A 115,343-nucleotide genomic window follows, 5' to 3' on the forward strand; every position below is an offset into this window, starting at 1 on the left:
TTCAGGCCGTGCTTGGTTACAATCGGTTTATTTTCACGAGACACAGTTAATGTAGTCGTCGTTCCAGAAGCGGCATAGGTATCGAAGGCAGCGGACAAATCTAATTCATCTGCACCTGGATATAGCAGTACCCCTGCTTTGTCCTTCTTCCATTGATAAGCTTGATTTAAAATATACGTGATATCACTCAACCCTGCCGTGAATGGTTCCATTTTAGGCTGTGTTACATAATGATAAGAGGGATAATTAATTTCACTCGCCACTTTCTTCGCAGCTGCCTCGCCCAACTGCTGGGAAATCACGTGAAGGGTCGCGTCAATTCCGGATGTAAGGCCGGCAGAGGAGACGATATTACCTTGGGAAACATAACGCTGATCTTTCACCCACTGAATCTCAGGATAATTTTTGATTAGACGATTGATATCTCCCCAGTGAGTCGCAGCCATTTTTCCGTTCAGCAAGCCGGTATCCGCCAGATTTTCCGCGCCATTACATATAGAAAGAAGAATGGTTTTATCACTCGAATGATTGCGGACCCATTCACGGACTGGTGCATATTTTTTCTCATCTAAAATAGGCATAAACGGTATGACGATAATATCTGGACTTTTGCCAAGCATCAGGTCCATATCAGCAAACGAATAATGCGGGACAACATCCAGTCCTCCGGTTAAAGATTTAATCTTGTGATCAGGTGCCACGCTGAACACATTGTAAGCCCCCGTAAGGGCAAACATTTCGTACGGGACAAGAAAATCAAAAACTTCTGTTACCTCGTTTGCCAGCAAAACAGCTACGGTTGGTTTGTCAGCATCATATGTAGGTATCTTTACATGATCCAATGCAGGAGTATTCTTGTTATAGAGCGACATTCCAGCATTCGTTGTATGGGTGAAACCGACGGCGCCTGCCCCTCCCACAATGATGATCAAAACGAGGACATACATCAAGATTCGTAGTACAACTTTCACTTACCAGTTCCCCTTCCCAAATTTAAAATCATTACCTCAAAAAATATACCAATTCAGAATCAACTACACACCTGACTGCGGTCGGGTGGGGGACTCGGCTACCGCAGGAGGGGAGTACTGGACTTTGGTCTATTCCCTTTTATAATCAAGACCCGATAGGGCTACATTCATATTCCGCCGTGCTAAAGGTTTTTCAATTTGATGACTTCGGTCTTTCTCTATTGGGATGAATGATTGTATAAAGGACGCGTTAATCGGTACAGGTTCTTGTCCTCGGACAGTATGTATACGCCAGTCAGTTATCTTCCTAATCGTCCGCTAGCAGTGGTGAAAATTTCCTGAATGGTGAACAAATTCTGAATTTTTCTTCCCCCCCTTGCAACTTCTCTCTAGCACATTTCAAGACCTTAATATGGAGTAAGACTGAGCATAATCTTCATATACAAAACAAAAGACATCGTTAACGAAATGTAAAGCCATGCAGATATATGTCAAATTTTTAATATGCGCTTTCATTGCGTTGACCTTGCCCCCAAAGTCTCTTATATTTACTCCGACACAACAACTCAGAACGGTGGTGGGATGATCTTGTTCAACAATAAGGGAAAGAAAATGCTCGCTATGCTTACGCTTATACCACTGGCTACGGGCCTTGTAATGGGAGCTTTCCCTGCTCCAGTAACGTATGCGGATGCGGGAGATAACACGCCGACCAACAGCTCGGCAGCAGGGTCATGGCAAACGGGAGATTTGCACGTACATACGTTTGAGTCCGATGATGCTCAGAATTCGCTGGAAAATGTACTCGACGCGGGACTGACGAAGTATGGTCTGGACTGGATCGCGCTTACGGATCATTTGCGGTTATCCAAGCGGGATCACAACGGAGTAGACATTCCAGGCGGATCGATTCCGATGTCCCAAGGCATGAACGAATATCAGGTGCCACAGATCAAAGCGCTTCAGGAAGCAGGGAAATACGCTGGCAAAACGATTTTCTCCGGTTTCGAATGGGACATGCCGACGCATGAACACGTTGGGGTGGGGATTCTCACGGATGAGCCGAATTCAACCGAAGCGCTGGAAGCTGCGAATGAATTTGAATATCGTTTTACGAATCGCGCAGCGAATCTGTTCGATCCAACTGACGTAGCCAATTGGGATATGACAGGGGGACGTGCCTATACGACCCATCAGGATGCACTAGCTGCTATCAATTGGCTGGCAACCAAGTATCCAACGACGAGTTATGCAATGATCAATCACCCTTCACGGGGCAAAAACAAATATACCATCGCTGACTTCCGTGAGTTCAACGATCTGGCGCCACAAATCGTATTCGGTATCGAAGGTATGCTGGGCAACCAGATGGAACCGGATCGCGGCGGGTATAACACAACATACAATGTAGCCGATCCGACCGCAGATGATGGATACAAATACCGTACATACGGCGGTGTGGACTATATGGTCGCCAAGGTGGGTGGTCTATGGGATGCATTGTTGGGAGAAGGGCGTCACTTCTGGAACTATGGCAATTCGGATTACCATTTCAAGACGATTGACTCGAATTCCAGCGGTTATTTTCCGGGCGAATATGCCAAGACCTATTCGTGGGTTGATGGTACAGGCATGCAGGCAGTGCTGGAAGGACTGCGTTCGGGGAAATCATTTTCCGTATTCGGTGATCTGATCAACGCACTGGACTTCACGGCTTCCGGCGCAGGCACTCAGGCTGAAATGGGCGGAGACCTGGGTGTGACCCAAGGTGACGAAGTGGAACTAAAAATCCGTTTCAAGAGTCCCACTACAAGCAACAACTATGAAAAACCAATCAACAGCGGTATGTCCGCTGGACAAGTACCGGTGGTAGATCATGTCGATCTCATCGCGGGAGATGTGACGGGCAAGGCGGAGAAGGGCACAGCCGCCTATTCCAAAGATACTAACGACTCTACCGAAGTGCTGGCAACCTTCACGTCCAACGATTGGACAACAGATGCCGAAGGTTACCATGTCATCACGTACAAGATCAAAGCCACAGATCAGGATAAATATTATCGCCTGCGTGGTACAAATCTGGGCATGAATGTTGCTGGTGAGACTGTAGATGGTGAACCACAACTTGATCCGAAGATCACAACAGCGGATGCAGAGACTCGGTTCAACGAGATCAATGATCAGAACTATCGCGATCTGTGGTTCTACTCCAATCCGATCTTCGTAAGTGCTACACCTTACAGTGATGCACAGGCGGTAACGGATACGCTTCAAGCGATCGATCTGGGCGATCTGAGCGCGGTCACTTCCGACCTTACCCTTCCTGTTGAAGGAAAACATGGAGCCACGATTAGCTGGTCCAGCTCCAACCCGGAATTGATGGATGCACAGGGGAAACTTCTTACACAGCCTGAGAATAATGAGCGACTGGAATTGACGGCAACGGTACAACGTGGCAGCGAAACGGATACCAGAACGTTCACTGTCATTGTGGAAGGAACGAATAATCAGGTATTGGTGTTAAAAAGCAACATGACCACCGCTGACGGCCAGCCGTATCATACGGATACATGGACAAACCAGTTCGTAACGGTTAGTGTAACCAGCGCAGTATACGCGCCAGCCACTTCGGCGACGATCGAGCTGTCTCGTGATGGAGGTCAGACGTATGAGCCGTATACGGAGAATACACCTTTGGAGGTAAACGAGCCTGGAGAGCATAAGCTGTCATTCAGAGCGACAGACGATCTGAGCGAAACGTATACTTTACCCTTGGTGGTCAAAGTAGACCACGAAATCCCTGTCATCACCCTGCAAGGCAGCAGCCAGATGACATTAACCGTGGGAGATACGTATAACGAGCCTGGAGCACAGGCTACCGATAATGTGGGCATCCGTGGTTCGGTGCAGATTGACGGCACAGTGAACACACAAGCAGCGGGAATCTACACCCTTCGTTATAACGTGAAGGATATTGCGGGAAATGCTGCACAGGAAGTTATCCGCACCATTACCGTTCAAGCTCGTTCGGGCAATGGCGGCGGGGATACAGGTGGCAATAATGGAGGCAACTCTGGCGGGAATTCGGGAGGAAGCACACCAAGTGTGCCAACAACGCCTACCGTTCCGACCACACCTACCAACCCGGATACGGGATCAGATTCATTTACTGAATTGAAAGTAGAGGTCGAAGCGAATCAGCCGGTACAAACGGGGCTGAAAGATATCGTGCAATTCAGCGCTCCGGCTGGAGCCATTGGGCAAAAAGATACGTTGCAACTGTCTGTTGTAACCAAAGACAAGTTGCAGAACACGGCTTCGCTGAACGTACTGGGTCAAGCGGTACAAATCAGCCGCACTGGCGGACGGACATTGAATGAGCAGGCAGCACTTAGCTTGCAATATGATGCTTCCACGCTGCCTGAAGGAACACAGCCAGCGATCTATTATTATAATGAAGCTCGTCAGAGCTGGGTATTTGTCGGTGGGAAGACAGACGCAGCAGGAACGGTAACGACGAATGTGAATCATCTGGGTGCCTTCGTGGTGTCCAGTTACACACCAGCAAATCTGTCCGATCTGAACGGACACTGGGCATCCGACTATGCAGATCGTTTGATTGGCATGGACGTGATCCAAGGTTACACAGATGGTACATTCCAACCATCCAAGAAAATTACACGGGCAGAGTTTGTTACGTTGATCAGTAAGGCACTGGCCTTGAAGTCTGTGCAGTCGGATACGACATTTGCAGATCAAGGCAGTCTGCCAGACTGGGCGAAGAGCGACATCGCCGCAGCCGTACAAGCCGGAATCGTGAAGGGCTATGGTGATAATACATTCAAGCCTGATCAGACGATCACTCGTGCCGAGATGGCCGTGATGATGGCGAATGCGCTGAGGTTAAGTGCAGATGCACAGGCGGGAGTGAGTGGAGATAATGTAAAACCAAGCTTCACTGATGCGACGCAAACTCCGTCTTGGGCACAAGATGCACTGAATACAGCCGTTCAGGCCAAGATTGTGAACGGATATACCGATAATACAGTTCGTGCGGGAAATATGACGACCCGTGCGGAAGCCGCGGCAATGATCTATAAACTGTTGCTCGCAATGTACGTTTAATCTCAATAAAAGAATGAAAACAAAGGCCACCTGAGAGGGATGGCCTTTGTTTATTTGATAGTTAACTCATATATTTCAAATAAATGATTATTTACTTGTCTCGTCCAACTTTCAATTTTATCATCCTTCCTCAATGTACTTACAGTATGTAGCATTTATTATGTAAGTGAAAGTAATCCAAAACGAAAGTGTCACGAATAGAGAAATATATCAGCCAATCCTGGAGGGCAAGGGATTGAATGATTAAATTTTACAGCAAAAAGATAGGAACAAATAAGGCAGGTAGCAGATTCAACACTTTGATGTTGGTAATCTTCAAGATGTTTAACCCCGTACAAAGCGCAAGTATCCCGCCAATAAGGGTAATTTCGTTCATGATGTTTGACGTCATGAAGACGGATAAGAAATCAGCCGAGAAGAAGACCAGAACTTCAATGACCAAAAGAATGAACGCTGAAAAGATGATGCCGATACCGAAGGTAGATGCCAGAATCAATGACGTAATGCCAGAGAACATCGTATTGATTTGCAAAAAGGTGTTACCCCCCTGTAACGCACTTTGTAGTGGTCCCAGAATCGGGATCGATCCCACGCACAACAACGATATGGCAACAGTTAATTCTTCATTTAAGCCACTCGACGAGAACTTGTTCATGATGTTGGACAAGATGTTCTCGAAATTAATCAGTTGCCCAACGATCCCGCCTAAGGTAAGGAAGATGATAAACATTATCTGATATTGGCTGGTGGAGATGCTGCTCATGGTTGTACTAATGCCTATGATGAGCGCACTGATCCCAATCACTTGATTGAGTATGGCCTTGTATCCGTCATTCATGGACCTTTTGGAAATGGCTCCAAGGGTACTTCCGCATACAATGGAAAAGCAATTGATTAATATACCAAGCATGATTTCACTCCTGATCCTATTCTCAATTCTGAACTCACCATACTGAGTTTAGAACATCGTCGACTTCTTTTATTCTCGTCACAGATGGTGTTTGAATTAGATTTCCTTTGACCATGACCATAGAGATGTCTGACAAGGCCTCGATATGTTCCAGCGGATTTTGCTCCATGATGATTAGATCGGCATGTTTCCCGATATCCACCGTCCCTGTAACATCATCAACACCTAGGATCTCTGCATTGGTTCGGGTCACCATGTCGATGACCTGTTTGTTGTTCAGGTTGGTCTGTCTCATGTAGTGATCCATCTCTCTCCACATAGCATAGTGAGTCACGTACGGCATGGCGGCATCAGTGCCTATACCAATGGTGATGTCGTTTTCGATCGCTTGTTTTACGCCTTTGAGCATGGAATCGTAGACCAGTCTGGAATTCTCTTTTACCGTGGCACTTACCTTCGTTACGCTGGTATCCAGTGAAGCGGAGGGATAAGCGGCTTGCAGGGTGGGGATGAGTGCGGTATAGCCATTCAGGGCATTGGGATTATTTTTGTACAAACGAATGATTTCGTCGTCCATCTCCGAACCATGCTCAATGGTATCGACGCCACCTTTTAACGCGACTCTTACGCCTTCCGTGCTTTCCACATGAGCTGCGACTCGCAGGCCAATCTTATGCGCTTCATCGCAGATCGCTGCAACTTCGTCCACCGTCATCTGTAAACGTCCAGCTTCGCCCACCATTTTCGCATCCGTCACGCCACCCGTCACGCAGATTTTGATCCAATCCACGCCGTGTTTCACATTGATCCGTACATTTCTTCGTGCTTCCCAAGGGGAATCGCCAACCAGAGCAAGGAATGGAGCACCATGTCCGCCCGTGACACTTAGGAAAAATCCAGAGACGAGCAGATTAGGTCCGACAAAGTCGCCGTTATTAATCTCATCCCGCAGCTGGACGTCCGTGTAAAAGAATTCCCCCACACTGCGCATCGTCGTCACACCCGCATGGAGTGCGGTCAGCGCGTTGCGTTTCATACGTTTTTTCAAAACGTTTCTTCCGAATTTGGTATTCAATATCCGATCATAGGCAAACTGCAATAAACCTTCACTGACAGAGAGACTGAATGGTTTACCATCTGCAAAGAGGTGCACGTGGGCGTTGATCAGTCCTGGCATTACGTATTTTCCTGAGAGATCGATCGTTGTGTAGTGACTCGGGATATGCAACTCATGATCTCGGCCGATATCCTGAATAAGTCCTTTTTCATTGACGAATGGTCACGTTTTTTTGCAGATTACGGCTCGAATCGCCGTGGACCAGATTGACGTTTTTCAATGCGTAAGCGGTGTTCATGTGTGTTCCTCCTTAGAATGTGGGTGAGGTGAGTAGTTAGGGTAAAGGTAGATACTTGTTTCAATAATGAATAATTAATTCATTTTTAGGTCAAAAAAATAGGCAGATCTATGATGAAGTTTTTTTGCGTGCAAACCAAGTGAGATTGGTTTGCACGCTTTGTCTACCCGGCATAGATGATGAGATGGAGCGTTATTCGTTGAGACTCTTCATACCGTACAGTCTGTATACATACAATGCTTCGAATATTTGCTTCCGGCTGTCCTCACTCATATCCCGCTTTAATAGATCCAGGTTCATGTCGATCACGTTATGTGCGAGGATGTTCAACAAGATCAAATTCTCCTCGGTGCCAATCTCATACCGTTTATATTGATTTTTGAGATAGGCTTTCTTGGTTTCGATCATCAGCTCGACAAGCTCATTCTTGGCGTTGGTGTAGATGGTGCCTTTATTCTTTTCGAAGATGATGACAATCTGATTCCGGTACTTACGTAACACATCCACCTGTTCCTGCAACAGTGCCGACTTTCGCTCGCTATCTGTTTCCTCGAACAAGGTCTCGTTATCGAAGTGAATCGTCTCCACCAGCACATTTTTCAGATAATCCACCAGATCCGGCGGCACGACGGCGTAGAATAGTTCTTTCTTGTTCTTAAAATAAGTATAGATATTGCCCACGGAAATATTGATCACATTCGCGATATCGCTCATCTTGGCATCCACATAGCCTTTTTCAAAAAAGACCTTGAGCGCCGCGTATTCAATCTCTTTCCTGACTTCGTCTTTCTTGGCTTGGACCAATGGGAACGACTCCTTAATAGTGAATGGTTAGTTCGTTATTAGGTTAGACTTTTTTGAAGGGGTTGTCAAATGGGGGATTTCATTTCCTTATGTAATAAGTTTAACTAATCGTATATAATGGTGATGGTATATATTTACTATTGAACTTGAGTTTGTTATCTTAGATCAATTTATAGGACTAACATAGAGGAGCTAAAGTATGAATAATATCAATCTAGGACATGTTTTTGGTGTTTCTAAAAACATTCTTAAAAGTTATGTAGAGAGAGCAATTGACTATGAGCTAAAAGATAAACTTGATTTAACAGATCATCATATTGTAATTTTTGGCGAAACCAAAGTTGGTAAAACTTTTCTTAGAAAGAAATACATTCCTGTAACTAAAGAAGTTGTAGTAATTGACTGTACTAAGGGTATCAATCTGAGTGATATATATATGCAAATTTTATATAAATCAGGAGTAGATTCTATTGAAAGTATTACTAAATCTATGGAAGAAACTAATAAATTAAAAGGAGAAGTAAGTGCTAATTTCCTTGAATTTATAAAGTCTAAAATTACTGGTGAAACAGTAGATACATCAAAACATAATGAACTGATTAAACCTTATATCCCAAATACAGTTAGTGTTCTCGTGTCAAATGAGCTTGAGAAAAAGGGGATAAATACAATTATTCTTGATGATTTTCATTACTTACCTTTAATAGAACAATATCAATTAGCATTTGATCTAAAAATGTTCTATCAAAATGGTGTTCGGTTTGTCATACTAGGAACTAAAATAACATCAGGATATTTTGAAAAGTTTAATGGAGAATTGTCACATAGAATAGATTATATAGACGCTACTAAATGGAATGATTCTGAACTTAAAGAAGTTGTAGCTAAGGGATCAGAAGCTTTAAATATAAATTTCACTGGAGAAGTAATCGACTATCTTATCAATTCTTCAAACAGTATAATTTCTGTTTTCCAAGGATTGCTATTTAATTTATGCCAAAAGAATGATATAAAAAAACCTCAACAAAATCAGATAACTATCAGTAGTGTGGAAGAAGCCCAAAATGTAACTACTGAATACTGGGAAAGAATGACTTTAACATATTTTAATAAAATTAAGGATATTGCGAGTGGCGGAAGAAAAAGAAAGTTACAACTATACTACTATATTACAAAAATAATACTGAATTCCGAGCAAGATATAATAAGAAATGGATTTTCGTTTCAATACTTATACGAAAATTTGAAAAATCATCACCCTCTTGGGGAGAGCATCAATCATGGTGCTTTGACTACTGTATTAAACCATTTTGACGAACTACAGATAGACAAAGAGATATTTCCAAAAGTGTTCACATATTTTGATAAAAGATTATCAGTTGTAGATTCTGATTTTTATTTTATTACGAAGCATTTAGATAAAAGTAAAATAAATGAAATTCTTCCCCCTCATGATTACGCTATAGAAATTAATGAGACTGAAAGAGATATTCAAATGAAACTTTTTGAGGATTAATTTTTTACTACACGGTACGCTTTTGCGTACCACATTTTCCTAATATATTTGTTATCCTTTCCTTAACAAAGGAGTGGTGACATGACAAGTACCAACAGCGAAGAACTACCTTCGCAGTACGCACAACTCGTCCAACAAGAAGACGATTACGCTGATCAACTGATCACATGCAATAAACTCATCCTGGACGCCATGGACATCATCGCGAAGCAGGCAGGTGTGCTTGAGATGGATACTGTGAAGCAGGCTGCATATCACCTTCATGCCATGGAACAGGATCTGAACCGAAAGTTATTTGAAGTCCGACTGGAGAAGAGCATCTTAGCGAACCGAATGAGCCAGTCTACATAAAATTACACTTAAATAAGGGACAGCTCAGGATCATTTTAAGGTGATCGTGGCTGTCCCTTTGTATTTTCATCCGAACGGTTTTCGCTTCGAAATAAGCATTGACTTTCCACATCAATCCCCCTAAACTCCAGTTATTAAAACACTTTTAAAAACATTTCTCGATTGGTTAAAAATTATTTGAAAAGCAACGAAAGGAGGCTCACGGCTAACGATGTTACCTACATCACACAACACCCAACAGGTGAAGCGCATTAACGTTGAACTTGTGAAGAACACGCTCAGATCCATGGGAGTGGGTACGAAGGCTTCCATTGCTAACCTGACAAAACTTAGCGTGGCGACATGTGGCACAATCTTGAACGAGTTGCTTCAGACAGGTGAGATTATCGATCTGGGTCCAGACGAATCGAGCGGGGGAAGACCTGCAAGTCGGTATCAATTCAATGCGGACTACGCCAGTGTGCTGTCCCTGATTATTCGAACAGAGGGTGGCATTCACTCGATCACACATACATATGCCAATCTGAACGGAGAGATGGCGGACGAACAGACACTCATTTTGGATGAGATTAATGTAACGGTAGTAGAGGATCTGATTGCGAATCTGATCGAACAACACCACAATGTGCAGGCGATTGGTATCGGCATACCTGGGGTGGCACACAACGGCGTTATTGGAATTTGCGATGTACCGGAGCTGATGTACCAGCCACTCGGGCCAAGACTTAAGGAGCAATATGAAGACGTCGAAGTGGTCATTGGCAACGACATGAACTTGACGGTCTACGGGCTGTATAACCAGCAGCAATTTGAGGAAGAGAAGAACTTCGCGGTGGTGACTTTTCCGGAGAACCATTTTCCGGGTGCAGGATTTATCATTGATGGTCGTCCGCTGACCGGGAATACGCAATTTGGGGGCGAGGTATCCTTTTTGCCTTTTGGCGTGTCATGGGAAGAACAGCTGCGCATGTTGAAAACGACGGAAGGGTTGCAGGAACTTGTCACAAAGACGCTGATCTCCATCATTGCAATTATTAACCCGGCAGCGATTGTCGTTACTGGCGATACAATGGACCCGGCTATGCGGGATGACCTGTTACAAGGCTGTCTGGATCACCTGATTCCACAGGAGCATATGCCTGAGTTGATCATCCAAAGAGACACACGGCGCGAATATGTGACAGGGCTGGTCGCTGTTACGTTGGAGAGCCTGACCTACCGCATTCAGGTGGTTGAGAAGCAGTGGTAAATGAACATTGATCAGAAGGATGTCTCTCTTCAGTTCAAAGAGTTGTAGTCACACTCTAACATAAAATGAACTATTTCATTAAACAGATAACGGAGAGGACAGAAAAAAACCTGGAGAAGCGGAGCGTTCGCCTTTATCACCGGATTTTCCCTTTGGAGAAGGGAATGAAAAAAATCTGGGGATAACAGCGATTGGAAGGTTATTCTGTCATCGGAGTGTCCAAGTTAATGACTCTTGTTTCAACTTATATAGACACAATGGAGGAACTTATTTTGAATCAGCAAGCAGGTACACAAGGGAACAAACGAAAATTCAACAAGCTGTACGCCATGCAGCTGGCAACGATTTTTCTGGGATTTATCGTGTTTGGCATATCGGAAAATATTAAAGGGCCGGCCATTCCGCGCATTCAATTCGACTTCAATCTGGATGAGAAACAGCTAGGGACATTATTGTCCCTTAATGCACTGGGTTACTTGATCGCGTGCTCCTTCACCGCCATCCTGGTTCGCAAATGGGGCATTAAGGCGGTTAGCATCATTTCGTTTGCATCGATGATCCTATCGGGTGTGTTCATTTATGTGTCGCATACATATCCACTCTTTGCTTCATCATACTTCTTCATGTACATCGGAAACGGCATGCTGGAGATTGCGCTGGCGATTCTGGGGGCACGGATCTTTGTGAAAAACACAGGTACGATGATGAACCTGTCCCATTTCTTCTATGGGCTGAGTTCAACGGTAGCACCTTTGCTGGCGACAGGGGTGATGTCGTTGCACGTGTTCGGACACGAACTGGACTGGCGCGGTATGTATCTGGTGATGTTGTCACTCTGCCTTCTGCCGATCATTGCAGCGCTGCGCAGCAAATTTCCGGGGGATGATCTTCCTCATGAAGATCGGACTTCACTGAAGACGTTAACACGTGATCCAGCCATTTGGCTGATGGTGCTCATTCTTTCTTTTGGCGTGGTATCTGAACTGGCGGTTGGGGGTTGGCTCGTTAACTTTCTGGAGAAAGCCTATACGTGGGACACGGTCAAAGCATCTGGGCTGCTGTCTGCGTTCTTCCTCAGTTTCTCGTTGGGCAGACTGTTGCTAGGGCCGCTTACGGACCGGATCGGATTCGTATTGTCACTGATTCTGTTCTCTGCTTTTTCGGCGGTATGCACGTTCATCGCCATTGCGGGCGGAGAGGGGCTGGCATTCTTCTTTGCTGTATCGGGAGCGGGTATTGCGATGATCTATCCAACAGTCATGGCATTTATCGCACGCAGATATCCAAATGGCAGTGACACGGCTATTACGTTCGCGGTTACCCTGATGGGGATTGGCAGCGTTATTGGCAACTATGCCATTGGCTGGGTCATTGAAGGTGTGAAGAATGCGTATGGTGCAACCACTCAACTGGGGTTATTGCGCGGACTTCAGGCAGGATATGGATTTATCGGCTTATGCGCCGTGATCTGTGCGGCATCTGGAGTGGTGTTGTACGGGTACTTGAAGCGGAAGCAGGAACTGATTTAGTTATCATTTATTGATCTAAAACAGAAAGCAGTACTTGATGTGCAACGGAAATAGAGTATTGAACTGACCATGCTTCTTTAAGCTAACGGGCAACGATAGTTGAAAATAGTAAGGAGCAGTTTGCCGGTTAGCAACTGCTCCATTTATTAAGATTAACGAACCCAATAGGTAGTAGGATTACCTTTGAAGAGATTATCTAGTGCAGTGACCAGAATTCAATTCGATCAGACAGTGGTAGGTAGTTTGGATACGCAGCCTCCTGTGACACATACCAAGTATATTAACGATGCGCTAGATTCCATCCTAAGTTTTATTCAAAAAATGGTTTTTTTCAATGTGAAGAAGCAATGGAAAAGCACTGGGATTGAGTAGTAGGTTTTGATCACACCATTGTGCTAACTGGAAACGTTATTGGAATGATACATATTAATGAGCAGGTACTTCGGTATCCTGCTCTTTTTATTAAGCTAACGGGCAGGTTAGTTCCAATATGTGTTAATATAGTTTCTGTAATACCAATAAATTAACATGGGCTAACCCAGGTGATTTGAATGAGTCTAACCCACGAATTTCTTCTTCTTAGCAGCGATTTTGATTTGAATGACAGATATGAATGGCACAGAACTAATCGGTATACATGGGCTGAAAAGTCTGAAGTGGTCTGGTGAGATTATTCAGTACATGCCGGACTTCTTGAACTGGTTACCTACTTATAACCCCGAAACAAAAGAAAGTCACAAAGGGATAAATTACTACGGGGTAACCGTTATTAATAAGCCGGGAGCAGAGAAGCTAAAAAAGATATTAGGTAAATGGCTTGAATTAATCGAAGAAGCACCTGACATATTCAGTTTAAGAGGAGATACTGTTTGGAAAGAAGAAGAGAATGAAGATGGCTACTGGGAACAGACGAGAAATTGGTTGAAGCGAGAAACAATGCAGAGTGAATTAGAAGTTTTAATTGACTTAGCTATCGAAGCTTCAGAGAATAACCAATTGATTATTCATTTTGGAATCTAAGATAGCCGATTAAGGTAAAAAATTATGAGCTAATAGGCTGGTTAGCAACCAGCAGTGATTGATGTGATAGTCGAAATTGATGGTTACTTTGGGAATGTACTGCTTACAGGCAAAACATGTTCAATCAGAGAATTAAGAAAGAAGTACAATATTGCCAAAAGACAATGCACAAACATAAATGATTTTTCAGCCGTCTTTTGCAGACTATTTGAATTTGAATTAATACCTGATGCATATAAAGAAGGGATTCGGATTGATTTTGTAATTGATACAGATATAGACCATATTTATACACCAAGGAATTCAACTAACAGGGAACGATAGTTGAATAAAATCTCATCTCAAAGCTGCCGCGGAAATAACCGGCAGTATCGTTGCGCTAACGGGCAGTTTACATCAATTGCCCCTTTCCGGTAGGTGATGAAGTTCGTCTCTGCCGAAGTATTCACCGGATCTCAATCTGGTTGAAGGGCTATGGAAATGGCTGAAAAGCGATGTCGTCCAAACCTATTCTGCAAGAAGTTTTACCACATCCGCATCAACGTCGCCACCTTCATGAAACGCGTCAATGCCAGGCCGATGGAGGTCATCGATAGGCTTTGTGTCCGCATGTAATTCAAAAGTTCAGTCTAAATATACGGTTTTTAGAAACCTTCCTTTCGTTCCTTTCGTAATAACTTCCATACAAAATAAATTCCTCATATATTCTTAACATCGATGTGATAAGTTAAGTTTACACGGAATTGCCTTTTACGGAAAAACAACTTAAATCGCTCGTATGAATCACCTCGAATCTAAAAAACTGCGCGCCGCCGCAAATAAGTCTTCCCTCATACCTGCTCATAGCAATGCGGATACAAATGCAACCATCTAAAGCACAAAGGACTGACGGTCGATGCGGAAAAGTATCATCAAAAGCTTTTTGGAAACCACATATGAAAGCATATTCAAATTAAATACCAAGCCTCTCGTCGAGGATGAATATGTCTATAAAAATGATCTATTATTTGATGTTATTGATACCTTCGGCTATTTGATCAGCAGAGACGGGGAGGGACGCCTCAACAGAGTCAGTGAAGGAATATCTTCTATCCTAAAAATAAAGGATTATGCCGGAAAAACGGTTGATCAGGTAATCAGAATCGCGGACAACCATGAACAATTGATAACGTTTACCGAAGAATCGGATCGAATCACGTGGGAATCCAAACAAAAATTTCAACTGCAAACCTCTCTTATGCTGGGCGGAAACTCGGCGACCTTTGATGTCGTAAAAATTCCCATTTTTAATCCGGACCATTCCCGCCGTGAAATCCTTACCTTTCTGTTTGACATCACGGCTCAAAAAGAAATGGAAAACAAATTGAGGAAAAGTGAAAACCGGCTTGCCTACGCTCAAAAGATGGTTCAGACAGGCAACTGGGATTGGGATCTCGTAAACCGCAAAATACACTGGTCCGACGAATTATTCCACATTCACGGCATAGCAAAATCCTCGAGTTTTTCATTGGATGACCTAAAACAGTCAATTCACCCGGAGGATGCTGATGAAGTATTCCGTTTTTTTGGAGACATCATCAACGGAGGCCAAGCATCATCGGAGATCGAGTACCGGATCAATCGTGGTGCCGGGGAAGTACGCACTTTATTGGGGAGGGCTGAAGTCGTAACGGATGAATCCGGCAAGACTAAAGAACTTCTCGGTATTGTTCAAGATATCACCGAGAAAAAAGAGATCCAGGATAAACTGCGGGAATCCGAACTGATTTATCGTAGCCTGGTTACGGAGGCCCTGGTTGGCGTCATCATCTTGCAAAATGGGAAGTTGACTTATGCCAACCCGTATATTATCCATAAAACCGGTTACAGAGAGTCGGACCTGCTCCAAATGGATGTTCTTCAGCTGTTGTCGCCCGAGTACAGGGATGCCATGAGAGAAAGAATAAGTGACATCGTGAACGGGTACCCGAAAAACAGTTCGGAACGTATAAAGATTATACAAAAAGACGGGCAATTAATGGATGTCGAAGTCTATGTGAAATTATTGATTTTGGGCGGGATGCCCTCCTTGGTAGGAACATTGGTTGATATCACGGATGAGGTGCGCGCGTCGGCCGAACTCCATCAACTGGCCTTCCATGATTATTTAACGGGATTGCCGAACCGGAGATACCTGGAAAACGAATTAACAGATACGATCAAATCCACGAACGAAAAACAAAGCAAGATTGCCGTTATGCAATTGGACTTGGACCGTTTTAAATATGTGAATGAAACATTGGGATATTCATACGGCGATGAGCTTCTAAAAATGGCGGCCAATCGAATAAGCTCGTGTATTGGCGCTGGTAATACGATATTGTCAAGGCTAGGAGAAGACAATTTTACGGCAATCGTTCGTGATCTGAAAAACGAAAAGCAAGTGAAAGTCTTGTCTGCAAAGATTTTAAAAGAGATTCAAAAGCCTTTCTATCTCGATCAATATGAGCTGTTCCTTACCACCAGCATCGGCATAAGCATCTTCCCTTCTGACGGTAACGACGGCGGGACATTGCTTAAAAATGCCGATATTGCGCTGGCTCGAGCCAAGGAAAACGGCAAAAACAATTACCAATTTTACACTTCATCGATGAACGTGAATACCTTTCGGATCTTTTCGCTTGAAAAAGGCCTGCGAAAGGCAATATCGAATGAAGAATTCGAGATCTACTACCAGCCCAAAGTGTGCCCCCGATCCGGAACGATCCTGGGCGCCGAAGCGCTCATTCGGTGGAACCATCCGGAGTGGGGCATTGTCTCGCCAGCGGAATTCATCCCTCTGGCCGAAGAGACCGGACTCATATTACCCCTTGGAGACTTGATATCAAGAACCGTATGTGAGCACCTATCCAAGTGGGATCGACTAGGTCTGAAAAAAGTGCCCGTATCGATCAATATCTCTCCCAAAAGCTTTTTGGAGAGAGACTATGTGTCGAATTTGCATGATACGCTCCAAACCTTTGACGTACAAGGGAAATGGATCGAGCTCGAAATAACGGAAAGCGTCTTTTTGCAGCATGAAGAATCGATTCAGGATACCATGGCCGAGTTGAAAAACCTGGGCATCAGAATGGCCTTGGACGATTTCGGCACCGGTTACTCCTCTCTGTCTTACCTGACTCGTTTTCCTATTGATATTTTAAAAATCGACCGGTCCTTCATCAAAGAGGTAACCGCAACAAACAGCAAGGAAAAGTCCATCACACAAGCGATCATCCAGATGGCCAAAAGCCTGAACATGACAATTGTTGCTGAAGGCGTAGAGACCTTGGACCAGCTTCAGTTCGTGAAAGAGCATCTTTGCGATCAAGTACAAGGCTACATATTTAGCCGTGCGGTTCCCGAGCATGATTTTATCATGTTGCTGAGCCTGGGTACACTGCCTCCCAAAGAGGCCACGTCTGAGGGCGGCCTTGACGGAAAAGACAGAAAATCCGGGAAGCGAAGGTATTTCACACCTCCCTTACATGCAGATATGACCATAGTCAAAATAAAGGGCGAAGATATTAAATTAGGCGTAACGGAAGTCGCGATTAAAGAAATAGGCATCAACGATCTGCATTTCGTATCGACGTTGAGTCTGCCTGTAAGTCGAGACTTTATGATACAACTCAGGGCCAAACTCCTTGATCGAACGTTCCGGTTCAAAGGGAACATTGTTTTTAAGAACGAATTGGACGATATAAATGAATATGGATTGGTCTTTGACCTTCATAATAAAGACCGCACTTTATTAAATCAATGTTTGATCGGTTTGAAACCAGGTTGAGATTTAAGAGGCAATCATGCACATCCTACTTTCCTCCCATTCTCCTTCCATGAGAGATGATTCTCCCTGAATTAGTTATCCTTGCTTCTAAAAGGTACTTTTAATGTATGGATGAACTATTTGAAGATGAATCGAATAGATATATGAAGTTAGTTAGGGAAATTCGAGATGCCCAAAGAAAAGAACTTGGAATCGATTATGTTTACTATTTTTACAATGAGGACACCACACATCAATTTCATCTTTGGATGGTTCCACGATATGAGTGAATGAAACAGTTTGGAAACTCCGTTGAATCCTTAATACCAGCACTTTTACATTCAAGAAATGCTATGAATGACGAAGAAAACATCAACCATGTAATTAAGTGTATAGGAAAACTTAAAAATGCTTTGAATTGACTTTGCTTATTCAATTAACGGGATACAATAACGTTATAAAACAAAGAAAGCAGCTGATCAAACGATCAGCTGTTTTCTTGTTCAACAAACGGGCAGGGTAGTATACAAGTTGTAGTTCAGTTATTTACAACAAATGGAACGTATGTTCTAATGAGAGTGGGTTGATTTTCTAACAATGGAGGGTTTATAACGTGACTCAAAACGGGATTGTATTGGTTGTGAGTGTTTCGATAATACATGAAGATAAGCTACTTATGATCAAAGAAAACAAAGCATCTGTTAAGAATACATGGAATTTCCCGTCAGGGAGAATCGAGTACGGTGAAAATATTCTAGAGGCGGCACGTAGAGAAGCAAAAGAAGAAACCGGCTATGACGTTAGACTTACAGCCACTACAGGTATTTATAATTTCATTAGCAGTACAAATCATCAGGTTATTTTATTTCATTTTATTGGTGAAATCATCGGTGGTTCTCTTCAGTTAGATACAACAGAGATCATTGATTCCAAATGGGTAGCACCTAAGGATCTGTTGACTCCAGATTTACTGGAGCTACGTGATAAAGAAGTAATTAAACAGATTACAGAAAATTTGATCTCTCAAAAGGAATATTCATTAGCATTATTCAACAGATATCTGGAGAACATGGTTTAAGCAAACTAGGGAGCATAGTGATATTGATCTTATTATTACACGTGCAGAACAATTCATCGTTTATCAGTATTTAAATCGTGATGGGATGTTATACAGGGCTGAGGATGGTAAGCTTAGGCTTTGGGAAGATGACGAGTCACCTTGGGCTTTTCAACTTATGATCATGGATACTGAAGAAAATTTTTGGATTATAAGAGGGATAAATCAATCAGAAGGTTAATGGCTGAAATCTTTTTTAAACCAGCACTTTCCAGAAAGTCATTCCTGGGTCAAATTTTTGTGAATTAAATAATTTAATGCTTCGTGTCTTATCTCATTAGGTACTAGGGTTCAAATCCAGGTTAGTTCAATCATGTCGCGAGTACCTCATAGTAACTCATAAAGGCAGGAAAGTATGCGAATCATGTGGAATAAATATACAACTTTATCTTTTTTGGAGGTTGTAAAATGGCGTTTCCGACACATATTGTATCTGCAGGTGGAATTGTAGAAGATGGACATGGAAATATCCTTTTAGTAAAAGCCCATGACGATGGTTGGGTGTATCCTGGTGGGATAACTGAAGTGGGAGAAAACCTGATTGATGGCGTCATTCGTGAAATCAAAGAGGAAAGTGGAATAGACGCCACGGTTAGCCATTTAATTAGTGTTGTTTCGAATACAGCAATACATAAGTGGTATGACGGTGTGACTGATGTCCCTACGAAGGTTATGTTTGATTTCGTGTGTAAAGCCGTAGGTGGAGAGTTAGCTACTTCTAATGAAACGAGCGAATGCAGGTGGGTTCCAAAGGAAAATGTACTGGATTTGATTACTTTACCTGGAATCCGCATGCGTTATGAAGCTTATTTGAACTTTAACGGCTCTGTGAATTATATAGAGTATGTCACTGCGTCAACGACAGAATTTAATGTCAAGCTTCAAAGGAGTATTTAGTGGTACGAGGAATCGTGTATTGAACTAACGGGTGACGAGAGTTGAATAAAGAAGAGAAGGCATATGATCAGAGCGATCAGTTGCCTTTTTTAAGCTAACCGGCAGGTTAGTTCGGATTGGTGATATCACTGCGCTAGATCACTAGAATGAACTGTGTGGTAAAATATAGGAGAACTATTCAAAAAGAATGGAGGAGGCAACAAATATATAATGGTCAATGATGTATACCAAAAACGTGGTCCATTCCTTTTGAAGAATAGAATAATTCAGATAGCATTTCAGTTTTTTATATCAGCGATAATCGGTGTTATATATGCATTGATGATTGCTAATGAAACTACCATTGAATATTTTAGTAAAATATTGCCGAGTAACGATGGACCCAATCTTTATCAATATCTGCCCATTGTGATCACTGTGTTCATTTACTCATGCTTCATTCAAAGAAAAGAACGAATTTTTGTGGAAAAAATCTCATTCAGTTGTCTTCATATTTTGATTGCAATACTAAGCTTTATTTCTTCTTTTATCGTTATAATGATGGTTCAATTCAGAATGATGTACTAATAAATTATTACGTTAAAGGGAAAGGTTAGTTAATAAAAACGCGAAAGCAGCCGATTTATGTAATCGGCTGCTTTTTGTTAAACTAAGGGGCGGAAAGTTGCCCTTTCTTAATAAATGAGTTTAAAACGTGATGAGTTTCGGTCGATCAAGGTTTACAAATCGATTATCCAGTTGCCCATCATTTTGGCGACTTCGGGATCGCGGTACGATAAGAAAAGACTTTCCCGCGTATCGAGGGTGGAAATTTGTTCGATATCGTCCGCGCTCAACTCAAAATCAAAAATGTTGAAGTTTTCGACGATCCGCTCTTTTTTGACCGATTTTGGAATTACAACGACTTCATGCTGAACAAGCCAACGCAACACGACCTGGGCGACGGACTTATTGTGTTTTGACGCGATCGATGTCAGCACTTCGTTGCCGAACAGGTTGCCCCTTCCTTCTGCGAATGGTGCCCACGACTGGTGCTGCACTCCCTGCTCCTTCATAAAAGCACCATTCTCAATCTGTTGATAAAACGGGTGCGTTTCGACCTGGTTAACGGCAGGCACGATTTGATTATGCACGATAAGGTCCATCAGACGGTCGGGCAGGAAGTTGCTGACACCGATCGCCTTGATTTTACCTTCGCGGTACAGGTCTTCCATCGCACGCCAAGCGCCGTAGTAATCGCCGAACGGCTGGTGAATAAGATATAGATCGAGATAGTCGAGCTGTAGCTTTTTTAAGGATTTGGAAAAAGCCAGCTTGGCGCGCTCGTAGTCGGCATCCTGAACCCAGAGCTTGGTCGTAATGAACAGCTCCTCACGCGGTATGCCGCTGCGCTTGATCGCACGTCCGACCGCTTCCTCATTCAGATAACCGGAGGCGGTGTCGATCAGACGGTAACCAGCCATCAGCGCTTCATATACGGAGTTCTCGCATTCTTCAGCATCTGGAACTTGGTAGACACCAAAGCCGATGATCGGCATTTTCACACCATTGTTTAATGTTACGTTTTGCATTGTAATTCCTCCTAGGGTTTAAATGTATAACAGCAAACGGCGCGTATCCCAGGAATCGGGCACTGCAACGCTAATTCCACATACGGCTGAATTTGCATTACAATAAGCTTAGAACCTTCGTGCTACACGAAGGCAAGCGTCTTATAAATTTTTTTTCAAGGAGGGTTTCACATGCATACGGTTAAAGAAGCCGCCAAAATAACGGGACTCACCGAGCACGCCGTGCGTTTTTACACGGATAAAGGCCTGGTGCCAAGCGTACAGCGCAATCAAAACAACATTCGGATGTTCGACCATGAATCGATCAACTGGTTGCATGGCGTGAAATGTCTCAAGCAATCCGGGATGCCAATTGAATTTATCAAAAAGTATATAGATCTATGTCTCGAAGGGGATTCGACCATCCCGCAACGCTTCGCACTCATGATGGAGCATAAAGAAGCGGCTCTCGTTCAGCTCGAAGAAGCCAAACGCCATATTGCGCATTTAGAACAAAAGACCGCGCTATATCAGGCTATTCTGGAGCACCGCTCTCCAGACACAACCAATCCTGGTAACTGGGACAAAATTCAACATATGCATGCGGACGTATTTTACTCGCCCTCTGTTCGTAAGGTGTGAGAGATAATCAAGCACATCAACAGGCTTGGAGAAACCCTCGGTCTAAAACTCTTCATTGGCTTGCAATGAACAAGATTCATGTCAGTCTAGATTGAACTAAAGGGAAACGATAGTGGAATAATATACTCATTAAATAGCAGGCACTTCGGTATCCTGCTATTTTTATTAAGCTAACGGGCAGGTTAGTTCATTTCTCACGTCGAATAAATCTACTACTATTTGAGCGGGCACTAAGTACAGGGAAGGATACCAAGAAGCATAGGAGGAGTAGGAAGATGATTCGGGGTGTAATTATCGAAGGGATGTCTACTGTAGGAAAAACATCATTATTTTCTGCTATAAAGAGACTACATAGTCAAACACCGAATAGTGAGAAAACTATAATTGCAATAAGTGAACACTATTCACAAGTATTGCATTCACACCAAGGTGTTTTAAGATCCATGGATAAGGATGAACATATCTCACTTCTAAATCGACATGTTGATTATCTTGAACAACAATACGATTGGATTAACTTTCTTGGTCATTCCAAACCATCAAAAGGTATATTTTTTCTTTTAGAGAGGTTTCATGTAAATCATAGAGCTGCATTTAAAGCCTCTCCGGAGATTGAGCTGCTTGAGAAACGTCTATCCAGGATGAATGCACATTGTGTACTCTTAACCTTGTCCCAGGATGCTGTTGAGCCTAGGTTTATTGAAAGTCGCGGTGAAGCGTGGAAGTCATATGTGATGGGAAAGTCTACTGTTACCCAAGTATGTGAAACGTTTTTAGATGATCAAGAAAACCTTCGAATGGCTGCGAAACAATCATTGATTCCAACTTTAGAGATTAACACAGATGAAGCGGATTGGGATGCTTATGCGAAACAAGTCCTTACGGATTTAGGTTAAACGATGGCGTTCAGCCAAGACACTGAGGCGTCCGGTCAGAGATCGGTTAAATCAAATGAGAAGCTTCATTAGTTTAACTAATGGGAGACAGTAGGTTCAAATAATCGATGAGACGAAGAGGGGGAAATCGAAATGAAGACGATCAAGTGTATGATGGATCACCTGTACTGGGCGGATGGACGTATCTTGGAAGCGCTCGAAGAGAGTGGGACGAAGAACAAGGACGTTCTGAAGCTCGTTCGGCATGTTGCGGTCGCGGAAAGAGTCTGGTTGTCCCGATTGCAGGGCAAGGGCAGTGCGCAGTATTCGTTGTGGGAGGAAGCGGAAGACCTGACGGTGATCCGGACGATGTTTGAAGAAAATGCAGAGCAATATCGCGTTTATATCGAAGGAATCAAGGCATCTGATTTGGACGAGATGATCGACTATGCGAATCAGAGTGGGGTGCCGTTCCGAACATCCGTCCGGGACATCCTGCTGCAGGTCCTCTTACATGGGCAGTATCACCGGGGACAGATTAACAGGGCACTTCGGATCGAATCGGCAGAACCTGTCCAAGTGGATTACATCACGTTCGCGAGGCTCTAAAGGGGGACAGCGTGGCGGCTTACAGAGGTCTGGATATTCATAGATAGTTTTTTAATAAGGGGAAAAGAAACCTATCCCGGTGACATCAACATTAGAGAAAATATCGCTTCAACTTGATTCCTCCTTAAGTAATTGTTATTCACGTAACATAAACGTTACAAGCCGGAAAAGAGTTTCCTTTAAAATCCATTATGAACGATGGTATTATTTTTTTCGTTACAAAAATGATCCGTTCAATTAACGGGCAGGATTGCTTCATCAATTATCGAATGCTTTAACGAACATTTCTACTAAGGGGGTTAGGCATGGAAATTAGGATACGAGAAATTGTAGCGAATGATTATACTGATGTTGTTTTTTTATGGAACGATGTGCTTGAGATTCGTAATGTTAATGATGAAAACTTTCGAGTTACTACAGAAAAAATGAATGAGGACGGGAATTACAAAACATTTGTTGCATTATCTGAAAATGCTGTCGTTGGTTTTGTAACTATAGTTCAGGCATTATCCGTAGGGGTTACGATTGGTTATTTACATATTCAAGCTCTTGCCGTTAAAAAGGAATTTCAGCATCGTGGGGTAGGTACAAAACTATTAAGACAAACTGAAAATTATGCTAAAGAACTCGGAATATCTAGTATTATTTTATGCAGCGGATTCAAGCGAACCGACGCTCATGCTTTTTATGAGCATAATGGCTATGACAAAGATTCATACTGCTTTGATAAGATTATTAACCTTGACTAATAAGTAATAAGTTAAATCAACCTAAATTTTGAATATATAACAGTTGAGAAACGATTTTTCCTTTACTTGAGAGGGGATTGAGACGTATAATCCGTTCAGACATCAGAGCAAGAAGAGGGGATAAATGATTATGAATAACGGGTTGGTCAACGCTATTATCGCGTATATCATGTGGGGGGTTCTCCCGCTTTATTGGAAGTTGTTTAGCGAAGTTCCGGCAGGCGAGATTTTGTCGCATCGGGTTGTTTGGTCTTTCGTTTTTATGGGTATTCTGGTCGCCGCCCAGCGCCGCTGGGGTGACATAAAGAAGATTGCGACTAACCGTTCGCTCTTGCTGTCGCTCGCTGCGAGCGGACTGCTGATTGCTGCCAATTGGCTCATCTTCATCTGGGCAGTCAACAACGGTCATGTTGTCGAGACAAGTCTCGGCTATTATTTGAACCCATTGCTGAACGTGTTGTTAGCGGTCTTCTTCCTTCGTGAGAAGCCAAACCGTGGCCAATGGCTCGCGATTGCCATCGCTGGCGTCGCGGTACTCATCATCGCGATTGACTATGGGCGGTTTCCGTGGGTCGCGATCTCGCTGGCCGCGTCATTTGGCTTGTACGGCCTGGCGAAGAAGAAGATCAAGCAGGACGCTTCTATAGGCTTATTCTCGGAGACAGCTGTAGTCCTGCCTGTCGCGCTCGGCTACTGGATCTATTTGGCCGTTGTGGGGAAAACGACGGCATGGACGCTGCCTGCACCGACGTTCATCGAACTGCTTCTTTCCGGCGTAGTTACGGCGCTGCCACTGCTCTTTTTTGCGCGAGCAGCCGCCCGAATGTCGCTGTCAACGCTCGGCTTCGTTCAATATATCGGGCCGACGATCATGCTGTTACTGAGCATATTCGTATTCAAGGAATCGGTCTCGCCGGTTCTGCTCGTTGGCTTTGCGCTCATCTGGACAGCGCTCGTTGTATACGCTACAGCATCGATTCGCGGCACGAAACTCGCGAAGGCGAGCTGATGATAAAGGACACTAGTAGGGATGAAGTGGAAAGCCCTGGAGCATCAATCAAATGAAAGGTGTGGGATTACCATGATTACAGCCACACTTAGCAAATGGGGAAATAGCAGTGCAATTCGCATTCCTAACCAATTACTTAAGCATCTTAATCTGGAAGAAGGCTCGGAAATTGAGATTCTGGTGACAGCAGATAATGAATTGTTGTTGCGTCCAAAAACCAAGCCTGAAGAGTCCAATGAGGAACTACGTAACCATCTAAAGAATTTGCTCTCTAAAGTGAAACAGGATACAAGACATGAAGAAATAGACTTTGGCACGGAAGGGAACGAGCTACTTTAATCATTCCCAGCGAGGCGACCGACCGATGAAGTAACGGGTTTTGCTGTTGTATGTTGCTTAATGAGCAAATCCCTATGAAATCAGTTCTACGCAATGTCCGTTCTATTTTGGCATAATTGAAGATTAGCAGCTGATCATATACCTAAATCCACGTCTAATTCAGAGACGTGGATTTTTTGCTTTCATACCTAAATAGCCCCTTCCATCCTTGACCCTTCAAATAAAGGTATGCATTAGGTGCTTTTGATGAAAAGAAAGATTTTTAATCCTCTGAAATTCTTTCCAATTATAGTATGATAAGACTATCGCTAGCTCCTTCAAACATGGCCTATATTATCTTTGCGGCGATCGGGCAAAGGCCATATCGAATGATCACGAAGACCATCCTATACATAAAGATAAGGAGATCCAAATATGACCGTTACTTCGATTATCGAACAAATCCGCATTATTGAATACGATCCCTCTTACGCTGCTGCACTCGCTGATATGTGGAATCGCAGTAATGAAAGTTGGGGAGGCGGCACCAACCAGAGAACGGAGGATACCGTTCGCCGAGAGATGGAGAGTTCGTCCAATCTCAATGCGTTTCTCGCCGTTCATGAGAATGAGGTTGTTGGTTTCTGCAGTTTCGCCCACTACCGCTATGACGAGAATGCCCTGTATGTACCCCTATTGAATGTGCGTCCCGATTATCATGGCTACAAGGTAGGCCGCAATCTGATCCTGAACGCCGTTCGCAAGACTGTGGAAGCGGGATGGCCTCGCCTGGATCTGTTTACGTGGGCCGGCAACACCAAGGCTGTACCAATGTACAAGAAATGCGGATTCTTTTGGGAGAAAAAAGATGATAACGTGCATCTGATGAACTTCATCCCGACGATCTTGCAAACGGAAGCACTTGCTCCTTATTTTGAGGAGCTGGATTGGTACGCAGACAGCACGCGTGAACTCGTCATTGAGCCGGATGGCCGACGGGAGCGTGGTTTCGATTTCTTTGATTATTCCTGGAAAAAGGGAGATATCTCCTTGCGAGCCGAATTCGAGAAGTCTGGTCGCGGGCTGACGGCTCTCGAAACACCAGATTACGAAATTTCCACAGAGATTGACGATCATGATCTCGTATTTGGTTCCGCATACAAGGTTAGCTATCGAATCAAGAACCGCTCAGCATCCGAGCTGGCGTTTGAGATCAAGGGCCAGAACAACAAAAATATTCGTTTTGCGCTGGACGCTGTACGAGTGGTTGCTCCGGGAGAAACGGTAATTGTGGAGGGCGAGTTCCACCTTGATCCGGTTACAGAGGAGCAGAGCCAGAATAAGACCCACCCCGTTGTCACCAGCACATGGCTGATCGGTGGTAGGAAAGCCGAGTTCCGTGTGGGCGTCGCCCCGAAATTCCCGGCCAAGATCAATGCAGTGCTGCCCGTGAAGGAGCTCTATACAGGTATCCCGGCCGAAGTGTACCTGAACGTGGAAAATAATTTTGATTCCGAAGCGGAGTTCGCTTTTGACCTGCCGGAGGATGAATTCCTGGAGTGGGCAGAACGCTCGGTACGCTTCACGGTTCCTGCAAAAGGCAAAGCATCTGTGCCGGTGTCCTTCACCTTGCATTCGTATGGTCTCTACTCGCGAGAAGTAGAGGTGACGGCTGTTCCGGCAGACAGGCAGGCGGTCTCTTTCACAACCAAGCTGTCTGTTCTCATGAAGGGAATGGAGGGCCGTTATGGTGGGGAGAACGGGGAACAGTGGGTGGCCGTGAACGGCGCATTCTCCCTCCATATGAGTAAGCAGGATAACAACATGTGGATTGAATACCCTGGTTCACATCACACGTTCTGGTGGACCTATCCGAAGCTGGGTAAGCCATTTGCAGAAGAATTTTCCAAGAAACAAGCCAAAGAAGTGAACATCTATCCGGAGGGAGAAAACCAGGTTCTCGAAGCACTGTATGAATCGGAAGACTTTCCTGGTTTGGAGATCAGGTCCATCGTCAAGCTGTCTGCCAACGGAATCGCGGCATTCCACCACGAAATTGGCAATACTCGCAGTGGGGAACTGGAAGAGAATATGTTCTTGATGACGAACTTCGGTTTCTTTGGGAATCGGCTTATTCTTCCGTACCAAGGTCGTTATGTGGACATGGGTGACGCATACTCTGGCGATCCGAGCCATTGGGACAGCGCCCAAATTACAGAGAACTGGCTGTTCTGCAAGGAAGAGTTCGGTGCTTGCGGTATCTATTGGGACCCTTCGCTGAAGCTGCTTCGTCCGGAACATACGCTGGGATTACAGCATGAGCTTGGCCGAATTCCAGCAGGAGCCGTTGTGAGAACAAAGGCGACCGTATTTGCTCTGAACACCTTTGCCAAATGGCAGGATTTCCGATCTTTCGCCCGAAAACAGCGGAGTGCATTTGTACCGACGCTGGACAACCATCTTGAACTAACACTTAGTGGCGGCAATCCGTTTGTTTCAGACGTACTCACAGCGGAATTGATCGAACGAAAAATGGTTCCGCTCGCCGGAAATCTGGAACTGTACGTGCAGAATGGTGGCGCACCTGAGCACTTAGCGGCCGATATGGAATTACACCGAGAGGATGACCTACGCTCTGCTCAGTTGGAATTCTTCCCTGAGGAAAAGGTTGCGACAGAAGAAAGTGAATTCGGCTGGAAGGTTCGGGCTGTTTATCGAGGCGAGGATCGTGTTCAGGAACGGACCGCCCTCTGGTATCCGCAGACGGGAGCAATCGTTGAATGCGTGATTGAAGAAGGTCCGGCAGGACCCGTTTACACGGTGAGCAATGGAGTTCTCTCCATGGCAGCTGCACCCGGCTTCGGAAGTGTCGTGCATTCCTTGAAGCACCAGGGCGAGGAATGGCTGGACAGTTCGTACCCGGAAGCAGCACCCCGTTCCTGGTGGAATCCATGGTATGGTGGACTTGGCGTGGGTATCCCCGGTATGAACGGTTTCAGCCGTCAGCTGGAGCAGAGAAGCGCGGCTTGGACGGAGCAAAAGGATAATCACGGTAACATCTGGAAAGGAATTCAGATCACAACCCGCATCGAGAAGCATGAAGCGAATCGGGGAATTACGGTACACCAGCATTATCTCATGCTGCCCGGCGTATCTGTACTCTGTGAATTGCATTCGGTGACCAACGAAAGCGGCTTGGCACTGACGGATTACTCGCTGACGGAAGATCATTTCTTCAAGCCTTCGTCTGTCTTTGCTGATAGTTGGCTCGAACACCCCGAGCAAGGACGGTTCCCTCTGGGGAAGGTGGACGCGGGTCTTCAATTGAAGGGGCTCTTGCGTGTAGGGGCGGTTTCGCGTAAGAACATGCTGCATGCAGTAGATGGATATCCAAACCAGAACGCTTCGGCATTTGCGAACAACCAGGTGCTTGGTCACAGCGTACATCAGCATCTGACTATTCCAAATGGGGATACGGTCTGGATGAAGCCGACCTATCTGATCTTGGGACAAATCCCCCTGAGTCCAGAGGATGTCCGTGACCTTTTGAAGCTAACCTTTGCAACTTCTACCGACGAAAAGGAGGCTTCACATGCCGATCATTGATATTCATATTCATTTGTCGGACATCGACAGCTTTCATCGAACGGCGATCGATTTATCGAAAGTGGATTACTCTGCCGCTGGCCTCAAGGCGGAGTTTGATAAGAACGACGTTATTCTTGGCATCGGAATGGGGGTTACGGAGCAGACGAAGGGAGCGTTCCCGGATTCCAATTCTCCCAACCCGATGGGACTTGATTTGGAAGAAACGGTTCCGTCATTCCTTATGGAATGCGTCGGCATTAATCCAAACCACCTTGGTGGTGAACACGCTCAGGCCGAGCTGGACCGGATTGAAGCACGACTGCAAGCGCCTGAAGTAGCCGGAATCAAACTATATGCGGGGTATTATCATTACTACGTATATGACAAGATCTACACTCCAGTCTATGAACTTGCAGCCAAGTATAACGTGCCGGTGGTTATTCATACGGGGGATACGTACTCCATGAATGGTTTGCTCAAGTATGCACATCCGCTGACCGTAGACGAATTAGCCTTTCAACAGCGCGGTGTGAATTTTATGATCTGTCATTTGGGAGATCCTTGGGTGATGGATGCCGCTGAAGTCGTGGCGAAGAACCCGAACGTTTACGCAGATCTGTCTGGTCTTGTGGTCGGTGATCGGCCCCAATTTGAACGGTTTATGAACGAACCCCTGTTCATGGATCATTTCCGCCGGGCCTTGGTATATTCGGATCATTACGAGAAAATGTTGTTCGGAACCGACTGGCCGCTTGCGCCAATTGATCTCTATGCAGAATTCGTCCGCCGACTCGTGCCGGAGCAGCATCATGAGAAGGTATTCTACGAGAATGCTTTTGGACTATTTCCACGCATTGGGAAGCGGATCGCGGAGCTGGGTTAAAGAAAAGATCCAAAAAGTGATCGATAAGCATATCAATGCTCTGGATGCGATGTTCGCTCTGAATCATCTATCAAGTTGCTTCTGCCACTTTGTGCTGGCAGGAGCTTTTTTATGATGGATGTTTTTTTTCGTGTTTTCGGAAAATATAGTTGAAGCCAATCCCTATTAACAAAGGATTACAATCGGACATATGGTTGAGTCATATGGGTGTTAATAGTATAATTCGGGGTAATCGGTAATGGATGAATTCTGTGAATGTAAATTGAGGATTAAATTGATGGGGGGAACTAATGGATGAATGACAAAACGGAAAACCCCAGTGAAGGTTTGGAACCTCGCGATCACACGGGTCGACCCGTGCGCGCCGACGCACAGCGCAACATCAATGCTTTGCTCCAGTCCGCAATGACGGTGTTTGCGACCTCGGGAGTGGATGCTCCAGTGCGGGAGATTGCGGAGAAGGCAGGTGTAGGTGTTGGCACCCTTTATCGTCATTTTCCACAGCGCTCGGATCTGATCGAGGCCGTATTCCGGCAGGAGGTCGATGCTTGTGCAGATGCGGCGGAGGAGCTGTCTGTCCAGTATGAACCCGGTGAGGCCTTGGCGAAATGGATGCAGCGCTACGTGGACTTCATAGCGGCCAAGCGTGGACTCGCGGCTGCTCTGCATTCGGGCAACCCGGCATATGAGACCCTACCTGCTTACTTTGATAAGCGGCTGAATCCTGCGCTGCGAACCTTGCTTGATACTGCTGCTGCTGCTGGTGAGGTGCGTGCTGATGTTGAACCGGATGAATTGCTACGAGCAGTAGCGAGTCTCTCTGCGACGGGACAGAAGGGCAATGCCATGCAGGCTCGGCAGATGGTTGCTCTGCTCGTAGATGGACTGCGCTATCGTGCGACTCTGTAAGCGAGAGACTGCTGCTGATATTTAAGGTTCCAATGCTATCCAGCTATCTGCCAAGTAAAATAAAGCTTGCAAATCTTGCTGATGGATCGAGCTTTCTTTCCAGGCTTGTGGTTCCTGGAAGGATTGCACAGAATAAAAAAACGGCAGCAGGAACGGGTCAGGTTCCTGCTGCCATAACAAGATATATACGATTGAATAGGGGAGCCATGCAGATGGCTTCTTTTTCTTTTATCGGAGGAATATGTTGATCATGATGATATCACCCTGCCAAGTTGATACGATCCATCAGTCAATCAATCAATCAGTCAGTCAGTCAGTCTCCTTATTTGGTTTCGATACGACCCAGCGGGTTGTCGTTCCCTGCCAAAGCCATACATGCTGAATCCCATGCGGAATCTTCTGGATAGAGTTCAGTACGGAGATAAGCCCAGGTGAGTTTCTGAACCGCAGCTACCCGTTCAAGGTTCTCATCTGTTGTCTCGGCGACATCGTAGCCGGACACTCCACCGAGTCCGTGCTCTGCGCCGAACAGAGTGAGCAGGGACTTGGGGCCGGGGGAAAGGAAATACGGATCGGTGTGCCAATCTGCGCCCATAACCGTCAGATGACGGGAGTTGTCCTTGTCCCCGGCAACAACGAGCGCTGGTGTTTTCATTTCAGAGAAATCGGTAGTAGAGAAGAAGGAATAATTTTCGATCGTGAATTCACTGAGTGCATCGCCGCCTCTGCCGGGCGCCGCAAGTAGTACGCCCGCCTTGATCCGGGGATCAGCCAAGTTCACTTCTGTTCCGTCATGAGGATCGGTGAGCCGCGCTCCTAGCAGCAGGCTTATGGTGTGCCCGCCCATGGAGTGGCCAGCTGCGGCGACTCTACCCCGGTCGAGGCGTCCGAGAAGCTGCGGAACAGTGGACTCGATTGTGTCTAGCTGATCAAGGATATGTGTCATATCCTGAGCCCGGGATCGCCAGTATAGCGGCGCCTCGGGATGATCCGAACCGAGGTTCAGCGTTCTCGAACTCAGATGGGTCGGCTGGATTACAACGAATCCATGTGCTGCCCAGAAGTTGGCGAGTGGAGCATATCCGTTCAGTGAGGAGAGATGATTGGATGGACCCTGCCCATGCGAGAGAAGGATGATCGGAAGTTCGCTTCCGGTCGCCGGTGCGGTGACCCGTATTTCCAGGTCTACAGCACGGCCGGGAACTGAAAGTATTACCGGACTGAACGAAAGAACTGGAGCAGGCGTGCTGATTTTTATTTCCATACTCATGGTATCTCCTTTTTTACATTCATTTGTGTGTTCAATGTGGCTATCACATACTTCGAGCCATACTCGTAAGCATTCCGAAATGAGTATGTTCCCGGCTTGAACTATTCATTCTGATCTACATTCTGATCATCAATGTATTGTTAACTGATGTGTAATTAAGCTTTGTTATAATTGTCAGATCGATGGAATCACCAATTCCTTATTTGGACTCGATACGTCCAAGCGGACTGTCGCTCTCTTCCAGAGCTGCGAGAGCTGACGGCCAGCTGGAATCGTCGAGGTCGAGCGCATTGCGAAGGTAAGCCCACGAGAGCCGTTGGATCAGGGCGACTCGTTCGGGGTTCTCGTCCGTCGTTTCCGTGACGCTGTACCCGGGGATTCCGCCAAGCGAGTGCTCTGCGCCGAAGAGGGTGAGCAGGCTCTTGCTGCCCGGGCTCAGGAAGTACGGGTCGGTAAACCAGTCAGGTCCCCGAGTGGACAGTAGAGACTGGTCATTGTCCCCCGCGACCACGAGGGTCGGCGTGCTCATGTCTGTGAAGCTCGGGTTCATGAAGGGGAAATGCTCAGCTGCGAACGGACTAAGATCAGCTCCACCCTTGCCAGTCGTGGCAAGCAACACGCCCGCCTTGATTCGAGAGTCCGACATGTCCTCTCCCGGTTCGCCGTAGGCATCAAGGACTCGGGCGCCGAGCAGCATGCCCACCGTCTGGCCGCCGAAGGAGTGTCCTGCTGCAGCGATGCGGTTGCGATCGAGGCGCCCACTGAGGCCGGGAACGGAAGCTTCAATGAGATCAAGCTGGTCAAGGATGCGCTTCATGTCTTCGACCCGGAAACGCCAGATCAATGGTGTACGGGGATCTTCAGGAGAAAGGTTGAGCGTCCTTGAGTCGAGATGGGTGGGTTGAATGACCACGAAGCCTTGAGATGCCCAGAAGTCGACCAACGGGCCGTAGCCGTCCAACGACCAGCCAAAGCCGTGGGAGAAAAGAATAATAGGCAATTCGTGCCCAATCGCGGGCGCAGACACTCGCACTTGCAAATCCTCATCACGGTCCGGGGCTGATAGCACTACCGGTTTCACCGAGACGACTGGAGTGGGCGCATTAACCTTAATTTCCATAATAATAGTATTCTCCTTTTTTGCATCAATTTGTGACTAGCGGCGCCTTGCTATGCTAAAGACAAGTATAAGCGGAATCATGTTCCAATTATATACGGAACATTGTTCCGTTTGCAATATTTTTTTCATAATACTCGTTTAGATTGAAAAAGGACATGCCAAAAGAGGTAATGGAGGTTTATCATAGGGGAAATAAACCACACATTACCTGAGGGAAAACAGTGAATACAACTTATGCCTAACCCGGAATGAGGAGGGTTCAGGAGAACAAAGGTTGAGTTACCATCTTCATGTATTTTATTAAGTCGTCCTTTGCATGTGGGTGCTGTTCCCAGACACCAAGGTTCCAACTCATATAACGGATGCCAAGATAACGGGACGCCAGGGAGAAGTATTTCTCGAATTGCTCTTGTGGGATATCGTATCCATAGGAACTTAGAGCCTCCCGATAAATCTCTACTTGTCTTAAGTGGCTACATCGCAGAGGAATATCGAAGAACACGGAGCCATACCTTGCTTCCTCCCAATCGATAAAATAGACATTCTCATTGTTATGTACCAGTATGTTTCCGGGATTCAGATCATTATGGATCATCGTATGCATATGTTCATCTCTGATTAGAACTTCAAGATCATCTACGATGCTACTGGCTACAGCTTCAATTTCCGATAGGATCGGTAATCCAAATCCCTCAATGAATGCCGGGCTTTCTATAGCGGTGGTCCACGAAGGTCTCCAACGATTTTCCATCATGTCGATGATATGATTTCGATCCACAGCGGATATCCAGGGCAGTTCTTTTTTCGACCCCATATTCGTTCCATGTATGTAAGCCAGCGCTCGTAATTCTTTATTCTGAAGCAGATCCATATCGAGATGGCTATAATCGGTTTGGTAGTCCACATCCTGAATGCAGATCAAGCTGCGATCTTCAGAATGAGGTTCATTTGATAGACTAAAAGGCACATTAGCTCCTTGTAAAAATAATCTGGACAAGGCAGAGCGTTCAATGAACGTGGCCTTCTTCGTAATGAGATAAATGTCCTTTTTCAATCCATTTACTAGGAATTCAACATGATGTCGAAGCAATTCTACAGCCTGAGATCCCGCTTGGATAGGGTTACTTTCAATGTTAAGGATGTGAGTATCCGAGGATACATACTGATGAATGGTTTGTTCTATTAATTGTTGTAATGTGATAGATTCCATACTTATCTGTTATCTCCTTTCTGCCTATTAGTTAAGTAGCTTACCAAGCTTCGCTGTAATTACAAATGGAACATTCACCTTGCTGATCCCACTCAACAAGAGCGTGCCTGTGTTTTTCAGGAACGTCCCTATTTTGCTATTGTTTTTTGTAAGAGCCTAATTAATAATTACGGAATGGTTATAGATTCGATAGAAGCGTAAAATTATTAATGAATCCCTCTTTTTGAAGAAATACCTCTTCGAATTCTTTCGTTTTCAAATCATAGTAATAGATTCCTCGTTCATGTTTGACGTTTGCATCTACATATTCCCCAAGGAAATAAAAACCTCGTCCATCTTTGGATAAGCACAATTTGCTGCTGGCCTTGATAGGAAGGGACATTTTCGTTCTTTCCCCTGTTCTGATATTCACCATACTGTATTCAATGGGATATTTATTGATATGTTTTGCCGTGGCAATCATGATCTGATCTGCACGCGCGGACAGAGTTAAGATTTGTTCCTCATCCAGTTCAATGACCTTACGCGTCTGCATGGAAATAGGATCTATTTCAATGATGGTATGGTTTGGAGGAACCATCGGTGTTTGCGCCTTATTGGACTGCTCCATATGAATATATTGCTCTTCTTCGGAATATTGAATGGCATAGGTTTTGCTCGTTTCCGGGTTAAAAGAAATATCCCATGTAGTTGTATCCGAATCATCGTCATTCAAGATGTTCATTTCTTGCGTTTTCTGATCAAAGAAAATGACTTTGACGGGACGTTCTCCCTTTTTAACAGCAGCGATAACCAAAGTATGATCAATGGTATCCGGAATAATTGAATTAATTGCAAATAAGCCTGAGCTTAATTGTTGAGTCGATTTTGCCTGAATATCATAGGAAAACAACTCGTCACCCTTATCTTTTCCTGCACCTGAATAATAGATGGTGTCATTTGCTAAGGAAGCTACAGTTAAAGGATATTGAGAGTTATAAGGCAAATCAGCCATTTCAGCTAGAGTCTTCGTTTGGATGTCGTATGTGTATACTCTCATGATCATACCATCATCGGTATCTGTTCCATTAACATATTCCGTGTTTGTAATTGAAAGATATTCAAGGGCTTCTTTTCCTGAGCTACACCCGGCAATGAAGAGAAGTAAAGTCATTACGACTGCAATAAATGGGTTGGGTAAAACCTTTCTTTTCATTATCTTTGCACCCTTTTCCCTAAGAAGAAACGATAGATTAATTCAAAGAGAATTATACCTTTATTTTACAAATTGAGTAAACGAAAAAAATATAATACTAGTTACATATAGTTTTGTTTTCATATAGAAGAATAGGAGATTATAAAAAAACATTTTCAGTGCAAACGTTTTTCCTGCTGAACAATTGATTGATATCTACAGATATAAAGTTATCCCATACAAAATTGGACACTAACATCGTAGAAACGGAAGGTGGATTTATTGTTAATCGCGAAGGCGAGAGAACGCATGATCAACATGTCGTTCAGAGTCAAATTACCATTGATGATCAGTTTACTGGTAACAATCGTATTGGTGGTAACAGCGGTACTATCTTACAGTGTAGCGGCGATCATTACGCTGGACAAAAGTAAGGATGAAATTAAAGCAACTTCTGACCGGATTGGTGCAGGCTTGCTCACCTCACTAACGTTGGAAGAACAATCAACGTTTCTAATTACGACGCATCGAACATTCCAGGATTTACTGGAGATTCGGAATACAGAAGGACAGAGTGACGAAACATTTTTCTCGGAAAATAGTGAACTCGTGGATAAGGCCAACGAAATTTTAGGAGACAGCTTCGCCGGGATGAAGGGCAACAGCGTTCTTATTTTGTTGGACCAAAAAGGCACCGTTGTCGCAGCAAACAATCCTGAAATACTCGGTGGGGAACGCGCCAGCCGTTCGTATTTCCAACAGGCCATGCAAGGGCAGAACTTCATCAGCGAAGGTGTGATCTCTGAATCGTTGGGGACACTGGGGACTGTCTCTGCCATGCCGATCTATAATGATAACAAGGAAGTGGAAGGCGTGCTCGCATCTACGGCCTCGACCTCATTCTTCGTGAACCAGTTGCAGGACATCAAAATTAATGAAGAAGGTAAGGTCATTATTCTGGATCGTGTAGGCACCGTGATGTTTAATTCCGCAGATGAGAAGACGGAGGGACAGAAGCTGGAATCCGGTGAGTATCAATCACTGGTTGATCTGCCTTCAAATGGAGAGCTGCAACAAGGTGAAATTAGCACGGAGGATAAAGTTGTATTCTATTCCAAAATCCCGAGAGCGGACTGGACGATTATTGTTGAAGATAAGTTAAGTGATGTACGGAAACCCTTGGTTGCTATGGCCAATAAAATGTATATTGTATTGTTCAGTGCCATTGCGGTATCTGTCATTTCAGGCATACTAATCTCACTGCTTGTCACCAAGCCAATCTCGAAACTGACTGTATTGTTCAGACAACTTGCTAGCGGAGATCTCACAGTACAAGCCAAGGGGAAATATAGCGGAGAATTCAAACAATTGGTGGACAGCTTTAACACGATGGCCGCGGGCAACCAACAGCTGATTTCGAGTATGAACCATTCCATCAGCGTGCTGAAAACAAGTACAACTGAACTTGATCACTCCACCCAGCAGACCTCGACCTCCATTGCCGAAACAACGACAACGGCGTTTGAAATTTCACGGGCGATGGAATCCCAGGCGAATGATACGGAAGCCATTGTGGATAAATTCATGAACGTGGGCAACAAGATTGAGAATGTGAACGAGATGTCCCAGGCGGTCAAGCAAAGGGCGGATGGAATTACCGAAGCATTCAAAAACAATCATGCTGTTATTGATGCACTTATCGCGGTGAATGATCAGAACGAGAGCGAAGTTCGCAATATCTCGCAGACTACTCTACAGCTCGCTGAGAGCTCGTCCGACATTCATCAGATCACGGGCACCATCGCCGAGATTGCAAATCAGACCAAGCTGCTTGCCCTGAATGCTTCCATTGAGGCTGCAAGAGCAGGGGAGCATGGGCGTGGTTTCGCTGTGGTCGCTTCCGAGATTCGCAAGCTTGCTGAGCAGACAACGTCACAATCCGAGGACATCAAACGAATTGTAGGCAGAACGATTGAACATGTTGATCAGAACAATCGCAGTGTACAAGCCATCGAGGCGATCACACAGCAGCAGAAGAGCAGTGTTAACCAAACCAAAGAGACCTTTACTTTTGTCACCCAAAACATGAATGACATGATGGATCAGGTACAGGCTATCGCTTCCGAGATTGAATCCATTGAACGCGATAAGGATGACGTTGTTGGTGCTGCACAGAATTTGTCTGCATCAGGGGAAGAAGTATCTGCATCCGTAGAGGAAGTGACGGCTACAATGCAGGAACAGTCCGGCATGACCGAGCATTTGGCAGATATGGTGCAGACCATTAATGGATTGACCAAACAACTTGCCGAAGAATCATCCCGGTTCAAAATAAAATAGAAACAAGAAACAAGAAACAAGAAACATGGGGCATGTAGCACATGGGTGTTAAAACTGTAACGTTCTTGGTTCATTTTGAACCAGCATACAACTGAACCTCCAAGCCCTGTTTAGTTAAGGGCGAGGAGGTTTATTTTTTTATAAAAAAAGATCTGATGACATTGGATAAATCCTTTATGTAAAAAGTGAGGTTAACAACGAAACATTTACTGTCTTATTTACGTCTGAATAGGAAAGTAATGTGAATTTAGAGTGAGAAGGTGGTAACTTGATGCAAACACGAAGAAAAGTATTCATTTCCTTCATCGCGTGTCTCTTATTCATTCCTTCAGTAGCTTCGGCTAAAGAAGCTCAATTGAAGGCACCTGTGGTCAAAGCAGTGAAGGTGAAAAAAATCTGTCCTTCAGCCAAGATTGAAAGTGAGAAACAAAAAGTAGATGGAGATAGAACAGTGAAAGACGTAGTGATTCTTGAACCACTTCAAACGCTCATAGACGAATATGAACTGAATAAAACAGAAGAAAAGATCGAAGTGAGTATTATGCTTAGATATGATCTAAACATATCCAAACAAAAGTTTTTGAAAACGAAATTCTCTGCGTTCAAGGACACTGTCACCGACAAGGAGGGATTCGGGGGATACAGTTTTTTTGCCAAGTTGACGATTACCGAAATAGAGGAAGTGAGTACATGGGAGGCAATCTCTACCATCTCACTCCCATCGGACACGGTGTCCATCTATTAATTATGTTGAGAAGCCTTTATTACGCTGATTCTAGGGGGATTTGCGGAGTTAAGGGCTTCTTTTATGATTTTTCAGAACTATAGGAGCACAGCATATATCCAGTTCCTCTGACAGAGATAATAAATCGGGGCTTTCTTGGATGGTCCTCAATTTTTTTGCGAACTCGGTTTATGTATACATAGAGCAAATGAAGATCTATATTTTCCTCTGAGAGCCACATGAATTTATAAATCGAAAGCAAGGGGACTATTTCATCAAGGTTATAAGCGAGCCGTTGGAGAAGACGGAGTTCTAGTCTGGAAAGGGAGAAAGGCAGACCGTTTTTCATGAGAATAGATTGATCGATATCAATGTAACAGTGATTATCAAGGATTATGGGCTTGGTCGATAAAATATCCATTGTTCACCTCGTTATAATCTATAAACATTATTTTCCATAAGTGTATTATAGATGATGGATTTTGGATTGGAAAGTCCTTGTTTAACGAATTTTATGGAGAATCTATAGAATTGTTTATAACCTAAACAAATTGTGAGATATAAAAGGAAAAATCTAATGTATGCTTGTTTTGTGAAAATAATTAAACATCTAATGAAACGAAAATCAGTACTGAACTCATTTAAAGAAAGGTGGGGAATCCTGGTGTTCTAGTTTTTTATTTCGAAAATAGTACTTGAATTTCAATATACTAATAAGGAGGAGTCCAGTCCATGAATTCAAAGAAATTTGTTAAGCGTATTAGTCTTTGCGTCTTATCCTGTCTTCTTGTTTTGCCTGCAACTGTTAGTGCTAATGGGGTTCAAATTACTCCAGATCTTTCCTTCATCAAATCTCTGCCCACTTCTGAAGTACAAGTCAATCTAATGAATTCTGAATCCGATCTGACGGAGAGTAGTCTGTCTATCAACCTTAATAGGAATGAATATAACAACTATGCAGTTCCTTCAAAAATTTTGGACAAATTGAAAGAAAGACTTCAGTCTAAAGCATTATATGCACAAGAAAAAATTGAGGTAAGTATCATGCTCAAGTATGATGCAGTTGTAACGAAGGAAGAATTCATAGAAAGAGAATCGGAAATATTCAGCGGCAATATCACAGATTTGGATGGTTTTGGTGGTTACAGTTTTTTTGCCGCATTAACGACTGACCAAATAGAACAACTGGTTCATTTGGAGGAAATAGCTTCCCTTTCAACCCCAGACGATGTAGTTTCTGTATATGGTGAGCCGGATGAACGACAATCAGAGGTCTATTTGAATGGTGCTACCGAGATGACTGGAATCAAAAAGGGAAGAAGTGACTATGGCGTAACAGGTAATCGTGATGGAAAAGCGTCATATTCCAAAAATGATTCAGTTATTGCAGTAATTGATACGGGTATTGATGGTGGTCATATTGATTTGAGTGGAGGGAAAATTTTAGGTTGGAAGGACTTTGTAAATACATCCTCAACTACAGCCTATGATGATCTGGGCCACGGAACTCATGTTGCCAGTATTGCAGCTGGGACGGGAGCAGGAGATCCCGGAGTAGAAACCGGAGTGGCCCCAGGTGCAGCTCTAGTAGGAATTAAGGTATGCTCTAGTAATACAAATTGTTCTATCCAGAACATACTGAATGCGATGGATTGGATTATTGCTAATAAGGACACATATGGAATTGATATCATAAATATGAGTTTGGGCAGTTCAGGCTCGGCCAATGCAAGTTTCTGCAACAAGGTGTCTAGTGCGGCAAACAATGGAATACTTACAGTAGTGGCTGCCGGGAATACACCAGGAGGATCTGACTATGGCTCACTTAATCATTTTGCCAAATGTTCAGACGTGTTGTCCATTGCAAATGTGGCTGACCCTTACGAAGGAGGCTGGTATCTAAATTCTTCCTCCAACCGGGGAACAGGATCGGAAGGTCCTACACTTGCAGCACCTGGAACTTCTATCCGTGCGGCTAAGGCGAACTCTACTAGCGAATACATTACCTACACTGGAACTTCAATGGCGTCTCCTATGATTGCCGGATTAGCAGCTCTTATGCTTCAAGCTAGTAATGGGAGTCTTAATTATGATTTTAAGATAGAAGATTATGGGATGTCAGGATATGATAAAGTATATGGCAATGGACTCATCCTAGGACATCAAACTATTAAAGCAGCTTCGGGTTCTTCAACTGGTTCCTTTGATAACTATCGTAATCATATTAGAGCACAGACAAATATAGCAGCGAGCAACATTAATTTATATAGTATTAAGGTTAACAGCACAGACGCTTTTTTCGCCAACACACTGATTATTAATAATGAAAATGGTGCAGACCTGGATTTGTATATATGGAAACCGGGAGTCGAGCCTATTCAGAATGGTCAACTAAGACTAGATTTGGCTATCCAAAGTAGTACAGGAAATCTTCCTCAGGAAACGATCAGTTTTAAGCCGACTGCAACGGGTAGCTACACCATAGGAGTCTTAGCTTACGATTCTGCTACGTATGCCTTGGATTGGGCGGGGCAAATATCGATTCCGTGACAGGTTTATAGGATGAGAAATTTATAACAAAAGCCGGTCAACCCTTATGGGTGCCGGCTTTTGTCCTATTTGTAGTTTCAAGATCAGTGAGGTTATCGTACGAACCAACTGAGCGGCTGCGGTGAAGTGTCTGCGGTATCCCGAAGATCATGGGCCTTGACATTGCTGCCGTAGATCATGGAATCACTGCTCAGTCGATAGGAAGGGAAGCTGTTCTCTGATTGCAGGCGAAGGCAAGGCTCGAAATAGATCTGTTGCTGTTTGTTAATGAGAAAAGGAAGCGAATCCGATTCAATCCGAATGTCATCACTGTCCGGCTCGCTAACGATCAGAAGCACTGCAGTACCATCACATCCGCATCCATCGGTGTCATAAAACAGCTTGAAATAGCCTGGCCGATCTCCCAGCATCGCGTTAAGTCTTGATTCTGCCAGCGGACTGACCTGAATGATCATAACGTCGTTCACACTCCTCTAATCACCTTATGAATTCGCTTACAATCTAATATATGGAACATGAATGCAGAATAGAAGGTAAAATAAATGAAAAAGAAGCTAAATCCCCTTCTTATACAGGCTTATCTACAAGGAAAACAGATATTACATATCTCAATGAGTAAGGAGTATATTGCGGACATCCCCATGGAGAGACGTCGCTGGTTCAGTCAAGCAACAGTACACAGATCGTGAATGCCTACGACAAGCTGTTTATTTGACTGGTGAATGTGCCTCGGAATGAAACCCATTTCATCCCGATACCTTATCTGGTATGATAAGCAGGAATATTAGAGAAAAAGGATGGTTCCACATATGACACCGATTACTATATATGACATCGCCAAAGAAGCGAACGTATCCGTATCCACAGTCTCCCGTGTGCTGAATGACACGGCACCTGTGCGTGCAAGCACAAGAGAGAAGATCATGTCCATCATTGAAAAACACCAGTTCCAACCCAACGCGCAGGCGCGCAGTCTGATCAAGAAAGAAACGGGAACGATTGCGATCATCCTGCCGGACATTACGAATCCGTTCTTTCCGGAAGTGTTCTGGGGAGCGGAGAACGAGGCACGTGGATTGGGGTATACATTCTTTCTGTGCAATACGGCCGGGGATTACAGCCGGGAGTCCGAGTATTTGTCCATTTTGCGCGAGAAGCGGGTAGATGGCATTATTTTTCTCGGTGGACGAATCAATATGCAGGTCTGTCCGGATGACATGGCTCAGGAATTGATTGATATGGGCAAACGCATGCCGATCGTGCTGGTTAATGGCAATATTGCCAAAGGTGGATTCCACCGGGTGTACACGGATGAAGGGGCAGGGGCTGTTTTGGCTGCTGAGCATTTGCTCGAACTGGGACATCGGGATTTTGCTTTTGTGGGCGGTTTGAAGGAGTTGTCTACCACGATGGTTAAGGTCAAAGCCATTCAGAAAAAACTGCGTGAGCATGGACTCGAAATTCCCAAAGAACGCCAACTGCTCGGAAGCTTCTCCATTGAAGACGGCAAACGAGAGATGTCCAAGCTGCTGGATCGCGGGAATCCTCCAACTGCGGTGATCTGTGTGAACGACTACACGGCCATTGGTGCGATTAAGGCGACCATTGAGCATGGCTTATCGATTCCCAAGGATATTTCCATTGTCGGTTTTGATGATACGCCGCTCGCCAGCGCGGTTATACCGGAATTAACGACCGTATCCCAGAATACGTATCAGCTGGGCAAGCTGGCTGTGGATAAGCTGCATGAGCTAATTAATCAGGGCAATCCGAAGAAACAAACTGTTCTGCAGCCAGAGCTTGTTGTACGCCAGAGTAGTGGACCCGCACCACGATAAATGGGGAATGTTTGGAAAAGAAAGCGTTGACATTCCTTCGGAGGGTGAAATATAATGAGGTCGTGAATGAAACCCCTTTCATAAACTGGAACGGGTTTTAATTTTAAACTTTATGAAACCCATTTCATGAAACGGGTTTCAGTTGTCTGATCTTCCATTCATATTTCGAGGGGGCGTACGGTATGAGAAAAAGTTTAAAGGTCATTTCGTTATTGATGCTGGTCATGGTCATGGGTCTGACAGCCTGTAGCAAAGGGGATAGCGGTGCAGCGGGCGGCAAGGTCGATCTTAGCATGACGATCTGGGGCTCGGAGGACGAGAAGAAGATTTATCAGGAGAGACTCGACATTGTGAAGCAGACCTATCCCGATATTAATGTGAAGCTGAACGTCGTTGCCGGGGACTATGACCAAAAGGTTCAGACCATGATCGCCGGAGGAACTGCACCGGACATCATGATGATTGCCGAGAACTATCAGGCTTACGCCTCCAAAAACCAAATTGTTCCGCTGGATGACATGATCCAGGCCAACAATGTGAATATGTCAGAGCGTTATTCGGACGACATTGCAAACCTGATGAAATTCGATGGTAAACAGTTCGGCATGCCTGACCGCGCAGGCGCGATGGTACTCTTTTATAACAAGGATCTGTTCGACAAGGCTGGGGTGGAATATCCGACCAAAGAATGGACGCAGGAAGATCTGCTCGCCGCTGCTCAGAAGCTGACGGTGAAGGAGAATGGCAAAACGGTTCAATGGGGTTACTACCCGGGCAGCTGGTGGCCGCAATGGATGCAGCTGATTTATCAAAATGGTGGCTCCCTGTTCGATGAGAGCGGCAAGCCTACCTTTAATACCGAACCTGTACGTAAAGCGCTGCAATTCATGAATGACCTGACCTTCACACATGGCGTGGGACCAACACCAACGGAAATTGCCGACATGGGAAATATCGGTGCTGACCCATTGTTCGCCCAAGGCAAGATCGCCATGGAAACGACGGGATTCTGGAATATTGGATCACTTGCCAAGGTGGAAGGCATCAATTGGGACATTTCACCGATATGGGGAGAGACCAACGCGTTCTTCAATGGCTTCACGATTACGAACGCATCCAAGCATAAGGAAGAGGCATTCAAAATCATTGAAGCGCTGACTACACCTGAAGCACAATTGCCGATGATCAAAGCGGGTCAGGATGCCCCGGCAACAAAGGCCGGTCTGTCCAGTGATGAGTTCCTGAATGTGGAATACGGCGGCAAGAAAATCAACATGGCCGCTTTCAGCGAGTCCACCATCTATGCCGAGCCGTTCAATCCGCAATGGAATGAAATGATGAAGCTCATTAACGACAAGCTGGGTGTCTACTTCAACAATAAAGCCTCACTGGACGATACAGTAACTGAAATTCAGAGCGGACTGGAAAGAATCTACAAATAGCATCGACAGGGGACAGACGGAATTCGGCATGAATCCGGGTTTCGTCTGCTCGCTTCGTTATGGGAGGGCTTAACGTGAAGAAAAAGGACGGGAAATGGTTTTATATCTTCATCTCGCCTTGGCTGATTGGATTCCTTGGACTTACCCTGGGTCCGATCCTGTTTTCCATCTACATGAGCTTCACCAATTGGGATCTATTCCAGTCTCCTGAATTCATCGGTGTGGACAATTACAAAAACCTGCTGACCGATGACCCGATCTTCTGGAAATCCGTAGGCAATACCTTCTTCTACGCATTAATATCGATTCCGCTGGGCATGTCCATCTCGCTCTGGATCGCATATTATCTCAACAAAAAAATTAAAGGCATTACCTTCTTCCGCATCCTGTTCTATCTGCCTTCCGTCGTTCCGGTGGTTGCAAGCTCACTGCTCTTCATCCATCTGCTTGCGCCAACGGAAGGGTTAATCAACCAAGGACTTGCCATCTTCGGCATCCAGGGTCCTGCGTGGCTGCTCGATCCAAACTGGGTTAAACCTGCCCTGATTCTCATGTCACTATGGGGCGTCGGGGGCGGCGTGGTACTGCTGCTGGCGGGTATGAAAGGTATTCCTCAGGAGCTGTACGAGGCCGCCGCCATTGATGGGGCGAAGAGCTCGCAATCCTTCTTTCACATTACATTTCCGATGCTGACTCCTGTCATCTTCTTCAATCTCGTCACCGGGATGATCGGAGCGCTCCAGACGTTTGCACAGGTATTCATCGTCACAGCAGGTGGACCAGACAATGCCAGTCAGATGGTCGTTCCTTACCTGTTCCAGAATGCGTTCCAGTTCTACAAGATGGGATATGCATCGGCCATTGCCTGGGTGCTGTTCATCATCATCATGGCGTTGACCCTGGTTGTGTTCCGTTCGTCGGCGCTATGGGTGCATTACGAGGAGGGAAAAGCCAATGAGTAATCCATCCACTGTGGAGAAGACGATATCCTATATTTTTTTGATTCTGGTCGGAGTGCTGCTTGCTTCCCCTTTCCTGTACATGATCTCCATTGCATTGGCGAGTGACGCTACAACCGTAAAATCAGCCTTTACCTTTGTCCCGTTGGAATTCCAATGGTCCAATTTCTACACGATCTTCACGAATAACAATCTGGGTACTTATTTGAAAAATTCAGTCATTATTACCGTGATTACCATTATCGGTTCGGTATTGTCCGCATCAGTCGTATCTTACGGCTTCGCTCGGATCAAGGCGAAAGGCAGTCGGTTCCTGTTCATTGTACTGCTCAGTACGATGATGATTCCGGGCGAGGTGACGATGGTGCCGCAGTTCATCATCTTCCGTCATCTGGACTGGATCAATACATTCTATCCACTGATCGTGCCGAGTTTTTTCGCCGGAGCATTCAACGTATTTCTCATTCGACAGTTTGTCATGAGTATTCCGAAGTCGCTCGATGAAGCCGCCATGATCGATGGCATGGGACATCCGGGAATTTACTGGAAGATCATTATGCCACTGACGTATCCGATTCTTGCCGCCATCGCCATTTTCTCATTTTCCTATAACTGGGGGAATTTCATGGGGCCACTCATTTACATCAATGATCCGGAGAAAATGCCACTCGCGCTCGGGGTTCAGCTTCTGACAACGGTAGGTGGCGGGCAGATGCCTCCGTGGAACCTGGTCATGATTGCTTCGCTGTTCCTGACCATTCCGATGGTGCTGGTCTATCTGTTCGGACAGCGCTATGTCTATGAAGCGAATATCAGCGGCGGCAGCAGTGGAATCAAGTAACGGGAGGTGCAGCAGTGCAGAACAAGCCAAACGTGAAAGCCAGCGACCGAATACGATACGGCACATGGGGAAAGGGGCGCATGAATCATGGATGATAACAAACCCCCTTTTGAGAATGACAGGAAGGATAACAATGCTCATACCAAGCATGATCACAAGAATCTGATCCAGACTGACAGGAATGAACATGACAAGTATCGCCGATGGCGCAGCCGGAGCTACACCCTGATAGGTGTCGCCCTGATCGCGCTGCTCGCAGGAGGAGGAATTATCATCAATCATTTTACCAATGAATCATCCAAAACACTTACATTCCAAGGGGAGCCGGTACGTCTAAAGTTAGACCAGTCCTATGACCATTTTGAAGGCTGGGGCACGTCGCTCGCGTGGTGGGCCAACGATCTTGGAGGATGGAAAGATCAAGCGAAGGTCAGTGAAGTAATGGATATGGTGTTTGATGCAGAGAAAGGTCTAGGTCTGAATATTGTGCGTTACAATATTGGCGGTGAGGAGAATCCCGACATGAAGGCGCTTCGGCCCGGAGGAGATATTCCCGGCTTCCAGCCCGAACCCGGCGTGTGGGACTGGGAGGCGGATGCAGGCCAGCGGGCTGTATTGCAGGGTTCTCTGGAACGTGGGGTCAACATTACGGAGGCATTTTCCAATTCACCACCTTACTGGATGACGATCAGTGGCTCGGTTACGGGGGCTGTGGATGGCAGCAACAATCTGCGAGAGGATCAGTATGAGGCGTTTGCCGATTATCTGACCGAAGTCGTGAAGCATTATCGCGATGAGTGGGGCATTACGTTCCGCACACTTGACCCACTCAATGAACCATCCTCGGACTGGTGGAAGAAAGGCAACATGCAGGAAGGCAGTCATTTTACGAACGATAAACAGGCCGAGATTATCAAGAAGGTAGCGGCATCGCTCCAAAGTAAAGGACTGGACGGAACGGTCATCAGTGCTGCGGATGATAACAGCATTGACGAGACGGTGTACAATTTCAGCCTCTATGATCAGGATACGCTCGATGTGATCGCCCAGATTAATACCCATTCTTATAATGGAAGCAAATTGGAGGAACTGCGCACATTGGCTGAACGGCATGGCAAGAAGCTGTGGATGTCCGAGTACGGAACGGGCGGCAGCGAGCCGCACAGTCATGAGGACATGACTTCCGTGCAGGAACTGGCGGAGCGTATTATGTTCGATCTCAAAATCATGCAGCCTTCTGCCTGGGTGTATTGGCAGGCCGTTGAAGATGAAGGAGCCAACAATAATTGGGGCTTTATTCATGCCAATTTTAATGGAGAAGAGCAGTACGAGCTGACCAAACAGTATTATGGCATGGCCCAGTTTACGAAGTTCATCCGTCCAGGCGCAAAGATTATTCCAACAGATGATGGGCGAACACTGGCTGCATATGACGCTGCTAGTCAGAGGCTGGTGCTGGTAATCCGCAATGAGTTATCTGCCGGAAATACAGCATTTGAACTGGGGGCGTTTGACCTCAATAGTACGTCTACGGCACAGGTGTACCAGACGTCACCGGATCGCAATATGGAGCAGCTTGAAGATGTTCCGGTGTATGCCAATGGATTGGAAGTATCGACTGCGGACAATTCTATCACCACCGTGGTATTGGAAGGCATAACAATGCAGGCGAACTGAGGGTTAAGCAATATCTCATTTTGAATTACAGGACATATGAACTTAAACACAGAGAAGGAGGGCTTATCTTTGACAGAGAAACCACCCCTTTTGCTTCAGGAGCAGGAGAAGAGTATACAGACCCGCACGGACCACAGCGTTCGATCTGAACTAACTTACGATCAGCGCAGCTTCATCATGAATGGAAAACGAGTCTTTCTGAACAGTGCTACGATTCATTATTTCCGCATGCCGAGGGAGGAATGGCGGGAAGTATTAATGAAGGGAAAGCTGGCTGGCATGAATTGCATTGATACCTATTTTGCCTGGAACGTGCATGAACCGGAAGAAGGACAATGGTCGTTCGAAGGTGACCATGATTGTGGAGCTTTTCTGGACATCTGTGCAGAGTTGGGAATGTACGTAATCACGAGACCGGGACCGTTTATTTGCGCTGAATGGGATTTCGGCGGCTTCCCGTATTGGCTGGAAACGAAGCCGGGAATCAAGTTCCGACAAAATAATGAAGCCTATCTCCATTATGTAGATCTGTATTTTGACCGAATTATTCCAATCATCCGCGAGCGCCAGCTATCTGCCGGAGGCACAGTTATTCTCGTACAGGTCGAGAATGAATACGAATATCTGATGGATGATGCAGCAGCGAGTGCCCATATGAACCATCTTCGGGACAGTTTGCTTCAGCGCGGGATCGACGTACCGCTTATCACCTGTGTGGGCGGGGCGGAAGGCACGATTGAAGGTGCGAATTTCTGGTCAGGGGCTGACGGGCACTATGCGAAGCTTCGGGAGAAGCAGCCGGATACACCGAAGATTGTTACGGAATTTTGGACGGGATGGTTTGAAAATTGGGGTGGGCCTTCAGCCATTCAGAAGACGGCGCCATTGTTTGAGAAACGCATGATGGAAATTCTTCGTACCGGCTATACCGGAATCAGTCATTACATGTTCTACGGCGGGACCAATTTTGGTGGATACGGTGGCAGAACCGTGGGCAGCAGTGATATTTTCATGATTACCTCCTACGATTATGATGCACCGTTGAATGAGTACGGGCGGGTAACGGATAAGTATGCTGTAGCCAAAACATTATCCTATTTCATCCATGCGTTTGGAGCACTGCTGATGGAAACGGAGGAAGTACCAGCAGAGCAGATCTTGGTACGTCATCCGCAAGGCGTTTCTGTACGAGGCAGGTCTAAAGGCAACGAAAAGATATGGTTCATGGAGAGTCACAAGGATGAGCGTGAGACGTTCCATGTCACGCTGGAGGAAGGCCGAACACTTCCTGTAGCCCTGAATCCGGGGCAGATTATCCCGATACTGGACAGGGTAGAGATTGCCGAGCATGTATACTTGACAGGTGGCACGATGATCACGGGTAATGAAGTGGTAAACGGAGAATTGACCCTGTTTATCGTTGCGGAAGCGGGACAGCGTTCCGTCATTGAACTGGAAACGAAATCCTTGAATGTCCGGGGCAGCAGCATGCAAGTGCTGGTTGAACATGATCAGTTAAACGGAGCCTATCGCTTCGATCTGGTGCATTTCCGTGAGCCGGGCATCATTCATCTGGAGGCAAGTGGCGTCCCCATTCGGTTCGTGGTTCTGGACAAAGAAACGATGGATCGCACGTGGAGAATTGATGGAGGAGGCGAGCTGGATCACCTGCGTTATGCTATCGGATTTGATGATGTTGATGTCTCCCTTTCCGCGCAGGTCACGGGGATGATCTCTGATCTGAATCGGACGATTATGCTTCTCGGCAGCTGGACTGATGGTGAACGGACGTTGACTGGACGTGAGTTCATATACGGAGAAGAAAACGATTCGCAGCACGGCTTACAGGATGATTATGTTCAGGAATCATCCGCAGCAGTTCGGCATGCGCAGTTAACAACGCCGCCAATGCCACCGAAACTGTCGGATTCCCCTGAGCTGTCTCGTGTGACATTGACAGCGGAACAGCGTGCTTCGAGTGGTAAACCCGAGCATTTTTCCCAGTACGGACAGGATTTCGGGTATTTGTTGTACGAGTGCGACTTCGACCGTCCGGTGGATGGAATCACCACGCTCATTCTGCCGGATCTTCAGGACACAGCCAGAATATATGTTAATCGTGTGGAGCAAGCGCTGGTGCGTCAAGTTGGTGCAGCCGGTGTTCAGGTGCAGACGACGAAAGGAAAGAATACACTTCAGGTGCTGGTTCAACATATGGGCAGGCTGAATTTTTCTCCATACTTGGGCGAAAGCAAAGGTCTGGCAGGACCTGTGTATATCGGTGGTTCCGTTCAGGATATCCGCCGGAATTGGCAGACCGAGCACGGGGTAGTTCACCTTGATGAAGTGAATCAGCTTCAGGAGGCTCCGCTTCTGAGCAGAAGCTTTACGCTGGATGGCATGGACCGTGCGATTCTCGTTGGAGCGGTGAGCCAGGGGTTGCGCATCAATGGTAAAGATGTGCCGATGGAAGGGTATCAGGACTGGTTTTCGTTCAACACATTGGATCTTTCCATTTACTTACGACCGGGAGAAATCAATACGCTGGAGATGCCTAATAGCAGAACACCCTTGAACCGGTTGGAACTGATCCTTTACCGGAGCGAAGAGGAGTTGAAGGATTGGCGCATGGCAGGTACGGATGCCTTGCTGCCGCAACAATGGGAGACCTATGAGACATCAAATGAGTCAGGTGATCTCACTAAAAGTGGGAAGGCTGCTGGCTATAGTGGCAATCGTAGTGCCATTTCTGTGGGTAGCGATTCGCATGGTCAGCCTGTTTGGTACCGCTGGCGCTTCTCCAAATCAGCTGTGCCAGAACAGTACCGAGTGAACCTGATGCTTCGCCTTACCGGGATGAGCAAGGGAACACTTCATCTGAACGGGCACCATCTGGGACGTTACTGGCAGATCGGTCCGCAAGAGGATTACAAAATTCCGTTATCCTGGCTGCAGGATGAGAATGAATTGCTGTTGTTTGATGAGGAAGGCCGGAAGCCAGAACGGGTGCGCTTCTTGTATGATAACTTGTCCCAGTATCCATGGGTTGTGGTCGAGTAAATCTTCTTTTCATTGTACCGAACAAGGGAACTGGGTCTGTTCTAATCAGTCGTGTCCTGTTCTAGATCGTCGCATTTATTCGCTTCTCTTAGCGGGGACTGCTCGGATGATTGAATCTATAGATTCTGAATCTCCGGGCAGCTCTTGCTCAGTGAATAGACGACAAGGATAGCTGCTATCAATCTTTTATTGAAACCGTTTATATAATGAGGGGGTTATGCGGTTACGCGATCTGTGAGGGAGGTGATGTTAGGCAAAAGGTATGCCTGTCCCACATTTTGGATAAGGAGATGACCCATGTTCACAACGAAAAGATGGAGTACAAGGTTATTCAACACTTGTAAGTCCGGCATGATCATGCTGCTCGGGGCACTGCTTCTATTCATCACGTTATTTCCCAATACAGCCAGAGCAGCAACAAGTGTCTACACGATCTCGGCTTTTACCAATACGAGCGAATCCAATCTGTATATCTACGAATCCTACAATGCGACGAATTATGGTTTGCTAAAAGGGCCAGCTTATACACCCCCGGCCAATCTGATCCGTGATCCCAGCATCATGAAGCATACGGATGGGCTGTATTATGTCGTTTATACCACGAACTGGTCAGGCAATACGATCGGCATCGCATCAAGCAAGGATAAGGTGAACTGGACGTTTGTCCGCAATATTACCCTATCTGCACCCACCACGATTGCACATACCTGGGCACCGGAATGGTTCAAAGACAGCAATGGCAGTCTGAACATCATCGTGTCCATCTCCCCAGGCAACTATGAGAACTTCAAACCTTATGTCATCACGGCGACCAATGCAACCCTGTCTTCCACAACATGGTCTGCTGCCACAGAGCTCGCAGGCATTGCACCCAACTACATCGATACCTTCATCGTCAAGACAGGCTCAACCTATCATGCTTTTACCAAGAATGAAACCACCAAGTATATCGAATATGCTACGGCTACTTCCCTCACCGGACCTTACACGTTCAAAGGGACAGGGGATTGGGCAGGCTGGGGCTCCTGGGTAGAGGGACCTGCGCTTGTCCAGCTGGATAACGGTTCCTGGCGAATCTATTTTGATGCTTACTCCACACAAAAATATTATTACAGCGACTCTGCCGACGGGTTTCAGACCTGGAGTGCAAAGCAGGAGCTTGCCGGTCTGACCGGATTGGTTCGGCATATGACCGTGTTGAAAGAGACCGGGCAGCCAGGCGATATTCGCAAGCTGGAATCCTACAATGTGCCGGGCAGCTATATTCGCCATTACAACTACCAGGCCCGAATTGATACCAACGTTAGCCCTCCGGAGGATGCACAGTTCCGAATCGTTCCGGGGCTTGCGGACGCATCAGGGGTCTCGTTTGAATCGATCAATTACCCGGGCTACTTCCTGAGGCATAACAATTATGACATTGTACTTGTGAAAAATGATGGCAGTGCGACCTTCAAAAGTGATGCCACGTTCAAGCGTGTGAATGGTCTTGCCAATTCTTCCTGGACTTCATACGCATCATTGAATTACCCAGACCGTTATTTGAGACATGTGAACAACATGCTGCGACTGGAACCGGTCGTAACGGCGGTTGACAAGTCGGACGCCACTTTCAGGGAGATGGCACAGTAATCTTCTGAAATCTTCCAAAAATCCTCCATATAGATTGAACTCATTTACCTCGTGAAAAATGGAAATTATTTTATCTCAGAAGGAGTGAATTGAATGAAGTGGTTGAAACGTTTGGGCACCCTGCTAATGGCAGGAAGTCTTATAACAGGGAGCTTGGGTACGGAAGCATCCGCCGCGGGTTCTTATACAGCTACAGCTGATCCCTCGAAGCAATATCAGACCATTGAAGGTTGGGGAACGTCCCTTGCCTGGTGGGGCAAAGTGGTCGGAGAGTACTCCAACCGAGATGAATATGTAGAAAAGATGTTTAGCCCAACAACTGGACTAGGTCTGAACGTCCTGCGTTACAACATTGGAGGCGGCGATAATCCTTCATCCAATGCGCTGGAATATCGCAAAGCCGTGCCGGGATATCAGCCTTCTCCTGGCGTGTACGACTGGAATGCAGATGCTAATCAGAGGTATATGCTGCAAGCCGCCAAATCGTATGGGGTCAACGTCTTTGAAGCCTTTGCGAACTCGGCACCCTACTGGATGACCATTAGCGGAAGTGTGTCCGGTGCCGCGAATGGTGGCAACAATCTAAAGCCGGATTACTATGATGATTTTGCTGATTATCTCACAGAGGTCGTGAAGCATTTCAGAGATAACTGGGGCATCACGTTCGATACGGTAACCCCGCTTAATGAACCGGTTTCAACATGGTGGAGGCAGGGCAATGATCAGGAGGGCATGCACTTTGACCGCGCAGATCAGAATACGATTTTGAGCCAGGTGCAAGCCTCACTCACAGCAAAGGGACTGTCAACAAAACTGAGCGCACCGGAAGAATACAGTCTGGATGATTCACCAACTTCCTTCAACAGTTACAGCAGTGCAGTAAAGTCTGCGATCAGTCAGATTAACACACATACCTATGGGGGGAGCAATCGTGCATCATTGCGAAATACAGCGACTTCAGCGGGGAAACATCTCTGGACCTCAGAATATGGAGACGGGGATGCCAGCGGATTAACGATGTCACGCACGATCCTCAAGGATGTACGCAACATGGGGGCGAGTGCGTGGGTGTACTGGCAAGCTGTAGATAGCGCTGATGGTTGGGGATTTTTCAAAAACGTACTGAATAACACGCAAACGACCAGCTACACCGTGAATCAGAAATATTATGTAATGGGCAATTACAGCAAGTTTATTCGTCCCGGAACCAAGATCATCGGCATGAGTGATGCCAATACGCTTGCCACCTATGATGCTGCTTCAGGTAAAGTGGTACTGGTCACCACCAACTCGGAATCGACCGATACAACGGTGACCTATGATCTGAGCCGATTTACAAGTCTTGGATCTTCCGCTCAAGCTTATCGTACATCGTCTACAGAGAAGTTGCAGCAACTGACCAACATCAACATTCAGAATAAAAAGTTTACAGCAACCGCCAAAGCGGGCTCGGTTACAACCTATGTCATATCCGGCGCGACGTATAATGGCAGCACAGGATATGAAAGCGGGGCCATCTACAAGCTGATCAATCGAAACAGCGGCCTTGCTCTGGATGTCAACGGCGCTTCAACTGCCGGGGGTGCAACCATCATCCAGTGGAATGACAACGGAGCGGCCAACCAGCAATGGAAGCTGGAGGCGGCTGGCAACGGGTATTATAACATCCGCAATGTAGCCAGCGGGCTTTTGCTGGATGTGAATTCGAGTTCCACGCAGGGTGGAGCTGCACTGATCCAGTGGCAGGATAACGGCGGCAACAATCAGCAGTGGCTGCCCGTGGACGTTGGGGGTTATCTCGTTCTTGTAAACCGCAACAGTGGTCTAACCGTAGATATCAATCAGAGCTCCACGACCGCAGGTGCCTCGACCATTCAATGGGCGGACAATGGCGGAGCCAATCAGCAATGGAGCCTTGTTAAGGTCAATTAGCTTCTGTCCATGTTTGGAGCACTGTCAGGAGGGAGGAAGGGTAGAGGATCATTTGAAGTGATGAAAAAGCCGCGGTGCTCCGCGGCTGCATGAAGGCGGATTATGATCCTCCCTATGTATGAGCAGGCTAACCAGAATGTGCTGGTTAGCCTGTTTCGGGTTTGTTTGACCGGAGTGATCGACTTGACCGACTTGGTGTGGCACCCTTCCGTCATCTTCAATCTTCGTTTAATCCGGCTTCCAGCGTCTTACCAATGGCTTCCAGTCTGGACGTGACGCCAAGCTTGCTATATATGCGATTGATATGCGTTTTTATGGTGCCTGTCCCGATATTCATGCGGCTCGCAATTTCACGGTTTGCATGTCCATGGGACATATGGATCAGTACCAGCCGCTCTTTCGGGGTGAGTGAAGCGATGGTTTCCATCAGGTGGGGAGCCGTGGAATCCTGTCCGAAAAGAGGGCGGGGATTGAAGGCCTGAAGTACCTGCTTCACATAAGAGGTGGACGGTTTATTTCTGATGCTCCATTCATGGCTAGGCTTCAGCTGCATATAGGACTGGATCAACCCGGCTGAGGCGGCGCTCTCCTGCAAGAACAGGGTAATAAAGTCTTCGGCCTCTGCCAGATGAAGCGCTTGGCCTATATAGATCAGTGCGGCATCCATTCGTCCCGAGCCGGAGAATGCCAGTGCATGAAGCAGATTGGCTTCAATGGCTTCGATGGGGCGTTTCTCCTGTTCAGTCAGTTGATCAAGCCGTTCAATCAGTGGCAGGGCCTGCTCTGTTTTGCCCATTAGGATGAGAAAGCGTGCCAATTGCAAATAGATATGCAAATGATAGATGGAGATGGGATCTGTGGCAGCAAGTTTCCACCGGCCAATCCAGTCGATGGCCTGTCTGGTATCACCATTCATCAGGAGCATGCGAGCGAGCTCTGCCTGCACGTGAATGACGGCATCATCCATCTGCTGTTCTTCCAGTTCAGCCACTGCTTCGTTCAGGTATTGCACCGCTTCTTGATGCCGCTGCTGAAGAGTCAGGCTGCGCGCCATGTAGATCCAGCCGGGAAGGCGGATGCTTGCGCGATGTTGTGTATCTTCAAACAGATCAGCGGCTTCCATGCCCAGTTGAATATAATGCTGTGCTTGATCCATTTCATTCCAGTGATAGTGCAGCTCGCCAAATCCAATATAGAGCCAAGCCAGCACAGGCTGATTCAGATTGCGCATCAGTTCGATAATGTGCAGCAGAAAGGGCTCTGCGATAGGCTTGGCAAGCTGCCCGAATTGACCGCGGAATGCACCAAGCATGGTAGGATGGGCAGGCCCGTCAAACATACCAAGAATAAAGTTGCCCATATGGGGCAGATGCTCCTGGAACTGCTGAAGATTGTTCAGTGCAGCCAGATTGTTCTGTTCGTTGAACGTCGAATAGAGCGAACGCATTAGCACCAGATTGCCGGATACCGATTGTCGCTCGGTTTCAGTCCAGTTCGCCCCGTCTGAGGCAAGCCTGCGTTCCATTTTGTGCAGTTCGGATTCAAAGCGTACACTTTGGCGTCCGAATAGGAGCGAGAGCATATAAGAGAAGTGCAGGGTGGGCCGGGCAAGCAGCACGTATTCAGGCAAAGCCCCCAGCCAGTTGCCAATCGTCGACCATTCACGCATGAGGGTACGATCCGCCATGTTCTCCAGCAGATCAGCCACCTGATCATAGTCGCCTGCGGCTAGCCATTGCTCTATGGCTTCTTCGGGCATGTGCTGTGACATGCACCACTCGGCAGCCCTGCGGCGTCGTTCATTCTCCCTGCCGGGATATAACTTCATGAGCTGAGCGAGCAAAAACGCGGAGAACAGGGGGTGAAAACGATACCAGCCTCCTGCATCATGTAGCGGAATCAGAAACAGGCCTGATTTCTCGGCTTCTTCCAGCATAAGTCCGGGCTGTGGGTGCTGGCTGACGGCTCCGCACAGAGCGGCGTTGAAGCGTGGCAACACACTGCAGTCCATCAGAAATTGCTGCATTGCCGGAGCAAGGTCGCGGAATACTTCCTCCAGCAAGTAGGATTCAAACAAGCGAGGGTTACTCGTAAGCTCTTTGAGCACGTGGTGTGTGCTATGCTTTTCCATCGCGAGAGCAGCAAGCTTCAATGCAGCAATCCAACCTTCGGTACGATCCACGAAGGAACGTGAGGTCTGTTCGGGCAGCTCCAGTTTCATCAGATCACGGAAAAACATAATTCCTTCCGCCTCCGTAAACCGCATATCATCGGCTTCGATCTGGAGCACTGCCTGTTCAAGCTCCAGTTTGGCAAGCGATAGATCGGGCAGTTCACGGCTGATCAGAATAACATGCAGGCTGGCAGGCATGAATTCAAGGAAATAAGCAAAGGCGTGCCTGATTTCATCCGCCTGAATGAAATGGAAATCGTCCAGCACGATAATCAGCGGCCCAGTCATTCGACTGAGTTCATTCAATAGATATACCGTCGCCATCTCGTTGTCGCCACTGAGGAGCAGGTGATTGAACGCATTGATCTTCACACCGAATTCAGGCAGGGCGGTTTGAATACCGGCTGCGATATATTGCCAGAATCGGATAAGCTCGTTATCTCCGGCATCCAGTGATATCCACACCAGCGGCTGTGTGATCTGGCTGCACCAGCGGCTGACCAGCGTTGTCTTTCCATATCCGGCAGGCGAAGTGACCAGCGTTAATTTTCGAAAAAGTCCTTTAGCCAGTAAATGGTTCAGACGTTCACGCTCCAGTGTGGGAATATGGAGGTAGGGCAAGCTCAGCTTGGATTGAAGGGTCATCAACATATATGTTTCCTTTCCTGATCATTCGGAGTATATCCCCCATAATTCGACAAAAACACAGGAATTCCTCTTCATCTGCTTGTCCTTCCGAATTCGCGCATGCTATATTGGAGAGATGTGAGGAGATGAGGATATGAAGCTGGTGTCCTGGAATGTCAATGGATTACGGGCGTGTGTAACCAAAGGATTCATGGATTATTATAACGAGAGTCAGGCCGATATTTTCTGTGTGCAGGAAACGAAGCTTCAAGCTGGTCAGATCGAGATGGATCTGGGGGAAGACGTGTATCAATACTGGAATTATGCGGTGAAAAAAGGATACTCCGGCACCGCCATATTTACTCGAATCAAGCCGTTATCCGTCTGGTACGGGATAGAGGAAGACAGCGAGCCGGAGGGTCGGATGATTACGCTGGAGTTTGACCATTTTTACCTGATCAATGTGTATACCCCCAACGCGAAGCGGGATCTGACCCGACTTCCTTACCGACTGGAATGGGAGGATCGATTCCGGGAATATGTGCTGCAATTGGAGCAGACCAAGCCGGTGATCATGTGTGGAGACCTGAATGTAGCCCATCAGGAGATCGATCTGAAGAATCCAAAGTCCAATCTGGGCAACTCGGGATTTACGCTCGAAGAGCGAGCCAAGATGACCGATTTGCTGGCTGCTGGATATGTGGATAGCTTCCGCCATCTGTATCCGGATCAGACGGATGTTTATAGCTGGTGGTCTTACATGCCGAAGGTCAGAGAGCGGAATGTGGGCTGGCGTATCGACTATTTTCTGGTGTCCAATCAACTGACTTCGAAGGTGAAAGACGCACATATCGATTGTCATGTCATGGGCAGTGATCATTGTCCGGTGGGTCTAACACTGGAGCTGTAGTTGACGAGATAGCCCGGGAAGAAGTCAGTTTAAGATCATTAAAAAAGTGCAACCGCAAGTTTCCGTCATCGGAGATTTGCGGTTTTTTGGCATGTTATCCATCCCCGCAGGACAGGAAGGCTTAACATCTTTTTACGCCACAGGTAGGGGGAGAAACTGGACTTTGGTTGGGGAACGAACTGGACCCTGGATTGTTCCGTTTCCACCAGTTCTTGGGTAGGATTGAAGTATACATATAGTGAACCTGGGAGTAAGGGGTAGAGAATGAATGAATAAAGGATTACATCGAGGATTGAAAGTGCTGGGAGGGCTGATGCTGGCCACAGGACTTGTTCTGCTGACGGGTACGGCATATGAGGCTTATCAATCGACGCAGGATATGAAGGCTTATTCCCCGTCAGGGACATACGACGAAATGAGCGGTTCCAATATGCATCTCTACGCAGCTGGAAAAGATGGCGTAACGATGGCGTTTGCCTCAGATAGGGGTGCACCTAACCCTTATATGGGTTTCAGTTCGTTGTATCAACCGTTGAAACCGCATGTGAAACTTGCAATGCATGATCATTTTGGTTCCGGGTACAGCGACGTTACGGATCGCCCTCGCGGGTTGGAAACCGTGACGGAGGAGATTCATCCGTTGCTGCGAGTATCCGGTCAAGTAGCGGCAGAGTTTCTGAAGATAGCGCACTCATTCAATGAATAATGAACGGGGGAGCTGGATGAAAAATATAAGCGTTGTCGCCCGCTTTCTGTCCATCCTATTGGCAAGTTGCCTGTTATCCTTAACGGTTTTGATCGTATCGGTTGTATGGGCAACGTCCCCTGTGAATGCCTTTCCAGATATCCATTCGATTGAACATGATTAGACTAAGGGGGAACGCGTTGCAAATCCGATAGTGAATTTCTGTTGAAATAGCCTTTACCTACTGGAAACCTGACAAGTTACATGGTATGTTATATCATTATAATAGAGTAGTAGGCAACTATAGATGAAGACAGGAGAGGATTGAACATGATTAAAGTTGGTATCGTAGGGTACGGTAACCTGGGTAAAGGTGTGGAGAAAGCCATTTCACAAAATGAGGATCTGGAACTGGTTGCGGTCTTTACGCGTCGTAATCCGGAGCAGATGGTCGCTGAAGGCACAGAGGTTCGTTTCGAGCATATCTCTGCGGCTGAGCAATACATAGGCAAAATTGATGTCATGATTCTGTGCGGTGGCTCAGCAACGGATCTTCCGGAACAGACGCCTGCCATCGCCAAATTGTTCAATACGGTAGACAGCTTCGATACACATGCCAAAATCCCTGAATTCTATAAGGAAGTTCATGCTGCGGCAGAGCAAGGCGGACATGTGAGTGTCATCTCGACAGGATGGGACCCGGGCTTGTTCTCGATGAACCGTCTGCTTGCGCAATCCATTCTGCCAGAAGGCAAAGAATACACATTCTGGGGCAAAGGGGTCAGCCAAGGGCATTCGGATGCTATCCGCCGTGTTCCAGGTGTTAAAGCTGGTGTTCAGTACACCGTACCTGTCGAAGAGGTGATTAACCGCATTCGTGCCGGAGAGACACCTGAACTGTCCACACGCGAGAAGCATTTGCGTCAATGCTATGTGGTGGCTGAAGAGGGTGCCAATCAGGATGAGATTCGTGAAACGATTGTATCCATGCCGAACTATTTCTCGGATTACGATACTACGGTGACGTTCATTACTGAAGAGCAGTTAAAGGCTGAGCACGAAGGCATGCCGCATGGCGGGTTTGTCATTCGCAGTGGAGTTACAGGCGCAGGCCAGAAACAAATTATTGAATTCGGTCTGAAGCTGGACAGCAACCCGGAATTCACAGCGAGCGTGCTTGTGGCGTATGCCCGAGCTGCACAGCGTCTGAGCCTGGAAGGGCAGAAGGGTGCGAAGACGGTATTTGATATTCCGCTGGGTCACCTGTCTCCGAAGTCGGCTGAGGATCTTCGCCGCGACCTGTTATAATACGGTAGTGCAAGTCACAGGGCATTGCATTTGAACGGCTTGTTATCCTTTGTAAAATAGAACATAGTAGCCCGCCCTTCGCCTAAAGAAGGACGGGCTATTTGCTGTACAATCCTGCTCTACGCGTATTGGCTGAATCATGCCTAAGACCAATGCTCAGGCATATGCAGATGGACGGGCAGCTTGGTGCGGGCGTTGCCCTTAGCTGCATTGATCTGGGATTGTGTCAGGAAAATGCCGCCGGTCAGATCCGCTCCGCCAAGATGGGCATCACGCAAGTCGGCACCAATCCAATCGGCATGTCGCAGGTCCGCATTGCGCAGATCACAAGCAATCATGAGAGCACCCCGGAAGCTGGCGCCCCGCAGATCAACCCCTGCCAGATTCGCTCCTAACAAGTCTCTTCCAGTACGTTTTTGGCTCTTCAGCTTTCCCTTTCCATGTTCACGACTCATGGGTGGTGCACTGGCGCGTACCAATGTACTTGCCTTGACCAAAAGCTCGTTCACCATCGCACGATGAGCAGGAATGTCCAGGCGCAGCAGGGCCGTTGGCTCCAGATTGGCAAGATGCTGTATCTCCTCATATCTTTCTCGCAGAGCGGCATGAAGTGTAGACGTTTCCGGCCGCATCAGCATTTCATTCAGATAACTGAGCAGCTCGTGAAGTTGTCTCAGGGCAGGCAGGCAATCGAACATCTCGCTTGCGGATTCCGGATGATCTCGCCAATCCTTGCCTGCATAGGTTATCTGGGACAGCTTCTGTCCGGCGCCAAAACAGTCATACACGGTGCAGCCCTTGAACCCTTTTTGCCGGAGCTGGGTATGAATTCCGCAGCGATGGTCTGTACGCAGGTTGGGACAGGGAGTACCACTGGATTTGTCAAAAGCAAAATCGGATGATTTGCCATAGGGCAAGGCAACACAACACAGACCGAAACATTGCTCGCAGTCCGCTCTCAAATGAGGACCGGCTGTGGTCGCGTATGGTTGGTTAGACAAAATGCACACTTCCTTTAATAGTAAAAAAACAGATTGAGTCAGTTCAGTACCACTTTACCATTACACTGGGATTCGATCAATTCGAATCAGGAGTCTTGTTTTCTCTACCGGGGGGTAGACGCCGGCTTTGCATTTTAATCTTAAAATAGGGTTATTCAATTTGCAGGTACTACACTGCTGGTCATGTGGGGGAGAACAAATGCGGATAAGAAAGACGGGAATTAGTTTGTGGATTGCAGTATTGGTGACAAGTCTGTTGTATGGGTATGGACCGAGCGTGCATGCCGACGCCGGTGGTCGAACGTGGGAAGTGGATGTCACCAGATATGACGGGTTTTCGGTCATTGATGCCAAGCCAACGGAGGATGGCGGATATATTCTGGCAGGCAGGAGCGGGAATCAGAGTGCGCTGCTGAAAACGGATGCGGAAGGTAAGGAGTTATGGCGTAAACAGCTGACCGAAGGAACGGAGCCGAGATACGATGTGCGAGCTGTTATTCCGCTGCGGGACAATGAGTACATGTATGCAGGAATCGATAACAATGATCTGAATCAATCCGTCATTGGCAAATTGAATGCGGATCATGAGATTGCCTTTTCTGTAGAGGTCGAGGGCAGTGTAAGCTCCTTGCTCAAGACAGATCATGAACTGATCTTGTTAACCGGTTATCGGCGTTCTGCAAACGGTGAACTGGACCCGATGGCAGTCATGCTGAATCCAGGGAGCAGTCAGATATTTAATACAACCTATGCGCAGCCCTATAATCAATTTATACACGCCAGCCTTCGCTCCTTTAAGGGCACCCACCTGCTTGGAGGTTCGACCCAACAGGATGGAGTCAGCTGGTATACCGATGCGCTCCTGACAGAAGTGGATGTGACAGGTGTGCAGATCAATCAGAGAACATATGGTACACCGGATGCAAGCGAAACGATTGAGGCTATGGCGCCGGTGAATGATTTTGGGTATATTTTGACGGGAAATGTGGTCGTTGGCTCTAAACAGGAGATCATGCTGCTTAAACTGGATGCCAATCTGGACCAAGAGTGGATGAGGACATATCCTGTAGGAAACCATGGTGTGGACGTAAAGCTGGCCGTTGAAGGGGGATATGTGGTATCAGGCACGGACAGCGATCTGAACATGCTTGTATTGAAAACTGATGAAGCAGGTAATATGCAGTGGGTCCACCAGCTATCCGAAAAGGGATCAGGTTCAAGCACCAAACAAAACCCTGATGGGAGTTACTCGTTTCTAGGCGGGGACGACAATGGTGGATGGTATACCCTTCGGGTTACTGCGCCTGAACAAATTGCCGTGGACGATCAAGCCAATCTTATTGTAGGCACAACGCCCGATATGGAGTTTTCAACCAATGCTGGCGTGAGCTATACTTCCTTTGCCGTTGAACCATCACCGACTTTTCCCGGGAATGAAGAGGTGTGGGTAAGGTATCGGAAAGACAGGGAACAAGGTTATGGTGCGGGCCAAGTCCGGGTTCTACAATTTACTGCCAATGCAGCAGATGCCCGTTTACACAAGCTGGCTTTCGATGGATTGCCCTTGACCGGATTCGATCCCGAGCTTGAAGAGTATACGATTCAAGTCTCGAAGGATGCATCATCCATTACGGTAACGGCCAGTACGTATGAGCCCGCTGCCAGTCTGCTTCTTGATGGACAGTCTGCACAATCGGGCCAAGGCGTAAATGTGCCTGTAATTGCGCCAACGCAGGACGTCGTTATTGAAGTTACAGCGGCGGACAGGATCAATCAACGAAAGTATACCCTGCATGTCGTTCAAGAGACTGATCCGGCTACAGGGGAACCGGGAGGGCCCGAGAACCCGGAGAACCCGGAAAACCCGGAAAACCCGGAAAACCCAGGAAATCCAGAGAATCCAGGGACTCCAGAGGAACCTCCTGTGCAGCCAGGGAATCCATCTGGACCATCGGTTCCAAGTGTTCCCTCATCTCCAATGGGACAGCAAACTGCATCGGCTGCACCTGCCATCTCGTCCAACTTAACAGGACTGAACGTTTCGCCAGGCAAACTTGAACCTGCATTTTCCCCGGAGCAGTTTCGCTACCGGCTAACATTGCCAGCAGATACCTCGGTGGTAACCCTGCATTGGCCTGTGATCGGACAGAGTATTACGGTGAACGGCTCCCCGGCGCAGCAGGGCAATATTACGCTGGTGAACCTGAACCATGGCAGCAATCCGGTTACGATCGGTGTCAAGGGCTTGGATGACGAGGCCAAGGAATATTACATTGATATCGTTCGGGGTGAGACGGTGACTTCTGAATCGGAGGAGGGTCCTGGTCTTGGGGAAGATCTCACTGCCATTGAAGGCCAGCCGGATTGGGCTGATCGGGCGATGGCGATTGCGGCTCAAAAGGGCATTGTGCAGGGTTATGGAGATGGCACCTATAGACCGCATGGGACCCTTACCCGGCTGGAATATGCCGTTATGCTGCAACGAATGCTTCAATTGCCTTTGAGAGAAAGAGAGACAACACAGCGTAGCTTCAAGGATCAGGAGAATATTCCGGATTGGGGGCTCGCGGCCGTATCAGCGGTGAGTGAAGCAGGCATTATGCAGGGCTACCCGGATGGAAATTATGCCCCTGATCTTGCCATAACCCGGGCAGAGATGTCTGCCATTGTAGTTAGAGCATTTCAGTTGAAGAACGAATCGGATTCGGCGAATTCTGCGTTACCGTCATTTCTTGATGTGGATCAGGTGGCCCTGTGGGCACGCCCCTACGTGCAAATCTTGCAACAGCATGGTATTGTCAAAGGCAGAGCCAATAACAGGTTTGCTCCACAGGATAATCTCACCCGTGCTGAGGCGGTAATGGTTCTGCTTCGCATCCAGCAGATGCTGGATTCATAACCAATCACATGTCACATATAAAATGAACATACACTTGTGTTGCATCCTAACGAAATAAACATAAAGGGCAGCTCTCCCTGGGGAGAACTGCCCTTTATTTATCTTAGAAAAAATGGCATTACACTGGCTGGCAAATTCCTGTGGTGAATGGTTTGCCTAAGTTAGACGATACCTTGCGCGAGCATGGCATCTGCCACCTTCAGGAAACCAGCGATGTTCGCTCCGGCAAGCAGGTTACCTGCACAGCCGTACTCATCCGCTGCCTGAACACAGCTAGTGTAGATGTTCGACATAATGTCATGCAGCTTGGCGTCCACTTCTTCAAATGACCAGGACAACCGCATGCTGTTCTGTGACATTTCAAGCGCGGACACGGCTACTCCGCCAGCGTTAGCCGCTTTGGCTGGTCCAAACAGCACGCCTTCTTTATGGAACACATCAATCGCAGCCAAAGTGGAAGGCATATTCGCTCCTTCACCGATGGCTTTAACTCCGCCTTGCACGAGCAACGCAGCAGCCTGTTCGTCAATTTCGTTTTGCGTAGCACAAGGCAGCGCGATATCACAAGGGATAGACCAGATGCCTTCACAGCCTTCGGTATATACGGCATGTGGATGCTCTTTGACATATTCGCTGATCCGCAGACGATCAACCTCTTTTAATCTTTTTACGGTATCCAGATTGATTCCTTGAGCATCATAGATGTAACCACCGGAGTCACTACACGCCACAACATTAGCTCCAAGCTCCTGAGCCTTCTGAATGGCATAGATGGATACATTACCCGAACCGGAGACAACAACCGTGCTGTCCTTGAAGCTCAGTCCTTTGGATGCCAGCATTTCCTTCACAAAGTACACACATCCGAATCCGGTAGCTTCCTTACGTGCAAGACTTCCTCCGTATAGGAGCCCTTTACCTGTAAGTACGCCGGCTTCATGTCCACCGCTGATACGTTTGTACTGTCCGAACATATAACCGATCTCCCGTGCACCTACACCGATGTCGCCGGCAGGTACGTCCGCATCGGAACCGATATATTTGTACAGCTCGGTCATGAAGCTTTGAGTGAAACGCATAACTTCCAGATCTGATTTTCCTTTTGGATCGAAATCGGAACCACCTTTACCACCGCCGATGGGCAGACCAGTCAGGGCATTTTTGAAAATTTGCTCGAACCCGAGGAACTTAACGATTCCCGAGTAAACGGAAGGATGGAAACGAAGTCCGCCTTTGTAAGGGCCAATTGCGCTGTTGAACTGAACCCGGAATCCCCGGTTGACCTGTACCTTACCTTGATCATCTACCCAAGGCACACGGAATGTAATGACACGTTCTGGTTCAACAAGCTGTTCAAGCAAGCCATTTTCCCGATATTTCGGGTGAGCTGCAATGACAGGAATAAGCGAGTCCAGGATCTCTTTGACAGCCTGATGGAACTCACTTTCCTGTGGATTTCTGGCGATAACCGATTCGTAAACGGAATGAACATACTCTGCAGCAGTTACTTGAGTTGAATCCTTAGTTATAGTCGACACTTTTTCAATGCACTCCTTTATTGTGTTAAAGTCTTGGGATGGCTATTTGTATAAATTGCATAAAAGTTTGTAGTTAAATATACAGGAAACCAAATAAAAATACGAGATGGAAATCCATAAAATGTTTTTTATGACGTTATTAAAATCTTCTATGGATCTGTCATATGATGTAAAGGTTAAGTTTGGAAGCTGGATGGACTGCCCTATTATCGTTATACAACGTAAAGTTAACGGAATAGCTGGATTAAAAAATTAGTTTTGGTAAGATGGTAGTAAGACCGCGGGATCCGTGGTTTTTTTATCTATATGAAGGAGGAGAACAACATGATGAAGAAAAACATGCGAATCAACATGGAGAACAGGGCTTGTATAGGAGGTGAGATCTATTATGAACCATAGGTCCTCCTTTCAAAACTGCAGAGAAATGCTGGTGAACCAGCTCATTATATTCGGTGAAGAGAAAAGAACATTTCTCGACGCCTATTTTGACGTGCGTGATCCGGAACGTTCGCAGATGGAACGGCTGCTCGCGGCCTATACAACGTGTGTTGAGAAGCTGCTTCTCGGTTCGGATGAAGCTCTGGACTCGGTGGTACTCATCGGTAGCTTGATCCGGTTTGAATACGTTGATTTCCACACATCCGATTCATTCACCATTGGTATGCCGGATGACGCTGACCCGGATGCGGGGCGTATTTCCTTCCTCTCCCCTGTGGGCCGGCAATTACTGCTTGGACTTAAGGGAGAAGTGAGGTCGATTAATATACCAGCTGGCTCCATGCGGGTACGTATTATGGATATTACGTTGAACAATGAATCCTTGAACCGGATGCCGAATGGGGGTGCAGATCATGCACTTTAAAGAGACGGATTTGCCGGGAATTGGACGTAAGTATTGGCTGCATACACGCAGCGGTGAACATCTGGTCATCGTCATTCATAATGATGAGCGGCGTGACCTGTTTCACATGGAGTCAGGCGATTCGCCTGAAGAACTGGGAGACATGGTGTCACTGGTCACACTGGACGATGATGAGGCACGTGCGGTAGCGGCTATTGTTGGCGGCATGACGTACAAACCAACGTTTCAGGATGAGCGTGAAGTGATGCTGGAGGGGCTGTTAATTGAATGGCTCCGTATTGAACCGCATTCAGAGAGCATAGGAAGAACGATCGGAGAACTGAATATTCGCCAGGCAACAGGTGCGGTTATTCTGGCTGTGGTCGAGAAGAACAGGACGAAGCAGTTTAATCCGGGTCCGGACTATACCTTTACTGCGGGGGCTACGGTTGTTGTCGCTGGGGAACGGGATCAGATCAAACTGTTAAAACGGTTGTTATCCAATGGACGGCTCTAGCCTATGGATATGCTCATATTCGAAGTGGGAATTGCCGTTGCGCTGATTACACTTACGGGGCTAATATCTGCAAGATTACGATTTTCGGTCATACCTTTCTATATCCTGATTGGCATGGCTGTTGGACCGCATGCACCACAGATCGGCATTGTGGATCTGCGTTTTATCGAAAGCTCGTCATTTATTGAATTTATGGGCAGGCTGGGCATTCTGTTTTTACTTTTTTATCTTGGGCTTGAATTCTCGGTATCCCGTCTGCTGAAATCAGGCAAGGCCATTCTGACCGGAGGCATGTTCTACGTTGGACTAAATTTTGCTTCCGGTCTTCTGCTGGGCTGGTTTATGGAGCTGCCACTCAAGGAAACGTTGGTTGTCTGTGGCATTATGACGAGTTCTTCCACAGCTATTGTGGCTAAAGTACTCGTGGATTTGAAGCGCACGGCGAACCCGGAGACGGAGATTATTATGGGTATGATCATGTTTGATGATCTGTTCATCGCCATCCATATCTCCATACTGACGGGGCTTGTACTTAGTGGGGCTACCTCATTCCTCAGCGTCTTGCTCGTATCCCTGTCAGCGCTGCTGTTTATTGTGCTGTTTCTAATCATAGGCAGGAAATGTATCAAGTATATTGATATGGCACTCAACATCAAATCATCGGAGTTATTTTTGCTTACGGTTATGACGCTGCTCTTCCTGGTGGCGGGTTTCTCGGAAACGCTGCATGTGGCTGAGGCGATTGGGGCTTTGATGATGGGGCTCGTTCTTGGGGAATCGAGACATGCCAGCCGAATTGAGCATCAGATCATGCCGTTCAAAGATTTCTTTGGTGCCATCTTCTTTTTCAGCTTTGGCCTGACCATTGAACCTTCGACCCTTGGTGGGGCCGTTGGAATGACCGTCATTGCGGTTATTCTGACGATTGCCAGCAACTATGGTGCGGGGATGATCGCGGGCCGATTGGCCGGGATGACACCAAAGGCTTCTCTTAATGTGGGATTCACGCTGGTGTCCCGTGGAGAGTTCTCCATCATTATGGCGAACATCGGCAAGGCCGGAGGCCTGATGGCATCCATTCAGTCTTTTGCCGTATTATATGTGTTGATTCTTGCAGTGCTTGGCCCGATTCTGACCAAAGAATCGCCCTGGATTTACAGTCAATATGCTCGTTTGAGGAAAAGAATGAAACGAAGGCAGACAGAGTGAATCTATGGAAACTGTTATTGCCTTTGTGAAGAGGATAGGTTAACAAATTAATGTGACTCTGTATTGAGTTTCTGGGCTCCGGTCTATAAGCGTCACGCCGCTTGGAGAAGATAATTTCTCCCCGGTGTGGCGCTTTTCTTTTTTCGGAATAGATGAGTACATTAGCGGGTCTAAACACCTAATTCAAGTGAGATAAACATGTTGTTTTCATGCTCGTGGAAGGATCAAGACTTGGACGGGACTTTGGATGCTATTTAGCTGATTAGATTGAAAATAATCATAATTTATGTAAAATAATGTTATATTCAAATCTAGTAATCTAGTAATCAAGCATGTATCTGACGACAAGGAGGATTCTGGCATGAATCAAAAAAGCAGATTTCCACGGTTAAAATGGGTTGGTTCAACGTTATTGTTAGGCTTAGTGCTGTTTGCATTACCGGCATCTGCCGCTTGGAATGATACATACAAAGGTTACGCTACTTATACAGGTTCAGGATACTCGGGAGGGGCTCTGTTGCTGGATCCTATTCCTGCGGACATGAAAATTACGGCACTTAATCCATATCAGCTTAATTATAATGGCATCAAGGCTGCGCTGGCTGGAGCGTATCTAGAAGTGCAAGGTCCCAAAGGCAAAACGACCGTATATGTAACGGATCTGTATCCTGAGGGAGCCAGTGGTGCGCTGGATCTTTCACCAAATGCCTTTAACCTGATCGGGGATCCGAAGGCAGGCAAAATCGATATCAGTTGGAAAGTCGTGAAAGCTCCGGTCAAAGGTAACGTTTCCTATCGGATCAAGGAAGGCAGCAGTCAGTGGTGGGCAGCGATCCAGGTTCGTAATCATAATTATCCGGTGCTAAAGCTCGAAGTGAAGCAAAAGGACGGCACATGGCTCAATCTGGAGAAGCAGGACTATAATCATTTCCTGGGAACTGGACTGGGCAAAGATAAACTGAACATTCGCATCACAGATATTCGCGGTCAGGTAGTGAATGATACCATTCCGGCTTTGCCTGAAAATGGATCGGGTGGAGCATATATTGTACCGGGTAATGTACAGTTTCCTGATTGACAGAGGTATGAAGTTTTTTATGAAAAATTATGGTCAAAAGTATGCTTAATGAAAAGTCGTGCAATGCACGGCTTTTTTTGGTTATATAAGATGGTGCTCATGCAACTGGATTATTGGTTTTGCGAGAAGAGGAGAATGTACAACATGAACAATGTGCCTTCATATCATTCAACACATCATTATTGGAAACAGTATCAAGCATTCTTTCCGGAAGAATTCAGGCTAGGGGAACATGCGAATCCTGAAGAGGAGTGGTGGGAATCGAACGGGGTTCATCTGCACATCGATCGTCTGCCCGCGCCCGAGTCGCCAATTAAAATTCTGTTCATTCACGGAGCCGGAGGCAATGGCAGGTTGCTCGCTCCTTATGCCCGAATGTTGCAGCTCCGAGGTTATGAGGTAGTATCGCCAGATCTTCCACCGTATGGGTTAAGCTATGCGTTGTCTGGCACACGTCTCAATTATGATCTATGGATCAAGCTGCTTGTTTCACTCGCTGATCGTGAATATAAGAAAGACGGCAAGCCGATCGTTGTGTTGGGAAGCAGCATCGGGGGAATGCTGGCGTATCACACGAGTGCACGCAGTGAGCATGTACAAGGCTTGATCGTAACAACCTTTGTGGACACGAGTGATGCTGATATGCGTGACCAGCTTGCGCCAAACCGTGTGATTAGCCGATGGGGCAAACGCATGATGGACCAGTTCCCCGGCCTGCTTGATCGTATCCGCATCTCCGTCAAACAGGTATCGCGAATGCAACTGATTACCAATAATTCGGATTTAACCCGACTTATTATGAATGATCCACAAGCGGCAGCGACGCGTGTCCCATTGGAACTGTTAAGAACATTCCTGAATAAGAAGCCGGAGGTAGACCCGGAACAGTTTGATCAATGTCCTGTCCTGCTGGTTCACCCCGAACTGGACCCGATGACACCATTACGGTTCAGCCAATCTTTTTTTGATCGATTGAAAGTGGAGAAGGAATGTGTAGTGTTGGAAGGAGCGGGCCACTTCCCTATAGAACAGCCAGGGCTGAATCAATTGGAGGAAGCGGTGTTACGATTTTTACATCAGATTCAAGCAAAGCATTCATGAAAATTGGATTCGAATGTTCTCTATATGAACCGCGACTCCACCCACTTGAATTTTTGTGAGTTCATTGGAAATGTCCAGCGTTAATTTGGCTCGGATCTCCGAGGGACGGTTCATGGTGTATCCTTGTCTAATCGTATAGATTTTATCATTGGGATCTGAAAGTTGGTTGTATTTATGTAAATAACAGAGTAAAGCACCGTTAGATGTACCTGTTGCGCTCTCTTCCGGAATATCGTAAAGGGGAGCAAAATTCCGGCATTCTGCCAGAGCGACCTCTGCATCTGGTTCGAGTGCAAACACATGATAACCTACGACATGGTTAGCTTTGCTAATTTCAGCGATAAGCTGAAAGTCAGGAATGATTTTTGGCAGAACATCAACATGTTTAACAGCAATCAAGATATCTCGTAATCCGGTAGACACGATCTGCACAGGTAATTCGGCGTGTAAATCATCTGTAGAAATACCCAGAGAATCCGCAATGGTTTGTCGTTCAACAATCTCTCCAAACTCTGGTAGCGCCTGAGACAGATAGACTTCACCATTATTCTGGACAACCACTTCGAGTATTCCGGCCAGTGTCTCCAGTGTGTACATCCCTACCTCAACGATATGCTGTGCTTTCATTAAATAAAATAAAGCAATCGTTGCATGCCCGCATAGATTAACTTCATCACTAGGGGTGAAGTAACGAACTTTGAAATCTGCCTGGTCTGATGGCATAACAAATGCCGTCTCTGAAAATCCAACTTGTCTGGCAATCTCCTGCATCTGGGATTCGGATAAGTGTCCTGCTTGTAAAACAACTCCTGCAGGGTTTCCGCCTAGAGGCTTATCGGAAAATGCATGTAACGTACTTACTTCAATGTCCACAATGCTACCTCGCTTGTTCGGTTATTTAGGTTCAACAGTTCTACATTATATCATGGTTCGTGATCAGGATTGTGACCCCAAACCTGCTGCGAATTCGTGAATATAGGTCAAGTGCACGATCGGGAAGGGTAATGAAGAAGGAGAGCATAACGATAATCCTATGGAAAGGCTGGTATCTCTAATGAAAGCCATTGTAATTGAAGAGTTCGGTGGAGCAGAACAATTGAAGGAAAAAGAAATGACCAAGCCGACATGTGGAGTAAATCAGGTGCTGATCCGCATTCATGCTACTTCTGTTAACCCGGTGGATTTTAAAGTCAGACAAGGTCATATGAAAGAGGCTGTGGATTCTTTCCCACTCATATTGGGCGGGGATGTCGCCGGTACGGTAGAAGAAGCGGGTTCCAATGTGGCGAGGTTCAGAGCGGGAGATCGTGTATTTGCCCGTCCTCGTCATTTCGGAACCTATGCAGAATATGTGGCCGTGGATGCGGACATCATTGCCCGTATTCCAGAGAAACTGAGCTTCGAGGAAGCAGCTGCTATACCATTAGCAGCCATGACGGCCTGGCAGGCACTTGTTGACCATGGACGGCTTGCCAAAGGACAGAAGGTTCTCATTCACGCGGGAGCAGGTGGTGTAGGAACCTATGCCATTCAGATCGCCAAATATCTTGGCGCTGAAGTGGCTTCCACCGCAAGTGAATCGAATGAGGAATTGCTCCGTTCGCTGGGTGTGGATCATTTTATCAATTATAAAAAAGAAGACTTCTCGGAGATTCTCTCCGGTTATGATGTCGTGCTGGACACGATGGGTGGGGACATTCAACGTGATAGCTTCAAGGTATTAAAGCCCGGTGCACATCTGGTATCGCTTGTGGAACAACCGGATGAAACGCTGGCTAAGGAAGCAGGTGTAACCGCCAACGTGTTCATGATGGAACCCAAAGGGGACCAACTTGATCAGTTGGCTGAGCTCGCTGCTGAGGGCAAACTGAGACCCATCATTGATGAGACATACCCCTTAAGTGAACAAGGACTGCGTGAAGCGCACGATAAAAGCGAAACCCATCATACACGCGGGAAACTGGTCATTCGAGTAGAATAGATGAGGATTACCGCTAATTATTATCAAATTTAAAAACTTTACTGACGGAAGATGTCAGTAAAGTTTTTTTATAATAGGGGTATCAAATAGAAGGGGGTGCATTATGCATACCAAAAAAGTGTATCTTTATGTATTTAATACGATGTCAGATTGGGAGGTAGGTTATTTAATTGCTGAACTAAACTCGGGAAGATATTTTAGAAAAGGGCTGGCGCCGATAGAAGTGGTTACCGTGGGTGTTGATAAAAGTCCGGTGACTACCATGGGAGGGATGGACATATTGCCTCGCGTTTCTGTGGATGAGTGTATGTTAGAAAGCACGGATGTGTTGGTTCTTCCGGGTGGAGATACTTGGATGGAAACCATTCACGAACCGATATTGAAAAAAGCTGCGACATCATTAGAACAGGGTCATATTGTTGCGGCAATTTGTGGGGCAACCGTTGGACTCGCAAGGATGGGATTGTTAGACTCCAGAAGTCATACAAGCAACGATCTGGACTATTTGAAAATGATTTGTCCACATTACATGGGAGAAAAATACTATAAGAGGGTTCCGGCCGTAACGGATGACAATTTGGTTACTGCATCAGGCATAGCACCGTTGGAATTCGCGATGCATGTATTGAAGGTACTGGATGTATTTACACCGGAGACTTTAGATTCATGGTTCAATCTATATCAGACTCATGATCCAAAATACTTTTTCGAGTTAATGAATTCTATCAAATAGCTGGTATTTCGATATTTTCGCATGGGGTGGAATAAGATATAATAGGAGGAATTTATTCCATTCTATGTATGAGGTGATTCGGATGTCCAATGAACTCATTCAAGCGATTCAATTATTAAAAGAAAAAAAGTGGGTTGATCTGACTCATACGTTTGGACCGGAATCTCCACATTTCTCAGCTTTTGCTGCGGCACAATTCGATACGTTGTTTAATCACGATCAAGGCTTCTTTGCCCAGAGTTTCAGGTTTCCCGGACAATATGGTACGCATCTGGATGCACCGATTCACTTTGTGCGTGATACCCGTTATCTGGATGAATTGGGGTTGAAGGAGCTTGTGCTACCACTGGTAGTCATTGATCAATCTGAGGCTGTAGAGAGCAATCCGGATTTCACGCTGGATGTCGAGCATATTCTTGAGTTTGAAAAAGAGCATGGTGTGATTGAAGCTGGCAGCTTTGTAGCACTGCGTACCGATTGGAGCAAACGCTGGCCCAGTCATGAAGCCTTCGACAACAAGGATGCAGAGGGAAATAGTCATGCACCCGGATGGTCAGTCAGTGCGCTAATGTTTTTATTCGAGGAAAGAAAAATACAGGCGATTGGTCATGAAACCTTCGATACCGATTCAGCCGTGGATTATCAAAAGAACGGGTCGCTTCTGGCGGAATATTATGTACTTGCCCAGGATACATATCAGGTAGAGCTGTTAACGAATCTGGATCAGGTTCCGGCCAAAGGTGCAGTGATCTTCAATATCGTACCCAAGGCTGAAAGGGCGTCCGGTTTTCCAGTCCGTTCATTTGCCATACTGCCGTAAAATAAGGTTGAACATAGACATATCGCAATTGACTCAGATGCAGTTCTTTCCGAACGATTCACATATGAGATTTTAACAAACAGAACGCTCAGATAAATAATAAAGGAGGCGTATTCCGCCTCCTTTTTATGTGTTTACTTTTGATCCGATGAGGGATCCTGATTAAACCGTTGTGAAATTTTCTTCTCTGTTTTCTTACGCCGTATCCAGCGCTTGAAAATACCTTCTTCTTTTCTTCCCTGCAGTGTTTCTTTCATGCCTTGGATCATAAATTCGGATCTTCGTCTGTCATCCCGACCAATCTCGCGCAATTCCTTAATAAATTTGTCGTCCATATCTGCCTCTCGCTCATTAAGTATATCTTCATTATACCGAACGTACGTTCTTTTATCAAGTTTTACCAAAATCGAATTTTTGGGGACCATTTGAGTGAGAAAGAGCACAGGATCTGTCTTCTCCATATGTGAAAATGAAGTGAAACATTCATCAAAATCTGTATAACATGTCTGGAGGGTGAGGGATGAAGAACGGTGATGGTGATGATGATGAAAGGAAGCATAAATGTGGACCTGAAAGATCGTGGGTGCTCATTATAATGCAGGGGCTGTTGGGCATCGGTGCAATTATTGGAGGGGGAGTTCTCATTATTGATCCATCGGGAAGTCTCGTCGGTATGCCGCCTTCGTTGTTGGAGCATTCCCCGTTTGGCAGTTTTTTGATCCCGGGAATTATACTATTGTTGGTTCTCGGCGTTGTACCGATGATCATTGCGATTGCACTCATTCGTCACACTCACTGGGGAATAGGTGAAAAACTGAATCTTTTCCCGAATCAATATTGGGGATGGACGTTCTCGTTATATACAGGATTTGCTCTGATCATCTGGATTATGGTGCAGGTATACTGGCTCCAGCATGTATCTGTTATCCATCTGGTCTATTTTGCCTGGGGAGTGGGGATCCAGATTGTTACTCTGTTGCCTGGCATACAGCGAAGATACAAGGCAGACTGCTCATCATAATCTAATTCTCTCTATAAAATAAAACGTCTGTTATCCGGATCTTGGAGTGATCCAGCTGACAGACGTTTATCTTTATTGTTACTTGGAGGCCTGGTAGGCGCTCAAGAATTCCTTCACTTTTGCCGGATCGGACTTCAATTCATTCCCGGTCTGCACGAGTGGACTTACGGTAGAGTATGCCTTAAGTTTATTGTTTTTGTAGAACTGCAAAATGTCATCCTGATTGATGGAGTACAGTACGGCTTTTCTCAGGTCACTGCTCTTGGCAACTTCCCGATTGGCTGTGTTGAACAACAGATAGGAAACCGCATTGCTCGGAATGCTCTGTAAGTGCAATTTGCTGTCACCTTTGATAATGTCATACTTCGTTTCAGGTACCCCGTAGTATAAGTGGATTTCGCTACTGCGAAGAGCAGACAGCGCACTATCGGCATCCGAGATGAAACGGACATTCACCTGAGAAATCTTGGGTGCATATTCAGAGCCTATACGGTAGCCGGGGTTCTGATAGAATACACCTTCATAATCATTTTTATAGGCCAAAATATATGGGCCGCTGGCATACAGAGTGTTGTTGTATGCAGCGCCTTCTGTCACCGTATTCTGATCGCCGTAAGGAATGTCCTTATTCACATCAAACGAAGCCACATCATACGTATTGATGCTCTCCACCTGCTTTTTGGACACAATGCCAGCAGATTGGTGGGCCAGATAGTTCAATACTTGCGGGAAAGGTTCCGTGGTTGTGAGTTTCACGACCTGATACTTGCCGGCAGCATTATCGGCTTTATTTTTGTCGGTGACCAGTTCCGTAATTTGGGTGCCAAGCCCTTGTTCCAATGCTTCTTTAATCGAACCTCCGCCGCTGGATTGCTGAATGGATTCCAGGGAACTTAGATCCGTTACCAACTCGGCCTCCTTGATATGTTCGTGAAGGCTGTATGTCCGGTGATCCGGTACGGAATCTTTGTTTTTGGCGCGATCAAGAGAGAAAATGACATCATCTGCACCGACACGTTCACCCGTATCTACAGCTTTTTTATGTTCAATCTTCGCAAAGTTGATATCGTCTCTGAGAATGAAATAATACTCCGAATTTCCTTCTGCAATACTGAAATTGTGGGAGAGTGATCCGTCTGCTGTCAGTTGATCGTCATCCGTCAGGTTAACGAGACGTACATACATGTTGGTGTTCAATTGGTTGATGGAACCGTCATTTCCTTTGATCGGGTCAAGGGAAGTCAGGACGGAAGCGGTTTGTGTCAGAATTAATGGTTCTTTTGTATTTTTGGAGCTGTCTTTGAATTCAATCGGTTCCCACGCCATGGCACGGGATTTGGACAGACGAACGGTGTCTGCATTCAGAATGTCTTTGTTCACAGCCTGACTTTTCAGGGAAATGTACAGCGGAGCGATATAGGCTTGATCGGTTACCAATCGATCCTCCAATTGTTTATATGTATCCTTGTATTCGTCCGGAGTCTGAGTAGCGGCCTGGTCAATAAGCTTATCGATTTCCTCATCAGCCAGAATGCTGTAATCCCCACCTGTTTTGAAAAGAGAACGGACTGCATAATCCGGGTTTCCGGTAACGGTTGTCCAGCTGGACAGGGCAATATCATAATTGCCTGCATCCTGTTGGGATTTGTAGCTGCCGTAATCTGGCTGCAGATTCAGCTTAACATTGAAGCCATTCTTGGTGAGCTGGTCGCGGATAATATTCACGTCATTTTCGGAAGAGCTCTGAGCCAGTAATTCGATGTCCACTGGTTTTTGGTTTTGCGAATTCTCCGTTGTATCCGAAGGAGTGGTTTCCGATTGGGATTCCGTCTTGGTCTTCACATTGCAACCGGAGACCACAAGGACGAGAATCAATAGTAATGCTATCAACGTACGTTTTTTCATGAAAATACCTCCAGATAAGTTCATATTCAATGGAATTCAAATTGAGTTGAAAATGGTAATTTAGATCTTTTCCAGTTTCGGATCAAGCGCATCGCGCAGACCGTCTCCCAGAAAGTTGAACGAGAGCACGAGCAGAATGATCGCCAGACCTGGATAGATGGCCAGATACGAATGGGTTTCCAGATACGTGCTGCCCAGCTTGAGAATGTTGCCCCACTCGGGAATATGCGGCTCCACGCCGAGCCCCAGATAACTTAAACTGCTGGTGGCGATGACCGCCCCGCCGATGGTGAGCGTAGACTTGATAATCATGGGTGCGAGCGAATTCGGAATGATATGTTTAAAAATAATAGAACGATTGTTGTAACCCAGTGCGCGTGCAGCTTCAACAAATTCAAAAGTAGATACATAGAGCACGCTGGCCCTCATGGTTCGTGCATAGGTTGGAATCGAGCCCAGGCTGAGTGCCAGAATCAGATTGATCGTATTGGCCCCGAACGCCGCAATGATGGCGATGGCGAGCAGAATACCTGGAATGGCATAGAGAATATCCAGCAGTCGCATGATGATATTGTCCGTGTGTCTTCCGTAGAATCCCGAGAATGCTCCCAGAATTCCACCGATCAATACCGGAATCAGAGTGGACATGAATCCCACGATCAACGATATACGGGCTCCGAATACAATCCGGGAAAATAAACACCGTCCAAAGTCATCCGTCCCCAAGGGATAGGCGAGCGATGGGGACTGAAGCAAGGCCGAGTAGTTATTTTCTACAGCCATGCTGTAATCAAAAGTAAAGAAGCTGCAAATCGATATCGAGAACAGGAAAATGATAAAAAACAAACCGGACATTGCTGTGACATTCGGAGCGAGACGCTCCCACAGATCATTCCAGAAGTTGGATTTTTGTTTACCCTGTCTGCGAATTCGTCCAATGATGGAAATACCCAGCAGCAGTGCGAACACATTGCCTGTGACCGAAGTCAGGATGAGTATCGTACTTACGCCCAGCATCCAGCGCGGGATGATCGAGGCTGAGGTATTTCGGGATACGATAAACAGCACAACCAAATCAATCACCAGGATAAACAGCAGCGCCGCCATGGCTGGCAAAAACGTATCCGCAACATACGGTTTGAATATATTGAGTGCCGAGACCCCAATAACGAACAGCTGGGTCAGCAGCATATACACCGCAAATGTATACTCAATGCTCTTTGTCTTTTTGATCAGGTGAAAAGCGGCCGTTACGATAAAGATATTGCCGGAAACGATGCCCAGCAGCTGGACCCAGGCGAGTCTGCGAGTCAGCAAAGAGATTGTGCCCTGCCGAATCAGGTCTCTCCGAATCCGGAGCGTCAGCACACTCTGGACCAGCGTGAAAAATAGATAGATTCCGAGTGCTGTCAGCAGAAATGGCCTGAACACCTGGAGGCTCCAGTCATAGATGTTGAATAACAGTAACATCGACAAGAGAAGGGAAGTGACCCAGGCGAAGCTCGCCTGACTGTACTCCTGTGAAGACTTAAGTCGAAAACGCATTTCTTGTGTGAGTGAACCCGATTTTGTCATCATGCACCTGCTTTAATATTGTTTCATCTTGGAACGTACCCGCGGGTCAATAAAAGCGTAGAGAAGATCTACCACCACATTAATAATGGAGATCGTGATCGCTGTGTACACTACTCCGCCCATAATACTCGGAATATCGGGTATAAATTGTTTATCCACAATGTAGCTGCCGAGCCCGCTAATATTAAACACTTTCTCCGTTACTGCCGCCCCTCCAAGCATGCCTCCGAATTGCAGGCCAACCACGGTTACAATTGGAATTAATGCATTACGTACAGCATGTTTCAGCATGACATGTCGTTCGCTTAACCCTTTTGCACGGGCAGTCATCACGTAGTCCTCATGAATAACTTCCAGCGTGGAAGAACGGGTCATACGGGCTACTGCAGCGGTTAATCCGGTTCCGAGAACTATTGTTGGCATAATAATAGAGAGCCAGTTCTGCGGATTGAAGGTAGCGGGAAGCCACTGCAGCTTGATCGAGAAATTCAGGATGAAAATAAGTCCTTGCCAGAAATTCGGAATCGATAATCCAATCAATGCAATAAACATGAATGTGTAATCAAACAGTGAATTGGGCTTGATCGCCGAGATAATCCCAATGGGCAATGCAATGACAAGGGCAAGCAGCAAGGAGATAACGGCCAGTGTTAACGTGATTGGGAACTTTCTGGCGATCGTAGCCGTGACATCTTCATTCCCTGAAAAAGATTTGCCGAGATCTAACAGTGCTATGCCCTTGATATTGTTCCAGAGTTGGACAAGGTAGGGCTGATCCAGGCCATACACATGGTTGAAAGCCGTGATCTGTTCCTGTGTCGCCGTCTCTCCGAGAATGTTGGCTGCCGGATTGAATGGAGACAGGTATAAGATGGTGAAGACAAGTGTAGCTACACCCAGGATGACGAATACCGTCATCAGAATTCTTTCAAATATGTACTTTAGATAAGGATTGCCATACAACAGCATCATGGCGTACATCAGACAGCCCGGAATAACCGATGCCGCAAGAAACCACGGTTTATCAATCAGGGATTGGAACGTATCCGCCATCGTCAGGCGCTGTTTCCCCTGTTCCTGAAGCTTGCTGAACGTTCGTTCCTTTAACTCCTTCTGAACGGATTCCTCCAGCCACTCCTCCGTCTGACGCTCAAACTCAGCCTTACTAACTTGCTGCTGAAAGAAACGGTGTTTACGCCTCAACTGTTCTTTCACGTCCGTCCGAAGTTTATCCCGATAAGAACTGGATAGCATATCACGCTCAACAGCCTGTTGAACCAGGGCCCAGCCATCCTTTTTTTTTCTGGATTGCCAGACCAGAAGTACAATCAGATTAACGGGCAGTCCGAGAATAAATAGAACATATCGATAGGAGGGATGAAGCAGCATTTTGCCATAAATAAAACCCAGGGTGTATACAAGCTGTGACATTTTGCTGCCTTTTGCAAGATTCAAACCATGCGAGCCTCCTTTCATTTGATTTTAAATTGCATTATTCCGATTGATATAGTATATATTATTTAGAGTCTATTCAATTGTCAAGGTATGGAAGAGTATACATATGAGCACATGTGAAAATATGGATGAGGGCTGGTGATCAGATGCAACCTTTGCTGAAAGTAAATGAGTTGTCCGTTTCTTTTCATTCCGGAGAGAGTGAATTTCAGGCGGTGAAGGAAGTCAGTTTTGAAGTGCGAAAAGGGGAAACCCTTGGCATTGTAGGGGAATCCGGCAGTGGGAAGAGTGTGACGGCACGTTCCATTATGAGACTACTTGCATCTCCTCCTTCGCAGATGAAAAAGGGTGAGATTCTGTTCAAAGGGGTAGATTTGGTCCATAAAACGCAAAAAGAGATGGAAAGTATTCGTGGCCGTGATATCGGCATGATCTTTCAGGACCCTATGAGCTCTCTTAATCCGACTATTAAAATAGGGAAACAGATCACCGAAAGTCTGATTAAACATCAGAAGTTATCCAGAGGAGAAGCGAAGAAGCAGGCGATCGCCATGCTGGAGCTGGTTGGTATCACCCGGAGTGAAATACGTTTCAATCAGTATCCACATGAATTTTCCGGAGGTATGCGTCAGCGGGTGATGATTGCCATTGCTCTTGCTTGCCGGCCTGAATTGCTGATCGCAGATGAACCCACAACTGCGCTTGATGTAACCATTCAGGCCCAAATTCTTAATTTGATGAAAGATATGCAAGCACGGCTGGGCACTTCCATTATTCTGATTACCCATGATCTCGGCGTAGTGGCAGGCATGTGTGATCGGGTCGTGGTCATGAAAGACGGGCAGATTGTGGAATCCGGGACAACTACAGAGATTTTTGCAAATCCGAAGCATCCATATACGTCCAGACTGCTAAATGCATTGCCTCGATTAGATGAGAAGAAAAAGCCGAAACTCGTTTCGTTGGTGCCACGCAATCTGGAGGATGATCAGCCTCTGTTGGAGGTGAAGTCCCTCAGACAGCACTTTAATCTGGGCAAAGGCAACACCTTAAAAGCTGTGAACGATATCAGTTTCGAGATTCGGCAGGGGGAGACACTTGGGGTCGTGGGCGAATCGGGCAGCGGGAAATCGACTACAGGTCGAGCCATTCTGCGACTGCATGAGCCTACAGGTGGGGACGTCCTGTTTAAGGGAGTACCACTCAATCGCCTTTCTGCCTCAGAGATGAAAACGATGAGACGGCATATGCAGATTATTTTCCAGGACCCGTATGCGTCGCTTAATCCGAAATTTAGAATCATGGACATTATTGGGGAAGCCTTGGATATTCACGGTCTTGCCGGCAGTCCCGCTGAACGGGAAAAGCGTGTGGAGGAATTGCTGGAGATGGTCGGCCTCGATCCGGCTCATGCCCAGCGTTATCCTCATGAATTTTCAGGTGGACAACGGCAGCGGATCGGAATTGCTCGTGCGCTGGCCGTGGAACCCGAATTTATTGTATGTGACGAGCCGTTGTCTGCGCTGGATGTGTCCATTCAGGCCCAGATTGTACAGCTGCTTGAAGAGTTGCAGCAGCGACTCGGTCTTACATACCTGTTCATCGCACATGACCTGTCCATGGTGAAACATATCAGTGATCGTGTTGCTGTCATGTATAACGGGAAGATTGTGGAGTTAGCAGAAAGTGAAGAGCTCTATTCGAACCCTCAGCATGCATACACAAAGGCATTGTTGTCGGCCATCCCGGTTCCGGACCCGGCTGTGGAGACGATGAAAAAACGTCATCCTGTGAGTGAAACACCGCGAGAAACGGTAGAAGTAGAAGATCGCTATAATCTGGAGCAGTCCAGGTGGGTGGAAGTAAAAGAGGGGCATTGGGTGGCGATTTCCGGATAAGGTGAAACATTCAACAACTTCACTACAAAATGAACCCCGGCAGTGATCTATGGAAGATCATTGCGCGGGGTTCTATTCCATGCCCGGCAGGCACGGTGGATATATTACTTGAACTGAACAGATTTCTTAATGGTATCGATCTCGGCCTTCGTTGTGTCATCCAGATATGTGAAGATGAAGTTAAACGCATAACCTTCAATAATCGTACTGTAGTAATCTTGCGTAATGGTTGAACCATTACCCGCATCCATCGTGATTTGCATCAGGTCCATCTCTTTGCCACCGATGGTTTCGGTTGTGAATTCTTTGTATTCATAAGGGAACTGGCTGTCCACCATAAATTTCTTCGTTGCTTCCAGATAATCTTTACCTGTGCGAATGCCTTGCAGCAGGCTTACTTTTTCAGCAATCGCCATAGCGGAAGGACCAACCTGTCCTCCATCCAATGGATATTGTGAAGCCATCAACAGGTTCAGTGTTTTGGCCTGAGATAGTTCAATTTGTTTTTTCTTCGTTTCATCGTCTCCAGCAATAGCCTCAGAGGAAGCGCTCGTCAGCTCGTTCATGCCGTCTGCATCCTGGAACTCCCAAGCTTCCGGGAATTTCAGTGATACACCGAAATAGTCATTGTTATAAGAGCCTTTTTCCGTAGTTCCCAATTCAACTTCTTTGGAGTTATCTGTTTCCTTGGACTCAGAAGTGGATGCTTCAGAGCTTTCTGTGTTTTCCGTATCTTCCGTCTTGGCTGTGTCTGTATCTGTGCCGGCAGTGGTTTCCGTTGTAGTGGATTCATTCGTTTTGGCGTTGTTATCCGCTTTGTCGCCGCAGGCTGAAGCAACCAACAAAATCATAATCAACATGGCAAACAATGAAGCTTTTTTTGGAATAGACATATTACCCTCCTGAAAATGTGTGTGTGTTCTCTTTGTCTCTCTGTAATCGTGCGTACCTAAAAAGCTTAGCACAGATGTTCGTGTTTACCACCTATAGGAATCTATAGGGGTACCTTTATAGATAAGACAGACGGCTGGCAATTGAAACAGCTTCGGTGCTGGATTGTACACCTAATTTGTTAAAAATCACTTTTTTATGATGATTTACGGTACATGAGTATGAAAGGGGAATATCATGGTCAGTGAGTGGATGGAGCGGAAAGTTGATTTTGCAAAATAGATATGTTACGCTTACATTACAAGAGAAAACAACAGAATACGCAATAACATCTTTTGATGGATTGTAACTGTGAAGACAGGCAAAACCTAAACTGATGGTGAAATGAAGGCTCTTTTTTTGCGAGCTATTTTACCTTGAGTTTAGGTTTTTCTTGTTTTTTGGCTTGAAATACAGCCACTTTATCCCGGAAAAACCCAAATAAAATTCGAAAAGAGGTTGTTCGTTATGACCACGGCAAAAAAAGGATTCCCCGAAAACTTCCTGTGGGGAGGCGCTACAGCTGCCAACCAATTGGAAGGTGCATTCGATCAGGACGGCAAAGGTCTCTCTACTGCGGATATGATTGCGCATGTTCCCAAAGAGAAGCGTACAGGTGGACATGCCATGGAAATCTCCTCTACACGAATTGAAGAGATTCTCTCCGGCAAAATTGAAGAACGTTTCCCTAAACGTTTTGGTATTGATTTCTATCATCACTATAAAGAAGATATCGCATTGTTTGCCGAAATGGGCTTTAAGGTATTCCGTTTGTCCATTCACTGGGCACGTATCTTCCCGAACGGTTATGATCAAGAGCCGAACGAAGCTGGCCTGAAATTCTATGACAACGTCTTCGACGAACTGTTGAAATATGGCATTGAACCGTTGGTAACCTTGTCTCACTACGAAACTCCGCTGGGTCTGACACAGAAATACAATGGCTGGGCAGGCCGTGAAGTGATCGGGCACTATGTGAGATATGCAGAAACCGTGTTCAATCGTTATAAAAATAAAGTGAAATACTGGCTGACGTTCAATGAAATTAACGTTATGCTGTTTAGCCCATACACTGGCGGCGGTATCCTGATCGATAAAGTGGACAACCAATTGCAAACGACGTATCAAGCGCTGCATCACCAATTTGTAGCAAGTGCACTGGTAACCAAGCTTGCCCATCAGATTATTCCTGGTTCCCAAGTGGGCTGTATGCTCGCACGTATGGAAACGTACCCGGCGACCTGTAACCCGGTAGATGTTCGACTGGCGCAACATGAGAATCAGATTAACCTCTTCTTCACGGATATGCATGCTCGTGGTCAATACCCGAACTACATGGCTCGTTATTTTGAAGAAAACAACATCGTGATTCAGAAAGAAGCAGGCGATGATGAAATTTTGCTCAACAACACAGTGGATTTCATCTCCTTCAGCTATTACATGTCGGTAACCAAATCGGCTTCTGCCGACAAAGAAGAAACAACGGGTAACCTGACTGGTGGCGTCAAAAACCCTTATCTCGAAGCTTCCGATTGGGGTTGGGAGATCGATCCAATTGGTCTGCGCGTAACGTTGAATAACTTCTGGGATCGTTACCAAAAACCATTGTTTATTGTTGAGAATGGTCTGGGTGCATATGATCGCGTGGAAGAGGATGGTTCCATTCATGACTCCTACCGCGTGGATTATCTGAAAAAACACATTGAACAAATGAAAGAAGCGATCAAGGACGGTGTAGATCTGATTGGATTTACAGCATGGGGCCCGATTGACCTCGTGAGCATGTCCACGTCAGAAATGTCCAAACGTTATGGATTCATCTATGTGGATCTGGATGACGAAGGTAACGGAACACTTAAACGTTCGAAAAAAGATTCGTTTGACTGGTACAAAAACGTAATCGCCAGCAATGGTGAGCAGCTGTAATTGGCCTGATTCCTGTATCTTATCTTGAACCCGGATTGCTTCATATCATTAGGCTATTCGGGATTGTTACCGCATAAGCGGGCAAAACCCAACATTAAAGCAGGCTATCGGTAGCTCATCTGATCTGAAGCCCTTTTAGTTGGTGCATTGTCCGCTTTTTGATGTGATCACGGGCATAGGGGCAACTGTTTTAACAAAGAATGAACATAACGTAACCAGAGAGGATGACAGAGATGACAACACCATTTCCGAAGGATTTTCTATGGGGCGGCGCAGTCGCAGCCAATCAGCTCGAAGGAGCTTACAATACCGATGGCAAAGGGCTGTCTGTTCAGGATGTAATGCCACATGGGATTACGACGCCAAGAACGGAAGGACCGACAGAGGATAACTTGAAATTGATCGGTATTGATTTCTACAACCGTTACAAAGAGGACGTTAAGCTGTTTGCTGAGATGGGATTCAAAGTGTTCCGTACCTCCATCGCCTGGTCCCGTATTTTCCCTAAAGGTGATGAGTTGGAGCCAAACGAAAAAGGTTTGCAGTTCTACGATGATCTGTTTGACGAGTGCCACAAATACGGGATTGAACCGCTCGTAACGATCTCTCATTATGAGACACCACTGCATTTGTCCAAAACATATGACGGCTGGGTTAACCGTAAAATGATCGAGTTTTATGAGCGTTATGTAACCGTCCTGTTTAACCGTTTCAAAGGCAAAGTGAAGTATTGGCTGACGTTCAATGAAATTAACTCTATTCTGGAGGAACCATTCATGAGCGGCGGGATTTACACGCCCAAATCCGAACTCTCCAAACAGGATCTGTATCAGGCAATCCACCATGAGCTGGTGGCAAGTGCGCTGGCTGTCAAACTGGGACATGAGATCATGCCTGGAGCGAAGATTGGCTGTATGGTACTCAGCATGCCAACCTATCCGTTGACACCAAATCCGGATGATGTGGTAGCTGCAATGCATGCGGAACAGCGCAATGACATCTTTGCCGATATTCATGCACGTGGCTATTATCCGAAATACATCAATCGTTACTTCAAAGCGAATAATATCAACATCAAGTTTGAAGATGGCGATGCTGAAATCCTGAAACATACGGTGGACTTCATCTCGTTCAGTTACTATGTAAGCATTTGTGAGACAGGTGACCCACAGAAGCGTGTTGAAGGTAAAGGAAATCTGTTTGCAGGGGTACAGAATCCTTATCTCAAAGCAAGTGAGTGGGGTTGGCAGATTGATCCGCAAGGCCTGCGCGTGACGCTGAATAAATACTGGGACCGATATCAAAAACCGTTGTTTATTGTCGAAAATGGTTTGGGTGCGGCTGATGAGCTGATCACAGATGAAAATGGCAATAAAACGGTGAATGATGATTACCGGATTCAATATCTGAATGATCACTTGGTACAAGTGGGAGAAGCGATTGAAGACGGCGTTGAAGTTATGGGTTATACCTCATGGGGCTGCATCGATCTGGTGAGTGCATCCACAGCAGAGATGAAGAAACGTTATGGCTTTATCTATGTGGATCGCAATAACGATGGAACGGGTACACTGAATCGTTACAAGAAAAAATCATTCCATTGGTACAAAGAAGTTATTGGTACAAAAGGCGCAAGTCTAAAATCCGATAACCATTAATTTCTAGTTCTAAAGACATATATGGGTAGCATCTTCTTGTGTCGTATTTAAGCACATTAACCGCTTTCACAAAAACATTGTCAGATAGATAATTATATGGTAAGATGGGCCTAAGGCTAATGAATACTGGATTGTTACTGTTCAATCAGGCAAAACCAGAAGCGGGCATGTGTTTTATGACCTGTTTTGGTTTTGCCTTTTACTACTTTGACGGTGCAAGGTGATGTGAAGAAATGAAAATTGAGAAGGTGCTGAACAACAACGTAGTTACTGTGATTGATCCGGGAGGAAACGAACTGGTCGTCATGGGACGAGGCATAGCCTTCAAAAAGCATACTGGTGAAACGATAGACGACAGTCTGGTCGAAAAAATATTCTCATTGGAAAGCAAGGAAGTATCGCAGAAACTGAAAACGCTTCTGTCTGATATTCCAGTTGAATATGTTGAATGCTCGGATGAGATTATCCGTTACGCCGAGACCGTGTTGGGTGAGAAGCTTCATGAGAGCATCTACATTTCACTGACGGATCATATTCATTTTGCCATTGACCGGCATCGTCAGGGCTTGCAGATTCGTAACGCATTGTTCTGGGAGATCAAGCGCATGTACCGCAAGGAATATGCTATTGGACTCAAGGCGCTGCAGATTATTGAAGAAACATTGGGCGTCCTGCTTCCCGAAGACGAATGCGCATTCATCGCCATGCATCTGGTAAATGCACAGATGAATGGTGAGATGAGGGAAACCATCAGTATTACGAATATCGTTAAAGATATACTCAACATCGTACGACGCAGCTTTGTCATTGAACTGGATGAGGATTCACTGAGTTATTATCGATTCCTGACGCATTTGAAGTTCTTTGCTCAGCGCGTATTGCAAGGTACAGCGATTGAAGATAAGGAAGCAGATAATCCGCTTCATGACCTGGTGAGCAAACAATATCCTGAGGCACATGCTTGTGCTGTTAAGATTAACGAATACACCCGTAAGATCTATAACCGGATCTTATCCAAGGAAGAAATTCTATATCTGACGATTCACATTGAACGTGTTGTTAGAACGGAACAAACAATCGAATAGTATGGGATTGTTACTGCAAAAAAGGCAAAACCTAAACGTTGAATAATGATAAGCTGAAACTGCTTTGTCATTATTCAGTGTTTAGGTTTTTTTTTAACCTTCATTACACATAAAAGGAGCAAAACACAATGGATAAACAACAATTGTCCAAGGATATTCTGAAGCTTGTTGGTGGCGAAGAGAACATCGATCAAGTCACGCACTGTATGACAAGACTGCGGTTTAACCTGAATGACAACAAAAAAGCGGACAAAGCGACGCTGAAAAATACACCTGGCGTTATGGGCGTTATGGAGAATGGCGGACAGTTCCAGGTCATTATCGGGAACGATGTGCCTGTTGTGTATAATGCACTGGTAGGCAACATGTCCAAATCTCCGAATGCAGACGCTGGATCAACCGGTGCTTCGACTGGGGAGAAGAAAAAGAGAAATCCAGTAAGTGCATTGTTCGACTTTATTTCCGGAATATTTACGCCGATTTTGCCAGCGATTACGGGTGCCGGTATGATCAAAGGGATCGTGGCAATCCTAGTAGCTCTAGGTTGGTTGTCCGATACAAGCTCAACCTATATCATTTTGTCCGCTATTGGTGATGGTGCATTTTACTTCCTGCCGATTATTCTGGCGATCAGTGCGGCACGTAAGCTGGGTAGCAATATGTATATTGCTGCAGCGCTCGCCGCGGGGATTATGCATCCGACGATTACAGCCTTGCTTGCCAACGGGGACACGACATTTGTGGGCATTAAGGTTATAGCAGCAACCTATTCTTCTACCGTTATTCCGATTATTCTCGCAATATGGATTGCTTCCTATGTAGAGAAAGCGGTTGATCGTGTTACACATGCTTCGCTTAAGCTTTTAATTGTTCCAACGGTTACCCTGTTAATTATGGTTCCTCTGACCTTGATGACGGTTGGACCATTGGGTACGGTGCTTGGTAATGGCTTGTCAGGTGGTATTTCCTGGTTGTTCGACAACATGTCTATCTTCGCTAGTATCTTGATTGGTGGTACGATGTCACTGCTAATCATTACAGGAATGCACTATGCACTGTTGCCGATCATTGTTGGTTCGATGACTTCACTTGGTTACGATTTTATTATTCCACTGATGTTTGCAGCTAACCTGGCACAAGGTGGTGCAGCATTTGGTGTTGGTCTTAGATCGAAAAATGCTAAAACTAAATCGCTTGCTTATTCCACAGGTCTTACGGCAATTATGGGGATTACGGAACCGGCAATGTACGGGATCAATATGAAATTCAAAAAACCATTTATTGCAGCCCTGATCGGTGGAGCTGTTGCAGGTGGATTCATGGGGATTGTCAATGTTAAAGCTTATGTACTTACAGGTCTGGTAGGTCTGCCAAGTATCGCAGCATTTATCAGTCCGGCAATTAGTACGCTCATCTATGCTCTGGTTGGTGGTGTGATTGCAATCATCGCTGCGGCAATACTGACGTATATCCTTGGTTTCCAAGAAGACAATGCTCCACAATCGGCTGAAGCCGCACCAGCTGCTGCGCCAACAACACCAGTAGCAACGACTTCGGCTTCCGCAATAACTGCTATCGAAGAAACTAAAGTATTGAATCAAGACGTGTTCAGCCCAATTACTGGTGAAGTTAAATCGCTGAGCGAAGTTCCAGACCCTGCATTCTCGGAAGAGATTATGGGTAGAGGTTTTGCAATTCAGCCATCCGAAGGTCGTGTGGTTTCTCCAATCAATGGAACGGTATTCTCGCTGTCGAAGAGTGGACACGCTATTGGTTTGGTCAGCGACAATGGTGCTGAGATGCTGATTCATATCGGGATTGATACCGTGAAACTAAAAGGTCAATTCTTCTCTCCTAAAGTTCAAGCAGGAGCGAAGGTTGCCGTTGGTGATGTACTCATGGAATTCGATCGGGAAGAAATTGAAAAAGCTGGCTACACAACGATCACTCCGGTAATCGTTACGAACATGCATCAATACAACTCAATTGAATCTGCCGGACGTACAGCGATTAAAGAACAAGAATTGTTGTTCACGGCAAAAGCGTAACGAATATTAAATAGCAGCAGTCTTATTCGGATGAAAATCCGGCAAGGCTGCTGCTTTTTTAGTAGGTGTGGGGTACCTCCCCGATGGTCGACTTCCTATTCGACCCTAAACCGAGCGAGAAGGCAGCAGCTCCTGAACCAATTGCACAAAGTGCTGCGCAGGTTTGGACAGATGACGATTGCGATGCCACACAAGCGCAGAATCTACAGTGGATTGCGCATCCTGGATACGATAAACATGGAACGGATGCTCATGATATAACTGCAATACCGTATGGGGCACGATAGAGCTTGCAAAACCAAGTCTTACCAGTTCCAGCAACATGTTAATATCCGAGCATTCGCCCGCGATGGAAGGATTTACGTGATGCTCACGGAATTTCTGCAGTATCAGTTCGAACATTCCGAGTCCTTCCGTACTGGGAAGCAAGAGAGGGATGTCAGCCAACTTTTGAAAATAAATTCCGCTCTCATCCGCTGATTGTAGCGGTGTGGAAGAAATATAAAAGAGAGCTTCCTGAGGTAGATGCAGCACTTCATATTGCTCTGTATGGACAGGCATTCGTACACAAGCGAGCTCAATTTTGCCTTCGCCCAAGAGCTGACAGAGCTGCGCAGATTCATTTTGCTGAATTTTATAGGTCACCTGGGGGTGTGTTGTCCGAAATTGCTGGAGCGCTTGCGGAATCAAACGATCTGAAATGGTATTAATGCCAAGCGAGAGCTTACCGCGAATGCCATAGCGGAAGCTCTGCATCTCCATGACAGCTTCCTCCATGTATTTGGTCATCGTCACCGCATAATCATAGAAGCTTCGACCCGCCTGGGTCAGCTCCATACTGCGTCCTTTGCGTTCAAACAAAGCCACGCCAAGCTCATCTTCCATCAGCTTGAGCTGCTGGCTTAGAGGAGGCTGGGCCATGTGTAATCTGCGCGCTGCCGCCGTGATCTGTCTCTCCTCGGCAATCGCGATGAAATAGCGACATTGTTTGATATCCACGTGTGTTCTCCTTATGTGCAGCGATATGTTTTTCGTATGGGAAACCAACAAAACATGTATTTTTATTATACTTCCATCCTATGTTACCATACATAAGATTTAAACACTTCAAATCACACATATGGATTATGATCTAATGAATAAATGCCGTGAGGATGACGACGAATGGGGGGTCAAGGTGCGATGCTGAACACAATACACGCAGCTGCTGAAGCTGGACATACAGATGCTGTGCTGCGATTTATCGCACAAGGAGCCGGATTGAATGACCGGGATACACGCGGACGGACGGCTCTGATGGCGGCGGTACATGGCAACAAGCCAGAAACCGCAAGGTTGCTTATTGAAGCCGGGGCGGATGTCAACATCCAGGATCAACGACTGGACAACATGTTACTGTATGCCAGTGCGGAAGGCTTGCGGGAAATGGTGGAACTGGCTATAAAAGCTGGTGCCGATACCCGGCTTACGAATCGGTTTGGAGGTACAGCACTGATTCCTGCTGCAGATCGAGGCCATGTCGATATTGTGGAAATACTCCTGACAAGCACAGATGTGGATGTAAATCATATCAACAATCTGGGCTGGACAGCCTTGCTGGAAGCGGTCATTCTGGGGGATGGCGGCACTCGTCACCAGCAGATTGTAGCATTGCTTTTGCAATATGGTGCAGATCCTCTCATTGCTGACCGGGATGGAGTTACAGCACTTGCGCATGCCCGCAGGAATCATTATATAGAAATGGAGCGAATGTTAACCCAATCATGAACAGACATCAAGAGCAATCTTTACAAAATCACATAAAGGGCGCGTCATCGCTTGCATTGGCAGGCATTCAGTGGTTCTTCTTCCTGTTTACCAACACGGTGGTGGTGCCGTTATCTATCGGACATAATTTTCAGCTTTCACCGGAGGCCATTGCTGCATCAATGCAGCATGCCTTTTTGCTTACCGGGGCGGTGTGTATATTACAGGCGTTCTTTGGACATCGTTATGCCGTAATGGATGGTCCCTCGGGATTATGGTGGGGACTGACGCTAAGCTTAACGGCCTCAGCTTCATCGGCAGGTATGAGCTTGGAGCGTATTGGAGGAGGATTGGCTGCAGGTTTCCTGTTAGCTGGTCTGACGATGATGATCCTTGGCTGGCTTGGAGCGGCGCATGTGCTTCAGAAGCTGTTCACACCTATGGTCAAGAGTGCGATGTTATTCCTGATGACGATTCAATTGACCATGAATTTCTTCAAAGGCATGATTGGATATACTGAGTTTGGCACATTCAATCTGCCTGTAGCGGCGTTGTCCGTTGCGATTGCGTTTCTTGTAGCCTTGATTCAGCTTAAGGGAAGAGGCAAGCTCGGGAATTACTCTATCTTGATTGGTATCGTGACGGGGTGGATTGCCTACAGTCTTGTGTTCCCTGGGCAGCATACGAGCGTATCCGGACATCATGAGGTAAGCCTGTTTTCCTGGTTTCCTTGGGGGCTGCCAAAGTGGGAGCCGGGCATTGTCATCACAGCTTTTTTTGTCGGGCTGGTGAATATGACGAACTCCATCACCACACTAAGCTCCGTCGAAAAGATATATGGAGAGCAGACGACCAACCAACAATATAAACGATCATACACACTCACGGGATTGTTCACCATGTTATCTTCGTGTGTAGGTGTGCTGCCTTTCGGTTTATTTGCTTCATCGATTGGTTTTCTGGAGAGCACCCGTATTCTGAAGCGGGCTGCGTTTGTGGTTGGAGCAGGCATGTTATGTATTTTGGGACTCACACCTTCAGTGACGGCCTTTTTTGCACAAATTCCGCCCAGTGTAGGGAGTGCCGTGCTATTTGTAGCTTATTTGCAAATGTTCGGGACGGCCCTGAGAACACTTGAAGGCACCACCTTTAATTCGAAAACAATCTATCGTGTGGCGCTTCCGGTTCTAACTGGTGTTTCTGTAATGAACATTCCTGCTGAAGCCTTTCATGCTTTGCCTATGTATCTCATTCCGATCATTAGCAACGGACTCGTTATCGGGGTCGTGGTGTCACTTTTGCTCGAAACTACGGTAGATTGGTCCAAGATGGACAATACAACTCCTGCTTCCAAAGCAGCATGAATACTTGAAATATGGAAACAGTCCGGTTCGTCGGGCTGTTTTTTTGTTAGGTTGGTACTCCCCCGGTTACTTCACCATAATTTTGCCTTGACCCGCCAGCATCCTCATTTCTCTGAATAATCGCTCATGATTGCCTTGCTGAATCTCCAGCTGTACACCGTAGATCCATCGGTTATTCTCTTCATTGCCCCAACGCAGTGTTCCTTCCAAATACAAGGGGTCTTCAAAAAGCAGCAAATTCATGCCGATTCGGATGGTATTGGACTCCACATGCAGATTTAACGGAAATGAAAGCTGACAGCCGGATCGGCTGATATCGCATAATTCAGCTTGAATGGGTTTGGGTGGTGCAGAGGCGCCGTTAATGCTGAGAATAAAAATTTCAAATTTTATCGGTTCCTTTAAAGTATAGCGAAAGGGTTCTCTTCTAAGGTTAATTGCCATGGTTTCCTCCACAAAATCACAAAAAGTCAGTTATGATTATATCGTCATTTTTGCTAAAAAAATGAAGAGATTAATCTTGTTTGTTAACGCCTTAATGATCTACAAGTGCAACAAGATCACAGATAGCTCCGAGGTTCCTTTAACCCATGTGTGTGGCTTGATATAATGGTAGGATATGGTTCTGATCTTCTCTGTTGGATGAGAGGGGAAAGGGTGCGGGGGGTTTATTATAAATAAGAAAGGAAGACGGAAAATGAACGGGAAATTTCAGGTGTTCACGGATACGGCAGCATTATGCCTGTATGATCTGGCGGCACTAAAACATCGGGTTGAAGATACACCGGACTGGTGGTCCATTCCCGAAGATGAACTGGCGGAAGTGAATGCAGGCAACGGTTTATTTCTGAACTTGGGTGAAGATGGACAGTATGAGGTGCATTGGAGTCTGGATGATTCGGTGAAGGAAGTGGAGACAGCACGGGTGTATCATTTACGTGTTCCCTCCGGTACCGTGTATCTGGGAGCTGCCGATGATGTCACCGGAGGCGAGCTGGAGCCCGATGAGTCATGCGGGGGTATGCTGCTCCAGTTGGAACCTGGAAACTATGCGTGCAGGGTAACGAAGGAAGATAATCAAATATGGATTGCCATGAAGCCCAGTTTGCAAAGCGAGAACAGCTTAAGTGATTTGATTCGAATTTAGCGTTATAGATATGCGATTGAAGGAGGCTTAGGGACATGTACAAGGCCTAGTTGGAACGCATACAGGAAAAGCTGGACAAGCTCCAAGCTCTGGACCCGGAACGGAACCTGTTTGGGGCGGAAAATCATCAATATGAAATGAGCCGTTCCCACATGTGGAATCCTGGAATTGGGATGTTGACTGGTACGATGACAGCAAGGAAGAGGACGAGTGGGCAGCGCTTGAACATGAGTATTATGATCCGAAATGGGAGGTGCCGTGTGGGTTGGGAATATGGCATTAGAACAACCAAACCTGCAATTTTACTTGAGGTTGTGAAGAGACTGGCGGATGCCTTAACTTTCTCCGAAATGTATAGGCTGGAGCATTATGAAGATGGTTTTGTATTGCTTCAGGAGGGTTCTTCCTGGCCTGAAGCTCTACAAGTCTCGATTGAAGTGGCATCGGGGATGAATGAAGTTGCGGCTGGAGAGTTGTACATATATTGTCTGTTTCATTCCTGGGGTGAGTTCGCAGCAGATTGGCTGAGACAGATGAAAACGGCTTCGAAAAGGGATGACGGCGCATTGGAATGGTTTGAACTTTAACAGAGATGTGGATTGTCAATACAGAGCCTCTTCGTGAATAGATGGGGCTTTTTTTGCTGAGAAATAAATAAAACCGTTTGGATTGTTCGCCCGTCTTATACCACAGAACGAGAGAGAGGGAGGGGGGTGCGGGGTGGAAACCAAAGCCGAGATGAAAAAGATACTGTTCGTACAGAGCGAAGATGAGACGGCATTTGTTCAGTCCATTATGGAGCATCAGGATACGCTGATTTCCATTGCCTACAGTTATCTGCGCAATCGTCATGATGCACTCGAAGCGGTGCAGGAAATGACATGCCGGGCCTGGATCAAGCGTCGTTCTCTGAAAAATGAGAAGGCGTTCAAATCGTGGATTATTCGTATTCTGATCTACGTGTGCATTGATGAACAAAGGCGTCGTAAACGGGCGACACCACTGCCCAACGAAGGGTTGGAGGAGGCGGTATCTGAGTCTGCCATTGCAGGATGCAGCGATAACAGACTTGCGATATGGTCCATGCTTGAGAAAATCAAACCGAAATACCGCCATGTGCTACTGCTGAAATACTATAACGACATGACATTGATTGAGATCGCCTCCATTCTCGGCAAACCGGAAGGCACCATCAAGACCTGGCAGCATAAAGGGTTGGAACTGTTACGGAAGCAAATGAAGAACAGGGGGGATTGGCATGAGAACTAGTCCGGAGGAACAGGCACTTTTGGCAGATGCTTCCCAGGCTAAGCTGGAGAGACAACAGCTGAATCCAGCGGACACGGCATTTGCGATTCAGCGGGGTCTGGCACAGGCCAGAACCCGACGAATGACAGGTAAAGTACAGTTGAGATGGATTACGGCAGTATTGGTAACTGCTTTGGCTGCAGGGTGGTTCCTGCTTGGTCCGCTTGGCAGTTCTACGCCACAACAGGCAATGTACAGCCAGCCCGCACCGAATTGGGGAGTGCTTGAACCTTTTCGCGAGTTGGTTGGAAATGATGTAGACGAAAGTACAATTGTATCAGCAATCAACAACGGTTATTTTCAACTAGTCAATCGTTCCGTTCAATCAGGCATCTATCAGTTTACGGTCAATGCAGTGATGGCGGATGAGAACAGATTAATTGTGCTTTATACAGCGCATACGGAGCTTTCTCAGAAGATATATTCGGTTGTAAATACGAAAATGGCAGATGCAACGACCCAAAAGTGGATTGACAATGGAAATATAGGAGGCATACATACCTCCAATGATGACCATACCATTTATGGACGAACTACAATTGAGCTTAATGGAAATCAACCTTTGCCTGAGGAATTGAGGATGGATGTTCAAATTTCATCCGTTGTTCCTGACATATTGGCTGATGCAGAGAAAGGTAAAGAGGAGCGTAAATATCAATTTTCAAAAAAAATGAACGTTTCCTTCAAGCTTGATCCCAAATTTTCGCTTGCTAAGACTCAGAAAATTAAACTTAATCAGTTATTTACGATTGGTGGGTATGAGGTAATGTTATCTGAAGTAGAGATATCCCCTCTGGTGACACGAGCCAGATTTATCTATGAACCGAATCAAAAAATTGATTACAAAACAAAACTATTGATAAGTGATGCTGTGAATCCTACCGAAATTGTGTCCACAACCAAAGATGGGAAGCAGACTAAACTATCCTCAGTGTCAGGTAGCGGAACGGAAGACGGTATGATCTATTCCTTCAGCAGCAATCTGCTCGATGACCCACAATCCCTGGTATTGAAGCTCCGTGGTGAACCGGGCAAAGTATACGATGATCTACAGGAAGCTGAGAAACATAAGCTGGAGCTGGAAATTAAATAGGATTTAAAAGGAAGGACGATATAAAGTCATGGTTTATGCAGATGACTTTGTGTCGTCTTTTCATTTTTCTCATACGGGGACTGATGTTGCAAAAAAATATAAATTAAGACTAAATTGCAATTTTTGTATTGTCACATCCGATGTTACACGATATAATCTTCTTGTCTTGCAGGATAAAATTATAAAGGATGGTGAAATTTTGAAGAAATTTTCGATTCTTTTACTCGCTGTAACGCTGTTATTGTTGACAGTCTCCACAGTTTCTACGGTGCCCGCTACATATGGTGCGGCCAGTTATCCCAACACAGGTACGAATGGTTTAACGGGTTTTGCAGGTAACGCCAAAAATGAAAGTGGGGTGTCCAAATCAGCCACGACCGGTGGCAAAAATGGTCAGGTCATTTACATCAGCAATTTGAACGATCTGAGAACACATATGGCTGGCACTGCGGCAAAAATACTGGTCATTGAACAAAATATTTCTTCCTCTACATTGCAAAAAGTCGAATTTGGATCGAACAAAACGTTGGTAGGCTCCTTTGATAAACACACGCTAACGAATATCCATTTCAGATCCACGGCCAGCTCAAGCAATGTTATTTTTCAGAATCTTACTTTTGAACACGCTTCCAATATTAATGCCAACGATGATATCCAGATGTATATTACGTCAGGCTCCAACTACTGGATCGATCATGTGACGTTCTCTGGCCACAGCTACAGCTCCAGCGGCAGTGATCTGGACAAGCTCCTGTATATTGGAGATCGCGCAGATTATATTACGATTAGTAATTCCAAATTTGCGAACCACAAATACGGAATTATTCTCGGGTATCCGAATGATGGCAACAGCAGCTATAATGGTGTACCTCATGTAACCATGGCAAATAACTATTTCGAAAACCTGTATGTACGTGGTCCTGGTCTCATGAGATACGGTTATTTCCATATTAAAAACAATTACGCCAACAACTTTAATCAGGCCATTACGATAGGTGAAAAAGCACGCATTTATTCGGAAAACAATTATTTTGGTGCAGGAGCTGAAAAAGGGGGCATCCTGGATGATAAAGGAAACGGGGAATTTACGGATACAGGCAGTACACCTGCGTTAAGCAGTCCATCCTCTCCCCAAACAAGCTGGAGACCAAGCACGAACTACAGCTATGAAGTGCAGACAGCCAGTTATGCACGCGAGTTTGTCACCAAGTATGCAGGTTCGTCTAACACCACGCTTGTATTTGGGAAATAAAAAGGTAACTGACCTCCTTCTGGAGTAACAGATTAGAAGCAATGGTCCCTCATGTTAATGTGGATAGATTTGCATGTGAAAGCCCGTATCCGTGATGCGGGTTTTTACTATGGTGAAAACCAAATAAAAAAATCTAAAGTATCAGTACATATTATATTTCTTCATATATAAAAAAATGATAATGAAATTCCGATATACTTTTAGCGAGGTTTCTTTCATCTTTATGAAGACCTAATGTACTAGATTAAGGCCCTAGGAATTTGCAGTTCAACTATAAAGCAGGGACCATAGACCGATAGAGTATAGTGCAGAACTGCCTCGCAACTACATATTTTTCATAAAAAGGGCGGGAATTTCATGAATCGTTACGACGAAATTATCTGGAAAAGGAACAAGCTGATCTGTATCATCCTGTGGGTTATTGTAGCTATAGGTTTTGGTATGTCCTTTTTGGCACCAAAGTTGCTTGTCTCCAATGGTGTAGCTGTATTGTTTACCGCTTGGGTGACATACGCCACTGTCAAAAAGAAGCATATTCATTTAATCCCATGGCTGTGCACGATCCTGATTACCATATGTGGAGTCTATGCAGGCTGGGGGAGTGTTAATATCACTTTAAGTCTGGTCATCACTTCGGTATTGTTGCTCTACCCTGACAAAAAACTGTTTACTACCGGATTTATCGTACTGCTCATCTTTAATAGTATACAGGTCGTTCTGGTCGAGACACAGAACTCCGAAGAGCTTATTGGCCATATCGTTGACGTTGGATTGTTTGCGCTTACCGGAGTCATTCTGATGCTGGTTTCCCAGTTGAATCAAAGACTCTTCCGGGATAGCGAAACGCGCTGGCAAGAGGTGGAGCATTCCAAAATGAGAGTGGAAACGATGCTTGAAAAAGTCAAAGAATCCGTAGAAGCACTATCTCGGTTCACGGATCAATTGAAACGAAAAGTAACGGAAACCGGCTCCATTACCCATGAAGTGACGCTTGGATTCAGCGAAGTGGCCAAAGGTGTTGAATTCCAGGCTACCAGTGTGGCTGAAATCTCAGAGTCCTTGTCCATGTCGGATCAACATATCCGTGATGTTGCTAGCTACTCGCAGCAGATGAAAGAACTGTCGGCCAGCATGGCAGCGAGCACGGAAACCGGCAGCACACAGATGGAGCATCTGAATGTTCAGATGCAGGAACTGTATGAAACGATTGATACCACGGCTGATGACATGAAAAAGTTTAACGAGGAAAGTGAGTCCATATCGCTGATGCTGAACAGCATCTCGGATATTGCGAACCAGACAAATCTGCTTGCGCTTAATGCAGCAATTGAAGCAGCGCGTGCAGGTGAACATGGACGTGGATTCGCGGTGGTGTCTGAGGAAGTTCGCAAGCTGGCAGAACACTCGGGTCAATCGGCTAATGATATTGCAACTATTTTGTTCCGTTTGAAAGGACAGACACAGGCGCTGACGGATCGATTCGAACGTATTCGCCTCGCTTTGCAAGCAGGGAAAGATAGTGTGCAAACGGCAGAAGAGGTCTTCCATACGATCAACAGCAATTCGCAGCAAGTATTGAATCAGGCCGCAGATATCGAGAGCAGTTCAGTTACCATGAGGGAATCTTCTACAAAAGTGGTTAATGAGGTTTCGGAGATTTCAAGTGTGACCCAGCAATCGAGTGCCGCTACAGAAGAGATTCTTGCCAGTATGGAAGAACAGCGCAATCTGACCCAGAAGATGGTGGACAGCTTCGGAGAACTGGAGCAATTGATTGTGGATCTGAATGAGTTGGTGTCGAGCGAAAACGAAGTACGTGTTACAACCGGTACCTTGTAAAATATGGGAGAAAGAATATGTAAAAACGATTACTGACAGGAAGTTTGGGTTATTGGGGGAGCAGAACGTGAAGAATGCAGTAATGGAAAAAAGGACGGATAGCGGCGATCATACAGATTCAGCGAAGAATGAAAATCGCGGTATTCGCGTTCGTTTCTATGATCGGAACTCGCTTGATGATATGGACTGGCCCAACACGGAGGACGGCAGATATGCAAGAGCATATTTGGAACCCATGATATTGCAAGGGATGCGGGACTTCATTATCAATGTACGCACAACACTACTCATTGCCCGGATCGACGATCTTGTTCTTCCGATAACAGTAAATGAGACAGAGTACGATAATGCTTACGTTTGTTCTCCTTATACGCATTATGTGCGGTATGCCAAGCAGGAGTTGATACTGCTTCGGAAACCGTTGCTGGAAAAAGGTTTATCAGCGCTGCTCACTGTGGTGGGGTGGGGAATGCAGCGATCACAGATAAATAAGGTTGTACATATAAACAATTGGCTGTTATCAACGAACCTGTATCCGGCCATGTCCGGTGAACAGGCAGTTTGTCTGCTCACAGCGGTAAGGGAGCGATATCCTGAGCATGCCATCGTATTTCGCTCCTTGTGCCCAGAGCTTCACTCTGATCTGACGGGAGAGCTGAAGCAAGCAGGCTGTCAACTGATCCCGAGCCGGCAAATCTACTTGTACCGGGCGAATGATCCAAATTTCGGCAATGCGAAGTCGCGCTGGCTGCTGAAACGGGATTACGAATTGCTCGCCAAGCACGGATATGAATTCGTTTCACAAGCGAATCTGACGGAAACAGATATTTCGCGAATCGCGGAACTGTACAAGCTGCTGTACCTTGAAAAATACTCTTATGATAATCCGCAATTCAGTGAACATTTCATTGCCACAGCGATAGCTTCGGGAGCGCTGACCCTGTATGGTCTGCGGAAGGAAGGGCGTATCGATGCAGTTATGGGATACTTCTGCCGGAATGGGGTGATGACAACGCCGTTGTTCGGTTACGATACGGCGCTGCCCCAGTCCATCGGGTTGTACCGCATGCTGTCAGCTTGCCTGATTGGGCAGGCCCGCGAGAACGGCCATCTGCTGCATGAGAGTGCTGGTGCTGCGCAGTTCAAGCGCAACCGCGGGGCCGTGGCGGATTTCGAGTATTCCGCCGTGTATGAGCGCCATCTGCCATGGAGGAGACGCTGGTGCTGGCTGCTGCTTGATCGGCTTTTGAACCGCGTGGGTGTGCCGCTGATGCGTCGGATGAAGCTGTAAACATGTACAATCAGCGCACGGACGCTGTTTTATACGGGGTGTGCGTTCAGATTTGGCTCCCCACACAACAGGTCAGTCATCGTGAAGCGTACACTTATTTAGACTCGCCTCCCTACATAAAGGTGCCTGATCAGATATGTTCGGCCAGTTGCACTTCGAAGCCATCGGGGTCGGCAATGTAAATAAACCGCAGATGCGGATTGGGCTGGATGGGGCCTCGTGCAATCGGGATGCCTGATGCGGCGAGCTGCTCCATGGCTTCGTCCAGTGACTTTACCTCATAGCCGATCGACACACCGGCCTCTGGCTTGAGGAGGGTATCGCTGCCTTCGATTAGTTCTAGTTTCGTTTCGTTTTCCGGACCTAGCATGGCAATCTGCCGTCCACGGCTTTCGAATCTGCGCTGGATCGGCAGTCCGAGCATGCCGTGGTAGAAACGGAGCGATGCCTCCAGATCGCGTACCCGCAGTGTAATCCAGTTTAATCTAATCAACATAGGTGAATCTCTCCTTTTTGCGTCATATTCATTAACGTTATGTTTATTATACGATAAGCTTGTGTATGGGCCTACCTTAGCAGCGAAAGGTCTGAGCAGGGACAGGAGCGGGATCAGCTTGCGAACGTGGTGCTCTAATCGTAATTTAGACGTGGAAAGGCAGATGTCGAGTGTATCCGCGAGTTCTTCCATGCAAAGGTGATAATGAGCGGCCAGAATCTTCCCGAGAGAAGTTACATTTAAAACTGAATTCGAAAAAACTGCCCGAGAATGTTCTCGGGCAGTTTTACGGAGCGTACCGTTCAATGAACGGGCTCTTTTTTTATTTAATCAGGTCAATCGCATCCTGTGGAACAAAGGCTTCTACGCCATTGTAGACAATTACGCCATCCAGGGTAGTCTTTTTGCCATTAACGAGCGCGACATTTTTGTAGATTTGCAGTTCCAGCTTGGTGCTGCCCTTGGTTACAAGGATTTTCGGATTTTTGGCATCCGTCAAATCCAGCTTGTACGTTGCCCCTTTGGCAGTGAAAGCCTGTTTCGCGGGTACAAACAATTGTTTGCTCACGCTATCGAGATCAAGGTTCATCACACGTGCCATGTATTTGGCTACATCCGTGTTGTCGATGACACCGAAAGGTCGATCATTATTTGGAGCGTACGTATACAGCACAACATCTCCGCCTGTGTGACCGCCAGTGGTCCAGCCAATACCGGAACGTTTGCTGATCATTGGTCCAACCGTATAATTGAGGCTGCCCGGGCTGGCCGCTTTAATGGCAGCGATTTCCTCGGAAGTCAGGTCGGTAATGCCATAATATTGCTTCATCACCGCTTTGATGTTGGTACGTTTGGCATTCAGCTTGGATTCCAAACCTTCGCCTGTTAGCTTGGCCTTTTTCAGAGGTCCGATAAAGGTAGACAGCTGCTCTTTATCATAAGTGCCTGTAGTTGAGGCGTTACCAATAGTCAATCCACCGTTTTGGTGGTCCGTAACAGCGACAACGACGGTTTCTTTATCTTTTTTGGCAAAATCCATGGCTACTTTAACAGCATCGTCAAATGCCAGCACATCACTGATAATGCCGACTGGATCGTTGGCATGCGCTGCCCAGTCCACTTTGCTGCCTTCGACCATCAGGAAGAAGCCGTCTTCGTCTTTGGAGAGAACTTCAATGGCTTTAGAAGTCATCTCGGCGAGGCTTGGTTGCTTCGCTGGATCACGATCCATGTTATAGGCCATGCCTGCCGGTGCAAACATACCCCACAGCTTGCCTGATGTGGAAGCTTTCATCGCTGCCGGAGTCGTTACGTAATCATACCCCAGTGCTTTGATAGATGAGACGAGATTCTCGCCATCCTTGCGTCCCGCAGGCTCCAAATAACTGCTTCCTCCGCCAAGCACAACATCCATACCGTTATAAACCTGCTGTTTGCTCAGTGCATCATAGTTTTTGCGATCCGGATAGTGAGCCGAGAAGTCAGCTGGTGTGGCGTGCATAATTTCGGATGTCGCAATAATACCCGTTGCTTTGCCTGCCAGTCTCGATGCTTCCAGGATGGAAGCGACCGGTTTCTTGGCATCTCCCGGAGCGATGGCCTTTTGTCCAGGCATTGTCGCTTTATCCGGCAGTACACCGACATATCCTGTATGTGATTTGTGACCTGTAGCAAAGGCTGTTCCCGCAGGTGCCGAGTCCGCAATCGGCGCATCCGCAGAGTGTGTACGAACCATGCCACTGGCCATGGAGTCCAATGTCAGAGAGGATCCCTTATACCAGCGAGCCAAAGCTGTTGCGTCGTTCGCCATACCGTCCGGGATCAGGATGATAACATTTTTGATCGGTGAAGCAGATGAGGTGGTGTCTTCCACAGCCCAAGCTGCACTACTGCCTCCCAGCGTAGCCGTAACAATCGTCGTTACCGCGAGCATCATTTTGGCTGCACGGGTATTGAATCGGTTTAACATGAACACATCCTCCTAAATAATATGTATAGTTTGGTATCCAAGACCAGTGTATACAATGAATGCTAAACGAGCGTATGTATTGCATTAACTAAATGTAAATTTTACGATTAGAGAAGAACTGGACAGATTGCAGCATCCTCTTGTATGTTAGGGGAAAATCAGGCGGCACAGGTAGTTCATTATTCCATTGATCAGAATAGGTTCTAGAGGTGGTCAGCTTATCTATTGTTAAGGGGGTGAAGATGCTTGGAGCAGAATCGGATGAAACATAGACAGGTTGGAACATTTCAACCTCAAACGCTGCAACAGACAACATATGGGCCAATTGACGGCAGAACCTACGAGCGATTCGGTACGCTGGGTTGGCTTGGTGTTCCTTATGCCGCTCCTCCGGTAGGTGAATTGCGCTGGAAAGCTCCGCGTGAACCGGAGGCATGGATGGAAACAAGATCAGCCAAGGAATTCGCTGCGAGCAGTTTGCAATTATCCCGTATAGATACTATAGGCAGTGAGGACTCGCTATATCTGAACATCTGGCGTCCGGATACAATCAGTTCTAAGCTTCCGGTTATGGTATTTCTGCATGGCGGCAGAAATATGACGGGATCAGGCAAAGATTTTCAGGGGGAGCAGCTTGCGCGTAACACGAACAGCATTATTGTTTCGGTAAACTATCGATTGGGAGCCCTTGGATTCTTTCAACATACTGCATTGAAAACTGGAAATGCCCTAGATGATTCGGGCAATTATGGTTTGCTGGATGCATTACGTGCCTTACAGTGGGTTCAGGATAATATGGAAGGTTTCGGTGGAGATACTGCCAATATTACGTTGGCCGGACAGTCTGCGGGAGCACGTGACATCCTTGCAGCGATGATCTCGCCGCTTAGTAAAGGGCTGTTTCAGAAGGCAGCTGCTTTCAGCGGCGGCCTGACCACTGCTGCACCGGAAGAAGGAGAGCAGAAATCCGAGGATGCCCTCGTTAAATTACTCGTGGGAGAAGGCATAGCGGCTTCTGTGCAAGAAGCGCAAACATGGATTGGCACTCAGTCTAAGTCACAGCTGGAGAGTCATCTGCGTGAATTGCCTGCGGACAAAATTGTGACTGCATTTGGTTCAACTGCAATCCGTATGGAGTCATTCCCGCATCTGTTCCGTGATGGGTCAGTCATTCCAAAAGAAGGTTTCGAGGCTATTGAAAGCGGCAACTATGTGCAAGTGCCTGTATTGCTCGGCAGTCTGGAAACGGAGTTCTCCAGCTTTGCCTTAGGTGATGAGAACTTTACACCCTCGATTAACGATGAAACGCTGTTCACCGATGAGACCAAGGCAGAGCAGTATGCTGCAGCCCTGAAATACGGTAGTGAGGTTTATGCTGGTTTTAATGCAGAGCGGGTGGCGGAACGCTTGACAAGTAAAGTAGGGCAGCCGTCAGTATATGCCTATCGTTTTGCTTGGGGTACACAGCCAAGAGTTATCTCGGAAAGACTGCAAACGTTGCTGGGCGCACCCCATGGAGCGGACATGGATTTCTACACAGGACACGCAGACGGGGTAGCCGCCTCTTTCCCTGAAGGCTATTTTAGCGAAACCAATAAACCGGGCCGTGAGGCGTTGTCTGCCGCGATGATAGCATATCTGAAACAGTTTCTGTACACTGGTAACCCAGGCAATGGCGGATCGTCGGAACTGACGACATGGACACCTTGGACCCAAGATGCCAAAACACCAATCATGCGTCTGGATGCAAGCAATACTACCGTAGAGATCGGAATGTCCGCACAGTACAATGAAGGTAAAGAAGCCGTGATGGAGAAAATGAAAAAGGAATTGCCAGAAGAGACATACAAGTTATTGACGGAGAAGGTATTTGCAGGACGCTTTTTCTGGGAATAAGGACTGGGCTCGTCGAAAGGTGTAAAGTTTATAGACATGCATAGTCAGTGACGTGAAAGGACCCGAGAGAATGATCTCTCGGGTCCTTTTCTAGTTATAGGTGAATACCTAATTTAGTTGTTCAGAAGACATCTGATCTATTTTTTTGCAAAAAAACTAAGTGTTCCCGTACTCTCATCTGAGCTCACAAACAGGTCGCGTCCATTGACACGATGAATTCCTTCCGGTGACTCTCCAGCAGTGGGGATAAGCCCCAGATAAGCGGGATTTACCGGATCAGCAAGATCGAAGAACAAAATAGCATCTGCTCGTTCGGAAGCGACCGCTGCATAAGTTTTGCCTTTAATCGTAGCAACCGTCAGATTCTCGACTTCACTGCCTTTGTTCGGACTGCGATCATCCGGGTATAAGCCAACCTGGGCTGTTGCTTCATCGATAAGGTTCTGGCTGTCATACAGTCGTTTGCCCTGCAAATCCCAGACAGCGATGTTGCGTCCGCCTGCTTTTACACCATCGTCAAATTCATCTTTACCCAAATCACCTTCGTTGGCGGTTAGCAGATACTTACCGTCAGCAGAGAAAGCAATACCATCTGGTTCATAACGAGCAGTCAATTTCTCGGTAAACTTGACTACGCCATCATCTTTCAAATCGGCAAGATGTGAAGTGGTACCGAGCGTAAAGATGGAGGTAATCTGCTTCGTTTGCAGATCAACGATGGCAACGGCATTATTTTCCTGTAACGTAATGGCTGCTGTTTTGCTATCCGGACTGATCGCGACATACTCCGGTTGTGGATCATGCGGATAGCTGGCTCCAGCTACATGATCCAGAGATACTGGCAAGTTGGTGATCTCACCTTCCAATACATTTCCGCCTGCAAAAGAAACAATCATAATACTGCCTGGACGTTTGGTATTCACAAAATCGATTTCATCGGCTGCTTTGTTAATCTCTTCATCTTCAATGGCGATAACTGCGTGCAGCCCGTCAGGGGACAGGGCAATGGAGTCAGGTCCTATACCAAGTTCATACGTCTTGACGGTTTTGTAGGTTGTGAGGTCTACAATGGCTAGCAATCCTTTGCTTGCTTCCGTGTCCGTATCACCTGTACGTATTACGGCAAGTCCATATTTGCCATCCTTGGATACCGTTACGCTCGTGACTTCAGCTTTGGCTGAGAGTTCATGGAAGCTGATGGTGCGCAGTACGCTAATATTATTCAAATCGGCAATATCCACTACGGAAATGCTGCCATTGTCCGCTTCGGTTACGAGCAGCCGTTGTCCGTCTGGAGTGGATGCTGATATTTCAGCTTTGCCGCCGGGCATTTGAAACGCTGCTGTACGTTCAAATCCGGTTTTATTTTGGTCGAGGATCAATTGATCCGTAATCAGCTTTATTGTTTTTGGAGATACATAGGTTGTTCCTTTGGTGATGTAGCTTTCACTATCGAGGGAAGTGTTCACACCATTAATGGTAGCTGAGGATGTCCCTACTGGGATTTGTACTTTAGTGCTTCCAACCTGAATATCGACACTGCGACGCTTTCCGTCCCAAGCGACCGTTCCTTGCATATTTTCGATAGCGGTACGTAAAATCACATGATCGTTGACGGGTCCAGATGCGTTAGCCGCACTGACCATGGATGTGTAACTTGTTGCTCCTGCCGTTAAGATGGCTGTCATAGACAGGACGGCTAGCCACTGATTTCTCTTTTTCAATGTAACAGATCCCCTTTACCGTTTCGTATGTGATGACATGTACTGTTTTAGTATAGATTTGAAATGTTATGAAAAGGTAAAAGTATAAAGGGACTTGTGTAAACTGAATATGGATTTAGGTCGGGGACTGGTGGAAAAGAAGAAATTGAGGTAGAATCAAGTGAGAATAATTCTCATTTGCTCATCCTTTTTATGAGGATCATGATTAAGATATAGACGAGGTGAATACACATGGGCTTTGATTCGTTAGCCGTTGTATACCAGCATTACTTAACGCAGGAACCATTCAGTCAGCAGGATGAAAACACGTACCTGCTCTCTGCTAAAGCGGGCAGTGGCAATATTAAAAGAGTAACCACATATAGTGGTATCGAAATTGTGTATTCTCAGATTCATTATAGTGAGCCGTGTTCTACGTTCTTTGCATCGAATATTCCCATCATTGAGCTGCAGTTTGCCTTGTCAGGTGCGCGTTATGTAGACATATCCGGTCAGGAATATACGCTGTCCACTGGACAGGGAGCACTGCTCATGATGCGTGATTTTGAAGCCTGGTTTCATCCGCCTGCGCAGGAGGATTATACTTCTTTTGCTCTCGGGATTCCGATCTCGTTGTTCAATTATGCGGGTGCACATTTGGCAACAAGGCAATGCATTCGGTTCCAGGACATTTTGGGGCACCGTGTCTTCAAACCCATCGTATTTCAGTTGGATCACAGAATACGAACGATGATTGACAGTCTGATTGTGGAAATGAACAACCCCTACAGATCATCTTTGATGATGGAAGCGACCGCATTGGAGATATTGAATCGATTTATGATTCAGCTGTTTGATCTGGCGCCGATTCCAGCGGGGTTCTCCAGAGAGGATATACGGAAGCTGCATACTGCTCGGGAGATTATGGAGGCTTGCATGGTGGACCCGCCATCCTTGTTGGCATTATCCAAACAGGTGGGCTTGAATGATTTTAAATTAAAAAAAGGCTTCAAGGCGCTGTTCGGTACCACCGTCTTTGAATACTTGCGCCAGATTCGTCTTGATAACGCCATGAGATTGCTGCGAAATCAGGAGAACAACGTCACCGAGGCAGCGATAGCGGTTGGTTACAGTAATATCAGTGCCTTTTCCCAGCAATTCTATCGTAAATTCGGTGTAAAGCCATCGGAAATGAAAAAAATATTTTAATAATCCGTCTTACCGTCAATTGCTCCGTATGGAGGCAGTTGAGATTCACAGAGCCTTGTATACTCCAGGTACAGTGGATACTGTACTGAAAAATAAAGGAGTGTATGAGCATGAACAGAATTAGAGGAAGTATCTTTTTTAGCGTATTTGCAGCCATGTTGGGTCTTATGCTTATTGCTCCCATTATGCCGCCGCTTATTCGTGAGTTGGGGATGAAAGAAAGTCATTCCGGGCTTATTATTTCGCTCGGCTCGATTGCGATGGCTGTAATGGCTCCGGTGTGGGGCAGATTCAGTGATCTGAAAGGCAGAAAACCAATTATATTAATTGGATTCATAGGTATGGCCGTCAGTTGTGCTTTGTTCGCTTTGGCGTTGTATGGTGGATTGAATGCTTGGATGGGAGGGGGACTCCTGCTAACCCTTCTGATTGTGACGCGTAGCTTGATCGGGGCGTTCATTCCGGCAGTCTTGTCTTCTTCCCAGGCATATATGGGAGATGTGACCGAAGGGGAAGAGCGAGGAAGCGGCATGGCGATAATTAGTGCAGCGAATGGACTCGGACTTGTATTTGGACCTGCGATTGCAGGGGCTTTTACAATCATAGGTCTGCTGTGGCCGCTATATTTTGGCATCTTTATTGCCATTGCTGCCTTTATCATCGCGTTGTTGCTTATACCGGCAGCCAAACCCGTCATTCAGGATAAACCGCCCAAGGTCAATCCATTCCAGCGTGGGTTACGAATGTACCTTGCTGCAGGGTTGGTGACGATGGTTGGTATTATGACGTTACAGGTTATCGGCGGATTTTATTTTCAGGATCAACTCAACCTATCTCCAGCCTCAACAGCCAGAATGGTTTCGTTTGGACTCATGTTCTCCGGGGCCGCGATGCTGATCATGCAGGTGATTCAGATGAAGTGGCTGAGATGGCAGCCGCGGCCCATGATTCTGCTCGGTTCTCTTTTTCTGATGGGAAGCATGATTCTGTTTCTGGTCTCTACTCAGCTGTCCATCTATTATTTCTCGTTTTTCCTGTTCGGTATGGGTTCCGGTCTGATGATGCCTGGTTTTATGGCGGGAGCTTCTCTCTCTGTCAGCAAAGAACAGCAGGGCGGCGCAGCCGGATTGGTTGCAGCGATTCAAGGCATATCTGCCGTGATTACCCCATTGCTCACAACAACGCTGTATCAGGTGGATAAACATATTCCGTTTATGCTTGTAGCCGTTCTGGTTGTCTTGCTGGCAATCATGATGCTGGGGATGAAGAAAAATCAATCCAATGCTGTAGTAGACTCCATTCATTCTTTATAGTCAGACAAAGTCAAAAGGTCGAAAAAGGTCAAAACAAAAGAAAAAAGGATTTATTTTAAAATATTGAACCATGCTGGGATAAAATCGTTTTTTTTCGCCTTTTACGGACTTTGAGACTTCTCGGCACCGGTATTATAATAATCAATGTAAGCAACAACAATACACCAACCACACAAAAGGAGATGATTTTCATGTTTGATCTGATTCCGTTTCGTAAACGAAATGAAGACCCGTTCGGACACATGTTGAAATCCTTCAATGACATGGTTGAGACCTCATTCCTCTCACCTTTTGGAAGTGGCTCCCAGCCATTTCGAACTGACATCCGTGAGGAAGAAGACAAATATTGGGTAGAAGCCGAACTTCCGGGCATCGCCAAAGAGGATATAGACATTCAGGTTGAGGGTAATGAATTGATCATTCGTGCCAAACGTAATGAAATGGTTGAGCAGAAGGATGATTCCAATCGAATCATTCGGCAGGAACGCCGTTCAGGCAAATTTATCCGGCGTTTCTATGTGGATCATATTGATGAGGAGCACATTAAGGCCAGATTGGAAGATGGTGTGCTGAAGCTCGAAATTCCAAAACGTCCTGGAGATGATCAACTTCGCAGACGCATTCTGATTGACTAATAAATGACTAATATGCGTAGAAAAGAAATAAGCTTCTCTACATGGCAAATGCATGCAGGAGACATCGGTTAAGATGCTTTCTGCATGCTTTTTTGTGAGGGATGTTCACTTTAAATTGATATCTGTCTGATTGCACAAGCTACACGGTATAATCCATCTTGGTCCGATTTATTTCTCCGCAGCTGCCTGCATTAGTGTAAAGATCTTACGTGTGGTATTCACGTTTCTAACTGTCATATAGGCATAGACCTTGGAGCCTATGAGCTTGCTCATGCCACTTTTGGTGACCAGTTCTTTACTTACAGAATATAAAATGGCTCCGGGAACATACAGCAGTGTGCCGATGTCCGGTTTGATGGGCAGTCTGTCCAGAACTGATACATCATTGACCTCATCCCAAAGAAACATGACATCACTTTTGGCGGTTGCATCATTGGTCCAATCCTCCGGCAATGCCTGAATAACAGTCCGGATTTCATCCAGATTACGCACCATCACCTTGATCTGTAAGCTAAAATCTACAGTTATGGCTTGTTCAAGAATTTGGGCTAATTCCACATTGGCATCCGAGCGTTCCTGATGATCAGCAAAGATAATATTGCCCGAGTTGATGTATGTGACGACATCCAGCAAGCCTGCTTGTTCAAACGTTTCTTTCAATTCTTTCATATTGATTTTATTGTTCCCGCCTACATTGATGCCTCGAAGCAAAGCAACATAAATCATGTTCACGCCTCCGTATTTCGGGTTGGGTCCTGTACTCTTCGGACCTTGTAGACCTTGTAAGTGTATGTTTTATTTCTAACCATTAGCGAAACGACAAATACTCCAATATATGTGCCACATGCTCTTCTCCCAGCAAATCATTCAATTGAGGTTCCACAAGCTCCAGATACCTTCAAAGGCTGCATACACAGGCGAGTCAGGTGCTGCTGTGTCCACAATCAAGGGATCATCATTCACATTGGCGATGACAACATGACTTGGTTTCCATGAGGCTGCTATCATAAGAATTATACTATATCAGAATGGGAAAGGCTTACAGCTTTATTCATTCTCAACGGACATCGGATGGAGGAGGGGCTGGGATACAGCATGAAAATTAATATTTATTATTCATCTCCCAGCATTTTCCGATATAATAACGTAATAGAACGATAGCAAGAGGGTACTACCTCAGAGAGGTGATTGGAATGACAGTTGACGTCCTAGTACGCAACAATGTAAAGGTACTTGGTACCGGCGGGCAAACCATTGTGTTTGCTCATGGATTTGGATGTGATCAGGATATGTGGCGCTATATTGTTCCGAGTTTTATGGATAACTACCGTGTTGTGTTGTTTGATTACGTAGGCTCGGGTCAATCTCAAATTGACTATTATGATGCTGGCAAGTACAGCAGTCTGCAAGGATACGCGCAGGATGTGCTGGAGATTATGGAAACGCTCAATCTGAGAGACGTCGTATTTGTCGGGCACTCTGTAAGCAGCATGATTGGCATGCTTGCATCCATTCAGGCATCCAAATATTTTAGACGTATTGTAATGCTGGGGCCTTCTCCCCGTTACGTCAATGATCTTCCGAATTATTATGGCGGTTTCGACCGACGCGACATAGATGAGCTGCTGGAGATGATGCAGATGAACTTTATTGGTTGGGCGAGTTATCTTGCTCCGATCGTGATGCAGAATCCCGAACGGAAAGAGCTGACAGTTGAGTTGGAAAAGAGCTTTTGTTCAAGGGACCCGCATATTGCCAGACAATTTGCCGAGGTGACGTTTTTCTCGGATTGTCGGGATGAACTGGAGCGGGCTTCTGTACCCACGTTGATTCTCCAATGCTCAGACGATAGCATCGCTCCAGTTGAAGTGGGGAATTACTTGCATGCCCATCTGAAGAACAGCAGACTTCAACAGATGACGGCGAAGGGACATTATCCTCATTTGAGTCAGCCAGAAGAAACAAGTCGTTTCATTAAAGACTATTTGCAGAGCGTGTAAAGTAAAAGGGAGAGGAAAGTGCAATTATTCCATGGACCTACAATTAGATCTGGCACCTTGCGGATACTTCTCCATCTCTGACTCGGGCATCATTCAATCCATTAATCAAACCATGCTGGGCATGCTGAAATATGAACGCACCGAGTTGTTGGGGAAGCATATTGAGTCGACGATGTCGGTGACCAACAAGTTGTTTTTTCACACGTATTTTTATCCATACATTCAGCTATATGGTCATGTGGATGAGATGTACTTCTCCTTTCGCACCAGCGATCAGCAGGATGTTCCGGTTCTTCTGAACGGGGTTCGCCAGACTCGCAACGGAGAAAGCATAATTGAATGTGTCGTGGTGATCATGCGCAAGCGAATCGAGCATGAGAAGGATATATTGCAGACCAAAACAAAGCTGCAGGAATTATATCAAGCTACGCATGAGGCGAATAAGGAGCTTGAGCGATTGCATGAGGAGTACAAGGTAAAACAGCAGGCATTAATCAAAGTGAATGATCAGCTGGAGACGATGGCCTCTACCGATCTGCTTACCGGGCTCAGGAACCGCAGATATTTCCAGGACAAAATGGTTGAAAGTCTGGCATTTTTCCGGGACTCCCAACGTTGTTTTTCCCTACTGGTCGTTGATATTGATCATTTCAAAAACATTAATGATACGTACGGGCATCCGATCGGGGATTTGGTGCTCGGCAATCTGGCGGGCCTGCTGCAATCGTTATCACGGAGCACGGATGTGGTGGCACGTTATGGCGGAGAGGAATTTGTCATTATTCTTGCGGATTGTGAGCAGGAGCAGGCGATGCTTACAGCAGAGCAATATCGTTCACAAGTCGCTTCCGCTGATTGGGGCGAGTATAACATCACGGTAAGTATCGGTGCAGCTACCGTTGCGAAGGAAGACACGCATCAGTCCCTGTTCCAAAAAGCGGACAAGGCGCTGTATGCCTCCAAAACTGGAGGAAGAAATCGGGTGACACATGCGTCGTCAGAAGCAGGGCGCAGCGACCCAACCCTTCATGGCAGGATTCGGGGTGGTAGCCACGGAAATCCGTAATATGTCCACGGGACACAAAGTTAATGAATGTGGTCGATCAATCGAATGACCGAATCATGGCTTGCGGAAACTGATTGAAAAATAACCGACGACGCGGAATAATAATTTGCATTGTTAAGCCTTCAGACCAAAGCCCAAATACGAAAAAACGCTCAACCACAATCGTGGCTGAGCGTTTTTTCGGCTTGCCATTTTTGACACCGAATCGTAGAATCACTTCACCGGCATTACCCGGCTACTCATTCATAAATCCATATCCCTTGGCAGGTGAATTGGCTTGGAGAGTGAAGTCTTCGTTGGCCTCATCCATAAATTCGGGGTTTACATACAATGAATGTGCGTCATTTCCGGATCCCTCCATGTAAGAGGTGAAGCCGGAATACTCCGTGTTTTTCCAGACCCACAGCGCCTCTTCTTGTGGAACAGGGGAGTAGTACATATTATGATCAAACACATTCCCCGAGTTACTGGTATATTCATTGTAAATGAGCACGTCAGAGCTGCTTGATACGAGAATGTTCCGCTTGAACGTATTGTTCTTCGTCTGGGCTTGCAGGAATAGCTGCCCATTGCCTGCATCCAGCAGGTCGTTATCAACTAACGTATTGTACATAATCGTACTGTCCTCGGTAGAGCCACGTTCCTCATCATAACCTCCCATGGCTATCCCGGTCAGCCTGTTATGATAAATCAGGTTATCCTGCAGTGTAATGTGGCTTGTCGACCGTCCGGCATGCTCCGAAGCGATCTCAATCCCGATATCGTTGCGGTACACCCGATTGTGGTCGATGAGATGATTTTTGCCTCCATCTACATAGATTCCCCCGGCAGAATTGCTGTCATTGGGGAGGTTGGTTCCATAAGACGGATTAAGATTGGAAGAGATATTATAGACCTCGTTTCCCCGTATAATCCCGTTTCGCGCCTGATCGTAAGTGTCGTCCTCCGAAGTTCCTTCATACCCAATCAGATCAATGCCGATGTTGTCGGTATCATGGATCGTATTGTCGAGTATGGCAAACGTATCCACATTCCCGTTGACTGCGAGAGACTCACTTGAGCCTAGCACGAGATCATACAATTCATTATCCTTGATCATGATGTCCCGCAATGCTTGGGGATGCTCCGTCCCATAAATCGCAATTCCATGGGCGTCTCTACCTTGTAAATCCGGCCCTGAAGGTTTAGCATCATTTACAATGGAATGAATGGTGTTGCCCAGGAGTTGAATGTGTTCGCCTGCCCCGTGAACATATATGCCAGTAGGTACTTGTCCCCGAAGAGAGGTTGTAAAGTTGCGGATTTTAACATTTTGAATCGTAATATAACTGGCATTTTCGATTTCAATCAAACCTTCTATCCCGCGTACCGACAGACCTTCTCCATCAAGGATAACCTTCTCCTGTGGATAGCTGGAAAATAGGGTTGGATTGCCGGAGGAATTACCGCTTCGAGTGATTTTGACCTTTTGGTGATAGACACCTTCCCTCAAATAAACGTTGCTTCCGGGGGGAACATGGTCGGCTGCATGCTGCAACGTTTTCCAGGGAGCTTGAATGGTTCCTCTATTCTGGTCATTTCCATCGGGTGCTATGTAATACATTTCTTTGGTGGCGGGTGTTTGGACAGAATCTGGTGAAGGCATTGAAGAGTCCTCATCCTGACAACCTGTTGCGAGCAGTATCAGAATCAGGGCCAGAACGTATGGTGAGACTGTACGAAGCAAAGTGTTTCCTCCTTAATAATTAGCTATGAAACTCGATTATAGCAGATTTGAATGGTGAAATAAGGCGTAAGATGCTCATAGAATTCCAGAACGGGGAGTCAGGCCATTCATCTGGGATTGGATCGAGAACGAATGATTAAGGAACTGAAGCTTGAAACATAAAGGGAAGAGTGTGAGCCTATGGGGCAGTTACGGCGTTTGAATTTAAAGTAGATTGAGAGGGGCGAGGAATCATGCCTAAATTATCCGCAAACGAATTAGTGGATCGGGAGAATCATGCTTGGGAGGAACTCAAGGAACTGTTGGACCATGGACAAAATAAATACACCTATATTCCTGCACAGCGAGAGGTCGGAGAGGATGCGCTCTATCGCCTCCAAGTAAGCACTAAATCCTATTTGGGAGCCGTTGCCTATGAGACAGCGGGCATCGTGCTGGATGATGGCTGGATTACGTTGCTTGGATCGGGAGGTGACCAAACCTTCGGGAGTCTGACCAGTTGGAATGGTGTGGCTGACAAGCCTAGTGTACCAGCACTGGAAGGCATGCTGGTCGTCGCTTACGATACGGCGGGTGGATTTTTCGGAATGGATATGGGTAAGTATGGCCGTACAGGACATGTATACTATTTTGCCCCTGACACGCTGGAATGGGAATCGACTGAACTGGCTTATTCGGGCTTCATCAACTGGTTGGCTAATGGTGATCTGGAGCAGTACTATCAGACCTTTCGCTGGAAGGGTTGGCAGAACGACTTAGCACAGCTTCAGACAGGACAAGTATTTGCGTATTATCCACCGCTTTGGACAGAGAAGGGCGACGGTGAGAGAAGCAGC

At 46.3% G+C, this 115,343-nt stretch carries 95 protein-coding genes (2 of these 95 cut by a window edge); 66 read left to right on the forward strand and 29 right to left on the reverse strand.

Features of this window, described 5'->3' with window-relative positions:
- Positions 1-971, reverse strand: the 5' portion of a protein-coding gene (locus P5G61_RS00265) for a DJ-1/PfpI family protein (protein ID WP_301243222.1). 379 nt of this gene lie to the left of the window's left edge; 971 of the gene's 1,350 nt are visible here — the first part of the coding sequence; its start codon is at positions 969-971; its stop codon lies off the left edge, out of view.
- A gap of 588 nt (positions 972-1,559) precedes the next feature.
- On the opposite strand from P5G61_RS00265, the gene P5G61_RS00270 reads away from it, so the two are divergent.
- On the forward strand, positions 1,560-5,096 hold the full coding sequence (locus P5G61_RS00270; RefSeq protein ID WP_301243224.1) for an S-layer homology domain-containing protein: 3,537 nt from the start codon (positions 1,560-1,562) through the stop codon (positions 5,094-5,096).
- A gap of 250 nt (positions 5,097-5,346) precedes the next feature.
- Here P5G61_RS00270 and P5G61_RS00275 read toward each other — a convergent pair whose 3' ends face one another.
- From P5G61_RS00275 to P5G61_RS00285, 3 genes are all read right to left on the reverse strand, one after another.
- On the reverse strand, positions 5,347-6,006 hold the full coding sequence (locus P5G61_RS00275) for a DUF554 family protein (RefSeq protein ID WP_301243226.1): 660 nt from the start codon (positions 6,004-6,006) through the stop codon (positions 5,347-5,349).
- A gap of 34 nt (positions 6,007-6,040) precedes the next feature.
- Complete coding sequence (locus P5G61_RS00280) at positions 6,041-7,183, reverse strand: metal-dependent hydrolase family protein (protein ID WP_301243228.1); 1,143 nt, start codon at positions 7,181-7,183, stop codon at positions 6,041-6,043.
- Positions 7,184-7,553: 370 nt separating this feature from the next.
- Positions 7,554-8,165 (reverse strand): TetR/AcrR family transcriptional regulator, encoded by a 612-nt coding sequence (locus tag P5G61_RS00285; RefSeq protein ID WP_301243230.1) that lies wholly within the window; start codon positions 8,163-8,165, stop codon positions 7,554-7,556.
- A 199-nt stretch (positions 8,166-8,364) separates the two neighbouring features.
- Between P5G61_RS00285 and P5G61_RS00290 the strand changes: the two genes are divergently transcribed.
- The 10 genes from P5G61_RS00290 to P5G61_RS00340 all read left to right on the forward strand — a co-directional run bounded on the left by P5G61_RS00290 (position 8,365) and on the right by P5G61_RS00340 (position 19,631).
- Positions 8,365-9,681, forward strand: a complete 1,317-nt coding sequence (locus P5G61_RS00290; RefSeq protein ID WP_301243232.1) for a P-loop NTPase family protein — start codon at positions 8,365-8,367, stop codon at positions 9,679-9,681.
- A gap of 81 nt (positions 9,682-9,762) precedes the next feature.
- Positions 9,763-10,032: a hypothetical protein gene (locus tag P5G61_RS00295; RefSeq protein ID WP_301243234.1), complete on the forward strand. Its 270-nt coding sequence runs from the start codon at positions 9,763-9,765 to the stop codon at positions 10,030-10,032.
- A 211-nt stretch (positions 10,033-10,243) separates the two neighbouring features.
- Entirely contained in the window at positions 10,244-11,281 is a 1,038-nt protein-coding gene (locus tag P5G61_RS00300; protein ID WP_301243235.1) for an ROK family protein, read from the forward strand.
- A 329-nt stretch (positions 11,282-11,610) separates the two neighbouring features.
- Positions 11,611-12,810, forward strand: a complete 1,200-nt coding sequence (locus P5G61_RS00305; protein WP_301244278.1) for an MFS transporter — start codon at positions 11,611-11,613, stop codon at positions 12,808-12,810.
- Positions 12,811-13,014: 204 nt separating this feature from the next.
- Positions 13,015-13,182 (forward strand): hypothetical protein, encoded by a 168-nt coding sequence (locus tag P5G61_RS00310; RefSeq protein WP_301243237.1) that lies wholly within the window; start codon positions 13,015-13,017, stop codon positions 13,180-13,182.
- A gap of 321 nt (positions 13,183-13,503) precedes the next feature.
- Entirely contained in the window at positions 13,504-13,830 is a 327-nt protein-coding gene (locus tag P5G61_RS00315) for a hypothetical protein (protein WP_301243239.1), read from the forward strand.
- A 460-nt stretch (positions 13,831-14,290) separates the two neighbouring features.
- Positions 14,291-14,389 (forward strand): hypothetical protein, encoded by a 99-nt coding sequence (locus P5G61_RS00320; RefSeq protein WP_301244280.1) that lies wholly within the window; start codon positions 14,291-14,293, stop codon positions 14,387-14,389.
- A 363-nt stretch (positions 14,390-14,752) separates the two neighbouring features.
- Positions 14,753-17,638, forward strand: a complete 2,886-nt coding sequence (locus P5G61_RS00325; protein ID WP_301243241.1) for a GGDEF domain-containing phosphodiesterase — start codon at positions 14,753-14,755, stop codon at positions 17,636-17,638.
- A gap of 592 nt (positions 17,639-18,230) precedes the next feature.
- Complete coding sequence (locus P5G61_RS00335) at positions 18,231-18,695, forward strand: NUDIX hydrolase (RefSeq protein ID WP_301243243.1); 465 nt, start codon at positions 18,231-18,233, stop codon at positions 18,693-18,695.
- Between the two features lie 447 nt (positions 18,696-19,142).
- A complete protein-coding gene (locus tag P5G61_RS00340) occupies positions 19,143-19,631 on the forward strand; it encodes an NUDIX hydrolase (RefSeq protein ID WP_301243245.1) in 489 nt (162 codons plus the stop codon).
- Positions 19,632-20,350: 719 nt separating this feature from the next.
- On the opposite strand, the gene P5G61_RS00345 is transcribed toward P5G61_RS00340, so the two are convergent.
- Entirely contained in the window at positions 20,351-21,202 is an 852-nt protein-coding gene (locus P5G61_RS00345; protein WP_301243247.1) for an aldo/keto reductase, read from the reverse strand.
- 171 nt (positions 21,203-21,373) lie between these two features.
- Between P5G61_RS00345 and P5G61_RS00350 the strand changes: the two genes are divergently transcribed.
- The 9 genes from P5G61_RS00350 to P5G61_RS00390 all read left to right on the forward strand — a co-directional run bounded on the left by P5G61_RS00350 (position 21,374) and on the right by P5G61_RS00390 (position 30,763).
- The gene (locus P5G61_RS00350) at positions 21,374-21,823 is read left to right on the forward strand and encodes a MerR family transcriptional regulator (RefSeq protein ID WP_301243249.1); all 450 of its coding nucleotides are present in this window, start codon (positions 21,374-21,376) and stop codon (positions 21,821-21,823) included.
- A 275-nt stretch (positions 21,824-22,098) separates the two neighbouring features.
- Positions 22,099-22,719 carry a hypothetical protein gene (locus P5G61_RS00355; RefSeq protein WP_301243251.1) on the forward strand — a complete coding sequence of 207 codons (621 nt, stop codon included), beginning with the start codon at positions 22,099-22,101 and terminating at the stop codon, positions 22,717-22,719.
- 132 nt (positions 22,720-22,851) lie between these two features.
- Entirely contained in the window at positions 22,852-23,307 is a 456-nt protein-coding gene (locus tag P5G61_RS00360) for a DinB family protein (RefSeq protein ID WP_301243253.1), read from the forward strand.
- Between the two features lie 305 nt (positions 23,308-23,612).
- Positions 23,613-24,056: a GNAT family N-acetyltransferase gene (locus P5G61_RS00365; protein ID WP_301243255.1), complete on the forward strand. Its 444-nt coding sequence runs from the start codon at positions 23,613-23,615 to the stop codon at positions 24,054-24,056.
- Between the two features lie 130 nt (positions 24,057-24,186).
- Positions 24,187-25,065, forward strand: coding sequence for an EamA family transporter RarD (gene rarD / locus P5G61_RS00370; RefSeq protein WP_301243257.1), 879 nt, complete (start codon positions 24,187-24,189; stop codon positions 25,063-25,065).
- 72 nt (positions 25,066-25,137) lie between these two features.
- Entirely contained in the window at positions 25,138-25,404 is a 267-nt protein-coding gene (locus P5G61_RS00375) for an AbrB/MazE/SpoVT family DNA-binding domain-containing protein (RefSeq protein WP_301243259.1), read from the forward strand.
- A gap of 414 nt (positions 25,405-25,818) precedes the next feature.
- On the forward strand, positions 25,819-28,989 hold the full coding sequence (locus P5G61_RS00380; RefSeq protein ID WP_301243261.1) for a GNAT family N-acetyltransferase: 3,171 nt from the start codon (positions 25,819-25,821) through the stop codon (positions 28,987-28,989).
- A complete protein-coding gene (locus P5G61_RS00385; protein WP_301243263.1) occupies positions 28,976-29,854 on the forward strand; it encodes an amidohydrolase family protein in 879 nt (292 codons plus the stop codon). Before P5G61_RS00380 ends, P5G61_RS00385 begins: the two co-directional genes overlap by 14 nt.
- A gap of 294 nt (positions 29,855-30,148) precedes the next feature.
- Positions 30,149-30,763 (forward strand): TetR/AcrR family transcriptional regulator, encoded by a 615-nt coding sequence (locus tag P5G61_RS00390; RefSeq protein WP_301243265.1) that lies wholly within the window; start codon positions 30,149-30,151, stop codon positions 30,761-30,763.
- Between the two features lie 322 nt (positions 30,764-31,085).
- Here the strand turns inward: P5G61_RS00390 and P5G61_RS00395 are convergent, their stop codons facing one another.
- The 4 genes from P5G61_RS00395 to P5G61_RS00410 form a co-directional block, all read right to left on the reverse strand.
- Positions 31,086-32,027, reverse strand: a complete 942-nt coding sequence (locus P5G61_RS00395) for an alpha/beta hydrolase family protein (RefSeq protein WP_301243267.1) — start codon at positions 32,025-32,027, stop codon at positions 31,086-31,088.
- A 205-nt stretch (positions 32,028-32,232) separates the two neighbouring features.
- On the reverse strand, positions 32,233-33,153 hold the full coding sequence (locus P5G61_RS00400) for an alpha/beta hydrolase family protein (RefSeq protein WP_301243269.1): 921 nt from the start codon (positions 33,151-33,153) through the stop codon (positions 32,233-32,235).
- A 259-nt stretch (positions 33,154-33,412) separates the two neighbouring features.
- On the reverse strand, positions 33,413-34,363 hold the full coding sequence (locus P5G61_RS00405; RefSeq protein WP_301243270.1) for an aminoglycoside phosphotransferase family protein: 951 nt from the start codon (positions 34,361-34,363) through the stop codon (positions 33,413-33,415).
- Positions 34,364-34,541: 178 nt separating this feature from the next.
- Complete coding sequence (locus P5G61_RS00410) at positions 34,542-35,558, reverse strand: hypothetical protein (RefSeq protein WP_301243272.1); 1,017 nt, start codon at positions 35,556-35,558, stop codon at positions 34,542-34,544.
- A 288-nt stretch (positions 35,559-35,846) separates the two neighbouring features.
- On the opposite strand from P5G61_RS00410, the gene P5G61_RS00415 reads away from it, so the two are divergent.
- Together P5G61_RS00415 and P5G61_RS00420 are read left to right on the forward strand one after the other, a co-directional pair.
- Entirely contained in the window at positions 35,847-37,877 is a 2,031-nt protein-coding gene (locus P5G61_RS00415; RefSeq protein ID WP_301243274.1) for a methyl-accepting chemotaxis protein, read from the forward strand.
- A gap of 271 nt (positions 37,878-38,148) precedes the next feature.
- Entirely contained in the window at positions 38,149-38,622 is a 474-nt protein-coding gene (locus P5G61_RS00420) for a hypothetical protein (protein WP_301243276.1), read from the forward strand.
- Positions 38,623-38,683: 61 nt separating this feature from the next.
- On the opposite strand, the gene P5G61_RS31880 is transcribed toward P5G61_RS00420, so the two are convergent.
- Positions 38,684-39,022, reverse strand: a complete 339-nt coding sequence (locus tag P5G61_RS31880; RefSeq protein ID WP_363325719.1) for a winged helix-turn-helix domain-containing protein — start codon at positions 39,020-39,022, stop codon at positions 38,684-38,686.
- A 311-nt stretch (positions 39,023-39,333) separates the two neighbouring features.
- On the opposite strand from P5G61_RS31880, the gene P5G61_RS00425 reads away from it, so the two are divergent.
- Positions 39,334-41,151, forward strand: coding sequence for a S8 family serine peptidase (locus tag P5G61_RS00425; protein ID WP_301243278.1), 1,818 nt, complete (start codon positions 39,334-39,336; stop codon positions 41,149-41,151).
- 92 nt (positions 41,152-41,243) lie between these two features.
- Here P5G61_RS00425 and P5G61_RS00430 read toward each other — a convergent pair whose 3' ends face one another.
- Complete coding sequence (locus P5G61_RS00430) at positions 41,244-41,618, reverse strand: iron-sulfur cluster biosynthesis family protein (protein WP_236642207.1); 375 nt, start codon at positions 41,616-41,618, stop codon at positions 41,244-41,246.
- Positions 41,619-41,960: 342 nt separating this feature from the next.
- On the opposite strand from P5G61_RS00430, the gene P5G61_RS00435 reads away from it, so the two are divergent.
- The 8 genes from P5G61_RS00435 (at position 41,961) to P5G61_RS00470 (ending at position 54,532) form a co-directional block, all read left to right on the forward strand.
- Positions 41,961-42,989, forward strand: coding sequence for a LacI family DNA-binding transcriptional regulator (locus tag P5G61_RS00435; protein ID WP_024628667.1), 1,029 nt, complete (start codon positions 41,961-41,963; stop codon positions 42,987-42,989).
- Positions 42,990-43,171: 182 nt separating this feature from the next.
- Positions 43,172-44,431: an ABC transporter substrate-binding protein gene (locus tag P5G61_RS00440; RefSeq protein WP_301243284.1), complete on the forward strand. Its 1,260-nt coding sequence runs from the start codon at positions 43,172-43,174 to the stop codon at positions 44,429-44,431.
- A gap of 74 nt (positions 44,432-44,505) precedes the next feature.
- Positions 44,506-45,393, forward strand: coding sequence for a carbohydrate ABC transporter permease (locus tag P5G61_RS00445; RefSeq protein ID WP_062325576.1), 888 nt, complete (start codon positions 44,506-44,508; stop codon positions 45,391-45,393).
- Positions 45,386-46,231: a carbohydrate ABC transporter permease gene (locus P5G61_RS00450; protein ID WP_301243288.1), complete on the forward strand. Its 846-nt coding sequence runs from the start codon at positions 45,386-45,388 to the stop codon at positions 46,229-46,231. Before P5G61_RS00445 ends, P5G61_RS00450 begins: the two co-directional genes overlap by 8 nt.
- An 87-nt stretch (positions 46,232-46,318) precedes the next feature.
- On the forward strand, positions 46,319-47,908 hold the full coding sequence (locus P5G61_RS00455) for a glycoside hydrolase family 30 protein (protein WP_301243290.1): 1,590 nt from the start codon (positions 46,319-46,321) through the stop codon (positions 47,906-47,908).
- A 69-nt stretch (positions 47,909-47,977) separates the two neighbouring features.
- Positions 47,978-50,968, forward strand: a complete 2,991-nt coding sequence (locus tag P5G61_RS00460; protein WP_301243292.1) for a beta-galactosidase — start codon at positions 47,978-47,980, stop codon at positions 50,966-50,968.
- A gap of 297 nt (positions 50,969-51,265) precedes the next feature.
- The gene (locus tag P5G61_RS00465; RefSeq protein ID WP_301243294.1) at positions 51,266-52,600 is read left to right on the forward strand and encodes a glycoside hydrolase family 43 protein; all 1,335 of its coding nucleotides are present in this window, start codon (positions 51,266-51,268) and stop codon (positions 52,598-52,600) included.
- 93 nt (positions 52,601-52,693) lie between these two features.
- Positions 52,694-54,532, forward strand: a complete 1,839-nt coding sequence (locus P5G61_RS00470) for an RICIN domain-containing protein (protein ID WP_301243296.1) — start codon at positions 52,694-52,696, stop codon at positions 54,530-54,532.
- Between the two features lie 217 nt (positions 54,533-54,749).
- Here P5G61_RS00470 and P5G61_RS00475 read toward each other — a convergent pair whose 3' ends face one another.
- Positions 54,750-57,356: a winged helix-turn-helix domain-containing protein gene (locus tag P5G61_RS00475; RefSeq protein WP_301243298.1), complete on the reverse strand. Its 2,607-nt coding sequence runs from the start codon at positions 57,354-57,356 to the stop codon at positions 54,750-54,752.
- A gap of 130 nt (positions 57,357-57,486) precedes the next feature.
- Between P5G61_RS00475 and P5G61_RS00480 the strand changes: the two genes are divergently transcribed.
- The 4 genes from P5G61_RS00480 (at position 57,487) to P5G61_RS00495 (ending at position 60,235) form a co-directional block, all read left to right on the forward strand.
- Complete coding sequence (locus tag P5G61_RS00480) at positions 57,487-58,242, forward strand: exodeoxyribonuclease III (protein ID WP_301243300.1); 756 nt, start codon at positions 57,487-57,489, stop codon at positions 58,240-58,242.
- A 268-nt stretch (positions 58,243-58,510) separates the two neighbouring features.
- The gene (locus P5G61_RS00485; RefSeq protein WP_301243302.1) at positions 58,511-58,948 is read left to right on the forward strand and encodes a hypothetical protein; all 438 of its coding nucleotides are present in this window, start codon (positions 58,511-58,513) and stop codon (positions 58,946-58,948) included.
- Positions 58,949-58,964: 16 nt separating this feature from the next.
- Positions 58,965-59,111: a hypothetical protein gene (locus P5G61_RS00490; RefSeq protein WP_301243304.1), complete on the forward strand. Its 147-nt coding sequence runs from the start codon at positions 58,965-58,967 to the stop codon at positions 59,109-59,111.
- 146 nt (positions 59,112-59,257) lie between these two features.
- Positions 59,258-60,235, forward strand: coding sequence for a diaminopimelate dehydrogenase (locus P5G61_RS00495; protein WP_379380852.1), 978 nt, complete (start codon positions 59,258-59,260; stop codon positions 60,233-60,235).
- A gap of 143 nt (positions 60,236-60,378) precedes the next feature.
- On the opposite strand, the gene P5G61_RS00500 is transcribed toward P5G61_RS00495, so the two are convergent.
- Positions 60,379-61,236, reverse strand: a complete 858-nt coding sequence (locus P5G61_RS00500) for a pentapeptide repeat-containing protein (protein ID WP_301243308.1) — start codon at positions 61,234-61,236, stop codon at positions 60,379-60,381.
- Positions 61,237-61,435: 199 nt separating this feature from the next.
- Between P5G61_RS00500 and P5G61_RS00505 the strand changes: the two genes are divergently transcribed.
- Positions 61,436-64,135, forward strand: coding sequence for an S-layer homology domain-containing protein (locus tag P5G61_RS00505; protein WP_301243310.1), 2,700 nt, complete (start codon positions 61,436-61,438; stop codon positions 64,133-64,135).
- 161 nt (positions 64,136-64,296) lie between these two features.
- Here P5G61_RS00505 and gdhA read toward each other — a convergent pair whose 3' ends face one another.
- Positions 64,297-65,673 carry an NADP-specific glutamate dehydrogenase gene (gene gdhA, locus P5G61_RS00510; RefSeq protein WP_063565366.1) on the reverse strand — a complete coding sequence of 459 codons (1,377 nt, stop codon included), beginning with the start codon at positions 65,671-65,673 and terminating at the stop codon, positions 64,297-64,299.
- Between the two features lie 388 nt (positions 65,674-66,061).
- Here gdhA and P5G61_RS00515 point away from each other — a divergent pair, with 388 nt between their 5' ends.
- The 5 genes from P5G61_RS00515 to P5G61_RS00535 all read left to right on the forward strand — a co-directional run bounded on the left by P5G61_RS00515 (position 66,062) and on the right by P5G61_RS00535 (position 70,419).
- Positions 66,062-66,535, forward strand: coding sequence for a GreA/GreB family elongation factor (locus P5G61_RS00515; protein WP_301243315.1), 474 nt, complete (start codon positions 66,062-66,064; stop codon positions 66,533-66,535).
- Positions 66,525-67,031 carry a cation:proton antiporter regulatory subunit gene (locus P5G61_RS00520; RefSeq protein WP_024628644.1) on the forward strand — a complete coding sequence of 169 codons (507 nt, stop codon included), beginning with the start codon at positions 66,525-66,527 and terminating at the stop codon, positions 67,029-67,031. The genes P5G61_RS00515 and P5G61_RS00520 overlap by 11 nt, the downstream gene beginning before the upstream one ends.
- A gap of 3 nt (positions 67,032-67,034) precedes the next feature.
- On the forward strand, positions 67,035-68,240 hold the full coding sequence (locus P5G61_RS00525) for a cation:proton antiporter (protein ID WP_301243319.1): 1,206 nt from the start codon (positions 67,035-67,037) through the stop codon (positions 68,238-68,240).
- 361 nt (positions 68,241-68,601) lie between these two features.
- A complete protein-coding gene (gene exlX / locus P5G61_RS00530; RefSeq protein ID WP_301243321.1) occupies positions 68,602-69,318 on the forward strand; it encodes an expansin ExlX in 717 nt (238 codons plus the stop codon).
- 144 nt (positions 69,319-69,462) lie between these two features.
- Positions 69,463-70,419 carry an alpha/beta hydrolase gene (locus P5G61_RS00535; protein ID WP_301243323.1) on the forward strand — a complete coding sequence of 319 codons (957 nt, stop codon included), beginning with the start codon at positions 69,463-69,465 and terminating at the stop codon, positions 70,417-70,419.
- Here P5G61_RS00535 and P5G61_RS00540 read toward each other — a convergent pair.
- Entirely contained in the window at positions 70,414-71,292 is an 879-nt protein-coding gene (locus P5G61_RS00540) for a PhzF family phenazine biosynthesis protein (protein ID WP_301243325.1), read from the reverse strand. The two genes, P5G61_RS00535 and P5G61_RS00540, sit on opposite strands and share 6 nt — an antisense overlap.
- Positions 71,293-71,473: 181 nt before the next feature.
- Between P5G61_RS00540 and P5G61_RS00545 the strand changes: the two genes are divergently transcribed.
- The 3 genes from P5G61_RS00545 (at position 71,474) to P5G61_RS00555 (ending at position 73,953) form a co-directional block, all read left to right on the forward strand.
- Positions 71,474-72,400, forward strand: a complete 927-nt coding sequence (locus tag P5G61_RS00545; RefSeq protein ID WP_301243327.1) for an NADP-dependent oxidoreductase — start codon at positions 71,474-71,476, stop codon at positions 72,398-72,400.
- A gap of 103 nt (positions 72,401-72,503) precedes the next feature.
- Positions 72,504-73,133, forward strand: coding sequence for a type 1 glutamine amidotransferase family protein (locus P5G61_RS00550; RefSeq protein WP_301243329.1), 630 nt, complete (start codon positions 72,504-72,506; stop codon positions 73,131-73,133).
- Between the two features lie 82 nt (positions 73,134-73,215).
- On the forward strand, positions 73,216-73,953 hold the full coding sequence (locus P5G61_RS00555) for a cyclase family protein (RefSeq protein WP_301243331.1): 738 nt from the start codon (positions 73,216-73,218) through the stop codon (positions 73,951-73,953).
- A 134-nt stretch (positions 73,954-74,087) separates the two neighbouring features.
- Here P5G61_RS00555 and P5G61_RS00560 read toward each other — a convergent pair whose 3' ends face one another.
- A complete protein-coding gene (locus tag P5G61_RS00560) occupies positions 74,088-74,288 on the reverse strand; it encodes a hypothetical protein (protein ID WP_094936863.1) in 201 nt (66 codons plus the stop codon).
- Between the two features lie 185 nt (positions 74,289-74,473).
- Between P5G61_RS00560 and P5G61_RS00565 the strand changes: the two genes are divergently transcribed.
- A complete protein-coding gene (locus P5G61_RS00565; RefSeq protein ID WP_301243334.1) occupies positions 74,474-74,974 on the forward strand; it encodes a hypothetical protein in 501 nt (166 codons plus the stop codon).
- 78 nt (positions 74,975-75,052) lie between these two features.
- On the opposite strand, the gene P5G61_RS00570 is transcribed toward P5G61_RS00565, so the two are convergent.
- Genes P5G61_RS00570 through P5G61_RS00580 form a run of 3 tightly spaced genes read right to left on the reverse strand, consistent with a single transcriptional unit; the run spans position 75,053 to position 79,909 of the window.
- Positions 75,053-76,879: an ABC transporter substrate-binding protein gene (locus tag P5G61_RS00570; protein ID WP_301243336.1), complete on the reverse strand. Its 1,827-nt coding sequence runs from the start codon at positions 76,877-76,879 to the stop codon at positions 75,053-75,055.
- 60 nt (positions 76,880-76,939) lie between these two features.
- Positions 76,940-78,454, reverse strand: coding sequence for an ABC transporter permease (locus tag P5G61_RS00575; protein ID WP_435874012.1), 1,515 nt, complete (start codon positions 78,452-78,454; stop codon positions 76,940-76,942).
- Between the two features lie 12 nt (positions 78,455-78,466).
- Positions 78,467-79,909 (reverse strand): ABC transporter permease, encoded by a 1,443-nt coding sequence (locus P5G61_RS00580; protein WP_301243340.1) that lies wholly within the window; start codon positions 79,907-79,909, stop codon positions 78,467-78,469.
- Between the two features lie 146 nt (positions 79,910-80,055).
- Between P5G61_RS00580 and P5G61_RS00585 the strand changes: the two genes are divergently transcribed.
- Positions 80,056-81,807, forward strand: coding sequence for an ABC transporter ATP-binding protein (locus P5G61_RS00585; protein WP_301243342.1), 1,752 nt, complete (start codon positions 80,056-80,058; stop codon positions 81,805-81,807).
- A 104-nt stretch (positions 81,808-81,911) separates the two neighbouring features.
- Here the strand turns inward: P5G61_RS00585 and P5G61_RS00590 are convergent, their stop codons facing one another.
- A complete protein-coding gene (locus tag P5G61_RS00590; protein ID WP_301243344.1) occupies positions 81,912-82,700 on the reverse strand; it encodes a hypothetical protein in 789 nt (262 codons plus the stop codon).
- 505 nt (positions 82,701-83,205) lie between these two features.
- Here P5G61_RS00590 and P5G61_RS00595 point away from each other — a divergent pair.
- From P5G61_RS00595 to P5G61_RS00610, 4 genes are all read left to right on the forward strand, one after another.
- Positions 83,206-84,663: a glycoside hydrolase family 1 protein gene (locus tag P5G61_RS00595; RefSeq protein WP_301243346.1), complete on the forward strand. Its 1,458-nt coding sequence runs from the start codon at positions 83,206-83,208 to the stop codon at positions 84,661-84,663.
- Positions 84,664-84,896: 233 nt separating this feature from the next.
- On the forward strand, positions 84,897-86,321 hold the full coding sequence (locus P5G61_RS00600) for a glycoside hydrolase family 1 protein (protein ID WP_301243348.1): 1,425 nt from the start codon (positions 84,897-84,899) through the stop codon (positions 86,319-86,321).
- A gap of 233 nt (positions 86,322-86,554) precedes the next feature.
- On the forward strand, positions 86,555-87,406 hold the full coding sequence (gene licT / locus P5G61_RS00605; protein WP_301243350.1) for a BglG family transcription antiterminator LicT: 852 nt from the start codon (positions 86,555-86,557) through the stop codon (positions 87,404-87,406).
- A gap of 128 nt (positions 87,407-87,534) precedes the next feature.
- Complete coding sequence (locus P5G61_RS00610; protein WP_301243352.1) at positions 87,535-89,454, forward strand: beta-glucoside-specific PTS transporter subunit IIABC; 1,920 nt, start codon at positions 87,535-87,537, stop codon at positions 89,452-89,454.
- Positions 89,455-89,559: 105 nt separating this feature from the next.
- On the opposite strand, the gene P5G61_RS00615 is transcribed toward P5G61_RS00610, so the two are convergent.
- A complete protein-coding gene (locus P5G61_RS00615) occupies positions 89,560-90,453 on the reverse strand; it encodes a LysR family transcriptional regulator (RefSeq protein WP_301243355.1) in 894 nt (297 codons plus the stop codon).
- A 183-nt stretch (positions 90,454-90,636) separates the two neighbouring features.
- Between P5G61_RS00615 and P5G61_RS00620 the strand changes: the two genes are divergently transcribed.
- Together P5G61_RS00620 and P5G61_RS00625 are read left to right on the forward strand one after the other, a co-directional pair.
- Positions 90,637-91,221, forward strand: a complete 585-nt coding sequence (locus P5G61_RS00620; protein ID WP_301243357.1) for an ankyrin repeat domain-containing protein — start codon at positions 90,637-90,639, stop codon at positions 91,219-91,221.
- Entirely contained in the window at positions 91,218-92,564 is a 1,347-nt protein-coding gene (locus tag P5G61_RS00625; RefSeq protein ID WP_301243359.1) for a uracil/xanthine transporter, read from the forward strand. The genes P5G61_RS00620 and P5G61_RS00625 overlap by 4 nt, the downstream gene beginning before the upstream one ends.
- Positions 92,565-92,630: 66 nt before the next feature.
- On the opposite strand, the gene P5G61_RS00630 is transcribed toward P5G61_RS00625, so the two are convergent.
- The gene (locus P5G61_RS00630) at positions 92,631-93,008 is read right to left on the reverse strand and encodes a PilZ domain-containing protein (RefSeq protein WP_301243362.1); all 378 of its coding nucleotides are present in this window, start codon (positions 93,006-93,008) and stop codon (positions 92,631-92,633) included.
- 253 nt (positions 93,009-93,261) lie between these two features.
- Here P5G61_RS00630 and P5G61_RS00635 point away from each other — a divergent pair, with 253 nt between their 5' ends.
- From P5G61_RS00635 to P5G61_RS00665, 7 genes are all read left to right on the forward strand, one after another.
- Complete coding sequence (locus P5G61_RS00635) at positions 93,262-93,711, forward strand: DUF6386 family protein (protein WP_301243364.1); 450 nt, start codon at positions 93,262-93,264, stop codon at positions 93,709-93,711.
- A gap of 50 nt (positions 93,712-93,761) precedes the next feature.
- Positions 93,762-94,298, forward strand: a complete 537-nt coding sequence (locus tag P5G61_RS00640) for a hypothetical protein (RefSeq protein WP_301243366.1) — start codon at positions 93,762-93,764, stop codon at positions 94,296-94,298.
- Positions 94,299-94,431: 133 nt separating this feature from the next.
- Positions 94,432-94,980, forward strand: coding sequence for an RNA polymerase sigma factor (locus tag P5G61_RS00645; RefSeq protein ID WP_301243368.1), 549 nt, complete (start codon positions 94,432-94,434; stop codon positions 94,978-94,980).
- Complete coding sequence (locus tag P5G61_RS00650; protein ID WP_301243370.1) at positions 94,970-96,112, forward strand: DUF4179 domain-containing protein; 1,143 nt, start codon at positions 94,970-94,972, stop codon at positions 96,110-96,112. The genes P5G61_RS00645 and P5G61_RS00650 overlap by 11 nt, the downstream gene beginning before the upstream one ends.
- 199 nt (positions 96,113-96,311) lie before the next feature.
- Positions 96,312-97,364, forward strand: coding sequence for a pectate lyase family protein (locus P5G61_RS00655; protein ID WP_435873995.1), 1,053 nt, complete (start codon positions 96,312-96,314; stop codon positions 97,362-97,364).
- A gap of 357 nt (positions 97,365-97,721) precedes the next feature.
- A complete protein-coding gene (locus P5G61_RS00660; RefSeq protein WP_301243372.1) occupies positions 97,722-99,203 on the forward strand; it encodes a methyl-accepting chemotaxis protein in 1,482 nt (493 codons plus the stop codon).
- A gap of 67 nt (positions 99,204-99,270) precedes the next feature.
- Entirely contained in the window at positions 99,271-100,494 is a 1,224-nt protein-coding gene (locus tag P5G61_RS00665; protein ID WP_301243374.1) for a GNAT family N-acetyltransferase, read from the forward strand.
- Between the two features lie 130 nt (positions 100,495-100,624).
- On the opposite strand, the gene P5G61_RS00670 is transcribed toward P5G61_RS00665, so the two are convergent.
- On the reverse strand, positions 100,625-100,990 hold the full coding sequence (locus tag P5G61_RS00670) for a VOC family protein (protein ID WP_301243376.1): 366 nt from the start codon (positions 100,988-100,990) through the stop codon (positions 100,625-100,627).
- 322 nt (positions 100,991-101,312) lie between these two features.
- Positions 101,313-102,959 (reverse strand): alkaline phosphatase, encoded by a 1,647-nt coding sequence (locus P5G61_RS00675; RefSeq protein WP_301243378.1) that lies wholly within the window; start codon positions 102,957-102,959, stop codon positions 101,313-101,315.
- A gap of 261 nt (positions 102,960-103,220) precedes the next feature.
- Here P5G61_RS00675 and P5G61_RS00680 point away from each other — a divergent pair, with 261 nt between their 5' ends.
- Positions 103,221-104,855: a carboxylesterase/lipase family protein gene (locus tag P5G61_RS00680; RefSeq protein ID WP_301243380.1), complete on the forward strand. Its 1,635-nt coding sequence runs from the start codon at positions 103,221-103,223 to the stop codon at positions 104,853-104,855.
- A gap of 137 nt (positions 104,856-104,992) precedes the next feature.
- Here the strand turns inward: P5G61_RS00680 and P5G61_RS00685 are convergent, their stop codons facing one another.
- Positions 104,993-106,579 carry a choice-of-anchor I domain-containing protein gene (locus P5G61_RS00685; RefSeq protein ID WP_301243382.1) on the reverse strand — a complete coding sequence of 529 codons (1,587 nt, stop codon included), beginning with the start codon at positions 106,577-106,579 and terminating at the stop codon, positions 104,993-104,995.
- A 231-nt stretch (positions 106,580-106,810) separates the two neighbouring features.
- Between P5G61_RS00685 and P5G61_RS00690 the strand changes: the two genes are divergently transcribed.
- The 3 genes from P5G61_RS00690 (at position 106,811) to P5G61_RS00700 (ending at position 109,715) form a co-directional block, all read left to right on the forward strand.
- Positions 106,811-107,767: a helix-turn-helix transcriptional regulator gene (locus P5G61_RS00690; protein ID WP_301243384.1), complete on the forward strand. Its 957-nt coding sequence runs from the start codon at positions 106,811-106,813 to the stop codon at positions 107,765-107,767.
- A gap of 110 nt (positions 107,768-107,877) precedes the next feature.
- Positions 107,878-109,080, forward strand: a complete 1,203-nt coding sequence (locus P5G61_RS00695) for an MFS transporter (RefSeq protein ID WP_301243386.1) — start codon at positions 107,878-107,880, stop codon at positions 109,078-109,080.
- Between the two features lie 191 nt (positions 109,081-109,271).
- On the forward strand, positions 109,272-109,715 hold the full coding sequence (locus tag P5G61_RS00700) for an Hsp20/alpha crystallin family protein (protein WP_301243388.1): 444 nt from the start codon (positions 109,272-109,274) through the stop codon (positions 109,713-109,715).
- Positions 109,716-109,883: 168 nt separating this feature from the next.
- Here P5G61_RS00700 and P5G61_RS00705 read toward each other — a convergent pair whose 3' ends face one another.
- Positions 109,884-110,441 carry a DUF1697 domain-containing protein gene (locus P5G61_RS00705; protein ID WP_301243390.1) on the reverse strand — a complete coding sequence of 186 codons (558 nt, stop codon included), beginning with the start codon at positions 110,439-110,441 and terminating at the stop codon, positions 109,884-109,886.
- 141 nt (positions 110,442-110,582) lie between these two features.
- Positions 110,583-110,723 (reverse strand): hypothetical protein, encoded by a 141-nt coding sequence (locus P5G61_RS00710; protein ID WP_301243392.1) that lies wholly within the window; start codon positions 110,721-110,723, stop codon positions 110,583-110,585.
- 185 nt (positions 110,724-110,908) lie between these two features.
- On the opposite strand from P5G61_RS00710, the gene P5G61_RS00715 reads away from it, so the two are divergent.
- The gene (locus P5G61_RS00715) at positions 110,909-111,715 is read left to right on the forward strand and encodes an alpha/beta fold hydrolase (protein ID WP_301243394.1); all 807 of its coding nucleotides are present in this window, start codon (positions 110,909-110,911) and stop codon (positions 111,713-111,715) included.
- Positions 111,716-111,746: 31 nt separating this feature from the next.
- The gene (locus P5G61_RS00720; protein ID WP_301243396.1) at positions 111,747-112,781 is read left to right on the forward strand and encodes a sensor domain-containing diguanylate cyclase; all 1,035 of its coding nucleotides are present in this window, start codon (positions 111,747-111,749) and stop codon (positions 112,779-112,781) included.
- Between the two features lie 37 nt (positions 112,782-112,818).
- Here the strand turns inward: P5G61_RS00720 and P5G61_RS00725 are convergent, their stop codons facing one another.
- The gene (locus tag P5G61_RS00725; RefSeq protein ID WP_301243398.1) at positions 112,819-112,998 is read right to left on the reverse strand and encodes a hypothetical protein; all 180 of its coding nucleotides are present in this window, start codon (positions 112,996-112,998) and stop codon (positions 112,819-112,821) included.
- 18 nt (positions 112,999-113,016) lie between these two features.
- The gene (locus P5G61_RS00730; RefSeq protein ID WP_301243400.1) at positions 113,017-114,507 is read right to left on the reverse strand and encodes a right-handed parallel beta-helix repeat-containing protein; all 1,491 of its coding nucleotides are present in this window, start codon (positions 114,505-114,507) and stop codon (positions 113,017-113,019) included.
- 233 nt (positions 114,508-114,740) lie between these two features.
- Here P5G61_RS00730 and P5G61_RS00735 point away from each other — a divergent pair, with 233 nt between their 5' ends.
- On the forward strand, positions 114,741-115,343 hold the 5' portion of the coding sequence (locus tag P5G61_RS00735; protein ID WP_301243402.1) for a DUF2625 domain-containing protein. It continues 54 nt past the right edge of the window; the window shows 603 of its 657 coding nt (coding positions 1-603); it begins with the start codon at positions 114,741-114,743; its stop codon lies beyond the right edge, outside the window.

Source organism: Paenibacillus vandeheii, assembly GCF_030433635.1.
GTDB lineage: Bacteria > Bacillota > Bacilli > Paenibacillales > Paenibacillaceae > Paenibacillus > Paenibacillus vandeheii.

Coding starts and splice junctions, on each gene's coding strand:
- P5G61_RS00295 (WP_301243234.1), top strand. CDS start 9,763: ATGACAAGTACCAACAGCGAAGAACTACCTTCGCAGTACGCACAACTC.
- P5G61_RS00380 (WP_301243261.1), top strand. CDS start 25,819: ATGACCGTTACTTCGATTATCGAACAAATCCGCATTATTGAATACGAT.
- licT (WP_301243350.1), top strand. CDS start 86,555: ATGAAAATTGAGAAGGTGCTGAACAACAACGTAGTTACTGTGATTGAT.
- P5G61_RS00700 (WP_301243388.1), top strand. CDS start 109,272: ATGTTTGATCTGATTCCGTTTCGTAAACGAAATGAAGACCCGTTCGGA.
- P5G61_RS00575 (WP_435874012.1), bottom strand. CDS start 78,454: ATGACAAAATCGGGTTCACTCACACAAGAAATGCGTTTTCGACTTAAG.
- P5G61_RS00650 (WP_301243370.1), top strand. CDS start 94,970: ATGAGAACTAGTCCGGAGGAACAGGCACTTTTGGCAGATGCTTCCCAG.
- P5G61_RS00495 (WP_379380852.1), top strand. CDS start 59,258: ATGATTAAAGTTGGTATCGTAGGGTACGGTAACCTGGGTAAAGGTGTG.
- P5G61_RS00675 (WP_301243378.1), bottom strand. CDS start 102,959: ATGTTAAACCGATTCAATACCCGTGCAGCCAAAATGATGCTCGCGGTA.
- P5G61_RS00545 (WP_301243327.1), top strand. CDS start 71,474: ATGAAAGCCATTGTAATTGAAGAGTTCGGTGGAGCAGAACAATTGAAG.
- P5G61_RS00305 (WP_301244278.1), top strand. CDS start 11,611: ATGCAGCTGGCAACGATTTTTCTGGGATTTATCGTGTTTGGCATATCG.
- P5G61_RS00375 (WP_301243259.1), top strand. CDS start 25,138: ATGATTACAGCCACACTTAGCAAATGGGGAAATAGCAGTGCAATTCGC.
- P5G61_RS00695 (WP_301243386.1), top strand. CDS start 107,878: ATGAACAGAATTAGAGGAAGTATCTTTTTTAGCGTATTTGCAGCCATG.
- P5G61_RS00275 (WP_301243226.1), bottom strand. CDS start 6,006: ATGCTTGGTATATTAATCAATTGCTTTTCCATTGTATGCGGAAGTACC.
- P5G61_RS00555 (WP_301243331.1), top strand. CDS start 73,216: ATGTCCAATGAACTCATTCAAGCGATTCAATTATTAAAAGAAAAAAAG.
- P5G61_RS00470 (WP_301243296.1), top strand. CDS start 52,694: ATGAAGTGGTTGAAACGTTTGGGCACCCTGCTAATGGCAGGAAGTCTT.
- P5G61_RS00485 (WP_301243302.1), top strand. CDS start 58,511: ATGAATAAAGGATTACATCGAGGATTGAAAGTGCTGGGAGGGCTGATG.
- P5G61_RS00410 (WP_301243272.1), bottom strand. CDS start 35,558: ATGAAAAGAAAGGTTTTACCCAACCCATTTATTGCAGTCGTAATGACT.
- P5G61_RS00680 (WP_301243380.1), top strand. CDS start 103,221: ATGAAACATAGACAGGTTGGAACATTTCAACCTCAAACGCTGCAACAG.
- P5G61_RS00670 (WP_301243376.1), bottom strand. CDS start 100,990: ATGTTGATTAGATTAAACTGGATTACACTGCGGGTACGCGATCTGGAG.
- P5G61_RS00400 (WP_301243269.1), bottom strand. CDS start 33,153: ATGGAAATTAAGGTTAATGCGCCCACTCCAGTCGTCTCGGTGAAACCG.
- P5G61_RS00565 (WP_301243334.1), top strand. CDS start 74,474: ATGAAGAACGGTGATGGTGATGATGATGAAAGGAAGCATAAATGTGGA.
- P5G61_RS00465 (WP_301243294.1), top strand. CDS start 51,266: ATGTTCACAACGAAAAGATGGAGTACAAGGTTATTCAACACTTGTAAG.
- P5G61_RS00635 (WP_301243364.1), top strand. CDS start 93,262: ATGAACGGGAAATTTCAGGTGTTCACGGATACGGCAGCATTATGCCTG.
- P5G61_RS00475 (WP_301243298.1), bottom strand. CDS start 57,356: ATGTTGATGACCCTTCAATCCAAGCTGAGCTTGCCCTACCTCCATATT.
- P5G61_RS00365 (WP_301243255.1), top strand. CDS start 23,613: ATGGAAATTAGGATACGAGAAATTGTAGCGAATGATTATACTGATGTT.
- P5G61_RS00425 (WP_301243278.1), top strand. CDS start 39,334: ATGAATTCAAAGAAATTTGTTAAGCGTATTAGTCTTTGCGTCTTATCC.
- P5G61_RS00480 (WP_301243300.1), top strand. CDS start 57,487: ATGAAGCTGGTGTCCTGGAATGTCAATGGATTACGGGCGTGTGTAACC.
- P5G61_RS00355 (WP_301243251.1), top strand. CDS start 22,099: ATGATTCGGGGTGTAATTATCGAAGGGATGTCTACTGTAGGAAAAACA.
- P5G61_RS00620 (WP_301243357.1), top strand. CDS start 90,637: ATGCTGAACACAATACACGCAGCTGCTGAAGCTGGACATACAGATGCT.
- P5G61_RS00450 (WP_301243288.1), top strand. CDS start 45,386: ATGAGTAATCCATCCACTGTGGAGAAGACGATATCCTATATTTTTTTG.
- P5G61_RS00340 (WP_301243245.1), top strand. CDS start 19,143: ATGGCGTTTCCGACACATATTGTATCTGCAGGTGGAATTGTAGAAGAT.
- P5G61_RS00350 (WP_301243249.1), top strand. CDS start 21,374: ATGCATACGGTTAAAGAAGCCGCCAAAATAACGGGACTCACCGAGCAC.
- rarD (WP_301243257.1), top strand. CDS start 24,187: ATGAATAACGGGTTGGTCAACGCTATTATCGCGTATATCATGTGGGGG.
- P5G61_RS00585 (WP_301243342.1), top strand. CDS start 80,056: ATGCAACCTTTGCTGAAAGTAAATGAGTTGTCCGTTTCTTTTCATTCC.
- exlX (WP_301243321.1), top strand. CDS start 68,602: ATGAATCAAAAAAGCAGATTTCCACGGTTAAAATGGGTTGGTTCAACG.
- P5G61_RS00520 (WP_024628644.1), top strand. CDS start 66,525: ATGCACTTTAAAGAGACGGATTTGCCGGGAATTGGACGTAAGTATTGG.
- P5G61_RS00290 (WP_301243232.1), top strand. CDS start 8,365: ATGAATAATATCAATCTAGGACATGTTTTTGGTGTTTCTAAAAACATT.
- P5G61_RS00395 (WP_301243267.1), bottom strand. CDS start 32,027: ATGGAAATAAAAATCAGCACGCCTGCTCCAGTTCTTTCGTTCAGTCCG.
- P5G61_RS00630 (WP_301243362.1), bottom strand. CDS start 93,008: ATGGCAATTAACCTTAGAAGAGAACCCTTTCGCTATACTTTAAAGGAA.
- P5G61_RS00300 (WP_301243235.1), top strand. CDS start 10,244: ATGTTACCTACATCACACAACACCCAACAGGTGAAGCGCATTAACGTT.
- P5G61_RS00625 (WP_301243359.1), top strand. CDS start 91,218: ATGAACAGACATCAAGAGCAATCTTTACAAAATCACATAAAGGGCGCG.
- P5G61_RS00610 (WP_301243352.1), top strand. CDS start 87,535: ATGGATAAACAACAATTGTCCAAGGATATTCTGAAGCTTGTTGGTGGC.
- P5G61_RS00590 (WP_301243344.1), bottom strand. CDS start 82,700: ATGTCTATTCCAAAAAAAGCTTCATTGTTTGCCATGTTGATTATGATT.
- P5G61_RS00525 (WP_301243319.1), top strand. CDS start 67,035: ATGGATATGCTCATATTCGAAGTGGGAATTGCCGTTGCGCTGATTACA.
- P5G61_RS00390 (WP_301243265.1), top strand. CDS start 30,149: ATGAATGACAAAACGGAAAACCCCAGTGAAGGTTTGGAACCTCGCGAT.
- P5G61_RS31880 (WP_363325719.1), bottom strand. CDS start 39,022: ATGGATATTTTATCGACCAAGCCCATAATCCTTGATAATCACTGTTAC.
- P5G61_RS00535 (WP_301243323.1), top strand. CDS start 69,463: ATGAACAATGTGCCTTCATATCATTCAACACATCATTATTGGAAACAG.
- P5G61_RS00570 (WP_301243336.1), bottom strand. CDS start 76,879: ATGAAAAAACGTACGTTGATAGCATTACTATTGATTCTCGTCCTTGTG.
- P5G61_RS00660 (WP_301243372.1), top strand. CDS start 97,722: ATGAATCGTTACGACGAAATTATCTGGAAAAGGAACAAGCTGATCTGT.
- P5G61_RS00505 (WP_301243310.1), top strand. CDS start 61,436: ATGCGGATAAGAAAGACGGGAATTAGTTTGTGGATTGCAGTATTGGTG.
- P5G61_RS00720 (WP_301243396.1), top strand. CDS start 111,747: ATGGACCTACAATTAGATCTGGCACCTTGCGGATACTTCTCCATCTCT.
- P5G61_RS00405 (WP_301243270.1), bottom strand. CDS start 34,363: ATGGAATCTATCACATTACAACAATTAATAGAACAAACCATTCATCAG.
- P5G61_RS00385 (WP_301243263.1), top strand. CDS start 28,976: ATGCCGATCATTGATATTCATATTCATTTGTCGGACATCGACAGCTTT.
- P5G61_RS00360 (WP_301243253.1), top strand. CDS start 22,852: ATGAAGACGATCAAGTGTATGATGGATCACCTGTACTGGGCGGATGGA.
- P5G61_RS00560 (WP_094936863.1), bottom strand. CDS start 74,288: ATGGACGACAAATTTATTAAGGAATTGCGCGAGATTGGTCGGGATGAC.
- P5G61_RS00705 (WP_301243390.1), bottom strand. CDS start 110,441: ATGATTTATGTTGCTTTGCTTCGAGGCATCAATGTAGGCGGGAACAAT.
- P5G61_RS00435 (WP_024628667.1), top strand. CDS start 41,961: ATGACACCGATTACTATATATGACATCGCCAAAGAAGCGAACGTATCC.
- P5G61_RS00715 (WP_301243394.1), top strand. CDS start 110,909: ATGACAGTTGACGTCCTAGTACGCAACAATGTAAAGGTACTTGGTACC.
- P5G61_RS00455 (WP_301243290.1), top strand. CDS start 46,319: ATGGATGATAACAAACCCCCTTTTGAGAATGACAGGAAGGATAACAAT.
- P5G61_RS00345 (WP_301243247.1), bottom strand. CDS start 21,202: ATGCAAAACGTAACATTAAACAATGGTGTGAAAATGCCGATCATCGGC.
- P5G61_RS00415 (WP_301243274.1), top strand. CDS start 35,847: ATGATCAACATGTCGTTCAGAGTCAAATTACCATTGATGATCAGTTTA.
- P5G61_RS00600 (WP_301243348.1), top strand. CDS start 84,897: ATGACAACACCATTTCCGAAGGATTTTCTATGGGGCGGCGCAGTCGCA.
- P5G61_RS00550 (WP_301243329.1), top strand. CDS start 72,504: ATGCATACCAAAAAAGTGTATCTTTATGTATTTAATACGATGTCAGAT.
- P5G61_RS00515 (WP_301243315.1), top strand. CDS start 66,062: ATGAACCATAGGTCCTCCTTTCAAAACTGCAGAGAAATGCTGGTGAAC.
- P5G61_RS00490 (WP_301243304.1), top strand. CDS start 58,965: ATGAAAAATATAAGCGTTGTCGCCCGCTTTCTGTCCATCCTATTGGCA.
- P5G61_RS00595 (WP_301243346.1), top strand. CDS start 83,206: ATGACCACGGCAAAAAAAGGATTCCCCGAAAACTTCCTGTGGGGAGGC.
- P5G61_RS00280 (WP_301243228.1), bottom strand. CDS start 7,183: ATGCCAGGACTGATCAACGCCCACGTGCACCTCTTTGCAGATGGTAAA.
- P5G61_RS00710 (WP_301243392.1), bottom strand. CDS start 110,723: ATGATAGCAGCCTCATGGAAACCAAGTCATGTTGTCATCGCCAATGTG.
- P5G61_RS00690 (WP_301243384.1), top strand. CDS start 106,811: ATGGGCTTTGATTCGTTAGCCGTTGTATACCAGCATTACTTAACGCAG.
- P5G61_RS00420 (WP_301243276.1), top strand. CDS start 38,149: ATGCAAACACGAAGAAAAGTATTCATTTCCTTCATCGCGTGTCTCTTA.
- P5G61_RS00440 (WP_301243284.1), top strand. CDS start 43,172: ATGAGAAAAAGTTTAAAGGTCATTTCGTTATTGATGCTGGTCATGGTC.